Here is a 114,299-nt window from a genome sequence, read left to right as displayed (position 1 = left end):
TCTTCCTGTACACCGGCTTCATCCGGGCGCTGCCCAGCGACTACGCCAACGCGGCGCTGATCGACGGCGCCACCCACGTGCAGGCGTTCACCCGGGTGGTGTTCCCGCTGCTGCGCCCGGTCACCGGCACCGTCCTGATCCTCAACGCCGTCTTCGTCTGGAACGACTTCTTCACGCCGCTGCTCTACCTCGGCGGATCGGCGCGGGAGACGGTCCCGGTGCGGATCTTCGCCTTCGTCGGCCAGTACGTCTCCGACCACGGGCTGGTCTTCGCGGGTCTGGTGCTGGCGGCGCTGCCGGTGGTGCTGGCCTTCCTGGTGCTCCAGCGCTACGTGATCAGCGGCTTCGCCAGCGGGATGAAGGGCTGACCCACCCCCACCGGCCCACTCATCCCGGCCAGCCCACACCGCCCCATCCACACACCTCCCGAGGAGACCGCACCATGCCCACCCACGACCCGTCAGCACCGGCCCGCAGACGCCGCGAACTGCTGCTGGCCGGCGGCGCGCTCGGCCTCGGCGCCCTGGCCGTCGGCTACTCCGCCAGCGCGGCGTGGCCCGCGCCGCGCTTCGACGACGACCCGTTCGCGCTCGGCGTCGCGTCCGGCGACCCCTGGCCGGACGGGGTGGTGCTGTGGACCCGGCTGGCGCCGGAGCCGCTGGCCCCGGACGGCTCGGGCGGCATGCCGCCCCGCCGCGTGGACGTCGCCTGGGAGGTGGCGGCCGACGAGCGGTTCCGCCGGATCGTCCGGCGGGGCAGCGCCACCGCCGTCCCGGAGCTCGCGCACTCCGTGCACGTCGAGGTGCGCGGACTGGAGCCGGCGACCGAGTACTTCTACCGGTTCCGGACGCACGGCGCGCGGAGCGCGGTGGGCCGGACCCGGACCGCGCCGGCACCGCACGCCGCGCCCCGGGAGCTGAGGATCGGCGTCGCCTCCTGTCAGGCGTGGTTCGAGGGCCACTACACCGCCTACCGGCATCTCGCCGAGGAGGACGTCGACGTGGTCTTCCACCTCGGCGACTACATCTACGAGAACCCCATCGACGCGAACGGCGGCGTGCGACAGACCCCGCTGGCCGCCGAACTCCGGGCGGAGCCGTACGACCTCACGCAGTACCGCCTCCGGCACGCGCTGCACCGCCACGATCCGGACATCATCGCCGCGCACCAGGCGCACCCCTGGGCGCTCGTCTGGGACGACCACGAGATCGACGACAACTGGGTCGGCGACCACGGCAAGGATCCGGGGAGCGATCCGGAGGCGTTCCGGCGGCGGAAGGCCGCCGCGTTCCAGGCGTTCTACGAGCATCTGCCGCTGCGCCTCCCCAACCGGCCCACCGGCAGCCGGGCCCGGCTGTACCGCAGCCTCGGCTACGGCCGACTCGCCACCTTCCACCTGCTGGACACCCGGCAGTACCGGGACGACCAGGCCTGCGCGGACGTCACCAGCGACTGCGCCGAGCGGCTGACGCCGGGACGCACGGTCCTCGGCGCCGAACAGGAGGACTGGCTGTTCGCCGGTCTGAGCCGGTCGACCGCGGTCTGGAACGTCATCCCCCAGCAGGTGCCGGTCACCCAGGTCGACACCGTCCCCGGCGACGGGCAGGCGTTCGTCATGGACTTCTGGGACGGCTACCGGCCCGCCCGGGACCGGCTGTTCGCCGAACTGCTGGCCCGCGACGTCGGCAACCCCGTCGTGCTGACCGGGGACATGCACCGGCACATGGCGGCCGACCTGAAGCTGGACTTCGACGAGCCCGACTCCCCCACCATCGGCGTGGAGTTCGTGGGCACCTCGATCTCCACCAAGATGGACGGGATGGACCTCGACCCGGGCGGCCAGAACCTGCTGGACGCCAACGAGCACATCCGGTTCACCAACTACCAGCGCGGCTACCTGCGCTGCACGCTGACCCCAGAGTCCTGCCGCGCCGACTTCCGGGTGCTGCCCTACGTGACCCGACCCGGCGCACCGGTGAGCACCCGGGCCAGCTTCGTCACCGAGGCCGGCAACCCCGGCCTGCAGCCGGCCTGACGCGCCCGGCCCCTCCCGGGAGAGCCCGCCATGCACCGTTCCGTCCCGCGCGCCGAGTCCCGCACCTTCGTGATCGACCGGGTGCAGGGCGGGCATCTGAACGAGGGGCCCGACTACGCCACCTTCCGCAGTCGCGGCACCGACGACTGGCTGCTGATCCACACGATGGCCGGCTCGGGGCAGGTCGCCGGGCCCGACGGGGCGCTGCGCACCGCGGTCGGCGACGCGGTGCTGCTGCGCCCCGGGAGCCTGCACGACTACGCGACGGCGCCCGGGGCGGGGCTCTGGGAGATCGTGTTCTCGCACTTCCATCCCCGCCCGGACTGGCTGCCGCTGCTGGACTGGCCCCAGCCGGTGTCCGGGGTCGGCCGGATCCACGCCCAGGGAGAGGTGCACCAGCGGGTCGTCGCGGCCCTGCTGCGCTCGGCCCGGGTCCGGGCGGGCGGGCTGCGGCAGGCCGTCGCCTTCGCCCAGAACTCCCTGGAGGAGGCGCTGCTGTGGTGCGACACCCAGAACCCGCAGAACCCGCTCACCGCGCATCTGGACGAGCGGCTGCTGCGGGTCATCGACCATGTCGACGCGCACCTGTCCGAGCCGCTGACCGTGGACCGGCTGGCGGCCCACGTGCACCTCTCGCCGTCGCGGCTGACCCGGCTGTTCGCCGAGCATCTGGGCATCAGCCCGCAGCGCTACGTCGAACGGCAGCGGATGGCCCGGGCCAAGCAGCTGCTCGACCTCACCAACCGCCCGGTGGCCGCGATCGCCCGCGAACTCGGCTGGCGCGACCCGCTCTACTTCTCGCAGCGCTTCCGCCGCCTCACCGGCCGCAGCCCCACGGCGTACCGGCACCGCGGCTGACCGCGCGGCGGAGCCTCCGGCGTTTTCGGGCTTGACAAGATCGGCGGTCGCCTGAGGGGATGACCCGATGGAGACGACCTGATGGAGACGCCGTCCACCGCGTCCGACGCGTCCACGGCAACCGACGGGGCCGACGTGCCCGATGTGCCCGACGCGTCCGACGAGGACCCGAGGCTGCTGGACTACAACGCCTGGCTGTTCTGGCAGCAGGCCGACGAGCCCCGCCGGCAGCGGCAGCGCGAGCGGCAGGAGGCGCTGCTGCGCACCTGCGAGGGCGCGATCGGCCCGCGCACGTTCGTCTCCGAACTGGCCATGGTCAGCCCCACCCGGCTGCGGCTCGGCGCCGACTCGTACGTCGCCGCGCACGCGTACCTGACCGGCACGCTGGAGGCCGGGGACGACTGCACGATCAACGCCTTCACCGTGGTGCGCGGCACCGTCAGCCTGGGCGACGGCGTGCGGGTGGGGGCGCACACCTCGCTCCTCGGCTTCAACCACTCGATGGACCCCGACCGGCCGGTCTTCCGGCAGCCCAGCACCGAACGCGGCATCACGATCGGCGACGACGTGTGGATCGGCTCCCACGTGGTGGTCACCGACGGCGTGACCATCGGCGCGCACGCGGTGGTCGGCGCCGGTTCCGTGGTCACCAGGGACGTGCCGGAGTGGGCCGTGGTCGGCGGCAATCCGGCCCGGGTGCTGCGCGACCGGCGCGCCCCGCGTGCCCCCCGCCGGGGCGACCGGCGGACGGCCGCGGCCCGTCGTCTGGCCGAACTGTCCGCGCGCGCCGCCGAACAGGCCGAACCGCTGCTGGCGCGCTGCTGGGAGCCCGAGGCCACCGCCCCCGACGGCACCCCCACCGGCCGGTACCTCGACGCACCGGGGGCCGCGCCGACGCTGCGCGCGCACGCCGACGCCGTGGAGATCTCCTTCCTGCTGCGCGGCTCCGCCCCGCCGCAGCTGCCGGCCGACGAGCACGTCCGCCGGCTGCGCCAGAACCAGGACCCGCGCACCGGCCTCACGCCCCTGCTCGGCCCGGACGGGCGGCACGGCCCCACCCCCACCGGGTACGGCCAGTCCGAGACCCACTACCACGTGCTCAGCCTCGGCTACGCCCTCGACCTGCTCGGCTCGCGGCTCGCGCATCCGGTGCACGCGGTCGCGGAGCTGACCCCGGAGGACCTGGCGGCCCTGCTGGACGCCCAGCCCTGGCGGGACCACGGCTGGGCGGCGGGCGCCGGCGTGGACACCCTGGGCACCGCGCTGCTGTGGAACCTCCGGCACGCCGAGCACGATGGGCGCGCGCCGGCGGAGCCGTCGCCGGCGGCGCGGGCGCGGCTCGACACGTTCTTCGGCTGGCTGGTCACCCACTGCCGCCCCGGCGAGGGGACGTGGAGCGGACCCCGGCCGCAGGACGGCCTGCTGCAGGCCGTGAACGGCTACTACCGGGCCGCGCGCGGCTCGTTCGCCCAGTTCGGCGTGCCCGTCCCGCATCCCGAGAGGACCGTGGACACGCTGCTGGACCACGCCGCCGACGAGCGGCACTTCGGCCCGGGGCGCACCACCGCCTGCAACGTGCTGGACGTGGCGCACCCGCTGTGGCTGACCCGCCGCCAGACGTCCCACCGCCGGGCCGAGGGCGAGGAGTGGGCGTTCGCGCAGCTCGACGCCATCGCCGACCGGTGGGTGGACGGCGAGGGCTTCCCGTTCGCGTTCCCGCCGCTCAGCGGGCCGGCCACCGCGGCGCACCGGCCGGGACTCCAGGGCACCGAGATGTGGCTGGCAACCCTGTGGTACGTCGCCGATCTGCTGGGCGTCGCCGAGTCCCTGGGCTACCGCCCGCGCGGCGTCCACCGCCCGGAGCCCGCGGTGAGCCTGCACCCCTGACGTCGGCCCCCGACTTCGGTCCCCGACTCCGGCGGTTGACCGTCCAGTCGATGTCCAGTCCCGCTGCCTAGCGTGTGAACGCCAACAGGCCACACGTTCACCGGGAGGGATACCGATGCAGGCAGGGGTCAGGAGAACGCTGGTCGCGACGGTCGCGACGCTGTCCACCGTGGCGGTGCTCGCCGCGACCGCCCCAAGCGCCAGTTCGGCCACGGACACCAGGGACACCGTCCTCATCGGGATCGACTTCCGGGTGCAGGACGGCCTCCTCGTGTACGGCGCCGGCGACGCGGGCGGCGTCTCTAACAACCCGGACGGGTCCACCGCGACCACCCTGTTCGACCTCGATCCGACGCCGGACCAGGTGGTCATCCAGTAGCCGGCCGACAACGGGACGGGCCGACGGGCGCGGCGTGACCGGGCACCGCGCGTGGCGGGACACGCGCGCCGGTCACGGGCGCGTTCACCACCGGACGTGGCCAGCACATCACCTATCGTGAGCGGAGGCCGGCCCGCGGCGTCCGTGCCCCCGCCTCCCGGCCGCCCGCCACCCCACCCGGCCAGCACGATCCGGAGGCCCGTCATGACCGAGCCCGCGCACCCCGAGCCGGTGCCCGTTCCGCCCGGGGTGGACCCGGACGTCCCGCACTCCGCGCGGTTCTGGGACGCGCTCCTGGGCGGCCGGCACCACTTCGCCGCGGACCAGGCGGCGGCCGAACTCTTCGAGCGGGAGCACCCCGTGGTGGGCCAGGCGGCCCGATCCTCCCGCCGCTTCCTGGTCCGCGCCGTGCGGCATCTGGTGCTCGTCCGCGGCATCCGGCAGATCCTCGACATCGGTCCAGGGCTGCCCACCGCCAACAACACGCACGAGATCGCCCAGGCCGCCGACCCGTCCTGCCGGGTGGTCTACGTCGACAACGACCCGGTGGTGCTCGCCCACGCCCGCGGCCTGCTCAGCAGCACGCCCGAGGGCGCCACCGAGTGGGTCCTGGCCGACGTCCGGGACCACGAGCGGGTCCACGACGAGTCCCAGCAGACCCTCAACCACACCAGGCCGGTCGCCGTGATCATGCTCAGCATGCTCGGCCACCTCGACCCGGAGGAGGCGGTGGAGGTGGTCGGCCGCTACACCGAGCCGCTCGTCGAGGGAAGCTGCCTGGTGGTGGGCGACGAGACCGACACCCCCGCGATGCGCCGGGCCGCCGACGCCTACGCCGCGACCGGCGCGGTGCCGTACCACGTGCGGACCCGCGAGCAGATCGCCGCCACCGCGACCGGCGGCATGCGCATCCAGCCACCCGGCGTCGTCCCCCTGGACCACTGGCCCGCCCCGGAGCCCGGCTCCGGCCCGCCGGCCGACGTCGACGGCTACGTCGCCGTCAAGGAGCGCCCGGGGGCCTGACGCCGGCGGCGGGCCCACCGTCCTGCCTCCACCACCTACTCCCCGGCCGTCGCGCGATCCGGGCGCAGGCGCGGGAAGACCATCGTGGTGGTCTCTTCCCGCGCGACGAGGCCGAACTCCGCGAGCCCTTCGGGCGTCGTGTCGAGAGCGTCCTGAAAGGCGCTCGGAGTAGCGAAGCGGTCGTCGGGAAAACGGGCCGTCATGCGGGTGATGAGGGCGCCGAGCTCCGCCGACACGGGGAGGTCGTCGACCACGGCGAGCGACCCGCCGTGGAGGCGCTGGAGCTGCAGTTCCGCGATCGGTGTGCCCTCGCCAGGCATGCGCCCCGTGAGGCAGTGGATCATCAGCACGCCGAGCGAGTACAGGTCGCTTCTGATGTCCACCCGGCCCCCTGACAGCTGCTCGGGGGCCATATAGCTGGGGGTCCCGACGAGCGGCTCTCGCGGGTCCGCCTCGGCGTCGTCGTCCACCCGTAGCGCCCGGCCGAGATCGGTGAGGACGACACCACGCACGGGATGCAGCAGGACGTTGCTCGGTTTGACGTCCAGCCTGGCGAGCCCCGCGTCGTGGAGGTAGTCCAGCGCCTGACCGATCTGCCGGGCCACGAGCACCGTCCGGCTCGGCAGCAGGATGCCTTCCTCGGCGAGCCGGGCGGCCAGCGACGGGCCCTCGACGAGTTCCTGGATCAGGGCGGGTTCCGACTTGGCCGGATCGAGCAGGACGTCGATGGTGTTCACGATGTTCGGGTGGTGCATGGACCTGCTGATCTCCGCCTCCCGGCGGAACCAACTCAGCGCCTCCTCATCGCGCTGCCGCCCCACATGCATCATCTTCACGGCCACGGGTTGGCCGGTGAGCAGGTCCCGCCCCCGATACACCGCGCCCATGCCCCCCTGGTTGATGAGCGCCAGCAGAGCGTACCGGGTCGCCAGGACATCGATCGGGACCTCCGCGGACTCCGTGCCGGGCGACTTCCCCAGCCCTTCACCCCCGTCCCGGCGCGGCGCCGCCTCATCCGCCAACGCGGTCTCGTCCGCCTGCGCCGGAGCGTCGGGCACCGGCGCGGCGACCACCGAGTCGACTAGCCGCGCCAGTTCCCACCGGTACGCGTCCGTCAGCTTGTAGTACGTGAGATGGGCGTCCGGCGCGTTCCCGTAGACCGTGGTGTCGCTCTCGTCGCCCGTCCGTGTCACCTCCAGCACGCTCGCCTCCGTCAGGTGGCGCAACACCTGGTCGATCCCGGGCGCGCCGAGCCCGAACGCCGGCTCCACGTCCGTTGCCACGTCGGTGGCGGCGAACGACCTGCCCTCGCTGTGCAGGGCCCACTCGACCACCTGGTAACCCCCCATGCGCCAACGGTCGTCGTCAATCGGCGTGCGGGCGAGCCGGACCGGGTTGGCCCTGGCGACGGCCGCCCCTGTGATCTCCTCCAGCCGGCTGTAGAGGTTGACGCGGGCCCAGTTCGCCTGATCGACGCGCAGACAGGGCCCCTCGGCCGTTCCCTCCCAGGAGACGAAGGAGTTGAACTCCTGGAGCAGCCGCCGCGGGATCCCCTTCGCTTTGAACCGGAGGTAGCGGGTCAGCCGCATCAGCTTGACGCTGTCCAGCGGCGTCCCGCGGGGCGTCGCTCCGGGGGCCGCCAGCGGCGGGAGGAGCCCGTCGATCAGGCGCTCGGGCGCGTCCCACAGGCATGGCACGTACGCGTGCCAGCTGAAGACGTTCTCGTACACCCCGTTGCAGCCGTCGGCCCAGCGGACGGCGCGATCGTGCAGGTCCGGGCCGGCCACGACGAGGAAATGGGCGCCCTGTGTCGTCAGCACTCCCTTGAGCCGGCGCAGCAACTCCTCGAACTCCGCCATCGCCTCGGGACGGCCGTCCGTCAGCTTGTCGATCTCGTCCAGCACGACGACCGGGTGAACGAGCATCCGATGGGCGGCGCGTCCCCGGGGGCCACCGCCCCGGCCGCGCAACGGACGCCGACGCTCCGGCACGCCGGGCGCGCCGTCGGCCCTCCTCCGCGAGCCGTCCAGAAGCTGGATGATGCGCACCAGGTCGTGCTCGACATCGGTCTCCGAGTAGGCGAGGAACGCGGCCTCCGTGGCGCTCGACCTCGCCCTGGTCCGGCTGACACCGAGCGGCGAGAACACGGCGAGCGGTCCCGGCTGGGGTCCGAGGCCGAGCGAGCCCGTCCGCTCACTGGTCTCCGACTGGGTCTGCGTGAACGACAGAGAGGTGCGGGTGTACGCGGTCGGCAGCGAGTGCTGGACGTCGCGCGGCAGGAGCGGCAGCAGCTTCCGGTCGTCGAGTTCCTCGAAGATCCGCCGCACCACGGCGAAGAGGAGTTGATCCGGCGTCATCGACCGAGCGAGGTTGAGCTGCGTGACGAGCAGCACCCGGCCCTGGGCCTCCCAGGCCGCGGCGGTCTCGGCCAGCGCCCGGTTGACCAGGGTGGACTTGCCGACGCCTTGGAAACCCGTCACGAGGAAGGTGCCGCCCCGGGAATGCACCAGACGCTCCCGCAGCGCCTTCGCCAGCTCCTCGTGACCCAGGACCGGGATGATGCCCTCGCCCACCGGAAGGGGTTCGTGGACGTAACGGAAGTGTGCCGGCAGAGGTAATCGCAGCAAAGCGTCCCACTCCCCCGATTGTCGCTTGCCAACGTCCGTCTATGGTCTCGTAGTTCGTGGCGCGACGGGAGACGTCCACCGGCCCGTTCGAGGAAGGGCGGGCCGGGTGGGGTCTCCGTCGCGGGCAAGCGCTCTCGTCGGGCGGGCTCCCTTGACAGCCCACCCGGCAGCGCTGGGCGTTCGACTCGGACGAAGCAGGGCGAGGAGTACGAGGGCCAGGGCAACCACAACCTGTCGGTGGCGGACGTGGACGCCGACGGCACGGTCCTCTACAACACCGGGCTGGGGCACGGCGACGCCATGCACCTGAGCGATCTGGACCCGTCACGCCCGGGCCTCGAGGTCTTCGCGGTGCACGAGAGCATGACGGCCTCGGGCAACCGGGGCGCGACGTTCCGCGACGCGGACACCGGCGAGGTGCTGTGGTCGATGCCCGCGTCGACCGACATCGGCCGGGGCGCGGCAGGCGACATCGACCCCACCCAGCCGGGCGCGGAGTCGTGGGCGGTGACGACGACCGGCGAGTGGGACTCCCGGGAGGGCGAACTGCGCGCGGCGGACGGCACGCTGGTCGGCCCGTCGATCCCGCCGGCGAACTTCATGGTCTGGTGGGACGGCGACCCGCTGCGGGAGATCTTCGACCACGAGTTCGACGAGGAGGTGTACCCGCGGGGCGGCTCCCCGTACGTCGCGAAGTGGGACTGGGAGACCGGTCAGCAGGAGCGCGTGCTGGAGCCCGAGGACGTCTACAGCAACAACGGCACGAAGGGCAACCCGACGCTCCAGGCCGACCTGTACGGCGACTGGCGTGAGGAGTTGGTCCTGCCCACCACCGACGACGAGGCGCTGCGGATCTTCACGACCACCGCGGAGACCGAGCTGCGGCTGCCGACGCTGATGCACGACCCGGTGTACCGGCTGGGCGTGGCGTGGCAGAACGTGGCGTACAACCAGCCGCCGCACACCAGCTACTTCCTGGGTGACGGCATGGAGCGGCCGGCGCGGCCCGCGATCCGCTACGTCGGCCGGTAGCCGGACCACGGCACCCGTCCGGCACCCGTCCGGAAGACGAACGACCGGCATGGCGCGGCGCGTTCGGCGGAGGCACCCGCTCCGCCTGGCGCGCCGCGCCGCGTTGTCCGCGCGCCGTCTTGTCAGGTTCACGGAGCGTCTGCTAGACGTGTGCACAAGGTCGTTGGGGACGGCCTCAACGGGGACGACGGGGGACATCACATCGTGTCGAGACGTATGAGTCTGGCGCTTTTCAGCGTTGTCGTGTTCGTGGTCTGCGCGTTCGGCGCGGTCGAGGCGAAGGGCAACGCGCCCTGGGCCGAGGCCGAGGCCACGGCGGCCTGCGAGCCGACCGGTCCGCAGCTCAGCACCACGGTGGTGACCGGCGGCTTCCCGGTCCGCGACCCCTCGACGGCGCCCGAGAAGCACACCATCGCCGTGCTGGAGGACCTCCAACTCTGCGCGGGCCGGCCGCACCGCTTCCTCGGCGGCATCGTCGCCACCGTCTCGCAGAACATGCTGATGGGGACCGACGTCCGGTGCGTGCCGACCGACGGCGACGTGGGCACGCCGCAGGAACAGGCCGCGCGACGCTCGGCGTACAGCACCCGCAACCACGGCGACCCGGCGAACGAACCGGAGGCGATCGCGGTCAGGTGGCTGTTCGAGCCGGACCGCGACGGCACGTACGACTGCGAGGTGCGCGGCTGGGGCCAGACCAGCAAGGGCACGTCGGGCTCGATGACCATCGTCCCGCACCAGAACACCAAGCTGTCGGTGTCCGGCGTCGAGGACGGCGGGAGGGAGTGGGTGCAGGACGCCGATCGCTACCTGTGCAACGACCCGGAGGCCCAGGACCCGGTGTGCGGGACCGCGACGTACGTGCTCAGGGACGAGTTCCAGGCCGACGCCGACGCGCGGAGCATCGACGTGTACGCCGGCGTTGAGGCGTCCATCTGCGCCAGGGAGTACAAGGACTGCACGGACACGACGGCCGGGTTCGGCGACTTCGTCGTGGGCACCGAGCTGAGCGTCACCCAGCTGTCCAACGACGGCGGCACGGGACCCTGCGACGGCGCCCAGACCCACGTGGACGAGCTGACCACGCGCGTGGCCGGGGCCGGACAGCTCAACCACACCAAGATCCACCAGGCCTTCGACGCCCCGATCCCGGTCGTCGTCAACTCCGACTGCTCGCGCACCTTCGCGATCGGCGTCCGGGCCGAGTACCTGATGGACGACCCCGACAACCCGAACCACGGCGGGCTCGTCGAGGGCCGGATCCCGGACGGTCTGCCGACCGACCCCGAGGCCCTGAACCGCTACTACACGTCCGCCATGGCGACGAACAACTTCTGAGCCGCCGAGGCGGTGGGATGCCGGAGGGCTGCCGGTGCCTGGGCACCGGCAGCCCTCCGCTCATGCGCGTGTCACCGCCGGACGGCGGGGCCGGTCACGGCATCAGCGGCTGGCCGCCGAAGGTCACGACGAGGCTGCCGTCCTCGGCGAAGGACCAGTCCAGCGCGCCGGCGTGGTCCGCGCACGCGGGCCCGTTCCCCTCGTCCTCGGTCCAGAACTGGTTGGAGCCGTCGTCGTCGCCGATGATCCGGTCGTCGTCGCCGCTGTCGCAGGAGACGTTGCCGGAGAAGGTCGAGGAGCCGTCGTCGAAGTTGAAGTTGCGCTCGGCGTTGCCGATGCTGATGTTGTCCGACACGGTCAGCGAGCCGGGGTTGCTGTTGTAGGTGAGCCCGTGCTTGCCGTTGTGGTAGGCGATGCTGCCGGTGATGGTGTGGTCGACCGCGATGTCGTCGCCGCCGAGCTTGTAGCCGTTGCGGTCGCCGTTCCCGGCCTGGGAGCCGTCGGAGAGCGTGCCGTTGTCGTAGGCCAGGGAGTCCTCGATGGTCACCGCACCGATGGGGCCGGTGTCCGACTTCGTGTAGAGGTCGTAGCCGTCGTCGATGTTGTTGTGGGACACGGTGTAGCGGAAGACGTTCCCGGGGCCGACGGTCAGCTTGGGGGCGAAGCCGTCGGCGTCCTCACCGTCGGAGTCGACGTTGTCGTGCGACTCCGCGCTCAGGATGAGGTTGTTCGACGGCCACTGGTCCTCGGGGGAGTCGGCGATCCACCGCGAGAGCTGGAGCCCGGTGTCGCGGTTGAAGCGCGTGACCGTGCGCTCGACGACGTTGTTGTTGCCGGCCACGAGGATGCCGTTGTCGCCGGCGTGCTCGACGACGATGCCGTAGACGTGCCAGTACGAGGCGACCAGGGCCAGTCCGCGGTTGGCCGGGTCCTCGGCCTGGGCCGAGAAGTTCAGGACCGGGGTCTCGCCCGGGTAGGCGGACAGGGTGGTTCGGGCGTCCGCGGTGCCGTCGGCGCCCTCGACGACGACCGTCTCCGACAGGTCGTACGTCCCGCCGCGCAGGTAGATCGCGCCGCCGGACTCGACACGGGTGAGCGCCGAGTCCAGCGTCGTCGGCTCCGCCTCCGTTCCGGCCGCGCCGTCGGTGCCGTCCGGCGCCACGTACAGCGCGTCGGCCAGCAGCGGGGCGTCCGCGCCGGCCGGGTCGGCGGCGCCGGCGGTGCCGCCGGCGCTCAGCAACCAGGCCGCCATCGCGCCGATCAACGACGCCGCCAGCGCGGCGTACCAGCGGCGTGTCCGCAGGGAAGGGCGTACTCGTGCCATCGAACTCAGTTCTCCTGACCGGGAGCGGTGGTGGGGGGAAGGAACACCGCCCGGCGGAGACGACGTGGAGTCGTGACCGCGAGGCGACGGCCGAGGGTGGGCGGCGCGAGGCGGGGCGGCTCCCGGGTGCCGTGCCTCGGCCGCGGCCAGCGTCTGCGTATGAGTCTGGGCGCGGGGCCCGCCCAACGGCCGGGTACAGCGGGGAAGTCTAGAAACGGGAATCGAGACGATTCAGCGCACCGCGTGGACGATACAGACGTGTGAGCCCGCCACGGGCGACCCGCGGCACCCGCAGTTCGGCACCCGGAGGCTCGGCTTCCCACGTGTTCCGGTGGCGTGGACGCACCGCCGCCGGACACCGTCGAGGGACTCCCGCACGCGCCACGTCCGGGACAGCACAGCCGCTCGGCTCCCCTGACATGATCGGGGTGTGACCACGTTGCTCCTGATGGTCGGCCTGCCAGGGGCCGGAAAGACGACGAGGGCCAGGCAGCTCGCCAAGGAACACAACGCGCTGCGGCTGACGCCTGACGAGTGGATGATTCCGCTGTTCGGCGAGTTGGTGGAGGCGGACGGAAGGCGCGACGTGCTGGAAGGCCGGCTCCTCTGGCTTGCCCTGGAGGCGCTGCGTCTTGGCACCAACGTGGTGCTGGACTACGGGTGCTGGTCCCGCGACGAGCGGTCCGCGATCCGCTGGTTGGCGGCGGATGCGGGCGCGTCCTGTCGCCTCGTGTACGTGCCGGTGGACCAGGAGACCCAACTCGCTCGGATCGCCCATCGCGAGGCGACCACGCCCGATCAGACCTTCCCGATCAGCGAGGCCGACGTCCTGCGTTGGAGGACGCTGTTCGACGAGCCCGACGACGCGGAACTCGGAGTGCGTGAGGTGGCTGGACCGCCTCCCGGCTGGCCGAGCTGGCGCGAGTGGGCAACCGACCGGTGGCCGTCGTTCGCGTGACCGTTACGGCCCTGCCCGTCAGGCCACCGTCGCGTCGTGCCGGCGGCGCACGATCTCGGCGATCCAGGTGGGCGCGAACGGAGACGTGCAGCCTGGCGAGGTCGGGTAGTCCCTGAGCACCTGCAGGCGTTCACCGATGTCGATGGCGCGGGCGCGATGCTCGGGGTGCTCGATCCCGATCTGGGCCAGGCAGTGGTTCATCGCCCACTGCAGGCGCTCCGGTGCGTCCTTCAGCTCCGCCTCGATGACGTCGAGCAGTCCCCCGAGGTCGAGGCCCTCGGGCTTCTTCGCCACGCGTTCGGTGGTCAGCGCCCAGCCGGCACTCGCGACCACCGGATCCGGATCGGCGGACCAGGCCAGGCGCAGCTCCTCGGCGTGCGGGTTCTTCCTCACCACGTAGTTGACGAGCCAGTCGTGCACCTTGGGGGTGCGCGCGTCGCGGAGCATGCCGTCCAACTCGTCGCGCCCGAACGCCTTCGGCCGGCAGACCAGCAGCGCCAGCAGCCTCGCCGCGGTGTCCCGTGTCTCCCAGAGCTGGTGCGCGAGGTCCTGCTGCGTCCTCAGCCGCTTCGCGAGCGCGCGCAGCCTGCCGAGGTTCACGCCGTGATCGTCGCCGTGCCTCTCGTTCACCGCGCGTGCCTTCGGATCCTCGAGCGCGGCCAGCTCGGCCATCACCTCGGTCAGCGTCGTCCCGGCCACCTCAGCCTCCTGTCCACCCGGGACGAGACAGCCTACGCCGCGCGTCGGCCCGACCGCCCCGGCGGAAATCCCCGTGCGCGCCGCGTGACCGACCGATAGCGTGCGGCGGATGGACCTCCTGGTGACCACCGCGGAGCAACGACCGGACCTGGTACCGCTGTTGGGCGACTTCCACGACTGGCCGTCGTTCATGAACGAGGATCCGGTCGCTCCGCTGTACTTCGACGACCTCGAGGAGGCGTTCCCCGGGTACGTGCTGATCGGGATCGACCGGAACCGTCCGGACCGGCTGGTCGCCAAGGGCTACAGCGTGCCGTTCACCTGGGACCGCGACCCGGACGAGTCGCTGCCGGCCGGTGGGTGGGACGAGGTCATCCTCACCGCGACGCGGGACCGGCTCGCCGGCCGCCGGGGCACGCTGGTGTCCGCGCTGGAGATCTCCGTGCGGCCGGATCTCCGGGGCACGGGCCTGTCGTCGGTCATGCTCGCCGAGATGCGCCGCAACGCCGCCGACCGGGGCCACACCAGCCTGGTCGCGCCGGTCCGACCGAACGCCAAGCACCGCCACCCAGGCGTGTCGATCGTCGACTACGCGAACCTGCGGAGGGACGACGGGCTGCCGGTCGACCCGTGGTTGCGGGTCCACGCCCGAGCCGGCGGCCGGATCGCCGGGACGGCGGTCCGGGCCATGACCATCGCCGGCACCCTCGCGGAGTGGCGCGCGTGGACCGGGCTGCCCTTCGACGCCACGGGCCCCGTGGAGGTGCCGGGCGCCCTGGTCCCGGTGCACTGCGACGTCGAGCACGACCACGCCGTCTACTGCGAACCGTGCGTCTGGGTGCACCACCGGCTGATGTGATCCGGGACGTCACCCGACGGGTTCGATGTGGAGGACGGCGGCCCGGCGGCACGATCCTGACCGGCGGTCAGGCGGCCTGGGCGAGCACCGTGTCGGCCAGTGCTCGGGCCACCCGTCCCGGATGGGCGACGGTCGCGGCCGCGCCGGTCGCGAGGACGCCCTCGATCAGCAGTTGCAGCTGTTCCGCGGCGTGCTGCGGCGAGGGATGGCCCAGGTCGACCAGTTCGTTCTCGAGCACCGCGCGCACCCGCTGGCGGTAGGCGGTCGTCTCCCGGTGGATGGGATGGTCGGCGGCCGCGAATCCCAGATCCGCGCCGAGGTAGCGGCAGCCGCGGAAGCCGGGCCGGGTCACCACCCGGTCCAGCTCGTCGAAGAGCCCGAGCAGCCGCCCGCGCGGGTCGTCGCCGCCCGCGTCGAGGGTGCTGCGGATCCACTCCTCGTCCTCGGTCGCGGCCTGCCGGATCACCTCGAGCAGGAGCCCGTCCTTGCCGCCGAAGTGCTCGTAGAGGGACCGCCGCGCGACCTGGGCCTCCCTGAGCAGCGCGTCGACCCCGATCCCCGGGCCCTGGCTGTAGGTGAGCCGCTTGGCGGCCTCCAGCAGACGGTCGCGCGGACCACCGCGCACGGACGAGTTCGTAGCCACGACGACAGCATGGCAGGCCGTTGACGGTAGATCAACCGTTCTATATGGTCAGTAGACCAACCGGTCTATCTACCTGCTCGGGAGCACAGCCATGACGACATCCCGCACCATCCACGAGGTCCTGGACCGCTACAACGCCGCGTTCCGTCTCCACGATCCGACGCTCCTGGTCGACGTCATCGCGGACGACTGCGTCATCGAGGACACCAACCCGGCCCCGGACGGACTGCGCCGCGAGGGAGGTCCGGCCTGTCTGGCGCGCTGGTCCGAGCTCGCCGGGAACCACTCTCTGGAGTTCACGACGGAGGAGGCCGAGATCCTCGGGGACCTCGCGGTCGCGCCGTGGGCCCTGCGATGGGGCAACGGCGAGAACGACCGCGTCCGCGGCGTGAACCTCATCCGCGTCCGCGACGGCCGGATCGTCGAGGCGCGCGGATACGTGAAGGCCTGACCAGAGCCGATACGGAGGACAGACATGATCATCATCGCCGGCCACGAGCTCGTGGACGCCGAGCGGCGGGACACCTTCGTCGCCGCCTTCCGCGATCTCGTCACCCAGGCCCGCGGCGTCGACGGATGCGTCCACGTGGCCATCACCGCCGATTCCGTGGATCCCGAACGGGTCAACATGATCGAGGTGTGGCGCGACGCCGAGGCGCTGAAGAGATGGCGGAGGCAGGCCAGGGGCCCGAAGGTCGACAGGCCCAAGCACGTGGAGGTGAAGCGGTACGACGCCACCGACGGCGGCCGGCTCTAGCCCGTCGCGCCCCGCGCGTCCGGCGCTGCAGGGCGCTGCCCGGCGCTGCCCGGCAGCTGGTCGAGAACGGGGGAAGTGCCTCCGAACGCGACGACAGGACGACGGGACAACAGGACGGGCGGAGGGTCCTGGGTCCCGTACGGGCTGGCGGCTGAGGCACTTCCCTGGTCGGCTTGCGGCCGGTGCTTCCCGGTGCGGTCGGTCAGGGCAGGATCTCGACGTACCCGTCCGTTCCGTGCACGCGGATCCGCTGCCCGTCCCGGATCAGCCGGGTGGCCCGCTCCACGCCCACGACGGCCGGCAGACCGTACTCCCGGGCGATCACCGCGCCGTGGGTCATCAGGCCGCCCACCTCCGTCACCAGGCCCGCGACCCCGACGAACAGGGGCGACCAGCTGGGGTCCGTGAAGGTCGTGACCAGGATGTCGCCCGCCTCGAGATCGGCCTCCGCCAGGTCGAGGACGACCCGGGCCCTGCCCTCGACGGTCCCGGCGGAGACGGGGAGGCCGATCAGGGCGCCGGCCGGCGCGTCGTCGCGCCGGTACGCCCCGGTGACGGCCTCCCCGTCCGAGGTGAGCACCCGGGGCGGGGTGAGCGCGTGGTACGACCGGAACGCGTCCCCGCGCCGCCGGATCAGCTCGTCGTCCACCCGGTTCGAGCGCACGACGTCGTGCAGTTCCTGGAACGTGAGGTAGAAGACGTCCTCCCGCTCACGCAGCACGCCGGCCCGCACGAGCCGTTCGGCCTCCGCGAGCAGGGCCCGCTTGTAGACGAAGTAGCGGCTGATGATGGCGTACTTCGGGTACTCCCGGTACCCGATGAAGGTTCTGACCCGGTCGATCATCCGCCTGGTCTCGTCGGCCTTCCGGTCCCCGTCCGGCAGGGCCCGCAGGCGGGACAGCACGTCCCGCTCCTTCTCCCGCGCCTTCCGCCGCCCCTCCTCGAACCGGCGTTCGGCGGCGCCGGGTTCGGCGTTCCTGACGTTGTCGAGGATCACCGGCACGAGCGTGCTGGGGCGCTCGCGCCACCGTGGCCGGGTGATGTCGATCTCGCCGACGCAGCGCATGCCGTACCGGTCGAGGTAGGCCTCGATGGCGTCGCGCGCCTCGGTCCCGCCCGGGAGCTTCGGCAGCTCGTCCAGGAAGTCGTCGTCCTCGACGCCCCGCAGGAACGCCACCACCTCCGGCCGTGGGCGGATCACGTCCGCGACGTCGAGCAGCGCCAGCCCCATCTCGGACGTGACGTTGTCGGGGGCGGAGAGCGTGAGCGTGTCGGCCGCGTTCTTCTCGCCCAGCCACTCCCGCAGGTTGTCGTTGAGCCACCACGTGGCCTCCATCCCCGCCATGATCGCCCGCAGGCTCAGCGGATCACCGAGGACCCGCTTGTGCTCCTCGAACGCCTCCAGCAGGAAGTCGAACAGCGCCGGTCCGGTCCTGGTCCGGATCTCGCGCTCCAGTGCGGCGACGGACGCCCGGCTGCGCTCGATCAGCTCCGTGACGATGGCCGGATCCGTCTCGATCGGGGCGGACGCGCCACCGACCGGCGGGGCGCCGGGACCCTCGTCCGGGAGCGACGGGACGAAGCCGTCGCGGTCGAGGACGGTCTCCAGGGCGTCCCTGGTCATCGGATCGCCTCTCCCGATGACGGTCAGGAGGCCGGCGCGGCTCGTGGGCGAGGCCAGGCGCCGGGTGACGTCGACCCACAGCCTCCCGCCGGCCTCGTGCATCGGCGCCATGGCCGTCAGCTGCCACACGGAGAGCCCCAGGGGCCGTATGGGGTCGGTCATCATCTGCTGATGCCCGACGGAGACGTAGACGTGGTTCTCCCGGTCGCCGGTCTCGGGGACGGGGAAGAGCGTCGTGATCGGCCGGCTCTGCACGATGTGGACGTCGTCGTCGACCAGGCACCATTCGATGTCCTGCGGCCGGCCGAAACGCGCCTCGATCCGCCGCCCGAGCCGCACCAGCCGCAGCACCTGCGCGTCCGTCAGCGCCGGCCGCTCCTGCCGGTCCGCGTCGATCGCCACCTCCCGCGTGCCCCCGGCCGGCAGGGCGAGCACGGCACGCTGTTTGGCGGCGATCGCCCTGCCGACGACCTCGCCGTCGCGCACCGTGAAGACGTCCGGGTTCACCAGGCCGGAGACCAACGCCTCGCCGAGGCCGAAGCCGGCGTCCACGGTGGCGACCCTACGGTTGCCCGTGACGGGATCGGCCGTGAATAGGACGCCGGCCGCCTCCGGGAGCACCATCCGCTGCACGACCACGGCCATGCGGACCGTACGGTGGTCGATGCCGTTCCGCTGGCGGTAGGTCACGGCCCGCTCGGTGAACAGCGAGGCCCAGCACCGGCTGACGTGCCGGAGGATCGCCGCCGGCCCCACGACGTTCAGGTACGTGTCCTGCTGGCCGGCGAAGGAGGCCGTCGGCAGATCCTCCGCCGTCGCGCTGGAGCGGACGGCGTAGGCGGCCTGCTCGCCGAACCGCGCGAGCGCGCCGGTGATCGCCGCCGCGAGATCGTCCGGGATGACGGTCTCCTCGATGGTCCGACGGATCTCCGCGCTCAGCGCGCGGGCCGCCTCCCGGTCGTCCCCCTCTCCAGCACGGCGAGTCAGGCGCGCCAGCCGATCGAGCGGGGCGTCGAGCGACGGCGCCGCCGCCATGATCCGCCGGAAGGCGTCGGTCGTCACGCAGAAGCCACCCGGCACGCGGACGCCCTCGATCCGCGACAGCCCACCCAGATGCGCCCCCTTGCCGCCGACGACCGCACCCTGTGTCTGGTCGACCTCTCGGAGATCCAAAACGTACCGCTCAGTCATCGCGCCCCGTTTCCGCAGGTTGTGGCATCGGCCGACGATTCTGCGCGGTGACCGGGGTCTTGCCGCAAGCCCCCCGGTGCGCTATACGTTGAGAGTGGCAGGGAGAGCTCTCCCTGCCTTTCCCCTTTTTCGCCTTCCCTGTTCGCCTTCCCTGTTCGCCTTCCCTGTTCGCCTTCCCTGTTCGCCTTCCCTTTCGCCGTCCGGTGGCCCCGGCCACGCCGGAGCGCCGACGCGTGACGCGTCCGGGGAATCTCGCTGGACACCGTCCGGCCCCGGTGGATAGACCTGTCGTGTCGTCCACACCGCCGGAAGGACCCGATGTACTGGTCACGGATGCACGTCCCGACCCTGCGCGAGGATCCCGCCGGTGTGGAGGCCGTCAGCCACCGGCTTCTCCTGCGCGCGGGATACGTCCGACAGCTGATGGCCGGGCACTATTCGCTGCTTCCGCTCGCGATCCGGGTCCGGGCCAGGATCATCGAGATCGTCCGGGCGGAGATGAACGCCATCGGCGCGCAGGAGTTGCTGCTGCCGGCAATGCATCCGCGGGAGATCTGGGACCGCACCGGCCGTTCCGCCGTCATGGGCGACGAGATGTTCCGGCTGGTGGACAGAAAGGGCGCCCCCCTGGTCCTCGGGGTCACCCATGAGGAGATCTTCACCCTCCTGGCCGGTGAGCTGACGTCCTATCGCCACCTTCCCCAGATCTGGTTCCAGTTCCAGACGAAGTTCCGCGACGAGCCCCGCCCGAAGTCGGGTCTGCTGCGGGTGCGCGAGTTCACCATGAAGGACTCGTACAGCTTCGACATCGACTCCCGGGGCATGGACGCGGCCTTCGAGCTGCACCGGGGAGCGTACGAGCGGATCTTCGCCCGGCTCGGCATCCCGGCGCTCGGGGTGGAGGCCTCGAGCGGGGCCATGGGCGGCAGCGGTTCGGTGGAGTTCATGTGCCCCTCCCCCGCCGGCGAGGACGACGTCGTCACCTGCGGGACCTGCGGCTACGCCGCGAACCGGGAACAGGCGACCTCGTTCCTCCAGCCCGTGACCGGTGACGACGAGCCCGCGGCCACCGAGGAGTTCGACACGCCGGGCGTCCGGACCATCGAGGATCTGGCGGCCCGCTACGGGATCGCCGCCAACCGGCAGATCAAGACCCTGGTCTACGTGATCGACGACGCGTTGACGCTGGTGCTGCTGCGCGGAGACCACAAGCTGGTCGAGCAGAAGCTGAAGGACACCCTGAAGGCCGCCTCCGTTCGTCCCGCCGAGCCCGGGGAGATCGCGGGAGCCCTCGGCGCGCTGCCGGGAAGCCTGGGGGCGGTGGGTGTCGAACTGCCGGTCGTCGCGGACCACGCCCTGCGCGGCCGGGTCAACATGGTGACGGGCGCCAACAGGGACGGCGTCCACCTCACCGGCGTCGACGTCGACCGCGACATCGGCCGGGACACCGCACCGGCCACGTGGGCGGATCTGCGCGCCGCGGAGGAGGGCGAGCCCTGCCCGCGCTGCCGGAACCCGTTGCGGATCCACCCCGCGATCGAGGTCGGCCACATCTTCAAGCTGGGCACCCGGTACAGCGCGCCCCTCGACGCCCGCGTCCTCGACTCCGCGGGTGCGCGGGTGGCGCTCCACATGGGCAGCTACGGCATCGGCGTGGAACGCGCGCTCGCGTGCGCGGCGGAGACCCACGCCGACGAGAAGGGCCTCCGCTGGCCGGTCCAGATCGCCCCGTTCCACGTCGACGTCGTCCTCGCCCAGCCGAAGGACGAGACCGTCGCCCGCACCGGGGAGGAGCTCCGCCGCGCTCTCCTGGACCGCGGGATCGATGTCGTCGTGGACGACCGCGACGAGCGCATGGGCGTGAAGCTCCGTGACGCCGAGCTGACCGGCATCCCGTACCGGGCGGTGGTCAGTCGACGCGCCCTGGCCGACGGCGTGGTGGAGCTGACCGACCGCGGCAGCGGCGAGACGGTGCGGCTGCCCGTGGACGAGGCCGCCGACCACGTCACGAAGCGCGTCGACTCCGCCAGGGCGGGAGGCGGGTCCCGGTAGCGCCGCCTCAGGGCATGGGCTCCAGCAGGAAGACGGGGATCACGCGGTCGGCCTTCTCCTGGTACTCCGCGTACGGCGGATACGCGGCGACCGCGCGCTCCCACCATTCGGCCTTCTCGTCCCCGGTGATCTCGCGGGCCGTCATGTCCCCGCGTACGGGACCGTCCTGCAGCTCCACCTGGGGGTCGGCCCTGAGGTTGTGGTACCAGAGCGGGTGACGGGGGAAGCCGCCGTTCGAGGCCACGGCCGCGTACCGGCCGGCGTGCTCCACGCGCATCAGCGGGATCTTGCGGATCTTGCCGCTGCGCGCGCCGCGCGTGGTGAGAATGACGACGGGCAGGCCCGTGTCCCACAGCGTCGTTCCCCGCGTGCCGCCCGAACTCTCGTACTCCTCGACCTGTTCGCGCACCCACTGCACCGGATGCGGAGCGTACTCACCCTCGAGAGGCATCGCGTTGACCTCCAGCGTCGCACCGGGACTCGGTCCCGCAGTTCAGCACAGGCTCCGTTTCCCGTCTACGGCGCCATGCGAACGCGCACGGCCCGGGCGGACCAGACGAACGCCGGCGCCAGCCGCTCCGGAGCGGGCCAGCCGTTGATCACCGCGAGCAGCTGGGCGTGACGGTCCCGGCGTGGGTCGCTCACGCTGTCCAGCCGGGCCAGCAGCAGGCGGCGCGACTCGACGTCGTCGGGGCGGCCGAGGACGCGTGCGTAGTGGGCCGCCAGGCCCGCGACGATCGGATCCGCCCGCCGCGAGGCCGGGTCGACGCCCTCCGCCAGGGCGGGGCCGACCCGGTCACGGACGACCGCGACGAGGCCGCGGCGCGGGCCCACGGCGTCGGCCCGCGCCTGTTCGGCCACCTGCTCCTCGGCCATCCGGCGCACGGCGGCGCGGAAATCCCGGTCCCGGGCCAGTTCGGCCCACGCCACCCACGCCCGGACCTGCTCCGCCTCGGGGTCCTCGGGCAGCTCGGGCGTCATCGAACGCCTGGCGCCCGCGAACGCGGAGTCCGCGCCGAGACCTCCGAAGACGGCGTCGAGGAAGTCCCCGATCAGGCGTCGGCGTTCGTCCTCGGGAAGTTGGGCCAGCTCGTGCATGAGTTCCGTCTCCTCAGCGGTGAGTCCCTGTTCGGCCACCGCCGTCAGCACCGCGTGCCGCAGGCGCAGGACGCGGATCCGCCCGGCCAGGGCCTCGGCGTGCCTCGCGGCGACCTCGGGCAGCGGCAGCTCCCGGTTCACGACCCCGCGGATCGTGGACAGGTCCAGCCCCAGCGCCCGCAGGGTCCGCACCAGCTCCAGGCGCGCCACGGCGCCGCCGTCGTAGCGGCGATGGCCGGCAGGGCTGCGGTCCGTCGGCACCACGATCCCGCGATCGGAGTAGAACCGGATCGTCTTGACCGTCAGACCGGTCCGCCGGGCCAGTTCGCCGATCGAGTAGAGCGCGTCGCCGTCCATGCCCCCACTCTGGCGTCTCCCCCTACGGGAGGCGCAAGAGGGCTCAGACGTGCAGGGTGGGCCGGTAGATCAGCTCCTGGATGCGGCCGTCGAGCGTCCGGCTCTCGATCAGTTCGAGGTCGAAGTCGGCCGCGTCCTGGAAGATCGGGGCGGTCCCGCTCTGCCCGGTGATCACCGGGAAGAGCGTCACCTGGACCCGGTCGACCAGCCCGGCGGCCATCAGCGCCCGGTTCAACGACAGGCTGCCGTGCGAGCGCAACGGCACTGGGGACTCCTCCTTCAGCCGAGCCACGACCTCGACGGCGTCGCCGCCCGCCACCGTCCCGTCCGGCCAGTCGAGCGGTCCCCGCAGCGTGTTCGACACCACCGTCGTCGGCAGCTCCCGCATCCGGGTGACCCACGGGTCACGAACCTCGGACCCCTCGGTGCTCTCGGCCAGCATCTGCGCGAACTCGCGGTAGGTGGTGGCGCCGAGGACCATCCGCTGCTCCTCGGCGTACAGGGCGAGGCGGTGGTCGAGCAGTTCGGGCCCCTGCTTGCCCCAGTACCCGGTCCAGTTGCCGGTCGCGGAACCGAAGCCGTCGAGGCTGGAGAAGACGTCGAAGGTGTAGGTGGTGGTCATGATGCGCTCCTCGCGTGCGGTCGATCGCGTGTGAGGAGTCAGACCGGACGCAACGCCGAAACTCATCGCCGCCGCCCCTCGGCCGTTCACCGTTCCCCCGGCGCGGCGCGGGGGTACCGTCCGAAGTGTCACCCAGAGGACATCTCCAGCGGAGTGCCCCTATGTCAGTCACCGGCCTGCCCGTCACAGAGGGGATCGGCACGCGGATCACCGAGATGCGCCGCATCCGTGGCTACTCGGTACGCGAACTGGCCCGCCGCGCCACCATGTCCGCCTCCCAGGTCTCCCGGATCGAGAACGGGAAACGGTACGCCTCGCCCACGATGGTCGCCGCGATCGCCCGCGCACTCAGCGTCAGTGTCAGCGTGCTGCACGGCCAGCCCTACGTCCACATGCTCCAGCAGGACCAGCTCGACGCGTTGCTCTCCCCGATCAGCAGTTCCCTCGACGACTGGGGCATCCCCCCAGGGCCGGACGATCCGCGGCCGCGTTCCCTCGACACGCTGGCCACCGCCGTGGCCGGGCTTCAGGCAACCCGCGTGCAGGGGCTGTACCTCGACGTCGCCCAGCAACTCCCCGGCCTGATCGGCGAGGTCAACCACGCGGCGCTGGTGCACGACCGGGAGGGAACCCACGACAGGGAGCGCGCGCGCTGGCTCCAGGCGGAGCTCGGCCGCACGGTCTACGTGGTCGCGCACATGATCGGCTACATGGACCTCGCCCGGCACGCGCTGGGGAGGATGGCCGCCGCCGCGCCGCACTCCGGCGACCCGCGTCAGGTCGCCATCGAGCGGTGGGACCGCTCGCAGCTCCTGGCCGACGCGACGCGCCACGACCGCGGGTTCCTGCTCATCCAGCAGGCGCTCGGCGACCTGGAGGACGACGGAGCGGACGCCACCCGAGCCGTGCGAGGCGCGCTGTACCTCCGGGCGGCCATGCTCGCCCGACGTGGCGGGGATGCCTCGACGGCGGACGACTGGCTGAGCGAGGCCGCCGAGCTGGCCAGGCGGAGCGGCGAACTGCCCCACTATCAACTCGTGTTCGGGCCGGCCAACGTGGTGATCCATGCGATGTCGGCCCTCGCGGACCGGGACGACCACGCCGAGGCGCTACGGCAGGCTCGCAGCGTGCGGCTGCCGGAGTCGTATCCGGCGTCACGGGCCGGGGCGTACTGGGCGTCACGGGCTCGGGCCGAGGCTTGGACCGCGCATGACGCCGAGGCGTTGCGGTCGTTGGCGGAGGCGAAGCGGGTGGCGCCGCAGCAGACGCGGTATCACCCGGGAGTGCACGAGACGGTGGGGACGTTGCTGCGGGCGCGGCAGCGAGCGGCCGATCCGCTTCGGGAGTTCGCTCAGTGGTGTGGCGTGTAGCCGCGCCGGGTGTTGCCCCGCTGGCAACGGCGGAGGGGGTCCGCCCGGGCAGGCTGTGACGGTCAGCACATGACTCGTCACCGGAGCCGACCATGCACGAGCCCGCCGCCCCACCGCCGTCCGCGTGTCTCCTGCCGGGCTGGATGCCACCGCGGGGCGGGACCGTGATCGCCGGGCGGGACTGGGACGGGGTCGGCGTCGCGCTTCCATTCGGCGCGCAGGTGCTCGTCCTCCTCGGCGGCCGGTCAGGTCCCTGCTTCGGTGCCCGCGATGGCGCGGTCATCGTGTGGCTCGTCCCGGTCGGGTCGGCGGACGGCTGGCCCGGCGGGTGCCGTCTCATCCGCGGTGGTGAGCCGCTCGCCCTGCCACCCCCGGAACAGTGGCTGCGCCCGCCCCGCCGGGGGCTCACCGATCCGAGCGCGCTACGCGCGGCTCTGGTGCGGGGCACCACCCGCCATGGCTGAGGAACGGCGGGAGCCGCCTCCCCCGCCGGCCGTGCCGGTCGGGTCGGTGTGGTGCACGTGGTGCTGGACGGAGTTACCGCTCTTCGCGCCCCACGACTGCCCGGGCCCCCGGCCGGACCCGGCGCGCGCCGGCCCGGAACGCGCCCCGTGACCGCCGAGCGGCTGACGGAGCGACAACTGCTTGGCATCGACTGCGCCCGGTGTGGCGCCTACCTCGGTGTCCACGCCCGCCGGCTCGGCGAGGTCAGGGACCGCGGTTACGTGCTCCAACTGTTCGGCTGTGAGCCGCGGTGCCCGCCCGACCCGCTGGCGGACAGCTATGACGCCAGCACGGCGACGGTGCGACGCGTGGCGGCCGGCCTCCGCGCCCTGCGGTGATACCGGCCCGCGCGCGGCCCGCCCATGATGCCCGAACGAACGGAGTGCGAACCGTGCCACGCAAGACGATGCCCACCGTTCCGCGAGACGAGGCCGTCGCGCTGTACCGCGAGGGACGGTCGATGGCCGCCCTGGCCCGCCGGTACGGCGTGTCCGCCGGCTGGCTCGCGGCGCGGTTCCGGGAGTGGGGCGAACCTGTGCGCGGGCGGCGGGCAGCGCAACGCACGCGGCGGGGCATGAGCCTCGCGGAGTGGCGGCGGCGAGCCGATCTTCCGCCCTGAGCGGCGATTTAATGGGTTGGCGGTCCTCGCGGAACCTGGTCGGATGGTCCCATGACTGACGCGGGCGATCATGCCGATCACCAGGAGCTGAACCGGCGTTACTGGGATGACCAGGCGGCCGCCTGGCACGGGCCGCTGGCCCGGGACCACTGGTCGGTGACGGAGCCGCGTTGGGGTCTGTGGGCGACCCCGGAGTCGCGGGTGCGGCTGATCCCCGACGACGTCGCGGGGAAGCGGGTGATCGAGCTGGGCTGCGGCACCGCCTACGTGAGCGCGTGGCTGGCCCGGGCGGGCGCCCGTCCGGTCGGGATCGACGTCTCCGAGGCCCAACTCGCCACCGCCCGGGCCATGCAGGCGGAGTTCGGCATCGACTTCCCGCTGATCCTCGGCACGGCGGAGGACGTGCCCTGTGACGACGGCAGTTTCGACATGGTGATCAGCGAGTACGGGGCCTCGCTGTGGTGCGACCCGCATCGGTGGATCCCGGAGGCCGCGCGGCTTCTCGCGCCGGGCGGGCGGCTCGTGTTCATGCGCTACTCGCCCCTGTTCGCGATGTGCGTGCCGGCCGAGGGGGCGGCGTCCGACACGCTGCTGCGCGGGCAGTTCACCCTCGGCCGGCTGGACTGGGGCCAGCGCGTCGAGTTCGTGTTGCCGCACGGCGAGATGCTCCGCCTGCTGCGGGACAACGGCTTCGTCGTCGAGGACCTGATCGAGATCCAGGCCCCCCAGTCCACCCACCGCGGCTTTCCCGAGGTGACGGCGGACTGGGCCCGCAGTTGGCCGAGCGAGGAGATCTGGAAGGCCCGGCTGACGGACCGGCCCACCGCGGGCTGACGGGCGGCCGGGCTGTCGCCTCACGGCCGGCAGCGGGCGAGTTCGGGGGCGGGCTCCCCGGTGGTCAGCTCCTCCGCGACCAGGCGTCCGACGGTGGGTGCCAGCGTCACGCCCGAGTGCATCACGGCCACGTAGACGCCCCCGGCCCGCGCGACACGCCCCACCAGGGGTCCGCCGTCGGGCATGGGCCGCCGGCCCAGCCGGTGCCCGAGCAGCCGGACCGGCCCGACGTCCCGGAACGCTTCGCGCAGCCGCGCCACGGCGTGCCGCGCGTGCGCGCGCAGCTCCGCCTCGGTGTTCCCGTCCCGGTGGACGGCCGTCATCAGCAGGTGGCCGTCGCGCGCCTCCCGCGCCTCGAACTCCGGGGTGGCGAGGATGGTTCTGACCAGCCCGGGCGGCGCGGCCACCCGCAGCCCGAGCGCCGGCGACGCCGCGATGGGCAGCCGTGCCCCCGCCGACTCGCACAGCCCGTTGACGTCGGCGCCGGCGGCGAGGACCACCGTGGCGGCCGGGTGGTGTCCGGTCGCGGTGACCACGCCGGTGACCCGCCCGCCCGCGGTCCGCAGACCGGTGACGGCCGAGCCGTACACCACCCGCGCGCCGCGCGCGCGGGCCGCGTCCACCAGCGCCTCCGTCGTCCGGTGCGGATCGACGCCGCCGTCCGTCGGCGTGTAGACGGCCCGTTCGGGCGGCGTGCGGAGCAGCGGTTCGAGCTCCCCGATCTCGCGCCGCCCGACCACGTGCTGGCCCTCCCCGACCGGCGCGCCCGGCCGGAGCCGGACCGAGGTGTCGGTCCATGCCAGCGAGCCGGTCCAGCGCACCTCCGCCCCCGACACCTCGGCGGCGAGCCGCCGATGGTCCGCCAGCACGAACCCCCGCAGGTCCGCCGCGCCACCCGGCCAGTCACCGCTGTCGCCACCGATCCACGCGAACGAGGCCCCCGTGGCCCCGGCGGCGGGCGCGGCCCCCCGGTCGACCAGGGTCACCGCCACGCCCTCGCGCGCCAGGTGATAGGCCACCGAGGCCCCGACGATCCCACCCCCGACCACGACGACATCCGCCACCCTCATCCCCCCACCCGGTCGAGGAACACCACGACGGTGCTCGTGAAGGCTGCGGGGGCGGCGAACGAGGGCATGGGGGCATCTTCGCGAGGGCACGATGGACGCGGCAAACCGTTTACGCGAGGAGGCCCGGGTGAGTGCTGCGCATCGGGTGGACTTCGACCGGCGGCTGCATGCCGTCTACGCGCGGGGGCGGGCGTTGCCCGCCGAGACCATGGCGGAGTGGATGCGGGTGTTCGCCGGGCACGCGCCCCGCCGGCCGGCGGTCGTGCTGGATCTGGGGTCCGGCACCGGGCGGTTCACGCCGGCGCTGGCGGAGGCCTTCGGCGGCCCGGTCCACGGCGTCGAGCCCTCCGCGCGCATGCGCGCCGTCGCCGAGGAGTCCGCCGCCCATCCGGCCGTCGCGTACCGCCACGGCAGCGCCGAGGACATTCCGCTGCCCGACGGCTCCTGCGACCTGGCCCTGATGTTCTTCGTGCTGCACCACGTGCGGGACCGGCCGGCGGCGGCCGCCGAGATCGCCCGGGTGCTGCGTCCGGACGGCCGGCTGCTGATCCGCAGCTGGTTCACCGACCGGATGCCGGATCTGCTCTGGCACCGGTACTTCCCGCGTGCCCGGGAGATCGAGCTGGGGGTCTTCCCCGCGCTGTCCGACGTGCTGGACGTCTTCGGCGCGGTCGGGCTGCGCCGGATCGCGTTCGAGCGGGTCCGGCTGACGCTGACCCCCAGTCTGGCCGCCTACGCGGACCGGCTCCGGCAGCGGGCGGGGTCCACCTTCGAGCTGCTCACCGAGGCCGAGATCACCGCAGGTCAGGCGGCGCTGGACGCGGCCGCGGCCGCCGAGACCACGCCGACCCCGGTCGTCGAGGACTGCGAGCTGCTGGTCCTCGGTCGCTAGTGCGTCGGCGCCGCCGGGTCACACCAGGGTGATCGGGTTGCTCAGGGCGGCCATGGATCCGTCGGGGTGACGCGCCTCGACGCGGACGAAGGGCGACTCCGCCGCGCTGGTGCGCCACTCCACCGTGCCCGAGCCGGCGTCGGGGAGCGAGCGGCGGTGCGCCGTGCCCAGCTCGGTGTGGAGGGTGACGACGCCGGACGGCACACCGCGCACCTCCGCGCGCACCACGGCCGTCTCGCCGCGGGTCTCCAGCCGCTCGCCGATCCCGGCGCCGCGGTCACCGGCCAGGACGGTGAACGACAGCTCCACGGCGGCCGACTCGGCCACCCAGCTCCGGCCGGCGCGGAGGCCGGCGAGGATCGCGTCGGTGCTCAGCTCGTCGGCGAGCACGACGGTGTGCGGCGTGCCGAGTTGGCCCCGCAGATGGACGTCGCTGCCGCCGACCGCCGGGCGCCACCGCCCCCGGTGCAGGTCGGCGGCCAGGCCGCGACCCCATTCGCTCAGGGCCGCCTCGTTGTCGGCGTTCCACGGCAGGTCCGAGGCCCATCGCCCGTTCCACACCTCGACCGCGTCGAAGCCCTCGTAGGGGTACATGAACGTGCCCGAGGGGTACGGCGCGTGCGGATGGGCCGCGACGCACAGCCCGCCGATCCGGTGCACCCGCTCCAGGTGCCGGTCGACCGTCCCGTCCCGCACCCCGTACCGCCAGTCGACGACCTGACCCGGGCGGAGGCCGAGCGCGAGCCAGTGCCCGGTCCGGGTGGTGACCTCCTCGCCCAGGATCACCAGCAGGTCGTCGCCGGCGTGCCGCCCCCAGAGGCCGTGCGTGGCGGCGGAGGCGTGCTCCGTGGTGGCGAGGAAGTCCAGCCCGGTCGCCCGGGCCTCGGCTGCCAGCTCCTCCGGTGTCATCTCGCCGCCGTCCGAACGGTCCGAGTGCACGTGGCAGTCGCCCCGGTACCAACCGCGGCCCCGACCGGCCACCCGCGTCGGCGGGAAGTCCGTCTCCGCCATCCGTCCCTCCCCCGTCTCGTCCACGCCCGGTCACCGCCCAACCTACGTGGGCCGGGTCAGCGGATGCCGCCCTCCGCGAGGCCGGCGCGCCACCAGCGTTGGAGTGGGATGAACAGCAGGAGCAGCGGGAGGGTGGTCACGGCGGAGCCGACGACGATCAGGCGGGTGTACTCGGGGTCCTGGCTGATCGCCGAGTTCCAGGTGAACAGGCCCTGGCCGACGCTGAACAGGTCGTTGTCAGTGAGCATCACCATCGGCAGGAAGAAGTTGTTCCAGATGCCGATGAACTGGATGAGGAAGATCGTGACCGCGCCCGGGGCCATCAGCCGCAGGCCGACGGAGAAGAAGGTGCGCAGCTCCCCGGCGCCGTCGATGCGCGCCGCCTCCAGCAGTTCGCCGGGTATCGCGCCGGACGAGTAGGCGCGGGCCAGGTAGACGCCGAACGGGTTCACCGTGACGGGGATGAGCACCGACCACATGGTGTCCGTCATCTGGAGGTTCGACATCATCAGGTAGAGCGGGATGACGATGGCGGTGTGCGGCACCAGCACGCCCGCGATCACCAGGGCGTACCACTTCTCCTTGCCGCGGAAGGGGAACTTGTCGAAGACGTAGCCGGCCGCGACGGACAGCAGCGTGGCGACCAGGGCGCCGCCGATCGCGTAGACCGCGGTGTTGAGCAGCCAGCGCCCGAAGCGGCCGTCGTCCTGGGCGAACAGGTCGCGGAGGTTGTCGAACACGTGGAAACCGGCGGACGGCGAGAAGCCGTTGCCGCTGTACAGCTCGGGGAGGGTCTTGGTGACGGCGAAGAGCAGCCAGGTCAGCGGGAGCAGCGTGTAGACGCCGGCGATGGCGACGAGGGTGGTGACCGCCGTGCGGCGCAGCCACCAGGGCCGGCCCGGGCCGGCGTGCGCCGCGCGTCTGGCGGGTCCGGCCGCGCCGGACCGCGCGGGCCCCGCGGTCGGGCGTTCGGTGTCGAGGAGGCGCGTCATCGCAGGGTCCTTCCGCTGGCGAACTTGGTGACGGCGTAGGACAGGACGCCGGCCAGGACGGCGATCAGCACGGAGACGGTGGCGGCGTAGTGGTAGTCGTTGCTGTTGAACGCCGAGGAGTAGGCGAGCATGTTGGGCGTCCAGGAGTTGGTGATGGGGCTGTCGCCCGAGGTGCGCAGGAGCATCGGCTCGGTGTAGAGCTGGAGCGAGCCGATGATGGTGAAGAGGGTGGCCACCAGCACGGTGGGGACCACCTGCGGCAGCTTGACGCTGAGGGCGATGCGGAACTCCCCGGCGCCATCGATCCGGGCCGCGTCGATGGTGCTGCGCGGCACGGCCTGGAGGCCGACGAAGATCAGCACGACGTTGAAGCCGAGCGAGCCCCAGAGCGCGATGTTGACGAGCGAGAACAGCACGCCGTCGTCGAGGAAGTCGATGTGCCAGCCCAGCGCGGAGAAGGCGTCGATGACGGGGCTGAGCCCCGGGGTGTAGAGGTACAGCCAGATGATGGCGGCGACCAGCCCCGGCACGATGTGCGGCAGGAAGAGCAGGGCCTGGAAGAAGCGCTTGCCGTAGACGAGCGCGGTGTCCAGCAGCAGGGCCAGCACGGCGGCGAGCGCTATCAGCAGCGGGACGTAGACGAGGCCGTAGAGCAGCACGCGGCCGACGCCGGTGAGGAACTCCTGGTCCGTCAGCGCCCGGGTGTAGTTGTCGAACCAGGTGAAGACGCGCCGCGGCCCGTCGAAGCCGATGCCGCTGAACTTCTCGCGGAAGAAGCTGAGGACGAGGGCGTAGCCGAGCGGCAGGAGGTAGGTGAGGCCGAAGAGCAGCATGAACGGGCCGAGGAGCATCAGCACGCCGTTGCGGCGCTGTCTGCTCATCGCTGTCCTGGGGGACGAGAGGGTTGCCATGGCGGGTCCTGGGGTGTCGGGCGGCCTGGGTCGGGCGGCGCGGCCGGTGCGGACAGGGAGGACGAGGAGGACAGGGGGCGGGGAGGACGAGGCGGCGAGGAGGACGAGGCGGCGAGGAGGACGAGGGCGGGGCGGGGCGGGTCGGATCAGTCGCGGACGTCGAAGCCGCGCAGCCGCAGCTGGTCGACGGTGGATTCCTGCCAGCGGCGCAGGGCGGACTGCAGGCCGTCCGGCTGCCCGATGGAGGCGGACATCTCGTCCATGAGGCTGGCGAATCCCTCGGTCATGTCCGGGCCCCACTCCCAGTCGGGCGGAACGCTCTCCGCGGCGTCCCGGGCCACCTGCGGCAACCCCATGCCCTGGACGTACGGGTTGGCCGCCTCCAGTTCGGTCCGCCAGTCGTCGAAGAGCTCGCCGCTGGCCGGCATGGCCGCGCTGACCGGGGCGGCCGCGGCGACGGCCTCGGGTGAGGTGGCGGCCCAGCGGATGAACTCCATCGCCTCGTCCGGATGGTCGGCGCCCTCGGGCACGGCGAAGGTGGAGCCGCCGTAGTTGCCGGCGACGGCGCCGCCCCAGGCCGGCAGCGGCGCGACGCCCCAGGCGCCGGCGAGTTCGGGGAAGAAGCGGGAGAGGTTGCCCATCATCCAGGGCGCCGCGACGAGGGCGAGCGACCGGCCCTGCTGGACGTCCGCGATGTGCTTCTCGGCGAAGACGGGTTCCGCGTTCACCAGGCCGTCGACGATCAGCCCGTCCCAGTAGCGCGCCACCTCCAGGCTCGCGTCGTCGGTGCTGTTCACCTCCCAGGCGCCGGTCGAGGTGTCGAACCAGTCGGCGCCGGCCTGCCAGGCCAGGCCGGCGATCAGGCCGGCGTCGGTGTCGCCGAGGGTGGCGAGCACGGTGTCCGGATGCTCGTCCCGCAGCCGTTCCGCGGTGTCGCGGAACTCCGCCCAGGTGGCCGGGGGTTCGATGCCGTACTCGTCGAAGAGGTCGGCGCGGTAGAGGAAGACCTGGGGCGCCATGTTGACGGGCACGGCGTACACCTCGCCGCCGAGCGCCACCTGGTTCCACGCCCATTCGGGGAACTGGCCGCCCAGTTCCTCGACGCCGTGGGAGGTGAGGGGCTGGACGACGTTGTGCGCGACGAAGGCCGGGACCTGGGGGTACTCGACGTTCACGACGTCGGGTGCCTTGCCCGCGCGGACCGCGTTGTACATCTTCGAGTAGCCGCCGCCGGTGCCGGACGGGATCAGCTCGAAGGTCACCTGGACGTCCTCGTGCGTGGCGTTGAACCGGTCGACGATCTCGGCGGATCCCGACGTCCAGGACCAGAACGTGATGGTCGTGACCCCGTCGTCCGTCCCCGACCCGGGCGTCCCGCACGAGGCCAGCAGCGCGACGGCCGCTCCCGCGGCCAGCAGCGCCCGGACGGTTCGGCTTCTGCGATGAAACACGGCGACTCCTTGTCTGGCGTGCGCTACTGCACCTTGTCCCAGGAGTGTTAGCCAGTCAATACAAGTGCACGCTTTTGTTCATGAACGGACATCGTTCGCCTAGGATGCTCCAGAACTTTCTATGAGGAGACACGCCCATGGCGGACATGCTCGTCTCACAACGGCAGGACCTGCTGCTCAGGGAGCTGCGCGCCTCCGGCGCCGTCCGGGTGCGGGAGCTGGCCGCACAGTTCGGCGTCTCCCCCGGCACGATCCGCCGGGACCTGCACGAACTCGCCGCCGCCGGCGCGTTGGTCAGGGTGCGCGGCGGCGCGCTCGCGCCGGGGTCCGCGGCGAACGGCGCCGCCGAATCCGCCCCGCCCACGGCGCCGACCCCGACACAGCCGCTGCTGGGCCTGCTGGTGCCGTCGGCCGCGCAGTACTTCGCGCCCGTCATCGCCGGGGTGCGCGCCACGGCGGCGCGGCGCGGCGCCCGGGTCGTCATCGGCATCTCCGACCCCGCCCGGCCCCGCGACCTGGCGCAGATCCGGGAGCTGTCCGCGTCCGGGGCCGCCGGGCTGCTCGTCGCTTCGGCGGGCGGCGGCCGCGTCCCCGGCCCGCTGCTGGACGGGCTGCGGGCCGCGGGAGTGCCGTTCGTGCTGCTCGAACGGCGGCCCGAGGACGCCTACGAGCCCTGCGACTTCGTCGTCTCCGACCACCGGCAGGGGGCCTTCGCGGCGGTGCGCCACCTGCACCGGCTGGGCCACGACCGGGTGGCCCTGTACTGCGGCGACGGCCCCGTGGCGCGTCTGGTCAGGGAGGGGCACGCGGACGCGGTCAGGCTGCTGGGCCTGGACCCCTCGGCCCCGGTGCGGGCCGGGGCGCGGGACGAGGGGGACGAGAGGGACGAGGGCGCCGGGGGAGATGCCTCGACGGCCGCGCCGCGGCGGTACGACGAGTTCGTCGAACGCTGCCTGGCCGGCGGGGCCAGGGCGGCGCTGGTGCACTCCGACCGGGACGCCATCGTGCTGCTCCAGCGACTGCGCGCCCAGGGCCTCCGGGTTCCCGAGGACCTGGCGCTGATCGCCTACGACGACGAGATGGCCGCCCTCGCCGAGGTGCCGCTCACCGCCGTGGCCCCGCCCAAGCGGCAGATCGGCGGGTGCGCCACGGGACTCCTCCTGGACCAGCTCGACGGGCGCCGCCCGTCCACACACAACGTGGTCATGCAGCCGCGCCTCGTGGTGCGCCAGTCCTGCGGGCACGCGGCGGCCGAGCAGGTTCGTCCATCATCATCCAAATGACGCCACACTCGCGCATCGTGTCAAAAACTTCTGCACGGAGTCTGGTTCATCCGAACGAACGAGTGCCATCATGAGCGCCACCTGATCGATTCGTCGCACGCTGCCCGCGGCGTCCGCCCCACCCCGCCGCCCCGGCGGACCGCCCGTCCTCCTCGCGCGCCCTGTATGAATCGATTCAATACCTCCTGCCCGCTCCCTTTCCGTCCTTCGCGTATCTGTGAGGTGCTTCCCCATGACTCCCCCCTCAGGACCCAACCGGCGGTCCGTGCTCCGCGGGGCCGCCGCCGTGGGCGCGGTGTCGCCCCTGCACACGCTGCTCTCCGCGCCCGGCGCCGCCGGCGTGGGCCGGTCGGCCGAGTCCTCCGGCCCCGGGTCGGTGCGGCTCGGCTGGTTGGAGGACCTCCCCGCCGAACTGGCCGGCACCGCCTGGGGCACGCCGTGGCCGATGGGGGCCGTGCCCGGCGACCAGACGTTCGCCCTGACCGACGAGGGCGGCGCGGCGGTGCCCGTGCAGAGCTGGCCGATGGCCTACTGGCCGGACGGCACGCTGAAGTGGAGCGGGCACGCCGTCTCCGGCGGGTCGGCGGCGCCGGCCGCCGGCTACACCCTGACCGGCGGCAACCCGGCGGATCCCGAGCAGGCGGTCACGGTGCGGGAGCGGCCCGGGCACGTGGAGGTGAACACCGGCGTGCTCGACGTCCGGATCCCGACGAGTGGCACGGACCTGGTCAGCCGGGTGCGCCGGGGCGACCGGGAGATCGCCACCCGCGGCCGGCTGGTGAACCTGGTGCAGCGCGAGGTTCCCGACGACGGCCTGGGCAGCGTGCGGCGCGATCAACTGCTCAGCGAGGTCGAGGAGGTGACCGTCGAACAGTCGGGCCCGGTGCGGGCGGTGGTGCGGATCGCCGGCCGGCACTCCCGGCGCGGGCGGTCGTGGCTGCCGTTCACCGTGCGGCTGTACTTCCACGCCGGCGCGGAGAGCTTCCGGATGGTGCACAGCTTCGTCTTCGACTCCGACGGCGAGGACGACTTCGTCGCCGGTCTGGGCGTGCGGTTCTCGGTGCCGCTGCGGGACGAGCTCTACGACCGGCACATCCGGCTGGTGGGCCAGGAGAACGGGGCGTTGGCCGAGGCGGTGCAGCCGCTGACCGGGCTGCGGCGGGATCCCGGGGAGGCGGTGCGGGCCGCGCAGGTCGCCGGGCGGTCCGTCCCGGACATCGGCACCTGGGACACCCGGGTGTCGAGCCGGATCCACCTGATCCCGGCGTTCGGCGACTACTCCCTCGCGCAGCTGAGCTCGGAGGGTTTCACCGTGCGCAAGCGGACCCGTTCCGGGCACGGCTGGGTCGACGTGGACCAGGGCAGGCGGGCCGCCGGCGTGGGCTACGTGGGCGGCCCCAGCGGCGGGTTCGCGTTCGGCCTGAAGGACTTCTGGCAGCTGCACCCGACCCAGCTGGACATCCGCGCGGCGCACACGGACACGGCCGAGGTCACCGTGTGGCTGTGGTCCCCGCAGGCGCAGCCGATGGACAACCGCTTCTACCACGACGGCATGGGCCAGGACACCTACGAGGAGCAGCTCGAGGGCCTGGAGATCACCTACGAGGACTACGAGCCCGGGTTCGGCACCCCCCTCGGCGTCGCCCGCACCAGCGAACTCACCTTCTGGGCGCTGGAGTCGACCCCGGGCGCGGAGCGTCTGGGCGCGATCGCCGACGCGGTCCGCGCCGCCCCGCAGCTGGTGAACCCGGTCGATCACCTGGTGGCCAGCGGCGCGTTCGGCGGCCTGTTCGGTCCGGTGGACCGCTCCACCCCGGCCCGGGCGCGCATCGAGGACAACCTGGACTTCCTCTTCGACTACTACGTGACGGAACGCGACCAGCGGCACTGGTACGGCTTCTGGAACTACGGCGACGTCATGCACTCCCAGGACGAGGACCGGAAGGTGTGGCGCTACGACATCGGCGGCTACGCCTGGGCCAACTCCGAGCTCTCCCCCGACCTGTGGCTCTGGTACGCGTTCCTGCGCTCGGGCCGGGCGGACATCTTCCGGTTCGCCGAGGCCATGACCCGGCACACCGGCGAGGTGGACGTCTACCACGCCGGGGAGTGGGCGGGCCTGGGCACCCGGCACGGCGTGCAGCACTGGGCCGACAGTGCCAAACAGCAGCGCATCAGCTCCGCCGCCTACCGCCGCTTCTACTACTACCTGACCACCGACGAGCGCACCGGCGACCTGATGCGGGAGCTGTCCCGCAGCGAGGAGACGTTCCTGGTGCTCGACCCGATCCGGAAGATCCGCGAGGAGCCGTACGAGCCGGACCCGCGCGCGCTGGCGATCGGCTTCGGCACCAGCTGGAGCGGTCTGGCCGCGGCCTGGTTGACGGAGTGGGAGCGGCGCGGCCCGCGGTGGGAGGAGTGCCGGGACAAGCTGCTCGGCACCATGGAGACCATCGCCGCCCAGCCCAACGGCTTCGTCCAGGGCGAGGGGCTGTACGACATGGAGACCGGCCGGTTCGCCGTCCAGCAGGAGCCGGTCGTCAGCGTCTCGCACCTCAGCGCCGTCTTCGGCCTGGTGGAGATCAACGCCGAGCTGCTCCAGCAGGTGGACATGCCGGAGTTCGAGGAGGCGTGGCTCCAGTACTGCCGTCTGTACAACGGCACGGACGAGGAGGCGGAGGCCGAGGTCGGGGAGGCGCTGGGCAGCCTCAACCTCAGGCAGGCGCACACCCGGCTCGACGCCTACGCCGCCGTCCGGCTCGACGACGCCGCGCTGGCCGACCGCGCCTGGGAGGGCTTCCTGCACCCGGGCACCACCTGGGAGTACGGCGAGGACTGGGAGTTCGGCCTCGAACGGGTGGCGCACACGCTCAACCCGGTGGACTGGCAGACGAACGTGTCCACCAACAACAGCGCGCAGTACGGCCTCGCCGCCATCCAGATCCTGGCCCTGATCGGTGATCGGCTGCCGGAGTGACCGAAGGTTCCGTCGGCCCCGTCGATTCCGTCGGCTGCTCCGACGCCGACGGGGCCGGCGGGGCCGGCGGGGCCGGCGGGGCCGGCGGGACGTGCGAGCGCAGAAACCCCACGACGCCCGAGGCGGCCATCCGCCTCGGGCGTCGTGTCGGGCGTGGTGTCGGGCGTGGTGTGCCGGACGTGGTGCCGGGGGTCAGCCGGCGCCCGCGTAGGTGATGTTCGGCCGCTCGGGCTCGGTCATGTCGGCGCCGAGGAAGTAGTCGACGTGGTGCGACTGCATGTACCCGTGGAAGGTCATGCCGTTGCGGTACGCCGGGTTGTGCGCCAGCGTGTACAGCCGGGTGTCGCTGGGCCGATCGGTCGTGAAGATGATCAGCTCGTCGTAGGACCCGTTGGTGTACACCGCCTCCTCCCGCCAGTCGCCGAAGAGGTCGCCGTAGAGCGTGGGCCCGCCCTGCGCCGCGGTGACGGCGCCGTAGCTTCCGACGGTCTCCAGCCGGGGCAGGTCGGAGCTGTCGCTGGGGTTCTCCGGGTCCCACTCCTCGATCTTGCCGGAGTTGAGCAGCTCCATGAGGGGGTCCCCGTCCCAGTACAGGCCGAGCTGCGGCCACGGGCTCAGCGAGGTGTCCGATTCGGTGAGCCGGTTGGTGGGCGCGTTGTACAGGCCGGAGAAGGACCACACCTCCATGCCGGAGTGGTTGGGGTCGATGTCGCCGGCCATGCCCCGGCCGACGTCGCCGGGCCCGCCGCCGTGCTCCCAGATCAGCTCGCCGCTCGCGGCGTCGTAGTAGTACTCCAGAAGGCCGCTGGGGTTGTCCTGCTGCACCCCGTACCCCTCGAGCCCCGGACGGTCGGGGTCCATGTCCGCGATGTGGAAGCGATCGCCGTGCACGATGCCGTCGGGACCGAGGGAGTAGCGCAACGTGCCGTCGCCGTCGAGGGCGAACCCGATCTCCACGACCTCGTCCACGCCGTCGCCGTCGAGGTCGACGGCGCGGGTGTTGTGCCCGTCGGGCGCGTCCTGGCCGCCGCGCAGCCACTTCCACTGCTGGCTCAGGTTCTGGCCGCTGAACCGCCAGGCGGCCATCATCAGGTTGAAGCCGCCGTCGTCCCGGCGGTTCTTCATGTAGGCCACCAGGCTGGGCGTGGTGCCGTTGAGGTAGGCCACCCCGAAGCGCGCGGCCATCGGGCCGTCGGCCAGGTAGTCGGTCGGCACCGCGGCCCAGTTGCGCAGCGCCCCGGTCTGGCCGTCGAGGATGGCGATGAACTGGCGGTTGTCGTCCGAGTGGGTCCAGGTGCTGCCGTCGCCGAAGGTGACGCCGTCGGCGATCTTGACGGCCACCTCCGCCCGGCCGTCGCTGTCGAAGTCGTAGACGGTGACGCCGTCGTTGTGACCCACGTCGATGGTGGCCGAACCCGGTTCGATGTTGTCCTGGTTCTCGCTGTTCGGCCCCATGTTGACCTCCCAGAGGAACTCGCCGTCGCTCGAGTAGGCCTCGAGCCGCTGGCGGGTCTCCTGCCGGTCGATCACGTAGTCGTACTCGCCGTCGCCGTTCAGGTCCCCGACCCAGCTGAACTTCACCGGACCGCCGTCCCGCAGCGGAACGCGAACCACCGGCTCCTGGGCGTGGTTCGCCGTCAGCGTGAAGTCCCCACTGGGCGCCTGCTCCTGACCGTTGACGACCGGGGCGACTCGATACCGATTTGTCGCGGACATGTCAGCTGAGGAGTCGACGTAGTTGGTCCCGCCGGTCAGCACGGCCGAGTTGAGCTTCTGCCAGGAGCCGCTGTTGGCGGATCGGTAGACGTTGAAGCCGATGCCCTCCGGGTCGAGCCCCAGCAGCCGCCAGGAGACCAGGATCTCGGTCGAGCTGGACCGCACGGCCACGACCCCGCGGCCGAGGTTCTCCATCACGCGTGCGGCGGCCGCGGTCGAGGCACCGGACGACGATGCGGGTGCCGGCTCGTCGGCCGACGCGGCTCCCAGTGGCGTGACGCCGGCGACCACGGCCGAGCCCACGGCCAGGACCGCCGCGGCGGTGACAGCCACCCGGCGCCTTCGCCGGCGATATGTGTGTGGCATGAAGCCCTCCTTGGCTTCTCCTTGTCGGTCACGGACGCGCGACCCTGTCGGCTCGCGCGGGGCCCCGCGTCCCACGTCCAGGGCCCGAACCGCTCACACCTCCCGAACCCGGCCCCGCTCGACGCCACCCACCGCCAGCTGAGGAAGTGTTAAACCGTTTCCATTGCTGGGATGAAAGCAATCGGCTGTGTCCACGTCAAGACTTTGGACCACGACGGCACAAACTCGTTCAGATATCACCAGTTCAGCACGCCTATGTTCGACGCCCGGCCGTTCGGGCCGCCCGGGATTCCGTCCAACCGTTGGACACGGCGGCCGCGTTGGGCCATGATCGAGCGCAACCGGTTACATGCCAGGCGGGAGCCCTCCGGAGGTGCGATGTCTCGCCCAGCCGCGTCCGAGGACGGACGGCCGCGCCCCTCGACGATCCGCGATGTGGCCAAGCGCGCCGGCGTCTCGGTCGCCACCGTGTCGCGGATCCTGTCCGGCAGTTACCCGAGCGCCCCGGCCACCCGCAGCAAGGTGATGCGCGCCGTTCGGGAGCTCGACTACGTGGCCAACGCGCACGCCCGCGGGCTCGCGGGCGTGCGGCCGAAGAGCGTGGCCATCGTGGTCAACTCCGTCGTGTCGCCGCACTACGCCCACGTCGCGCAGGGGGTGCAGGCCGAGGCCGTGCGCGAGGGCCGGGTGTGCATCGTCGGCACCACCGGCGGGGACCCCGACCAGGAGCTGGCCGCCGTCCAGCTGATGCGCGAGGAGCACGCGGAGGCCGTGATCCTGGTGGGGAACATCGTCGTGGACGACGCCTACCGGGAGCGGATGGCGGGCTACGCCCGGGCCCTGGCCGTGGCCGGTTCGCAGCTGGTGCTGTGCGGCCGGCCCCCGCTGGGCCCCGAGGTGCCGGCCATCGTCGTCGAGTACGACAACACCGCGGGCGCCCACGCCCTCACCAGCCACCTGCTCTCGGCCGGTCACCGGCGCATCCTCTTCCTGGGCCGGCGGACCGGGTACACCACGCCGGAGAGCCGGGTCGCCGGGTACCGCGCGGCGCTCGCCGCGCACGGCGTTCCGCACGATCCGGGGCTGGAGGTCGAGGGCACCATGGAGCGCGGCGAGGGCCACCGGATGATGCGCGAGCGGCTCGCCCGGGGGACGCGCGACTTCACCGCCGTCTTCGCCGCGAACGACCAGATCGCCGCCGGAGCCCGCCAGGCCCTGCGCGAGCACGGGCTGCGCATCCCCGACGACGTCTCGCTCGCGGGTTTCGACGACCTTCCCCCGGCGGCCGACATCGACCTGACCACCGTGCACGTCCCCCACGAGGAACTGGGCCGCACCGCCGTGCGCCTGGCCCTGCGGCGCGAGGCGCCGGGCTCCGTCCAGCACGTCACGCTCGGCACCCACATCGTCGTCCGCGACTCGGTCAGACCCCACCTCCCGACCCCGTCCGCCCCGTAGCGCGACGTCACGCGGGACGGGTCCGCCGTACGGCGAGCCGCGCGTCGCCCAGCAGGCGGCGGGTGGCGGGGCGCGCGGGCGCGGCGAACACGTCGGGCGCGGGGCCCTGCTCCACGATGCGGCCCTCGTCCATGACGGCCACCCGGTCGGCCAGGTCCGCGGCCAGCTCCAGATCGTGGGTGACGAGCAGCAACGAGGTCCGCTCCGCCAGGTCGGCCAGCAGCGCCCGTATCTCGTACCGGGTGACCGGGTCGAGCCCGGACGTGATCTCGTCGCACAGCAGGATCCGCGGACGGGCCAGGAGCGCGCGGGCCAGGGCGGCGCGCTGGAGTTCGCCGCCGGACAGGTCCGCCGGCCGGCGGGCCGCGGTGTCGGCGGCGACGCCGAGGGCGGCGAGCGTCGAGGCGGCCTCGGCGTTCGCCTCGCGCGGGGTGGCGCCGCGCAGCCGGACGGCGCTGCGGGCCACCTGGTCGAGAACCGGCCGGTACTCGTCGAACGAGGCCCGGGCGTCCTGGAACACGTACTGGATGGCGGCGAGTTGGTCGCGGCCGCGGTGGCGCAGGCTGCGCGGGAGGACCCGGCCGCCCACCGCGGCGTGCCCCGACCAGCGCGGGTGCAGCCCGGCGAGGCAGCGGGCCAGGGTCGTCTTGCCCGATCCCGAGCGGCCGATGACGGCCAGGCACTCCCCCTCGCCGAGCGTCAGGGAGGTCTCCTGGAGCACGGTCACGCCGCCGCGGCGGGGTCCGTGCCAGGCCGTCATCCGGTCGACGCGCAGCAGGACGTCCGGCTCCCGTCGCGCGTTCTCGGCGCGGGCCGGGCGGGCGCGGCGGCCGGCCGCGGCCAGCATGTCCGCGGTCCAGGGGTCCCGGGGGTCGGCGAGCACCTCGGCCGCCGGACCGGCCTCCACCATCCGGCCGTGCCGCAGCACGACGAGATCGTCGGCCAGTTCCCGCACGGTGTCGATGTCGTGGCTGAGCAGGACCAGGGCCACGCCCCGGTCCAGCACGGCGCGTAGTTCGGCGACGACGCGGCGCCTGGTCACGGCGTCCTGGCCGGTGGTGGGCTCGTCCGCGACCACCACCCGGGCGCCGGACGCCAACGCCTGGGCGAGCACGACGCGCTGTTGCTGGCCGCCGGAGAGCTGGTGGGGGTAGCGGCGGAGCACCTGGCGGGGGGCGGGGAGTTGGGCGGCGCGCAGCGCGGCGTGGACGCGTTCGGCCCGCTCGGCGCGGCCCCCGCCGGCGCGGCGGACGATGTCGCCGAGCAGCGCCCCGGCGCGTCGCGCGGGGTTGAGCGCGGCGGCCGGGTGCTGGGGGATGTACGCGGCGGGGCCGGTCACCGCGACGCGCCCGGTCACCCTGGCGCCGTGCGGGTACTCGCCGAGCAACGCCAGTCCCGTGGTGCTCTTGCCGCTGCCGGACGGGCCCATCAGGGCGGTGCAGCGACCCGGCAGCGCGGTCAACGAGACGTCCTCGACCAGGGCCCGGCCGCCGGCCACGACGACCTCAAGGCCGTCGATCCGCGCCACGGGAGCGGGCGGCGACTCCGGCTCCGTGCCGGGCCGCTCGGGTGTCTCGGCTGTCTCGGGTGTGGTGGCTGTCTCGGGCGTCTCGGGCATGGGAGATCTTCCTCGTCGTCCTGTTCCTCGCGGACGCGCCGGTGGACGCGAGTCCGGAGTCGAACAGCAGGTTGGTGCCGGTGGTCAGGGCGATGATGAGCAGGGCGGGGACCACGACCGCCCAGGGCTGGACCAGCAGGCCGGTGCGGTTCTGGTCGACCATCGCCGCCCAGTCGGCGGCGTCGGGCGTGACGCCCACGCCGAGGAACGCGGCCGTGGCGACCAGGTACAGCACGCCGGTCAGCCGCACTCCGGCGTCGGTGGTCAGGGTGCGCAGCGTGGCGCGCCCGGTGTAGCCAACGGCCATCCGCCACCAGGTCTCGCCCTGGGCTCGCATGGCCTCGACGGCGGGCCGGGAGGCGGCCTCGGTGGCGGCCGCCCGCACCATCCTGGTGGTGTCGGGCACGTTGATCAGGGCGACGATCACCGCCAGGCCGGCGGCCGACGGGCTCAGGAGCGTCGCCGTCATCAGCAGGAGCAGCAGCGAGGGGATGGCCAGCACCACGTCCAGGGGCCGCATCAGCAGTTCCTCCAGCCAGACCCGGTGGGTGAGGGCGGCGGCCAGCCCGACGGGCAGCGCGATCAGGTACGCGAGGGCGGTGGCGGCGGCCGCGGTGAGCACGACCGAGCGTCCGCCGAGCAGGATCTGCCGCCACACGTCCCGCCCGGTGAAGTCGGTGCCCAGCCAGTGGCCGTCGCCGAGGGTGAAGGACACGCCGCGCGGCCCCGGTTCCCCGGCGAACCACGGTCCGGCGACGGCGAGCAGGAGCGGGACCGTCACCAGGACGAGGCCGAACGCCGCCTGGCCCCGGTGACGTCGGGCCGGTTGCCGGGTCATGCCGCCGCCCCGGCCCGGGGCGCGAGCCTGCGGGTCACCAGGTCGGCCGCCAGGTTCAGCGCGACGGTGACCAGGCCGAAGACGACGGCCAGGCCCTGGATGACGGGGATGTCGCGGGCGGAGACGGCGTCCATCATGACGGTCCCGAGCCCGGGGATGACGAACAGCGCCTCCACCACGATCACCCCGGACAGCAGCCAGTCGCAGGTCCTGGCGAGTTGCTGCGTCGCGGGGGCCAGGGCGTTGGGCAGGGCGTGGGCCCACCGGACCCGGCGGGCGGACACGCCGTGCCTGCGGGCCTGGGCCGCGTACGGCGCGGCCGTCGCGTCGATCATCCCCGCGCGGACCAGCCGGCTGAGGGTGCACACCGGCCGCGCCAGGAGCACCGTCACGGGCAGGACGAGCACGGCGGGCTCGGCGAGCAGGTCGGAGCCATGGCCGACGGCCGTGGGCGGCAACCAGCCGAGCCGCAGCGCGAACACGACGATGAGCAGCACGCCGAGGGCGAACTCCGGCACCGCGTAGACGGCCAGCGTGGCGCCGCTGACGAGCCGGTCGGCGCGGCCGCCCTCGCGGCGGGCGGCGAGCATGCCCAGGCCCACCGAGACCGGCACGAGCAGCAGCACGGTCAGGCCCGTCAGCAGCAGGGTGGGGCCGAGGGCGGCCGACAGGTAGGCCGTGACGGGGCGCCCCGACACGAGGGACGTGCCGAGGTCGCCGCGGAACAGTCCGCCGGCCCAGCCGGCGAACCGTTCGACGGCGGGGCGGTCGAGCTCCATGGCCTCCCGGATGCGCTCGACGCGTTCCGGGTCGGGTTGGTCCCCGGCGAGGGCGACGGCCGCGTCGCCGGGCAGCGCCTCGGTGAGCACGAAGACCGCCACCACCACGCCGGCGGTCTGCACGGCGCCCAGGGCCAGCCGCCTGACCAGCCAGGGGCGGCCGTCCGTCATGCCAGCCACACGCGGTCGTAGCGCGCCCAGTCGAGGGTGTTGGCGGGCGCGTCCTCGGCCACGCCCCGCACCGAGCCGGCGGTGGCGACGATCCAGTCCGCGAACCCCCAGACCAGGAAGCCGCCCTCGCTGTGCAGGTGTCGCTGCATCCGGGCGTACAGCCCGGCCCGTTCGTCCGGATCGGGGGTGGACTGCGCCTGCTGGTAGAGGGCGTCGAAGTCCGGCCGCCGCCAGTGGGTGGCGTTGGTGACGGAGTCGCTGAGCAGGCGTTGGGAGATGTGCGACTCGATGGGCATGGCGCCGGAGCGGTAGCAGGCCAGGACGCCGGAGTCGAGGATGTCGCTCCAGTAGGTGTCCTGGTCGCCCACCGCGATCTCGACGGTGACGCCCGCCTCGGCGGCCTGGTCGCGGAAGATCTCGGCGGCCTCCACGAAACCGGTGGCCACCGGCGAGGTGTTCAGGGTGACGGTGAGCCCGTCGCCGTGACCGGCCTCGCGGAGCAGCGCCCGGGCACGGTCCAGGTCCCGGGCCCGCTGCGGGATGTCGGCGGCGTAGTACTGGTAGCCCTTGCCGAACAGGTCGTTGCCGATCTCGCCGGCGCCGGACAGGGCGCCGTCGACCAGTTCCTGGCGGTCGGGGATCAGGAACAACGCCTCGCGCACCCGGGGGTCGTCGAAGGGCGGCCGGTCGGTCTTCATCACGAAGCCCTGCATCGCGCTGCGGGGCAGGCGCAGGATCCGCACCTGGCCGCCGTTCTGGTGGGCCCGGGCGGTGGTGGGGTTGAGCTCGTGGGCGTACTCGATCTGACCGCCGAGCAGCGCGTTGACGCGGGCGGACTCCTCGTTCGCGATGACGAACTCCACCTCGTCGAGATACGGGGCGCCGTCCCAGTGATCGTCGAAGCGCGCGACGACCAGTGACTGGCCGGGCGTGAAGGAGATGTGGCGGAACGGGCCGCTGCCGACCGGGGCGCCGAAGTCGTCCGCGCCGTCCTTGACGACGTAGGCCCCGAAGGCGGCGAGCACGTTGGGGAACTCGGCGTAGGGGCGCTTGAGCTGGAACGTCACGGTCCGCTCGTCGTCGGCCCGGCTGGCGTCGAGGTCGATGGGCTCCAGGGACGCCTTGGCGCGGAACGCCCGGTCCGGGTCGGCGATGCGCCGGTAGCTGTGGAGCACGTCGGCGGCGGTCACCGGGTCGCCGTCGTGCCAACGGGCCCGGCGGAGGGTGACGGTCCAGCGGTCGAGCGTCTCGTTCGGCTCCCACCGCGCGGCGAGCCGGGGCCGCGCGGACATGTCGGAGCCGAAGTCGGCGAGCTTGTCGAACAGCGCCTTGGCCCGCGCGGCGTCCGCGAAGAGGTTGGTCAGGTGCGGGTCGAGTGTCTCGTTGACCCCGCCGCCGGCGAAGGCCGCTCGCAGCCGGCCGCCGCGCCGCGGCCCGCCGCCGTCCCCTCCCCCGTCCGGGGCGCCGGCGCCGCAGCCCGTGAGGGTCGCGAGGGTGGCCGCGCCCGCGGTCGTCAGGACGGCTCGACGCGTGGGGCGAAACGCCGTCACGCCATGGGTCCTGCGGCTTCTGTTTCGGCTTCGATCACCAGGCGGGTGGGGCACGGGACGCGTCCTTGGAGTAGCGGGAGCAAAGATCGGACGCCCGGCAGGCTATACGAAAATAGTTTTCATTGTCATCAGTGGCGTACCTCACGCCCACCAGAGCCAGCCGCCACCGGGCACGCGCGTGTAACGTGCGGAAACAGAAATCATTTTCAACAACCCGAAGGGGGCGGACCCATGACCGACCAGCCGCGCCGGGACGTGGACCACCGCCCCGCGCCCCGACGCCTGTCGTCCTACCTCCTGCGCCCCGCGACCCCGGACGACGTCGACGGCGCGCGGAGCGTGATGCTGGACACCTTCTACCGCGAGTTCGGCTACGGCTACGCGCCGGCCTGGCACGCGGACGTCGTCGACATCGAGGGCGCCTATCTGCGGCATCCGGACCACCTGCTGCTCGTCGCCGTCCACGACGACCATGTGGTGGCGACCACCGCGGTCCACACCCGCGGCCCCGCCCACCCGCCGCATCCGAAGTGGCTCGCGGAGCGCTACGGCTCCGCGAGCACCGCCCAACTGCTGCGCGTCTACGTCCGCCCTGGGCACCGGCGCAACGGGCTGGCCCGCGCCCTGGTCGGCATGGCCGGCGAGTTCGCCGCCGCCCGGGGACGCGACCGCCTCTACCTGCACACCAACGTCCGGGTGCCCGAGGCCGAGCCGTTCTGGTCCAGCGTGGCGCGACAGGTCTTCGACGCCAGGACCACCGGCGAACACGGGCCGGGCGTGGCCACCGTCCACTACGAGATCCCCCTCCCCCGCTGAACCGCCCGGCTCAGCCCGCCGCCGGGTGGGTGAGCCGGAAGAGGTAGGTGAGCACGCCGTCCTGCCAGTCGTGGCGCCAGGCCACCTCGGGGCGGAAGCCCAGCCCCTGGGCGTGGCCGACGATGGCCCGCAGGTCGGCGGTGTTGGAGAGGATGAGGAAGACCTCGCCGTCCGGCGCGAGCAGGTGGCGCTCGGCGAGCTGGGCGAAGAACTCGGCCAGCAGCGGGGCGCCGAGGCAGACGTTGCGCACCACGTCGGGGTCGTCGCTCACCCGCCGGCTGACGGCCGGTGGGTTGAAGGTGACGACGTCGAGTCGGACGCCGTCGGGCAGGGCGTCGAACAGGTGGGAGACGCGGGGCAGGAAGGCGGTGCCGGGCCGCTCCCCCACCAGCCGCTCGTAGTGGCGGCGGGTGGTGGCCACGCTCTCCGGATGGACGTCGAGGGCGTGGATCTCGCGGGCGCCGCGCAGCCCGGCGGCGACCGCCTCGACGCCCAGTCCCACGCCCATGGCGGCGTACGCCCGGCCGCGCACCTCGATCGCGCCGTCCAGCACGCGCTGGTGGATCATCCGGCTGGTCTCCCCCGGCAGGAAGACGCCGGGCGGCAGCTCGAACGCCCAGCCGTTCCAGGTGTAGTGCCGGGTGGTGTGGAGATCGCCCCGGGGCTGGTTGAGCGCGGTGATCTGGTCCGCCGGTAGCGGCGGGGGGAGTTGGTCGGCGAGCACCGCTCCGGTCGTCGGGTGGTCCACGGGGTCTCCTCCGGGTGGTCGGATGGGTCGCGTCCGCATCATTGCAAATGATTGTCATGCTTACTAGGCTGTTGATAATGATTTTCATGAACATCGAACGGGCGCCCGCCCGCCGGGGTCTCGCCGTTCCCGTCCTGGCGCTGCTCGCCGTGCTGGTGGCCTCGACCGTGGTGGCCATCGGCCTCGGTCCTGCGGTCATCTCGCCAGCCGACACCGCCCGGTACCTGTGGGCCGCGCTCACCGGCGGCTCGCTGGCCGCCGACGAACTGACGGAGTACCAGATCATCTGGCAGGTCCGCACCCCGCGGGTGCTGCTGGCGGTGGTGGTCGGCGCCGGGCTGAGCGTGGTCGGCGTGGCCGTGCAGGCGCTGGTCCGCAACGCGCTCGCCGATCCGTTCGTGCTGGGCGTCTCCTCCGGCGCCTCGGTCGGGGCCGTCGCGGTCACCGTCTTCGGCGTGCTCGGCTCGTTCGGCGTCTACGCCCTGTCGGCCGGCGCCTTCGCCGGCGCCCTCGCCGCCTCCGCACTGGTCTACGCGGCCTCCTACAGCCGCGCCGGGCTGACCCCGTTGCGGCTGGTGCTCACCGGCATCGCGATGGCCTACGGCTTCCAGGCCCTGATGAGCCTGCTCGTCTATCTGGCGCCCGACGGCGAGGCCACCCACGCCGTGCTGTTCTGGACCCTGGGCGGGCTCGGCGCCGCCACCTGGGGTTCGCTGCCCGCCGTGGCCGCGTTGACCGCCGTCGGGATCCTGTTGCTGCACCGCCGGGCCCGCGCGCTCGACGCCATGGCGCTGGGCGACGAGACCGCGGCCAGCCTGGGCGTGGACACCGCCGCCGTGCGCCGCGCGCTGTTCGTCCTCACCTCCCTGATGACCGGCGCGATGGTCGCGGTCAGCGGGGCCATCGGCTTCGTCGGGCTCGTCCTGCCGCATCTGGTCCGCATCCTCGTGGGCGCCGGGCACGCCCGGGTGCTCGTGCTGGCGCCGCTCGTCGGCGGGATCTTCATGGTCTGGGCCGATCTGGTGGCCCGCACTCTGGCCGCGCCCCGGGAACTGCCGCTGGGCGTCGTCACCGCGCTGGTCGGCGTGCCGGTCTTCGTCGCGCTGATGCGGCGCCGGGGCTACCTGTTCGGGGGCCGTTGATGCGGCTGCGACTCGACCGCCTCGGCGTCGAGATCGACGGGCGCGCCCTGGTGCGCGATCTCGACCTCGACGTGGACTCCGGCCGGATCACCGGCCTCGTCGGCCCCAACGGCAGCGGCAAGTCCACGGCCCTGCGCTGCGTCTACCGCGCGCTGCGGCCCACCACCGGCACGGTCCGGCTCGACGATCGGGAGCTGCCGGCGTTGCCACGCCGGGAGGCCGCGCGTGCCGTCGCGGCGCTCACCCAGGAGAACGGCTCCGAGCTGGACTTCACCGTCGCGGAGATCGTCGCCCTGGGCCGGACCCCGCACCTGCGCGGCAACCAGGCCCCGAGCCGGCGGGAACGGGAGCTGTGCCGCCGGGCCATGGCTGACCTCGACGTGCTCCACCTGGCCGACCGCGGCGTGCTCACCCTCTCCGGCGGCGAACGGCAGCGCGTGCTGGCCGCCCGCGCCCTGGTGCAGGAGCCGGCCGTGCTGGTGCTGGACGAGCCCACCAACCACCTCGACATCCGGCACCAGATCGAGCTGCTGGCCCTGCTGCGCCGCACCGGCACCACGGTGTTGATCGTGCTCCACGACCTCAACCTGGCCGCCGCCGTCTGCGACCGCATCGGCGTGCTGGCCGGCGGCGCGCTGGTCGCCTCGGGAACGCCCGCGGACGTGCTCACCCCCGAGTTGGTGCGCACCGTCTTCGGCGTCGCCGCCACCGTCGTACCCCACCCCCTGACCGGCGACCCGCAACTCCTCTACTCCCTGGAAGGCCACGCATGACCGCCCCAAACCGCCCCGCCCGCCGCGCCGTCGCGAGACGCGCCGCCACGAAGCACGCCACGGCGCGAGCCACCGCCGCGTCGCTCGCCGCCGCGACCCTGCTGCTGTCCGCCTGCGGCGCGGACGTCGAGACGGACGACGCCGGCCCCGGCGCCGAGACCGTCACCGTCCCGCGCTGCGGCGAGGAGGTGGAGTACCGGCGCCCGGAGCGCGCCCTGGCCTACGAGGCCGGCAGCGCCGACAAGCTGTTCGCGCTCGGCCTGGCCGACCGCGTCCTCGGCTACGTCATGCCGCCCGCCAACCCGCCGGTCGAGGAGTCGCCGTGGGCCGACGCGTACGCCGAGGTCGAGATGCTCAGCGACGACCTGCTCAACCGGGAGCTGGTCGTGGAGGCCGAGGCGGACCTCGTCGTCGCGGGCTGGCAGTCGGGATTCAGCGAGGAGCGCGGCATCACCCCCGAGATCCTCGACGACCTCGGCATCCAGAGCTTCCTGCACAGCGAGACCTGCTACAACTACCCGGGGCATCCGGCCGGGTTCGCCTCGTTCGAGGGCCTGTACCGGGACCTGGAGCTGCTCGGCGAGATCTTCGGGGTGGAGGACCGGGCCGCCCGGGTCGTCGAGGAGCTGCGCGACCGCGTCGCGGCCGTGCGGGACCAGGCCCCGGACGGCCACCGGCCGCGCGTCTTCGTCTACGACTCCGGCACCGACCAGCCCTTCACCTCGGGGAACCAGGCGCCGCCGCACGAGGTCATCGAGATCGCCGGCGGCCGGAACGTCTTCCACGACCTCACCGACCGCTGGACCACGGTGAGCTGGGAGGCGGTCGTCGAGGCACGGCCGGAGGTCATCGTCGTCGTCGACTACGAGGACCAGCCGGTCGAGGAGAAGATCGACTTCCTCAGGTCGTCCCCGATCACCCGTGAGCTCCCGGCCGTCCGCGACGACAACTTCTACGTCCTGGACTACAACGAGGCGATCAGCGGGCCGCGCATCGTGGACGGCGCCGAGGGCTTCGGCGCCTACCTGCGCAGCGCGGACCTCGGCAGCTCCGGGTCCTGACGCCCACGGTCCCGTCCCGGTCCCCGAGCAGCCGCCGATGAGTTTCCTCGTCCACGTCGATCTGACAGGAGGAAGCGTCCACCGGCTCATTTCTGGAGAAGCACCATGCGGAAGATCATCGCCTCCCTGTTCATCGCGCTCGACGGCGTCGTGGAGGCGCCCGACCAGTGGCACTTCCCGTACTTCGACGACGACATGGGCGCGGCCGTGGGGGCGGCCCTGGGGACGACCGACACCCTGCTCTTCGGCCGCAGGACCTACGAGAGCTTCGCCGGGGCGTGGCCGGAGCGCGAGGCGGCCGGCGGCGAGGACGCGGTCTTCGCCAAGCAGCTCGGGGACATGCGGAAGATCGTCCTCTCGCGGTCCCCGCTCTCCTTCAGCTGGCGGAACTCCGAGCAGCTCTCGGGCGACTTCGTGGCGGCCGTCACGGCGTTGAAGAACGAGCCGGGCGGGACCATCGGGCTGAGCGGCTCGGTCTCGGTGGTCCGCCAGCTGCTGTCCGCAGGTCTGCTGGACGAGCTGCACCTGCTGGTGCACCCGATCGCCGTGCGCACGGGCATGCGGCTGTTCGACGAGGGCGAGCCGTCGATCCCGCTCCGGCTGGTCTCGTCCGAGGCGTTCGGCAGCGGCGTGCTGAACCTGGTCTACGCCCCGGCCGAGTCCGCCGGCACCGGCGGCTACGAGGAGGCCAGGACCCACCTGCCCCAGGACGGGGAGTAGCGGGGCGCGGCCGACCCCGGCGCCCGCCCGCCTCAGCTGGCGGGCAGGCGCGTTCCCACCACCACGCTGAGGTCGGCCGCGAGGCGCAGTTCGGCGGCGCGGAGTTCGGGGTGCTCCAGCCAGTGCATCCGAGGGCCGTCGGGCTCGCCGTGGAAAAGCGGCGGCCAGCCGCCGGCCGGGGTGAAGTCGTCGATCACCACGGTCCCACCGGGCGCGAGCAGCCGCGCGGGATCCGCGCCCTCGTCGTCCTTGGCCTGCCCCCCGCCGTCGAGCACCAGCAGGTCGTAGGGCCCGTGGTCGTCGATGAGCCGCCAGTCACCCCTGACCACCTCGACCTCGTCGCGGTCCCGAAAGACCTCGGCGGCGACGCGGGCGCGCTCCGGGTCGCGTTCAACGCTGACGAGCCGCGCGCCGGGCGGAGCGCCGGACGCCAACCAAGCCAGCCCGACCCCGCAGCCAGTTCCGGTCTCCCCGATCCGCCGCGCGGCGCCGGCGGCCAGCACCTGCAGCAGGCGCCCCTGTTCGGGCCGGCAGGAGCATCCGAAGCCGTGCCGGCGCGCCGCGCGCACCGCCCGCCGGACGAGCTCCGGCAGGCCGGCGTCGTCCCGGTACGCGTCCGTTCCCCCCTGTGACATGCCGTGATCATGACCGCGCGAGCCTCCGCCTAACCGCGCCGACCGCCGAAGAGTCGTTCTCCGGTGTCGCGCGGGGCGGCCGCGCTGGCGATTCGTCGCGTCCCGGCGTCCAGCCCCTGGCTAGACTCGCCCGCATCGCGGAAGAAAACAGACTTTTCCGACACAGCGAAGGAGGTGCGGCCGTGACGACGCACAAGCCGACGGCACCCGCCGGCGAACGGGCGGACGTTCTGCCCGAGCGCGGCCCGGGGCCCGTCGTGGTGACGCTGGCGGTCAACGACAGGGAGTACACCGTCGAGATCGAACCCCGGGTCAGCCTGCTGTCGGCCCTCCGGGACGCCTGCGGGCTCACCGGCGCCAAACGCGGCTGCGATCAGGGCACCTGCGGCGCGTGCACCGTGTGGGTCGACGACCGCCGGGTCCTGGGCTGCCTGACCCTGGCCATCGGCTGTGAGGGCCGCCCCATCCGCACCGTGGAGGGCCTGGCCGACACGGCGGCCGACGGCGAGCGACTCCATCCGATGCAGGAGGAGTTCATCCAGCACGACGCGTTCCAGTGCGGCTACTGCACCCCCGGCCAGCTGATGTCCGCCGTGGCCCTGGTGCACGAGGGCCACGCCACCGACGACGCCGAGATCGGCGAGTGGATGAGCGGCAACCTGTGTCGCTGCGCCGCCTATCCACACATCAGAGCGGCCATCCGCGACGCCAGCACCCGGATGTGAGGAGCCACCGGCCATGCGACCCATCAGCTACTCCCGACCCACCGCCGTCGCCGACGCCGTCCGGGCCGTCAGCGCCGACCCGGACAGCTCCTACCTCGCCGGCGGCACCACCGAGATCGACCTCCTGCGGCAGAACGTGCTGACGCCGCGCCGCCTCGTCGACATCAACGAGCTGCCGCTCGCCGGCATCGAGGAGACCCCCGAGGGCGGCCTCCGGATCGGCGCCCTCACCCGGATGAGCGACACAGCGGTCCACCCGCTGGTCAGGGAGCGCTTCCCGCTGGTCGCGCAGGCCCTGGAACTCGGCGCCTCACCACAGCTGCGGAACATGGCGTCCCTGGGCGGCAACCTGCTGCAGCGCGTCCGCTGCTCCTACTACCGCGACGCCCAGGCTCCCTGCAACCGGCGCGACCCCGGCACCGGCTGCTCCGCGCTGCAGGGCGTGAACCGCGGCCATGCCGTGCTCGGCACCAGCGACCACTGCATCGCCACCCACCCCTCGGACGTCGCCGTCGCCCTGACCGCCCTCGACGCCAGGATCCACACCCGCCACGAGCGCGGCAACGACTCGCACCACATCGACGACTTCTTCCGGCTGCCGGGCGACACCCCCCATATCGAGCACCCGCTGGGGCAGGGCGAGCTGATCACCGCCATCGAGATCCCCGACACGCCCACCGCCCGCACCTCCCTCTACCTCAAGGTCCGCGACCGGGAGTCCTACGAGTTCGCCCTCGCCTCCGTCGCCGCCACCCTCCTGCTGGAACGCGGCCGGATCAGCGGGGTGCGGCTCGCCCTCGGCGGCGTGGCCACCAAACCGTGGCGGGCCCGGCAGGCGGAGCAGGTCCTGCTGGGCGCCACCCCCGACCAGGACGTCTTCGCCCGGGCCGCCCGGGAGGAACTGGCCCCGGCCAGGCCGACGCCCATGAACGCCTTCAAGGTCGAACTCGCCCAGCGGACCCTCGTCCGCGCCCTGACCACCCTCACCCACCGGAACCCGTCATGACCACCAAACTCACCCAGCGGACCCTCCTCCGCACCCTGACCACCCTCACCCACCGGAACCCGTCATGACCACCGCGACCACCACGAGCGGCCCCAGCCTCGGCCGGCCGCTGCGCCGTGTCGACGGGCGGCCGAAGACCACGGGCCGCGCCCGGTACACCTCCGACGTGACGCTGCCGGGGCTGCTGCACGCCGTGCTGGTCGGCGCCCGGATCGCCGCCGGCCGGCTCACCTCGGTCGACGCCACCGAGGCGCTGGCCGCCGAGGGCGTCGTGGCCGTGTTCAGCCACGAGAACCTGCCCCGGATCGCCGCCCAACCCCCGCTGCTGCCGTCCCTCATCGGCGGCCCCGCACCGGGCGAGACGTTCTTCCCGATGCAGGACACCACCGTGCACTACCAGGGCCAGTACGTCGGGATGGTGATCGCCGACAGCTACGAGCGGGCGCTGCACGCCTCCCGGCTGATCCGCTTCGGCTACCGGGAGACCGAGGCGGTCACCGTCCTCGACCAGGTGCGGGACCGGACGTTCGAACCGGAGTCCATCTTCGGCGGCCTCGCCCCCGGCCGGATGGCCCGCGGCGACATCGCGACCGCCCTCGACCGGGCCGAGGTGACCCTCGACCTCACCTACACCCTGGGCGCCAACCACCAGAACCCGATGGAGACCTCGGCCACCACCGCGTACTGGGAGGCGGGCCGGCTGATCCTCTTCGACGGCACCCAGGGCCCGGCCGCCACCCAGCACACCGTCTCCGCGCTGCTGGGCGTCCCGCACGCCGACATCCAGGTCAACAGCCACTACGTCGGCGGCAGCTTCGGCGCCAAGGCCAGCATCTGGCACCACTCCACGCTGGCCGCCATGGCCGCCCGCGAGCTCGACCGGCCGGTGCGGCTGGCGCTGACCCGGGAGCAGATGTTCACCGGCTGCGGCCACCGCGAGGAGCAGGAGCAGCGCGTCACCCTGGGCGCCGACCGCGCGGGCCGGCTGACCGCGCTGCGGCACCACAAGCTGTCCCCGACCTCGCATTACGACGACTGGGCGGAACCGTCCCTGCAGGCGGCCGCCATGCTCTACCCCTGCGACGCCTACGAGGGCGTCTACCGGCTGGCCCGGGTCAACACCATGACGCCCACCTTCATGCGCTGCCCCGGCGAGGCGAGCGGGCTGTTCGCCCTGGAGAGCGCCATGGACGAGCTCGCCGAGCGGATCGGCGTGGACCCCCTGGAGCTGCGGCTGCGCAACTACGCGGAGACCGACCCGTTGTCCGAGAAGCCCTGGTCGAGCAAGGGTCTCCGGGAGTGCTACGAGCGCGGCGCCGAGCTGATCGACTGGCGCCGCCGGTCGCGGCCGCCGGTCAGGGACGGGCACCAGCTGATCGGCCTCGGCATGGCCACCGCCGCCTATCCGATCGTCCCGCCGGGCAGCGCCCAACGGGCCAGGGCCCGGGTCTTCGCCGACGGCAGTGCCGTGATCCAGGCCGGCACCAGCGAGTTCGGCACCGGCGCGACCACGGCGATGGCGCAGGTGGCCGCCGACGCCCTGGGGCTGCCGGTGGAGCGGGTCCGGTTCGAGGGCGGCGACACCGACCAGCCGAACACCTCCTCGTCCGTCGGCTCCATGGGCGCCGCCTACACCGGGTCCGCCGTCCACAACGCCGCCGTCGCGCTGCGCGACCAGCTGATCGCCCGGGCCGTCGCCGACGCCGACTCGCCGCTGCACGGCGCCGCGCCCGACGACGTGGTGGCCGCCGGCGGCCGGCTGTCCCTGCGCGACCGTCCCGAGGCCTTCGACAGCTACGCCCAACTGCTGGGCCGCGCCCACCAGCCGGACGCCGAGGCGCCGGGATCGTGGGGTCCGGTCACCCAGGACTCGCCGTACGCGATGCTCACCTTCGGCGCCCACTTCGCCGAGGTCGCCGTGGACGCGGACCTCGGGCTGATCAGGGCGCGCCGGCTCGTGGGGGTCTTCGCCCCGGGCCGGGTGCTCAACGCGCGGACCGCGCAGAGCCAGCTGATGGGCGGGATGCTCTGGGGGATGGGGCAGGCGCTGCTGGAACGCACCTACATGGACAGCACGGCGGGACGCTGGGCCAACGTGAGCCTCGGCGACTACCTGGTGCCGGTCAACGCCGACACCCCGAGGGTGGACGTCGAGCTGGTGGAGGTGACGGACACCGAGGTGAACCCGCTGGGCGTCAAGGGCGTCGGCGAGATCGGCCAGGCCGGCACCGCGGCCGCCATCGCCAACGCCGTCCACCACGCCACGGGCCGCCGCGTCCGGCACCTCCCCATCACCCTGGAGGACATGCTGTAGCGGCCGGCGCGGCTCCCGGCAACCATCCGGGGCCGGATCAGGCGGCGCGGAGGTGGTCGCGGAGGCGACGGGCGACGTGGCCCATCAGGGCCTCGGCGGCGGGTTGGTTCCCCGCCGCCACCCGCGACTCGGTGAGCACCGCCACCGCGTACGCCTGGCCGTCGGCGTGCTCGACCACGCCGGCCTCGTGGCGCAGGTTGAGCAGCGTGCCGGTCTTGGACGCCCAGGTGGAGGCGTCCGAGACGAAGTCGGGGGCGAGGCGGTGGCGCATCAGGTTGCTCGCCATCAGGGCGCGCAGGCGTTCGGCGACGTCCGGGTGGATCCGCGAGGACTCGCTCCACAGGGCCTGCAGCAGGTCGACGAAGGAGCGCGCCGTGCCGGTGTTGGCGCGGGACACGTCCAGCTGCGGGACCAGATGCCCGCGCCCCGCGGTGCCCGCGTCGATCGCGAGGGCATGGGCGAGGTGCACCTCCGCCCGGTCGAAACGCTCCACCGGGGTGTCGGTCAACTCCCCCAGGGTGTGCCGGACCGTGATGCCGCGCAGCCCGAGTCGCTGCAGGATCGCCGCCACCTCGGCGGGCGGGGTGAGCCGGAACAGCTCGTCGGCGGCGACGCTGTCGCTGATCGAGACGCTGAGGTAGAGCAGGTCGTCCACGGCGACGCGGGCGGGATGGCGGAACCGGCTCAGCCCGGTCGGCCCCGGGGTGGTGACCCGCCCGGGCGCCACGTCCAGCAGGGTGGCGCCGTCGAGTTCGCCGCGCCGGATGCGGTCCAGCGTGGCGAGGGCGAGCGGGACCTTCACCAGGGAGGAGAGGGGGAACTCCAGGTCGGGGTCGATGCCGAGCTCCTCCCCCGTGTCCAGGTCGCGGACGAGGAACGAGCCGCGCAGCCCGCCGTCGCGCAGCGCCCCCCGCAGCTCGCTCAGCAGTGTTTCGGCTTTCACGATGTTCCGGCTTTCACGATTCCGCTCCGACGTTCGGTCGGGCGTCCGGGTCGGCGGCCGTCCCCGTGCCGGCCGACCCGGTGCCCGCGCGGGCCCCGAGGCACCGGGCTATGTCGTCCGCGCAGCGCTCCCTGACCCGGGCGGCGTCGGCGTCCGCGTCGTCGGCCGCGACCAGGTCGTAGCCCCGGGCCAGGTCGGCGCCGAGCTCGCCCACCGGCCGCCAGTCCAGGCGCAGGTCCCGCGCCTGGGCGGGCGAGCACAGCAGCGCGTCGCCCCGGCTCAGCACGTCCCCCGCGGCGGTCGCCAGGTCGGCGACGACGGCGAGTTGCGCGGGGCGCAGCCCCACGGCGTCGCGCAACCGGGCCAGCCGGTCCCGCACGTGGGGCACGTCGTCCTCGCCCTGCAGCAGGACCCGCCGGGATCGCTGTTCGCGGTCGGCCCGGCCCGGGCGCAACGTGTCCAGGTAGATCGGCGCTCCCCCGGGCGTCGTCCGGTGGCGTCCTCCGGCGGGATCGCCGGCGACGGCCAGGCCGAGCGGCACCGTCCAGGCGGCCTCGGCGGGCGGCAGCGCCAGCAGCGCGGCCCGCACCTGCTGGGATCTGACGAGGTCGGCCCGCTCGGCCGGCGGACCGGGGCGCGGGTCGAGGCGGATGCCGTGGCCGTGCGCCTCGGCGATGAGGCGGGCCAGGGCGCCGGTGGGGCAGGTGGCGGGGACGGCGAGGCGCAGCGGCCGGTGCCGCGCGGCCTCGGCCTCGTGCTCCAGGCGGTCGGCCAGCGCCACCAGGTCCCGCGCCAGCGGAAGCATGTCCCGGCCGAACGGGGTGAGGGTCGCCGGGCGCGAGGAGCGTTCCAGCAGGCGCTCGCCGAGGTGCCGCTCCAGTGCGGAGACCCGGCGGCTCGCGACGGACTGGGCCATCCGGGCCGCCGCCGCGCCCACCGTGAAGCTGCCGCGCTCGCTCACGTTGACGAACGCCCGGCAGGCCGCAACCAGATCCACGGACCCCACTATGCCAAACCGGCATGGAAGCGCGCTCAGGTGGCTTGGACTCCCGGGGCGCGTGGGCCGGAGGGTGAGCGCCACCGGGAGATCTCCCGGCAGGTTTTCTCGGATTCGATCGGGAGGGATTCCATGACGCGTCATGCTCGGATGCGGGGAGGCGCCCGCGCGGCCGGCGTTCTCGCGCTGGTGCTGCTCGTGCTCGCGGTGGCCGTGGCGCTGGTGCGCGGCGAGGACGGCGGCGACGGCGGGGACGGGGCCGCCGACGAGGCGCGGGCCGGGGCCCGGCGCTTCCTGGACGCCTGGGCGGCCGGCGACCTCACGGAGGCGGCCGGGCTCACGGACGATCCGGGGGCGGCGCGTTCGCTGCTGGAGTCGGTGCGGGACAATCTGCGTGCCGAACGCGTCGAGTTCGCCCTGACCGGCGAGCCCGCGCGGCCGGCGGACGCCGCTGCCGGGCCGGCCGCCGACGAGGACGCGCTGGCCGTGCCGTTCACGGCGACCCACACGTTGCCGGGCGTCGGCGCGTGGTCGTACGACGCGACGGCGCTGATGCTGCCGAGTCGCGAGGGCGGCGACGGCTGGCGGGTGGCCTGGGAGTCGGCGGTGGTGCACCCGCGGCTGGCCGAGGGGCAGACGCTGGTGCTGACCCGGGGCGAGCCGGAGCGGGCGCCGATACTCGCCGCGGACGGCAGCCAGGTGGCCGGCCCGTCGCCGGTCTGGGACGTCGCCGTCTGGCCGGCCCGGTTGACAGAGCCGGACGCGGCCTGGGCGGCCCTGGACGGACTGGACGTCGGGATCGACACCGACGCCCTGGCCGACCGGGTGGCGGCTGCGGACCCCGACCAGTCCGTGCCGGTGGTGACGCTGCGGGACGCCGTCTTCCAGGAGCACGCCGGCGCGCTGCGGGCCGTGCCGGGTCTGCAGTTCGCCGAGGACACCCGCACGCTCGCGCACGCCGCTCGGGCCGTGGTCGGCACCGTCGACCCGGAGACCGGCGCGGGCGTCTCGGGGTTGCAGGAGCGGTACGACGACCAGCTGGCCGGCGCCGTCTCGGCGGCCGTGGTGATCGCGGACCGGGATTCGGGCGAGGCGGTGGACACCCTCTACCAGCAGGAGAGCTCGGCCCCCGGCAGCCCGGTGGAGACGACCCTCGACCCGGAGGTGCAGGCGGCCGCCGAGGCGGCGTTGGAGAGCGCGGGGCGGGAGGCGGCGATCGTGGCGGTCGAGCCGTCGACCGGCCACGTGCTGGCCGCCGCGGACTGGCCGGTGGACGGGTTCCCCCGGTCGCTCCAGGGGCAGCTGGCTCCAGGATCCACGTTCAAGGTGGTGACCGCGGCGGCCCTGCTGGAGGGCGGCACGACGCCGGACGACGTCCTCGGCTGCCCGCGCACGGTCACGGTGGACGGGCAGTCCTTCGAGAACCAGGACGAGTTCGCGCTGGGCCCGGACACCACGCTGCACGAGGCGTTCACCGCCTCCTGCAACACCGCGCTGATCGACCACCTCGAGCTCTTCGAGGACGACACCCCGCACCGCACCGCCGAGGCGTTCGGCATCGGCGCCGAATGGACGGTCGGCGCCAGCACGTTCGACGGCGGCGTGCCCGTCGCGGAGAGCGACAACGAGCTGGCCGCCTCGCTGATCGGCCAGGCCCGGGTGCAGGCCAGCCCGCTGGTGATGGCGTCGATCGCCGCGACCGTCGCCGAGGGCGCCTTCCGGCAGCCGGTGCTGGTGCCCGCCGCCGTCGACGAGCCGCACCACGCGGCGTCGGAGCTCGAACCGGGGACGTTCGAGGCGCTGCGGACGATGATGCGGGACACCGTCACCGAGGGGTCGGCCGCCGTCCTGGCGGGCGTTCCCGGCGAGCCGCACGCCAAGACCGGCACCGCCGAGTTCCAGACGGAGGAGGGCGAGCTCTCCACCAACGCCTGGTTGATCGGCTACCTCGGCGACGCGGACCTGGCGTTCGCCGTGGTGCTGGAGGACGGCGGCTCCGGGGGCAGCGATGCCGGGCCGGTCGCCGCCGACTTCCTGAACGCGCTGTGAGCACGGCCCATCGCGGGCCGGCGCGGTCATGCCAAAACGGCATGGGCGCGGGCGCCCGCGTCCGATCGGGGCCCGGGGGCGCGGAACTCCGCGGCGCGGCCCCGTCGTACAGGTGAGACGAGAGACCCGGAGGTTCCTGCCATGACGTACCCGTTCCGCCCGCGCCGGGGCGTCGCCCGCGCGGCCGGCTTCCTCGCGCTCGTCGCGCTCGTCGTGCTCACGGCGTGCGGCGGCCCTGGCTCCGACGAGTCCGGGGCGAGCGCCGAATCGCCGGCGCCGGCGGAGTCACCGACGGACGCCGAGTCACCGGCGTCCACGGAGTCCGCGGAGTCGACGGACCGGGCGTTCCGGGAGCTGGAGCGGGAGTTCGACGCGCGACTCGGCGTCTACGCCCTGGACACCGGCTCCGGACGGGAGATCGCCCACCGGGCGGACGAACGGTTCGCCTACGCGTCCACGTTCAAGGCGCTGGCGGTGGGCGCGCTGCTCCGGGAGCGCGGACTGGAAGGGCTCGACGAGGTGGTCGGCTACTCCGCCGCCGACGTCCTCGCCAACTCGCCCGTCACCGAGGACTTCGTGGAGACCGGGATGAGCCTGCGCGAGCTGTGCGCCGCCACCCTCTGGTACAGCGACAACACGGCGGCGAACCTGCTCCTCGAGGAGCTCGGCGGTCCCGAGGGACTGGAGTCGGTGCTGGCGGAGCTCGGCGACGACGTCATCGAGATGGACCGGGACGAGCCCGAGCTGAGCGAGGGGGCACCGGGCGACACCAGGGACACCAGCACGCCGCGGGCGATGGTCGGAAGCCTGCGAACGTTCCTGCTCGGCAACGCCCTGGAACGGGACGAACGCGAGCTGTTGCGCACCTGGATGGAGACGAACACCACCGGCGAGACCCTGGTCAGGGCCGGCCTCCCGGACGGCTGGACGGTGGCCGACAAGAGCGGCACCGCCGGGTACGGCGGCCGCAACAACATCGCCGTGGTGTGGCCGGACGACGGCGGCGACCCAATCGTCATGGCGGTGCTGTCCAGCCGCGACCAGGCGGGCGCCGAACGCGACGACGCGCTGATCGCCGAGGCCGCCACCGTGATCGCGGCCGGCCTCGGGCGTTAGCGCCGGGTCCGTCCATCCGCACGTGCCGACCACGGTCCGCCCGCGCCGGCGCGCGTACCCGCCACGGGCCGTCCCCCGTCGCCCGCCCGGCCGGGCGCGGGCCGGACGCCGGCCGAACGAGGGGGTCGTGACCCGGCCGCGAGCCTTTCCGGGCGGCGGTCCGTGGGGAAGAATGCTCGCCTACTGCCCTCCGTTCCCCCACGACGAAGGCGGCGAGTGCCGTGCGGATCGGGCCGTTGGTCAGGCGGCGACCGTGACTCGCCGCGACGGCCCAACTCCCGGTCCGCGTCCTCGCCCCGCCTCGCCGGTCGGCGTCCTGTCCGGCCGGGAGGACCACGCGACCGAGAGGAAAGGACGTCATGGCGCCCATACCCGGGACCACTCCGCCGTTCCGCGCCGACCACGTCGGGAGCCTGCTGCGGCCCGCCGGGCTGAAGCGGGCCCGCGAGGAGCACGCCGCGGGCCGGATCAGCGCGGCCGAACTGGCCGCCGTGGAGGACGACGCGATCCGCGACGTCGTCAGAAAGCAGCGGGAGGTCGGGCTGCGCAGCGCCACGGACGGCGAGTTCCGCCGCGCCTCCTGGCACATGGACTTCATCTACGCGCTGGGCGGGATCACCCGGGTCGACGACTCCTCGCTGCGGATCCGCTTCCACAACGAGGACGGCGACGTGGAGTTCGCCCCGCCGTCCGCCCGGGTGGACGGCCGGGTGCATCTGGCGGAGACCATCTTCGCGGACGCGTTCGCCTTCCTCCGCGACACGGTGCCGGACGGGGTGACGCCGAAGCTGACGATCCCGTCGCCCAGCATGGTGCACTACCGCGGCGGCCGGGCGGCGATCGATCCCGCGATCTACCCGGACCTCGACGGCTTCTGGGCCGACCTCACCGACGCCTACGCCGCCCAGGTGCGCGGCGTCCACGCGTTGGGCTGCCGCTACCTGCAACTGGACGACACCAGCCTCGCCTATCTCAACGACCCGGAGCAGCGCCGCCACGTCGACGCGATCGGCGGCGACCCGGAGCGTCAGCACGAGACGTACATCGCCAACATCAACCGCGCGCTCGCCGGCCGCCCCGACGACCTGCACGTCACCGTCCACCTGTGCCGGGGCAACTTCGCGTCCTCCTGGGCCGCCTCCGGCGGCTACGACTTCGTCGCGGAGGCGCTCTTCGGCGGCCTGGAGGTGGACGGCTTCTTCCTGGAGTACGACGACGAGCGCTCGGGCGGCTTCGAACCGCTGCGCTTCGTGCCGAAGGACAAGCGGGTGGTGCTGGGCCTGGTGACCACCAAGCGGCCCGAGTTGGAGAGCAAGGACCGGCTCAAGCGGCGCATCGAGGAGGCGACCCGCTACGTGGACGCGGACCAGCTCTGCCTGTCCCCGCAGTGCGGCTTCTCCTCGACGTTGGAGGGCAACAGGCTGACGACGCGGGACCAGTTGGCCAAGCTGCGGCTCGTCACGGAGACGGCGGAGGAGGTCTGGGGAACGCTCTGACGCCTTCCCGGCGGGGCGGCGGCCCGCTGTCGGCCGATCCTTCATCGCCCCGACGGCCCCGCACACGTGCCGCGTCACGGGATTCGGCGAAAGTGACCTGGGCATGTCAGAGACGGCCCGTGTTCCCCCACCACGGTCGTTCAGGAGGACCCAGTGAAGACGAGCTCACGGCTCGGCACGGCGGTCAAGGCATCCGCCGTACTCGGCAGCGCCCTCGCGCTGGTCATCGCCCTTCCGGGCACCGCGCTCGCCGACCCCCCGCAGGCCCTGCCCGCCAACGCGGACGGGCTGGACCAGACGTTCCAACCGGCGTACGACTACGACACGGACGGCTGCTACCCCACGCCCGCCATCGGCCCCGACGGGACCGTCAACGGCGGTCTGGAGCCGACCGGCGCCCTCAACGGCCAGTGCCGTGACTCCTGGGACCTCGACAACACCAACGGGTACTCCCGCTCGAAGTGCAACAACGGGTGGTGCGCCGTCCTGTACGCCCTCTACTTCGAGAAGGACCAGGCCGTGGCCGGCAGCAGCCTCGGCGGACACCGCCACGACTGGGAGCACGTCGTGGTGTGGGTGCAGAACGACCAGGCCCAGTACGTCGCCACCTCCGCTCACGGCGACTTCGACGTCCACGGCCGGGACCAGATCCTGTGGGACGGCACCCACCCCAAGATCGTGTACCACAAGGACGGCATCGCCACCCACTGCTTCCGCCCCGCCAACACCAACGACGAACCGCCGGAGAACCACCACGGGACGTGGCAGTTCCCCGCGCTGGTCGGCTGGAACGGCTACCCGTCCGGCGTGCGCGACGTGCTGACCGGGACCGACTTCGGCAGCGCCCACCTCGGCCTCACGGACGGCAACTTCGCCTCCCATCTGGCCGAGGCCATGCCCGCCGGCATCCCCTTCGACCCCAACGCCTGACCTGACAGTTGACCCGACCGCGGCGTCCAGGGCGGTCCCCCCGTTCTCGTTCGGCACCGCCCTGGACGACCGCGCCCCCGCGCGGAGTGTCGCTGCCCCCGCGTCAGCGGTCCGGCTCGGTCCCGCCGCTGCCGCCGGTGCCCCCCTGGTCGAGACGACAGGCGCGGGGCGACATCCCGTAGGCGGCCTGGAACGCCCGCACGAAGGAGCTGTGGTAGGCGAAACCCCAACGCTCGGCGATGACATGGACCGGGGTCGCGCGATCCGCCGACCCGACCAGGTCCCCACGCGCCGCCTCCAGGCGTTCGTGCCGGATACGGGCGGCGACCGACAGGTCCTCGCACTGGAAGAGCCGGTGCAGATAGCTGACCGAGATGTGGTGGTGCGCCGCGACGGACCGCGGCGTCAGTCCGGGATCACCGAGGTGCTGCTGGATGTGGGTGCGGATGCGGCGCGTCAGGTCCCGGGAACCGGCGATCGGGTGCGTGGCGTGACCGGTGTCGAGGTGGCCGACGAGGGTCGCCGCGAAGAGGTCGACGATCACGGACTCCAGGCGGGCGGCGACCCAGGGGCGCAGGTGCTGGGCACGCGTGACCAGCCCGGTGAGGAACTGGGCCAGCAGGGCGCCCGCGCCCTCGCGGGCTCCGAGGGGCCGCTTCAGCAGCCGGGCGGCGTGCTCCGGCGGGATGGGAGCGATCCGCCGCGGGATCTCCAGCGCGAGCGTCGGCGATCGACCGGGAGGCTGCTCTGCCCCGTGGTCGTCGGTCAGGTACAGCTCCGGCGCGTCGACGGGCTCCCCGCCGCTGGTTCCGGCGGCGACGGGCGCGGCGTCGGCCGGGGCGAGGAGCAGCCGGTAGCAGTCCTGCTCCGTGAGCCGTGCCGGGTGGGCGTCCGTCGCTCCCGGAACGAGGTGCCAGATCCGCACCTGGCCGATCTCCAACGGTTCGGAAACCGGCCCGCCGACCGGCCCGAGCCCTTCCCCTTCCCCTCCCGGCCCGTTTCCCTCGTCGTCCGTCTGCGGTGCCGCTGATGCGCGACACGCGGTGAGTTGCGGCATCGAGTGTCCCCCCTCGTGCTTCCGTCCGGCGCGCCGGCCGACCGCCCCTCCCCGAGGCGTGGTCCGGCTCGCCTGCTCGTCTGTCAGACCGCTGTTGTCAGACCGCTGTTGTCAGACCGCTGTTGTCAGACCGCTGTTGTCAGACCGCTGTCACACCATAGGAAGCCGGGCCCCGGTCCGCCCATGGGCACGGTGCCCGTTTCGGGCGTTCTCGTTGCGCACGGTGCACAGTGCCGGTCGGTCCCTCACCGCAGGAGGGCGGGCTTCGGGATCCGCCGCGTGAGGTGCAGCGCGTGCACGAGATCGTGCAGCCCCGAGGGGGCGGTGACCAGGTCGCGGCTGAGGAGGCGTTGGGCGGTCCGCAGCCGGGAACTGACGGTGTTGCGGCTGACGCCCAGGCGCCGGGCCGTCGACTGGGCGTCGGTGCCGTCCTCGACCCACGCGGCCAGCGTGTCCAGGAGGGCGGCCCCGTCGCGGTGGCCGCGCACGGGCTCCAGGAATCCCGCGGCCCATTCGGTGGAGGACGGGACGGCCGCCTCGCAGAGCGTCCGGGCCAGGGACCGCAGCTCCGCCCGGTCCGCCGGGGCGGCGTGCGGGTCCGGGCTGCCGGCAGCCGAACCCCTGATCCGGAGCGCCAGGTCCAGGACGGCGCGGGAGCCGGTGTCGTTCAGGTCCATGTCCAGCGCCCGCTGTGCCTGCCTCAGGTGGGCGGCGACGGTGTTGCGGTGCACGCCCAGCAGGTTCCCCACCCGCGAGCGGGGGAACTGCAGCGCCAGGCGGGTGATGTCCACGGTGAGCCGCGGCACGGACTCCAAGGGCTGGAGCAGGCAACGCGCCCAGCGGTGCGCGGCTTCCTGGGGCAGGTAGGGCTCCAGGGAGGGCATCCCCTGGAAGACGGCGACGCGGCCGGCGGTGGCGCGGGCGACGACCAGGGCGTGGCGCGCGTGCTCGTAGGCCTGGGCCGTCCGGTGCAGGGCGTGCGGCCCGCTCACCCCGAGCGCGTATCCCGGATGGTCCGCCACCAGATCGCGGAGCAGGCGGAACAGCCCTCGACGCGGGGCGTCGGCCGGCACGTCGTCGCTCTCGCCGGTGACCCCGATGAGGTGCTCGTCATAGACCGGGCAGCGGACCAGCAGCCCCTCACCGTGGAATCCCGACTCGTCCGCGGACGCCTGGGCGATGCGGTCCCGGTCCGCGGGCGGACAGCGCAACAGGCCGACCCGGATCCGGCCGGCCCCGAGCAGTGGCGGCACGGCGCCCGCCGCGATGCGGCGGGCGAGCGTCACGTCCGCCGCCATCAGAGCCATGAAGAGGGCCAACCGCACCTGATGCGCCTTGTGCTGGTAGGCGGCCACGAAGCGGTCGGCCTCCCGGGCGCGGTGCAGGGCGGCGAGCAGGCTCCCGGTGTGGGAGGCCACCGCCACTGCGTCACGGCCGGGCGTCCGCGCGCCCACCACCATCAGCACGGAGCGCGGGGACGTGGTGCCGAACGCCTCCAGCGACACGTTGAAGCCGCCCGCCCGTGTCGCCACCGAGGCGAGCTCTCCGCCGGTCATCCGCACGAGCGTGGGCTCGACCTGGCTGAGGACCGACGCGGGGAAGTCGGACGTCGCCACCGTCACCTCTCCGCCGGGGCCGACGAGCGCGATCTCGACGTCGAAGCGCTGGCGCAGCCAGCCGACCACCTCGCCGAAGCCGGCCTCGGACTCCGGTCGCCGGGCCACCCGCCCGAGCACCGGTAACAGCCCCTCGACCTGCCCGGCGGGCTCCCGCGTCGGCGACGGCTCTGCCACGGCCCCTCCCCTACAGCGAGCATCCTCCGCTCCCCTGGCCCGGGCGGGCGGTCTCGGGCTCGGGCGGTCGGCCGCATGCCGCTTGGCCGAACGGCCGGCCGAGTCGACGTCACCGACAGCGACACCAGGCACTCGCCAAGTTATCCACCCGTACCGCCCGCCGCAACGGCGCCCCCGGCGGGCTCAGTCGTCCAGGTGGCGGTCCAACTCGTCGAGATCGGGCGGGACGAGCGTGGTGGACTCGACGAGCTCGCGCAGCAGGTTGTGCATCAGCGTGGCGTCGCAGGCGTCATCGTCGTCGTTGCGCACCAGCCGGCTGCGCACGCAGCCGCTGTCGTGCAGCCGCTGGCGCACCGCCCTGACCCGGTCCTCGATCTTGCGCTTGGTCCAGCCGTACCCGGGCTGCAGTGCCTGGAGTTGGGCCACCGCCCGGCGGTAGACCAGCGGCCGCGGCTCCGGGTCGTAGCGCAGGTACTCCTGGCCGAGCACGACGAGCACCAGCCGTTCGTCGTCCTCCAGCGGCCAGCGCTTCGGCGGCACGGTCGGGGCGGTCTCCTTCGCGCCCGGGCCGCGGTCGTCGTAGTCGGTGACGTACAGCTCGACGAGGTGTTCGCGGTAGCCCGAGCCGCGGACGAACACCGGCGTGTAGCCGGCGGCGAGCGGGATGGGCTCGGTGGCGGCGTGCACCAGCTGGCCGTGCGGCAGGCGCAGGAGCTGCTGCCCCGTGTTGCGCAGCCACCAGCTCCGGTCGTGGTAGGTCAGTTCGCCGTGCCGGCGGCTGACCCGGGTGTCGTCGCCGCCGACCTGCAGATGGGTGTCGGGCCGCGCGCCGCGGCCGAAGCGCACGGTCCGGCCGGGCAGCGGGACGACCTGGATGCCGCCCGTCAGGGAACGGGCCTGGAGCGTGCCTGGCTGTGGCGGCTGGTCACCGAGCCGCGGGCGCGCCAGGCTGGGGGGACGGCGGACGCTCATCGCCGCTCTCCTTCGGTTTCGTTGGCTGACACGGGAGTCGACGAGCTTCGGCGTCCAGTGTCCAGCGCCGACCTCGGGGCCCCTCCCGAAGCCGGCGGCGCCCGGACCCCCGAGGGCCCGTGGAGTCAGGGTGTGGGCAGCCGGGCGGCGGCGGACTCGGCCAGGGTGGCGGCCATGTCGCAGAGCTCGTCCATGAGGCGCTCACCCCCGACGCGCAGGCGCAGCATCTCGAAGGCGACCCGGGCCTCCTGGCCCTGGTACTCGCGGTAGTGCACGAAGGCGGTGCAGGTGCCCGGGCCGTCCCCCCGCGGCGCCACGGTGGTGTCGTAGCCGTTGAAACGGCGGACGTCCGGGCCGTCACGGCGCTGATCGCGGTGGAAGATCAGCTCCGCCTCAAGATTGTCGATGTCGGAGAACCACTCGCAGTCCCAGTTCGCGACGCCCCGCTTCGGCGCCTCGGGATCCACGCCGGGCACCACCGACAGCGCCTCGGCGTCGAGGAACGCGCAGGCGTCCAGCCTGGCCAGCGAGTCCTCCGGATAGTCCTCGGAACGGCGCGGGACCTGGCCCGCGTTCAGCTCGTCGGCCACGTTCTCCGCCGCCACCTCGGCGATCCCGCACAGCAGCCCGGCGGCGTCCACCGCGCCCTGACCGACGTCGACACGGATCCCCACGAGGATGTCCTCGTCGCCGCCGGGGGGCACGAGCGTCAGCAGGCACTCGCTGGTCTCCTGCGGTTCCTCCATGACGCCGGTCTCCCCGATGAACCGGTCCGGTTGTGTCTTCCCCGACGGCGAGTTCCGGAGCAGCCGGAGCGCCACGTCGACCCGCGTCTCGTCGACGAGGTAGACGTAGGTGTCGCAGCGGTCGAAGTTCCCGTAGTCCTCGTCCACCTCGGCACGGCCGTAGGCGCTGAACGCCGTGGGGTCGGACAGCGCGCACACGTCGACCGTGCGAGGATCGCCGATCACGGACTCCTGCTCGCCGTTCGGCGGGTCCTTCTCCGGTTGGTCCTGCCCCGTCCCGCCGGTCTCGCCCGTCTCGTGCGCACCGTTCCCCTCGCCGCCGCCGGGGACGAGCACCAGGCCGAGGCCGAGGACCAGCGCGGCGACGCCGGCGGCCACGGCGGGCGCCGGCCAGCGGCGCCGCGGGCGCTTGGGCGGCGTGTCCTCCGTGGGCCGCGCGTCGGGGTCGGCGGCGACGGCCGCCAGCATCCTTCCGGCCTCGACGGCGTCGGGGCGCTGCCGCGGATCGCGCTGGAGCATGGCGGCGAGCACCGGGTACAGCGGCCCCAGGGCGTCGGCGTCCAGCTCGACGACGCCCTGCTCCGCCTTCCAGTACGTCAGGCGCTGGGCGGCCTCCGCGTCCTCCCGCCGCTCGCCGGCCTCCCCGTGGTCCTCGTCCTCCGCCGGCTCGTCGCCGCGCGGCGGCGAGCCGGTGACCAGCGCGTAGAGGGTGGCGGCCAGGCCGAAAACGTCCGAGGCCGGGCGGGGGATGTTCCCACGGGCCAGTTCGGGCGCGGCGTAGTCCGGGGTGAAGCTGAACGGCCCGTTGACCGAGACGGTCTCGGCGCCGCCGAACCGGTAGGCGGCGCCGAAGTCCAGCAGCTTCGCGTCGCCGCGCCGGGAGAGGCCGACGTTGGCGGGCTTGAGGTCGCAGTGCACGATGCCGGCCTCGTGCAGGGCGGCGAGCGCGTCGGCGAGGTGCACGCCGATCCGGGCGACCCGCTCGGGCGGTATCGGCGCCTGGCGGTCCAGGCCGCCACCCGGCACGTACTCCATGATGAACCAGTACGTCGCGACCCCGGTCTCGTCCGGGTCCACGGCCGCGACGTCTAACAGGGTCACCACGTGCGGATGGTCGCGGAACTTGGCCATGGCGCGCGGCTCGCCCAGCAGCCGCCGCTCCTCCGTCCCGCGGTCGCCCTCGGTCCGCTCCGGCTTGAGCGCGACGTCCTGGCCCGTCAGCCTGTCGTGGGCCAGCCACACGTCGCCGCTCCGCCCCGCACCGATGACCTTCCTCAGGACGAAGCGGCCGGCGAACTCGTCTCCGGGACGCACCGTTCCCTCCCCCTTCGACCGGGGCCCAGCACGCACGGGGCCACGTGGACGCACCGGCACCGAACCTATCGCGTGCAGCGGACAGTACACACCGTCTCACCCGGTGCTTTCACGAGGACTCCCCATGCCCGGACGCGGCCCCGGGCCGCACCGTCGCCAGCATGACCGCCGAGCCCGGTTATCCTCGCGCTGGAAGCCCGAGCAGGAGGGCTCGCGATCCTGGGGGAACTGGTGGGCACTGGCATAGAACGCGCCCGGATGATCGCCACCGAGGACGGTCACCGGGTGACGCCGGCGGAGCTCTTCTTCGACCTCGTCTTCGTCTACGCGATCACGCAGGTCACCGCGCTGATGGCGGCCGATCCGACGGCGTTGCGGATGCTGGGCGGCCTGGTGGTGCTGGCGCTGCTCTGGTGGTGCTGGTGCTGCTTCGCCTGGCTGGGCAACGTGGTGCGCGCCGACTCCGGCGTACTGCCGGTGGTGCTGGTCACGGTGATGGCCGTGGTGCTCGTCGTCTCCCTGGCCGTGCCCGAGGTGTACGCCGACGCGGACGGCGGGCTGCCGGTGCCGTTGGTGTTCGTCCTCGGCTACACCGCCGTCCGGCTGCTGCATCTCGTGTCCTACTGGGTCTCCAGCCCGAACGACGGCGAGCTGCGGGCCACGTTGCGCCGGACCGCGCTGGTGTCCGTGCTGCCGCCGTGCGTGCTGCTGCTGGTCGGCTGCGGCCTGTCGGGCTATCCGCAGGTGCTGCTGTGGCTGGGCGCGGTGGCGATCGACTACCTGGGCATCTACGTCACGGGCGGCTCCGGCTGGCGGGTCACCTCGCCGGCGCACTTCGCCGAGCGGCACGGCCTGATCGTGATCATCGCCCTCGGCGAGTCGATCGTCGCGATGGGCGTGGCCGTCGAGGGATTCCACCTGAGCACGCCGATGCTGGCCGCGGCGGCGGCCGGCCTGCTGGTCGCCGCCGGGCTGTGGCGGCTGTACTTCGGCCAGGTCAGCGAGGTCGCCGAGCACCGGCTCGCCGCCCGCGACGGCGACGCCCGCACCCGGCTCGCGCGCGACGTCTACACCTTCCTCCACCTGCCGCTCGTCGCGGGAGTGGTGATCGCCGCGCTGGGCATGAAGAAGGTGCTCCAGCAGGTCGCCGACACCGAGCACTACGACCTGTCGGAGCCGCTGCACGGCATCGTCGCCTGGGCGCTGCCCGGCGGCGTGGGCGTCTTCCTGCTGGGGGCGGCGGCGATACTGCTGCGCGCCGGCGGCCGCAGGTCGATGGTCCTGCTCGTGGGCGGGCCGGCCTGCCTGGCGGCCGGCGGGCTGGTCGAGCTGGTCCCCGCGTTGCTGGCGCTCGCGCTGCTTGCGCTGGCCGTGCTGGTGATGGTCGTCCTGCACGGTCGGTCGGTGCCCCCGGGGCGTGCCGACGAACCGACGACGATGACCACCGCGGTGGAGGGGGCGGCATGACCGAACATCCAGAGGCCGAACATCCAGAGGCCGAGCGTCGGGAGGCCGAAGGTCCGGGGAGCGAGCGTTCGGGGACGTTGATCGCGGCGATCGGCGACACGGAGGTGCTGCGTCGGCTGAGCAACACCTTCTACGACGCCGTGCTCGCCGATCCGCTCCTCGCCCCTGTGTTCGCCGACTTCAGCCGCACGCACGTCGAGCACGTCGCCGTCTGGCTCGCCGAGGTGTTCGGCGGCCCGACCCGTTACACCGACGAGCTCGGCGGCCATCAGGGTCTTCTGCGGGCTCACCTCGGCCTGTCGATCACCGAGGAGCAGCGGCTTCGGTGGATGGAGCTGATGACGGCCGCCGTCGAGACGGAGCTCCCGGACGACGCGCTGCTGCGGCGCCGCGTCATCGAGTACTTCGACTGGGGGACGACGATCGCGCGGGACGTCTCCGCGAGTCCGCCGGACGGGGATCTGGGCGAGCCGGGACCGACGCCCCGTTGGGGCTGGCACGGCCTCGTCTAGGACGCGTTCGGCGAACGTCACCCGGCGGAGACGAGGTCGGCCAGGTGGTGCAGCGAGTTGATGAGATGGTCCGGGCCGAACGGGGGGAAGTGGAGGTACTCCCGGATGGACGGCGGCACCGCCGACCAGTCGTAGGTGTGCGTGACCTCGGTCTCGGACGGGCCCAGCGGCGCGAGGTCGTAACGCCACAGCCAGCCGCCGAACTCCAGCTGTCCGTCGGCCTTCTCGTATCCCGTCAGCCAGCCGATGGCGCGCGGCTGGTCGAACACCGCCACCTTGTTGGCCGTCCGGTAGTCACCGTCCGGATGGTCGGCGTGGTGCATGTCCATCCGGAAGATCTGCCCCACCCCGGTCAGCGGCGCCCGGTCGGCAGGTTCCTGCACCCAGCCGGTGCCGTCGATCGCGGCATGGGTCGTCGGGTCCGCCAGCACCGCGAACACCCTCGCGGCGGAGGCGGCGAAGGTCAGCGTGGCGCTCACGTTCTCCTGGTCCACAGTGTGCACGCTCCTCGTCCTCTCGTCCCGGGCCTCCGCCGGACGCGGAGGCACGACGTTCCCACCCTGTAGACGACGCGGCGCGGCGGAACTCATCGGTCGGACGGCGGCCGGAAACCCGCGTGCGGGCCGGCCCCCGGGCCAGCACGCTGGGACCATGAACGCTCGGCCCGACCCCGACCCCGACCCCGGCTCCGGCTCCCGCGCCACGCCGCGGGACGCGGACCTGGTCAGCACGCCCGTCACCGAGGATCTGCTGCGCGGCGCGCTCGACCTGGAGCGCACCGAGCACGGGATGCTGCCGCACCGGCTGCCGGCCCGGGCCCGGGCGCAGTGCTCCGACGGGCAGCTGGCCACGGCGGAGGCCCAGCCCTCCGGGGTCCGGCTCGTGTTCCGCACCCGGGCCACCGTCGTCGAGCTGGACACGCTCCGCACCACGATGGCCTATGTGGGTGCGCCACCCCGCCCGGACGGCGTCTACGACCTGCTGGTCGACGGCCGTCTCGCCGCCCAGGCCAGCACCACCGGCGGCAACGTGCTGATGGTGGACATGGCCACCGGCGCCGCCGAGACCCGGTCGGGGCCGGTCGGCACCGTCCGGTTCCCCGGCCTGCCGGACCGGATGAAGGACGTCGAGATCTGGCCGCCGCGCCGCTGCCCGACGAGCTGCACCCGGACGCCGCGACCCACCGCCGCCTCGGCGAACGCTTCGCCGAGGCGGCCTTCGGCCCCGCCGGCCCGTTCACCAACGCTCCCGGCTGACCGCAGCTCACCCGGACGGCGCAGCCGTCGTCCGGCGCGGGTACCGTGGCCCGGTCGAGCCGGTCGAGCCGGTCGAGCCGGTCGAGACGGGAGGGACGCGCGTGCGGGCCGTGCTGGTCGAGGAGTTCGGGCGGCTGCCCGAGGTGCGCGAGGTGCCGGACCCGGTGCCGCCGGCCGGCGGTGTGGTGGTGCGCGTCGAGGCGACGGGGCTGTGCCGGAGCGACTGGCACGGCTGGGCGGGCCACGATCCGGGGATCACGCTGCCGCATGTGCCGGGGCACGAGCTCGCCGGTCGGATCGAGGCGGTGCACCCGGCGGTGACCGGCTGGCGCGTCGGGGACCGGGTGACCGTGCCGTTCGTGTGCGCCTGCGGGCGTTGTCCCGCGTGCGCGGCGGGCGAGCAGCAGGTCTGCGAACGGCAGGAGCAGCCGGGCTTCACGCACTGGGGGTCGTTCGCCGAGTACGTGGCGCTGCACGCGGCCGACACCAACCTGGTCGCGATACCTGACGACCTGGCCTACGAGACCGCGGCCGGCCTCGGCTGCCGGTTCGCCACCGCCTACCGGGCCGTGGTCGCCCGCGGCCGGGTGCGTCCCGGCGAATGGGTGGCGGTGCACGGCTGCGGCGGGGTCGGGCTGTCCGCCGTGATGATCGCGGCGGCCTGCGGGGCCCGGGTCGTCGCGGTGGACGTCGCGCCCGAGGCGCTGGAGTTGGCCGGGCGGTTCGGCGCGACGGCCGCCGTGGACGCCGGCGCGGCCGGCGGCGACGCCGCGGCCGCGGTGCGCGAGGCGACCGGCGGCGGCGCGCACGTCTCCCTCGACGCCTTCGGCTCCGCCGCGACCTGCGCCGCGTCCGTGGCGAGCCTGCGCCGGCGCGGCCGGCACGTGCAGGTCGGGCTGCTGCCCGCCGGCGGCACCCCGGTCCCGATGGACCGGGTCGTCGCCCTGGAGCTCGACCTCCTCGGCGGCCACGGCATGGCCGCGCACGCCTATCCCGAGCTGATGCGGCAGGTCGCCGCCGGAACGCTGCGCCCCGACCTGCTGGTCGGCTCGGTCATCTCCCTGGCCGAGACGCCCGCCGCGCTGGCCGCCCTGAGCGAGGGATCCCCACCCGGCGTCACCGTCATCACCCCACACGGGACCGACGGCCCAGGCCGCGGTCCGGGCCGGTAAGGCTAGTCGCGGGGGCGGCCCGGGGATCTCGTGATCTCCTGTTCGGCGGCGTCGATGATGCCGAGCATGGCCGCCGCCGCGGCCTCGGGATCGCCGGCCTCGATGGCCTCCACGACGGCACGGTGGCCTGGCAGCGAGCCCTCGACCGCCCCGGGGGTCTGCGTGCTCACGGCGAAGGTGTGCTCCAGGGCGACGTTCACCGCGCGGCCCAGCGAGCCGAGCAGGCGGTTGCCGCTCGCGACCAGCAGCGCGCCGTGGAACGCGATGTCCGCCTCGATGTAGCCGCCGCGTCCGGGCCGCGCCGCCGCGATCTCCATCACGGTCAGGGCGTCCTGGAGGGCCCGCACGTCGTTGGGGTCGGCCCGGCCGGCGGCCAGCCGGGCGGCCTCGGGCTCGACGATCCGGCGCAGCCCGTTCGTGTCGCGCATCAGCGTCGCGGCGTCGCACGCCTGTTGCCAGCGCAGCACGTCGCGGTCCAGGTAGTTCCAGTGCTCGGGCGTCAGCACCCGCGTTCCGGTGCGCGGGCGGACATGCAACATCCCCTTGGCGGCCAGGGCCTTGACCGCCTCCCGCAACGCGCCACGGCTGACCCCAAGCTGCACCGCGAGCGCGCCCTCGACCGGCAGCGACTCCCCCGGCTGCCACTCTCCCCCGACGATGCGCCGACCCAGTTCGTCAACCACCCGCTGATGCATGGTCCGGTACTGCACCACGATCTTTGCACGCCCCCTGGACGGAATCATCTAATCATTTGATGATTGCCTGCATCGTACTCCCCCTGCGGACTCGACGAAGAGAGGCGGGATCCCGATGAAGCGCACGGACGACAGCCCTGGTGCCGACGCACCCTTCCCGATGCGAAGTCGCCATCTGCCGCCGCCGGAGGTCCGCGCCCTACCCGCCCTACCCCCGAAGACCTGGCGCATCATCGGTCCCGGCATCGTCGGCGCCGGTGTGGGCCTGGCGTCGGGCGAGTTCATCCTCTGGCCCTACATCGCCTCGCAGGCGGGCCTGGTCTTCCTCTGGGGAGCCGTGGTCGGCGTCATCACCCAGTGGTTCATCAACATGGAGATCGAGCGGTACACGCTCGCCACCGGCGAGACGGCCATGGCCGGTTTCAACCGGTTCTGGCCGCACTGGGGTGTGGTGCTCGCCCTGCTGACGTACGCGGCGAACCTGTGGCCAGGGTGGGCCACGAGTTCCGCGACGATGTTCTCCTACGTCTTCGGCGGCGACGCCACGGTGATCGCCATAGTCCTGCTGCTGCTCATCGGCGCGATCCTCACCCTCGCACCCGTGGTGTACTCGGCGCTCGAGGGGTTGATCTTCGTCAAGGTCGCCCTGATCGGCGGGTTCTTCGTGCTGGCGGTGATCCTCGCCGTCAACATGGACACCTGGAAGGAGCTGCCGGAGGCGGCCACCAACGTCGGCCAGTTCCCCAGCGACATCGGGGTCGCCGTGCTGATGGGAGCGCTGGCCTACGCCGGCGCCGGCGGCGGGCAGAACCTGTGCCAGAGCAACTGGATCCGCGACAAGGGCTTCGGCATGGGCCACTACGTGCCCCGGCTGGTCAGTCCGGTGACCGGCAAGGAGGAGGCCTCGGGATCGACCAGCGGATACGTCTTCGTGCCCGACGAGGAGAACCTCGCGCGGTGGAGGCGCTGGTGGCGGTTCGCGAACACCGAACAGGCCCTGACCTTCGGCGTGACCACGATCGTCACCATCGTGATGACCTCGCTGCTGGCGCACTCCACGCTCTTCGGCACGCCGGGCCTCACCGACGACGTGGGCTTCGTGGAGGTGGAGGGCGAGGTCCTGAAGGCCGAGGTGGGCGACTGGTTCGGCGTGCTCTTCTGGCTGATCGGCGGTTTCGCCCTGTTCAGTTCGGCGACGGGCATCGTCGACTACACCAGCAGGCTGGCCGCCGACGTTCTCAAGTCGACGTACCTGCGCTCCTCGCGGCATTCCGAAAGCCGGCTGTACTTCTGGTTGGTATGGGGTCTCGTGGGCATAGGCGTGCTCATTCTCTCGGTCGGTTTCGATCAGCCGCTGGTGCTGCTGGTGATCTCCGCCTGCGTCGCCGGGTTGATGATGTTCGTCTACTCGGGGCTGCTGATCATGATGAATCGCAAGGCGCTGCCCGCACCGCTGAAGGTGCGCGGCTTCCGGGTGGCCGCCCTGGTCTGGGCGATCGGCCTGTTCGGCGTGCTGTCCGTGCTGACGATCCGGCAGCAGATTCTCGAACACTTCTGATCCCTCGCCTTCCGGCCGGCGTTCACGCCGGCACCGCCGCCGCCCCGGGCCCTGTGGTCCGGGGCGGCGGTCGTATGCGGGCCCTGCGGCGCACCGGGCGGTGCGCCCCGCCACCCGCGCGGATGACCGTCCGGACCAGGGATCCTTCCCGACCTAAAAGGCCGGCGCAATAAAAGCGCCGCGCAACAAGGCGCGTACGAACCATCGAAACGCGACTCCCGGCGGGCCGGCGCGCGATGTCGCAGGTACACCACCCCGGGCGTGCGGTTGCGGCGCCCGTTTTTGTTGCCCGGCACCCGATCCCGGGAGAAACAATTCCCGCCGGTTGGTCACCCTTGAACCGCCGGTGACCAGGGGGAAACCTTGTTGCGGAGCCCATCGGTCCCTGCTCCGTCCGTGCACGAGATTGCTCCGGCCGATCAGGCGGAAGCGCAGCGATGGGACATCACCGAGAACGGCTGGGACAAACGCGCCCGAGGTCATGCGGGAGTTCGCCAGTAAACGGTAATCGGGGCGATACCCGACTCGTGAGGAGCTGCAGTGGAACCTGGACGAGGGGAAAACGAAGAACAGCCGACCACCGAGGTCGAGATCAGACTGATTTCGACCGCCGACTCGCCGCGCGTTGTCGGAGAGGATCCCGAGCACATCAGGGCGCTCGCGGCGTCGCGGGACGAACTTCCGCCGATCATCGTGCACCGGGCGACCATGCGGGTGGTCGACGGCAGACACCGCTTACGCGCGGCGCGGCTACGGGGTCGGAAGAGCATCGCGGTCAGGTTCTTCGACGGCACTGAGGCCGACGCCTTCGTGCTGGCCGTCCAGGCGAACGTGACACACGGTCTGCCGCTGTCGCTGGCGGACCGCAGGAGATCCGCCGCGCGCATCGCCCTGTCCCATCCCACCTGGTCGGACCGGAGGATCGCGACGGTCACCGGGCTGTCCCCCGGAACGGTCACCGAGATCCGCCGGCGCGGGCCGGCCGGGCCGGGCGGGCAGGCCGGGGCCGGGAGCGGTCACGCCGGTCGGGTGCACCCGCTCGACCGGGACAGGGGACGGATGCTGGGCTCGGACCTGAGGCTCGCCGACGCCCAGCCGACGGACTCGGGGGACGGCGGCGACGAGGGCGCGGTGAAGCCGCTTCCGTCCTGTCCTGACCAGAGCGCCGCCATCGTCGAACGGCTCAGGGCCGACCCCGCCCTGCGGCTCAGCGAACCGGGCCGGTACCTGCTCCGTCTCCTGAACGTCGCCACGCTCAGGGCGGACGACTGGGACCGGATCATCGACAACCTTCCGCCGCACTGCAGCGGCGTCGTCGTCCAGGTCGCCAAGGCCTGCGCGGGGGTCTGGGGGGAGGTCGCGGAGCGCACCGAGCGCCGGGGCACCGACGTGACCTGTCCGTAGGGCCCGGCCCGGTCAGCACGGTTGGCCCCGTCAGCACGGTCAGCCGGCCGGGGTGCCGGGGGGCGCCGCGTCCGCTCCCATACCGCTTCCGTCCAAGTGCGCAAGCTGACTAGTTGGACACCCGCGGCGGCCGGGTTCGGTCCCGGCCGGCCAGCACTTCCTCGGCGGCGCGTCGGAGGCGGACGACGCCCTCCTCGATGCGCTCGGGCGACGACGTGGCGAAGCACAGCCGCAGGGCGTTCGCGAACGACCCGGTCGCGGAGAAGGCCGGCCCCGGGATGAAGGCGACGCCGTGCCGCAGCGCGGGCTCGAACAGCCTGCGGGTGTCGAGCTCCGCCCAGGCCCCGGCGAAGGTGAGCCAGAGGAAGAACCCGCCGTCCGGGTCGGTGCCGCGCACCCGCTCGCCGAAGTGCCGCCGGAGGCTGTGCCGCATCGCGTCCTTGCGGGTGCGGTACAGCCGCGCGATCCGGGCCAGGTGGGCGTCGAGGTGGTCGTCCGCCAGGAAGCGGGTCACCATCCGCTGCGCCGGCACTCCCGTGCAGGTGTCCATGGCCTGCTTCGCGTTGATCAGCAACGGCCGCAGCGCCGGGTCCGCGTCGACCCAGCCGACCCGCAGCCCCGGGGCGAGGATCTTGGAGAAGGTGCGGACCGAGAAGACCAGCGGATGGTTCGGGGCGATCTGGGCGAAGCCGGGGACCTCCTCCCCCTCGAAGCGCAGCATCCCGTACGGGTCGTCGTCGATGATCACGGCTCCCCAGCGGTCGGCGAGGTCGAGCAGCCGCTCCCGGCGGGCCCGCGAGAGCGTGGCGCCCGACGGGTTCTGGAAGGTCGGGATGGTGTAGATCGCCTTCGGGGTGCGCCCGGCCCGGGCCACCAGCTCCTCCAGCCGCTCGACCACCAGCCCGTTCTCGTCGAGGGGCGCCTCCAGCAGCCGGGCGCCGTAGCTGAGGGCGGTGCTGTTCCCGTTGGTGTAGGTGGGCCCCTCGACGATGACCAGGTCGCCGGGGTCGAGGAACAGCTTGCCGGCCAGGTCCAGGCCCTGCATGCCGCCGGTGGTGATGGTGATGCGGTCCGCCGACGACGCGACGCCCCGCCCGTGCGTCAGGGCGAGCACCTGCTCGATCAGCTCCGGTTCGCCCTCGGTGGCGCCGTAGCCGTACCGGCCGGGCGACAGTTCGCCGAGGTATCGGTCGAACATCTCGACGGGTATCAGATCGTCGCCGGGCGCGCCCATGGCGAACCGCACCACGTCGTGCGTCTGCCGGGCCAGCAGCGAGGTGGAGGAGTCGATGACCGACCCCACCAGATCGGTCGCGCGGTGCGCCAGGGGAATGGTTGTGGCGGGCATCGAGAATTCCTTCGAACGGAACGGGAGACCCGTTCGGTGGAGGCCGTTGTCGGCGAGGGTAGGGGCGGAAAGGCGCGAGAAAAAGCGCGATCTCTCGACGGGCGCCTGTCGAGGAAACCGACGGAACGCCGGAAGCCCGGAAACGGCAAAAGCCGGGGCGGATTTCGCCCCGCCCCAGATCCGGCGCCTTGACCGGCCGCGTCAGGACACCGCGCAAAAGCCAGGGCGGATTCCGCCCGACCCCAGATCCGGCGCCTTGACCGGCCGCGTCAGGACACCGCGCAAAAGCCAGGGCGGATTCCACCCGACCCCAGATCCGGCGCCTTGACCGGCCGCGTCAGGACACCGCGGAGCGGATCCGCGGAAGCCGCCGTAGGGCAGCGCGCCGGCGGCTGACGATGCCGGGTCAGGGCCCCGACAGCGATGCGAGCACCCCGCGGATCACCGCCTGGCAGGCCAGGATCACCGGCCGGTCCTGGCTTCCCTCCCGGGACACCGCGTAGAGCCGCCGCTCGAGGTCGCCGGGCACCAGGGGGCAGCGTTCCAGCCGGGTGCCGGACTCCCGCACCACCAGCCGGGGCAGGAACGCGGCCGCCAGTCCGGCCTCCACCAGTCGCAGGTGGCACAGGGGGTCCGCGGACCGGTACCTGATCCGGGGCTCGAACCCGATGTCGCGGCACAGCCGGCGCGCCCACGCGAAGGACCCGGTGCCCGCCGGCTCCATCGCCCAGGCCAGCTCCCCCAGGTCCGCGACGCTCCGCGCCTCGGACCCAACGGGCAGATAGGCGCCGACGGGGTCCGTGTGCAGCGGTTCGGCGTGCAGCGCCGGGCCGACCGACAGCGGCGCGCCCGGGAACTCGTCGGCGATGAGAAGGTCGACGCGGCGCGCGGCCAGCCGGGCCAGGCCCTCCTCCGGCTCGTGCTGCTCGACGTCGACGCTCAGCTCCGGATAGAGGTGCCCCAGGCGCAGCAGCGCCTCGGGCAGCACCGCCCGGGCGGCGGTGCTGAAGGCCGCGAGCGTGATCGTGCCCCGGATCCGGGCGTGCGCGGAGGCCAGGTCGGACTGGGCGCGTTCCAGGATCGACAGCACCGCCTCGGTGTGCCGCACCAGCTGTTCGGCCGCCTCGGTGAGCCGCACCCCGCGCCCGACGCGCTCCAGCAGCACCACCCCGGCCTCCCGCTCCAGGATGCTCATCTGCTGGGAGATGGTGGAGTGGCTGTACGCCAGGTTGCGCGCGGCGGCGCTCATGCTGCCGCGGGCTCCGATCTCCCGGAGCAGCATCAGGCGATGCAGATCCAACATCGCTGCCTCCCGTCCACCTCGGGCTCGTGCGGGCACGCCAACGTAAGATTCATAACAATGATCTTGGAATGTGTCTAGACAGGAACATCTGTTCCGCCTACGTTGGCGTCGTTCACCGGTCCAGGCCCTGGCCCGCTCGGCGGGCCGGATAGGGAGCCGTAATGGTCAAGAACGACGAGGGTCCGAGCGTCCGCCAGCCGCGCGGGGTCGAGACCCGCGGCGTCGAGCCCGTGCCTCCGGAGGAGCGCACCATCCGCTGGTACGACCTCTTCCAGATCCTGGTGAACGTGCTGCTGAACCCGGGCCTGATCCTCATCGGCGGGCTGGCCGTGGTCGCCGGCCTGTCCTTCTGGGCGGCGGTGGCGGCGCAGGTGCTCGGCATCCTCATCGCCTTCAGCGCGTACACCGTGATGGCCACCGTGGGCGTCGACTACGGGCTTCCCGGAATCGTGTCCACCCGCGCCTTCGTCGGAATTCGCGCCTCGAAATGGTTGATCTCCACGCTGCGCGCGGTCAGCTCGGCGTTCTGGTTCGCCTTCCAGACGCTGGCGGGGGCCATGGGAATCGTGGCCGTGCTCAGGGAATGGCTCGACGTGGACCTCTCCCTGGTCGGCGTCAGCATCGCGTTCGCCGTCCTGCAGGCCACGGTGGCGCTGCTCGGCTACGGCTCCCTGAAATGGCTCTCGAAGATCGCCTTTCCCGCCAAGATCGTCATCCTGGGGTATCTCTTCTACGTCATGGCCAGCCACGACGCGCCCGGGTTCGCCCCCGACGAGGTGTTCGCCTGGCAGGGCTCGGCCGGCTGGAAGTGGGCCGTGTTCGCCGTCTGGGTCAACGCCGTGGCCGCGGCCTGGTTCAGCCAGGTGACCGACGCCGCCGACTACTGCCGGTACTCCAACTCGCGCCGCGACATGTGGTTCGGCACCATGGCGGCCGCCACCGTCGGGGCCCTCGTCGCCTCCTTCTTCGGCGCCTACGCCGCGGCGGCGACCCGAGCACAGAACGAGAACGCGTTCGCGGTCATCCCCGAGCTGGGCGTCGGGTCCTTCGTGTTGATGCTTGTCTTCGTCGTGCTCGTCCTGGACAACTGGACGATCAACGTGATGAACCTCTACACCGGCGGGCTCTCCCTGGTGAACCTGGTGCCGAGGCTGGGCCGGTTCTGGTCGACCGTCCTGGTGGCGCTCCTCGGTGGTTTCCTGGCCGCGCTGCCGGACGTGGTGAACCGCTTCAGCGACTTCATGGAGGCGATGGGCAACGTGTTCGCGCCCATCGTCGGCGTCATCATCGCCGACTACCTGATCGTCAAGCGGGGCCGCATCGACGTCCCGGCCCTCTACGACGAGCACGGCCCCTACCGCTACGTCGGCGGCGTCAACGTGCTCGCGTTCGCCTGGTGCGTGATCGGCGCGGTCGTCTACTTCGAGCTGCCGGACACGTTCCTGCCGATGCCGCTGGTGGCCGTGGGCGTGGGCGTCGGCTACGCCCTCTCCGTCGCGGTCGCCGCCCGCCGCTGGCCGGGGCTGGTCGCCCGGCCGGTGGGCGTGCCCGCGCCCGCCCCCGTCTCGCACTGAGCACAGCGCCCGAACCGAAGGAGCAGGTCCGATGGGCAGAGAGCAGGACCCGATGGGTAGAGAAGAGGCCGTCTCCGGCGTGCTCGCGCGGATCGAGGGCAACCGCGACGCGGTCGTCGCGCTGGCCCAGGAGCTGGTGAGCATCCCCACCGTCAACCCGAAGTTCGAGTCCGCCCCCGGCCTGAACCGCGAGGCGGACGCCCAGGCGGTCATCGCCGACCGGCTCCGGCGCGCCGGCATGGACCTCGACGTCTTCGACGCGTTCCCCGACCGCCCCAACGTCGTGGGCCGCCTCGACGGCTCGGACGAGCGCGGCATGATCCTCAACGGGCACATCGACGTCGTGCCGGTGGGCGACCGCGACCGGTGGAGCACTGACCCGTTCGCGGCGCGGATCGACGACGGGCGGCTCTACGGCCGCGGCAGCTACGACATGAAGGCGGGCCTGGCCGCCGCGGTGGCGGCCGTGGAGGCGCTCCGGAGCTGCGACATCGACCTGGCGGGATCGCTCGCGATCCACAGCGTCGTGGACGAGGAAGCCGGCGGGTTCGGCACCAGGAAGATCATCGAGCGCGGCCACACCGCGTCCGCGGTGATCGTCGCGGAACCCACGCAGGGGCAGGTCATGGTCTGCCAGCCGGGCCTGGAATGGGTGCGCGTCACCATCCGCGGCGCCCAGGCGCACGCGGGCTGGCGGTACAACGACATCTACCCCCAGCCCGACGCCCCCGACCGGATGCGCCCCGGGGTGAACGCGGCCGAGCTGGTGACCCGTTTCATCACCGCGGTCGGCCATCTCGAACGGTCCTGGGCCATGCGCAAGTACCACCCGCTGCTGCCGCCCGGCATCACCACGATCAGCCCGAGCGTCGTGCAGGTGGGCTTCGGGCTGGGCGAGGACGGCCTCCCGGTCACCATGACGAACCCGGCCACCACGCCCGACGTCGGCGTGGTCGACTTCGACCTGAAGTACCTGCCGACCGAGACGTCCCAGCAGATCCGCGCGGACTTCGAGGAGTTCGTGCACCACTGGGCCAGCCAGGACCCGTGGCTGGCCGAGCATCCGCCCACCGTCACCTGGGAGCTCGGCGACCTGCACTTCCCCGCGTTCGACACCGATCCCGAGGGGCCACTGATCTCCAGCATCCGGCGCCAGTGCGAGGCGCTCGGGCGGACGGGCGAGGTGACCGGCTTCCCCGCGGTGTGCGACGGCGCGTTCTACGTCGACAGCGCGGCCCCGGTCATCCACGGCCCGCGCGGCGCGGACGCGCACGGACCCGACGAATGGGTCGACATCGAGTCGATCATCGACGTCGCCAAGGTGATGGCGGTCGCCGCCATCGACCACTGCGGCCTCGCCGACCGGTCCGGCTGACCCACGCCCCGCCGAGGCCCGCAGAGACCCGCAGAGGCCCGCTGTCCCCGTTCCCCCAAGGATCCCGATGCCCCCCTTCGAACCGCCCGGTCAGCCCACCTCCCCGGCCGCCGGGGACGCCACCCCCGATCTGGTCTTCCTGGCCACGTGCGACCTGGTCGGCCTGACCCGGGGGCGCGCCGTGCCCTTCGCGGACCACGAGTCGGTGCTGCGCGGCGGCGTCGGCTGGGTTCCCGCCGACCTCGCGGTGACGGCCGGCGGGCACATCGTCGACGACAACGCGTTCGGCGCCACCGGCGACCTGCGGCTGGTCGCCGACCCCGGCACGGCCACCGACGTGCCCGCCGACGGCGACGCGCCCGCGGTCCGGCTGTACCTCGCGGACCAGGCGCACCTGGACGGAACTCCGTGGTCGTGCTGCCCGCGCGACGCGTTGCGTTCGGCGCTGTCCGACCTGCGCGAACGGGCCGGGCTCCGCCTGGTCGCCTCCTTCGAGCACGAGTTCGTGCTCCAGGGCCTGCCGGCGTCGGCGCCGATGTCCTTCGCACGGCTGCGGCTCGCCGAACCGTTCGGCTCCGATCTCGTGCGGCTCCTCGACCTGGCGGGCCTGGAACCGGAGAACTGGCTGCCCGAGTACGGCGAGGGCCAGTACGAGGTGACGACCCGGCCCACCGACGCGCTCCGCGCCGCAGACCGCGCCGTACTGCTCAGGGAGCTCGTCCGCGACCTCGCCAGGCGGCGCGGGCTGCGGGCCACGTTCGCCCCGATCCTGACCGCCGCGGGCACCGGAAACGGGGTGCACATCCACCTCAGCCTCACCGACCTCGACGGCACCCCGGTGCTGCACGACCCGGACCGGCCGGGCGGACTCTCCGAGATCGGCGCCCGGTTCTCCGCCGGCATCGTCACCCACGCCCGCGCCCTGACCGGCTGGACGGCTCCCTCGCCGACCTCGTTCCTCCGGCTCGCGCCGCACCGGTGGAGCGCGGGCGGCGCCTACATCGGCGAGCGGAACCGCGAGGCGCTGCTGCGGATCTGCCCGACCACGCCGCTGTCCCGCACGCCCGTGGCGGACCAGCTCAACCTGGAGTACCGCGCCGCCGACGCGACCGCGAACCCGTGGCTGGGCCTCGCCGCGCTCGTCCGGGCCGGGCTGCACGGCATCCGGCACTACGAGCCGGCCCGGGTGTGGCCCGAGACCCACAGCGGGCCCGGGGACCTCGCGCCCCTGCCCGGCGACACCGGCGAGGCCCTCGACGCGCTGGAGAGCGACCCGGTGGCCGCGTCGTGGTTCGACCCGACCCTGCTCGCCACGCATCTGGCGGTGCGCCGTCAGGACCTCTCCGACCTCGAAGTGCTCAAGCCGGACGAGGCGTGCCGAAGGATGGCCGATGTCTACTGACCGCCCCGACCAGGGACCGCACGACCCGCACGACCCGTCCGGCTCGCACGGCCCGTCCGGCTCGCACGGCCCGTCCGGCTCGCACGACCCGTCCGGCTCGCACCGTCCGTCGGGGCCGTACGCCGAGGTCGCCGCGGCCCTGGCGGCCCTCCCGCTGCTCGACCACCACGTGCACGGCGCGCTGCGGTCCCAGCCCGACCGGGCGCGGTTCGAGCAGATGCTCTCCGAGTCCGACCGGCCGGTGCCGGCGTGGATGAACGGGTTCGACTCGCAGGTCGGCCTGGCCGTCCGCCGCTGGTGCGCCCCGCTGCTCGACCTGGAGCCGCGGGCCGGCGCGGACGCGTACGTCGCCCGCCGCCAGGAGCTCGGCGAGGCCGAGGTGACCCGGCGGCTGCTCACCGCGAGCGGCGTGGGCCGGTACCTGGTCGAGACCGGGTTCGCGGCGGAGGAGATCCTCACCCCGGCGCAGATGTCGGCGTCGAGCGGCGTCCCCGCCGACGAGGTGGTGCGGCTGGAGACCGTCTTCGAGCGGCTGCTGACCTCCGCCGGAAGCGTCGAGTCCGCCGTCCGCCGGTATCCCGAGGTGCTGGCCGAGCGGACCGCGAACGCCGCCGGGCTCAAGAGCGTGGTCGCCTACCGCTGCGGGTTCGACTTCGATCCGGCGCCGCCGTCCCGGGCCGACGTGGTGCGGGCCGCCGGCCGAACGCTCGCCGCCGGCGACGGGGCCGGCGACGGGGCCTCCGCCCGGGTCGACGATCCCGTCCTCCTGCGGTTCCTGCTCTGGAGCGGCGTCGACCGCGGCCTGCCGCTGCAACTCCACTCGGGCTACGGCGACCCCGACCTCGACCTGCACCGGTGCGATCCGCTGCTGCTGACCGACTTCATCAGGCGCGTCGAACCGCGCGGGGTGGACCTCCTGCTGCTGCACTGCTACCCGTTCCACCGCAACGCCGGCTATCTCGCCCAGGCGTTCCCGCACGTCTACTTCGACGTCGGGCTCGCCACGAACTACACCGGGCTGCGCTCGCACGCGGTCATCGCGGAATCGCTGGAGCTGGCGCCGTTCGGCAAGATCCTCTTCTCCTCCGACGCCTGGGGCCCCGCCGAACTCCACTTCCTCGGCGCCCACCTGTGGCGCCGCGGCATGACGCGGGCGCTCGGCCGCTGGGTCGAGGACGCGGAACTCGGGACGCGGGACGCGACCCGGATCGCGGCGATGATCGGCTGGGAGAACGCGGCCCGCGTCTACGGCGTCGAGGGGGACCGGTGAACGAACAGGCCGCGGAACGGCTGCGCGCGGCGGTCGCGGCGGAGCTCCCCGCCGCGGTCGAGCTGCGCCGCCGGATCCACCGGGACCCGCACCTCTCCGGCGACGAGGGGCCCACCCGCGATCTGGTCCTCGACCAGCTGCCGCGCGGCGACGGCGTGGTCAAGGTCGCCGAGACCGGGGCGATCGTCCGGATCGGCGGCGAGGCACCGGCCGTGGCGATACGCGCGGAGCTCGACGCGCTGGAGGTCGCCGAGCGGACCGGCGTGCCGTGGCAGTCGGCGACGCCCGGCTTCATGCACGGCTGCGGTCACGACGTGCACCTCGCGGCGCTGGTCGCCGTCGCCCGCGCCGTGGACCGCGTCGGCGGGCCGCTGCCGCTGCTGGCGGTCCTGCAGCCGCGCGAGGAGAGCGCCCCCTCCGGGGCGCGTGACATCCTCGCCTCCGGCGCCCTGGGCCCCGACACCTGCCGGGCGGTGCTGGCCGCGCACGTGCAGCCCAGCCTGCCGAACGGCGTCGTCGCCTGCGTGCCTGGCGTGGTGAACGCCTCCAGCGACGAGTTCGCCGTCGAGGTGTCGGGGCGGGGCGGCCACGCCGCCTACCCGCACACCGGCAGCGACCCGCTGGTGGTGGTGGCGAACATCGTGACGGCGCTGCAGTCGGTCCGGCACCGCACCGTCGACCCGACCGCCACGGCGGTGCTCACGGTGACCCGGATGGCGGGCGGGACGACGACCAACGTCGTCCCCGACCACGCCGGCCTCGCCGGCACCGTGCGGACCACCACCGCGCGGGACCGGGAGCTGATGCTCGACCGGTTGGCGGCGGTCAGCAGCGGCATCGCGACGGCGTTCGGCTGCGGCGCCGAGGTGTCCGTCGTCCGGGGCGAGCCACCGCTGGCCAACGACGAGCGGCTGGCCCGGGCCACCGCCGCCGGGCTGGCGCGGCTCGGCGTCCCGGTCGACGGGGAGTTCCGCTCGGCCGGCGCCGACGACTTCTCGTACTACACCGAGGTGCTGCCCTCGCTGATGATGTTCGTCGGGGTCGGCGACGGGTCGGGACGCCTGCACTCGGCCACCTTCCTGCCTTCCGACCAGGCCGTGGCGGACGTGGCCCGGGCGATGCTGACCGGCTACCTCGCGGCCGCGCGGGGATGAGGCCGACGCGCGGGCGCCCGCGGGTGTGCGGCGCTGGGATACTGGCCCCGCAGCCACCTCGCAGCGAAGGACGGACCGGTGCTTGACGAGCCACGTGCCACCGAGTCGGTGGCGGACATGACGCGCAGGCTGCTGGGCGATCTCAGCGCGGGGGAACGGAAGGTCGCCCGCGCCCTCCTGGCCGCCTATCCGGTCGCCGGTCTGGAGACCGTCGCCCAACTCGCCGAGCGGGCGAACGTCAGCCCGCCGACGGTGGTCCGGTTCGTGTCCCGGCTGGGCTTCGGCGGGTTCCCGCACATGCAACGCGCGCTGATGCGCGAGGTGCACGAACGGATGGGGTCCCCGCTGGAGCAGTACCCGGAGCCGAAGGGCGCCGGGCCCGCGGCCTCCTCCGCGGCGGCGGAACACGCCGAGGTGGCGAAGCTGACCCAGCTGATCACCGACACCTTCCGGGAGGTGCCGGCCTCGGAACTGGCCGCCGCACGGGACCTGTTGGCCGACCTCCGACGGACCGTCGTGATCACCGCGGGCCGGTTCAGCGCCTCCGTCGCGGAGCTGCTCAACTTCCACCTGCGGCTGCTGCGGGCCGACGTGCACCTGATCCCCGCCGACGGCCGGGAGGCGGCGGGCCTGGTCGCCGCGACGGGCCGGAACCACGTCCTGGTGACCTTCGACTTCCGCCGCTACGACCGCCGCACGGCCAACCTGGCCCGCGCCATGTCCGACCGCGGGGCCGACCTCGTGCTCTTCACCGACGCCTGGCTCTCCCCGATCGCGCACCTCGCCGACGTCGTCCTCCCCGCGCAGATCGAGACCCGCGCGGGCTTCGACTCCCTGGTGGGGGCGAGCGGACTGGTCGAGCACGTGATCGGCGCCGTGGCCCAGGAGCTCGGCGAACGCGGACGGGACCGGATCGCCGAGTTGGAGAAGATCGACCAGCAACTCGACGCGTCGCCGTCGTGACGCCCGACGGTGCGGGCCGCCGGCCCACCGTCCCCATCAGCACGCCGTCCGAGAGCACGGAGGCCCCATGCCCCAGCCACCGGTCCTGGCCGCGGCGCCCGCGGGCGAGGCGCCCGCCGAGGCGGTCCTGCCGCTGATCCGCGGCGTCGCCGTGCTGCGCGCGCTGACCGACGCCGACGGCGCGCTGAGCCTCCCCGAGTTGGAGCGCCGCACCGGGCTGGTCCGCTCCACCCTGGACCGGATCACCGGCACCCTGGCCCGCATGGGCTACCTGCGCGTCGACGGCCGCTCGGTGCTGCTCGCCCCGCGGCTGATGGAGTTCGGCAACGCCTATCTGGCGGCGCTGCGGCTGCCGGATCTGCTGGGCCCGCACGCCAGGGAGCTGGCCGACGAGCTGGACGAGTCCGTCTCGCTGGCCGTCGCCGACGGCGACGGCGTCCGGTTCATCCACCAGACCACCCGGCGCCGCACCCTGTCGGTCAGCTTCCGCATCGGCGACCTGCTGCCGGCCGAACGCATCGCGCCGGGACCGCTGATCGCCGCCGGCTGGGACGAACGGGACTGGGCGCGCTGGCGTCGGCGCCGGGCCACCGATCCGCTGGGCCACGGCTTTCCCGTGCTGCCGCCGCGCGCGGCCGAGGGCCCGCCCACGGACGCGGAGTTCGCGGCCTGGGCGGAGCAGGCGGGCCGGCGCGGTTGGGCGCTGGACGACCAGCTCGTCGAGCCGGGCCTGGTCGCCCTGTCCGTGCCGGTGCGCGATCCGGCGGGGGGCCTGGCCTGCGTGGTGAGCCTGGTCAGCCACACCAGCCGGCACAGCGCGCGGGACCTGCACCGGCGGCTGCTGCCCAGGGTCCGGGCGGCGGTCAGCGCGATGGAGCGGCGGCTGCGCGAGGCCGAGCCGCCGGAGCCCGAACCCGCCCGCCCCGGCCTGGTGTCCTGGGCCGCCGACTCCAAACGGGAGCTGGGCCGGGGGTTCGTCGAATCGCTGGCCCGCGGGCTGACCGTGCTGACCGCGTTCGGCGCCGGCCGCGGGGAGCTGACCCTCTCGGGCGTTGCCGAGGCGACCGGCCTGGCGCGGGCCACCGCCCGCCGGGCGTTGATCACCCTGGAGCACGTGGGCTGCGTGGCCGCGGACGCCGGAACCTTCCGGCTCACCCCACGGGTGTTGGCCCTGGGCTTCGCGCCGTTGTCCCGTCGCACGCTGCCGCAGATCGCCCAGCCCCATCTGGCGGCCCTGGCCGAACGGGTGCACGACTCCACGTCCCTGGCGGTGCTCGACGGCGACGACGTGCGCTACACCGCCCGCGCGGCGACGAAGCGGATCATGAGTGTGGAGATCACGGTCGGCACCCGCTTCCCGGCCTACGCCACGTCGATGGGCCGGGTGCTGCTCGCCGACCTGCCGGCCGCCGACCGCGCGACCCGCCTGGACCGCGCCGAGCCGCGGCCGCTGACCCCGTACACCACGACGAGCCGCGCGGCGCTGGCGGCGTGTCTGGACCGCGCCGCGGCCACCGGCTACGCGCTGGTGGACCAGGAGTTGGAGCAGGGTCTGCGATCCATCGCGGTGCCGGTCCGCGACCGTTCCGGACGCGTGGTCTCCGCCGTCAACGTCGCCATGCACACCGGCCGCCGCAGCGCCGAGGAGTGCGAGGCGGAGGTGCTGCCCGAACTGCGGGCCACCGCCGACGCCATCGCCGCGGACCTCCACGTCGCCGGCCGGTTCGCCCGCGTCTCGGACGTCTGAGCCCCGGCCGACCCACGGCTCGGCCGAACCGACTGCGTTCGCGATGTGAAGTTTTTTTCGCCAAATCGGCCCGGGGCCGGACGGCGCCTCCGGCGGGGCGCCGGACGCCCCACCCGCCTCGCGGTGCGGGTGAGAGGCGCCCCGGGAGTCCGGCCGATGCCGTTTCGACGCGGTCCGGAAACCGCCCCTGGCCGCGCAGCTCGTCGTTGACCGTCCGGATCCCCGGTCGTACCGTCGCCGCAGTCGGCCGCCGACTTCTGTCGGTCGATTCCCCGACAGAACCGTGTCCGAAGGACCGAGAAAGGGAGCCGCTATGACCAGACAGTCCGCCAACCAGGAAAGGGACCCCGGGGCGCGATCTCCGATCCGCCGCAGCCGCGCGGTCCGCGCCGTCGGGGCACTCGCCGCCGCGATCGTCCTGATTGTCATGTCCGCGTCAATATCGACGGCGAGCGACCAGCGGACGGACCAGCCGCGACCGCTCGCCAACACCATGGGCTTCATCGGCTGCTCCATGGCGGAGAACGTCGCGCAGGGCTACGTCGCCGTCGGCGGCACCACCATGTGGGGCCCCTACGGCACCGGCGGCGCCGTCGTGCAGTCCTGGACCAACACCAACTCCAGCTCCTGGCAGCAGTTCGACCAGCAGGCCGCCAGGTACGGCGAGCCCACGGCCGTGTGGGTGCAGATCTGCATCTTCGAATGGGCCGGCGCGACCTACGACGAGGTCAAGCAGCTGATCGCCAACGCCCGCCAGCACGCCGCCCCGAACGCGACCATCTACATCACCGGACAGCCGCTCTACGACGACGGCAACGTCTGCTTCCTGGCCGGCGCCAACGGCCCACAGCTCACGGAGAGCCTGGCCCAACAGGCCGCCGCCGACCCCACGCAGAACGTCGTCTACCCCGGAGCGTTCCACCTCGGCAGCGGCGAGGTCGCCGACGGCTGCCACGCCAACACCGCGGGCCAGCAGTCCCTCGGCCGACAGGCCATGGCCTTCTGGAACTGACACCCCCGTCGCCCCCGCGGCCCCTCCCCGCCCCGGTCCCTGCCACGTACCGGGGCGGGCTGGAGCGTTTGCCGCGGCCGGCCCTCCACGGGCACCGGCAGCGGCAAACGGTCCAGGTGGGACGCGTAGACTGCTCTGGTGCCCCCTGCTGACAAGAGCTCTCACGACGACGGTGCGCACCCGGAGCCGCTGACCATCGCGCAGTTGGCGGAGCGGGCGGGCGTTTCGGTGGCGACGGTCTCCAAGGTGGTCAACGGCCGGGCCGAGGTCGCCGCGGAGACCCGGGAGGTCGTGGAGGACCTGATCCGCCGCCACGGGTATCGGCGGCAGAAGCGGGCCAGCGGCCCCGCGCCGATGCTGGAGGTGGTCTTCCACGAGCTGGCGGGCCCCTACCCGGTCGAGATCGTCAGGGGCGTCCAGCAGGTGGCCGCGGAGCACTCGCTCGCCGTGGCGGTCTCGGAGCTCCAGGGCAGCCACACCCCGGGGCGCGGCTGGGTGGAGGCCATCCTGGCCCGGCGCCCCACCGGCGTCATCGCGACCTTCTCCGGGCTCACCGAGGCCCAGGACAGCCAGCTGCGGACCCGCGGCATCCCGTTCGTGCTCGTCGATCCTCCCGCGGAGCCGGCCTACGACTGCCCGTCGGTGGGGGCCAGCAACTGGAGCGGCGGGATGTCCGCCACCCGGCACCTGCTCCAGCTGGGGCACCGGCGCATCGCCATCGTCGCCGGTCCCTCCGACGCCCTCGCCAGCCGCGCCCGGCTCGACGGCTACCGCGCCGCCATGGACATCGCCGGCGTCCCGGTCGACAAGAACCTGGTCCGTATCGGCGACTTCCAGGTCGAGGACGGCATCGCCCACACCCGTGAGCTGCTGCGGCTGCCGGACCCGCCGACGGCGATCTTCGCCTGCAACGACGGTTCCGCCCTCGGCGTGTACCGAGCGGCGGCCGAGGCGGGCCTCCGGGTTCCCGAGGACCTGAGCGTGGTGGGCTTCGACGACCTCTTCCCCTCGCAGTGGCTCACCCCGCCGCTGACGACGGTCCGCCAGCCGCTCGCCGAGATGGCCGCCACCGCCGCCGCCATGGTCATCGGCCTGGCGCACGGGAACCCGCCCGCCCAGCGGCGGGTGGAGCTCACCACCGACCTCGTCGTCCGCGACAGCACGGCCCCGCCGCGCGGCGCGGCGGACTGAGCCCGCACCGTCACGGCACGATCCGGCGGCGCGCGGCGGCTGTTGTTTTCGGAGAAAGTTCCGAGAAAAAGCGCGACCTGAGCCCTTGACCCCCCTCACACGCCGCCTAAGATGCGAGACGTCTGACTCACCGATCATCGTCCGTCATTTCGAACGCCCGTTGACGATCGGGGCCGGACCGCACCTCTCCCACCCGTCGCACCATCGGCACCGAGGAGACGCACCACATGCCACCTACCCCCCACGAACCCAGTCGCCGCCGGATGTTGGCGACCGCCACCGGACTGATCGCGGCGGGCGCCGCGCCCGTCGCCCACGCCGCCCAGGCCCGGGCCGCCGCGGCCCCCGCGCCGTCCGGGCCGTCCGCGCTGGCGGACTTCAGCAACCCGGTGCTCTGGCAGGACTTCGCCGACATCGACGTCATCCGGGTTGGCGACGCCTTCTACTACTCCGCCTCGACCATGCACTACTCGCCGGGCGCCCCGATCCTGCGCTCCTACGACCTGGTCAACTGGGAGTTCGCCGGCCACTCGGTGCCGCGCCTGGACTTCGGCTCCAAGTACGACCTCAACGGCGGGAGAGGATACGTCCGCGGCATCTGGGCCTCGTCCCTGGGCTACCGCCCCAGCAACCGCACGTTCTACTGGGTCGGCCAGATCGACTTCGGGCAGACCTACCTCTACACAGCCACCTCCGTCGAGGGCCCCTGGAGCAGGCACGCCACCATCGGCTCCACCTACTACGACGCCGGTCTGCTCTTCGACACCGACGACACCCCCTACGTGGCGTACGGCAACACCACCATCCACGTCGCCCAACTCTCCGCCGACGGGCGCAGCCAGGTCCGCAGCCAGCAGGTGTTCAGCACCCCGTCGAGCATCGGCACCCTGGAGGGCGCCCGCTTCTACAAGATCAACGGGAACTACTACATCTTCCTGACCCGCCCGGCCAACGGCCAGTACATCCTCAAGTCCTCCTCCCCCTTCGGCCCCTACGAGCTGCGCCAGCTGCTGCTGGACCTGCGCGGGCCCATCTCCGGCGGCGGCGTGCCGCACCAGGGCGGGCTGGTGGACACCCCGGACGGCCGCTGGTACTACCTCTCCTTCGTCGACGCCTACCCGGGCGGCCGGGTGCCCGCGCTGGCCCCGATCACCTGGACCGGCGACGGCTGGCCCCAGCTCCAACTCGTCAACGGCGCCTGGGGCACCGCGTATCCCTATCCGACCACGCCCCGTCAGGTCGAGCCGATGACCGGCGTCGACACCTTCGACGGCACCGCCCTGAAGCCGAAGTGGGAGTGGAACCACAACCCCGACACCAACAGCTACACGGTGAACAACGGGCTCACGCTGCGGACCGCCACCGTCACCGGCGACCTCTACTCCGCCCGCAACACCCTCACCCACCGCATCCAGGGACCCACCTCCACCGCCACCATCGAGCTCGACGTCTCCGCGATGCGCGACGGCGACCGATCAGGGCTGGCCCTGCTGCGCGACTCCTCCGCCTGGATCGGCGTGAAACGCGACTCCGGCACCCGCCGGCTGGTGATGGTCGACGGTCTGACCATGGACAGCAACTGGAACACCACGGGCACCGGCACCGAACGCGCCAGCGCCGCCCTGTCCGGCACCCGCGTCTGGCTACGCGCCCAGGCCGACATCCGTCCCGGGTCGCCCCGTCCGGGACGCTTCTCCTACAGCACCGACGGCACGAACTTCACCGGCCTCGGACCCGACTTCACCATGGGCAACGACTGGCGGTTCTTCATGGGCTACCGCTACGCCATCTTCAACCACGCCACCCAGGCCCTCGGCGGCGCCGTGACGGTCGAACGCTTCGAGCTCGCCACGCCCTGACCGCGCGGTCCCGGCCGTCCCCGGCCGAACTCGGCCGAACTCGTAAGGATGCCCCGCGGCCCCGGGCCCGCCCGACCCGGAGCCGCGGGAGACCGGGGTCAGCAGCCGTCGGCGGTGCTGGAGGCCAGGGCGAGGCGGTACGGCAGCAGGGAGTACTCGCCGCCGGCGTCGGGGTCCAGGCCAGACCCGGCCTGAACCCAGTCGTCGAAACCGGTGTGCGCCAGGCCCACCCACACGGACTCGCCTGTGCCGAACACCAGCCGGCGCTTCGGACATTCGGATCATAGAAGCGCGCGGGGGGCGGCAACACCCCTTCGAAGCGACGGATTTCGGGGTGGCGATCGAAAAGACCGGCCGTCGCCGTGGACCCGCGCGATCCGCTCCCGTTTCGCCCGAAGGAGCCGGCCGACAGCGCACAGAGCGGCGAATAGATTAGATATCTGGCGCGAGTTGCGGGCACCTCTCGTTGACCCTACTGGCCTATTCTCCGTATACTCACGACAATCATCTGATCTTTCCACCCTGCGTCCTGCCTGTCCTTCCCGTCCTTCCGAGCCCGCGAGGACCGTATGCCGCAGATCACCACCGTCACGGTCGGGGGCGCGCGTCTGACGGGTCGGGACGTGGACGCGATGGCGGCCGACCCGGGTGCGGTGCACCGGTTCCTCACCGACGACTCGCAGTTGCGGTGGCTCGGGCCCGACAAGGGCGTGGTGCACCTCTCGCTGGCGGCCGTGACGAACGCGGTGTGGGATCTCGCGGCCCGCCAGGCGGGCAAGCCGCTGTGGATCGAGGAGCCGACCAGCCCCGACGACGTCCTGGGGCACGCGGCCGTGCGGCGGGCGGTGGCGCCCATCGGCGTGGCGACCGGCGAACACTGCCACAACCGGGTGATGTTCGAGCAGCTCTTCCAGGCCGGCGCCATCGACTTCTGCCAGCTCGACACCGGTCGGCTGGCCAGTCTCAACGAGATCGTCGCCGTCCTGCTCCTCGCGGCGAGGTTCGACGTGCCGGTGTGCCCGCATGCCGGCGGCGTGGGGCTGTGCGAGATGGTCCAGCACGTGTCCGTGCTCGACTACGTCGCCGTGTCCGGCGACCTGACCAACCGCGTGACCGAGTACGTCGACCATCTGCACGAGCACTTCACCGACCCGTGCGTCGTCGCGGACACCGGCGCCGGCAGCGCCTACGTGTTGCCGGACCAGCCGGGCTACTCCACCCGGATGCGGCCCGCGTCCGTGACGCGCTACCGCTTCCCGGACGGCCGGTACGGGGCGACGGCGGGTAGCGCGCAGGCCGATCCCGGCGACGAGTTGCTCCCGCCGGCGGGCCGGACCGCCCCCGCGTCGGAGCGTTAGGAAGGCGACCGGTCATGTCCCGCACCGACGATGTGGTCGACGGCATCAAGCGCATGATCCTGGACGGAACGTTCCGTCCCGGCGACCGGTTGCCCGTGGAGAAGGACCTCGCCGAGTTCCTCGGCGTCTCCCGGGGCTCCCTGCGGGAGGGGGTGTCCGCGTTGTCGATCCTCGGCATCGTCAGCACCCGGCGGGGCGACGGAACATACGTGGCCAGCCTCGACGCCACCAGTCTGCTGGCCCCGATGGGCTTCGTCGTCGACCTGCACGGGCAGGGCGACGCCCGGCACATCCACACCGTCCGGCGGCTGTTGGAGTGCGAGGCGGCGCGGATGGCCGCGACCCGGATCACCGACGAGGCGCTCGGCGAGGCCAGGGAGTTGCTGGACGAGGCGGTCCGGGTCGGCGGGCGGACCGAGCAGGACCACGAGCGGCTGATGGAGCTCGACATCGCCTTCCATCGCGTCATCGCCGACCAGAGCGACAATCCGGTCCTCATCGGCCTGATCGAGGCGTTCGCCGGGCGGACCGTGCGCGAGCGGCTGTGGCGCAGCCTGCACGAGGTGGGGGCCGCGCGGCGCACGCACGACGAGCACGTCGCGATCTGGGCGGCCCTCGCGGCCCGCGATCCCGAACGCGCGCACATCCGCATGGCCAACCACCTCATCGGCGTCGAGGAGTTCCTGCACGGCCTGACCGACGGCGGTGCGACCCCAACGGACGAGGCCCGCTCGGCAACGCCGTCAGCAACGCCGTCAGCGACCCCGTCGGATGCCCCGAAGAACGGGGAGACCGGGGCCGGCTGACGCCGGCCGCCGCCCGGGTGCCGGCGCGGCGGACGGCGTCACGCGTCCTCCTTCTCCAGCTTCTCCAGCGTCTCCTCCTCCGGCGTCAGGGCGCCGGTCATCGCCGCGACCAGATCGTCCGACGTGACCTCCGACGCCCGGAACCGGGCGACCCGGCGGCCGAGCCGCAGCACCTCGACCCGGTCGGCGACCTCCAGCACCTGCGGCATGTTGTGGCTGACCAGCACCACCGACATGCCCGCGTCGCGGGCCCGGCGCACCACGTCGAGGACCCGTTCGGTCTGCACCACGCCCAGCGCCGCGGTGGGCTCGTCCAGGATCACCACGCTGGTCGCCCAGATGATGGCCCGGGCCACGGCGACGCTCTGCCGCTGGCCGCCGGACAGCATCGCGATCGGCGAGGTGACCCGCGGCAGGCGGACGCCGAGCCGTTCGAGGGCCTCCGTGGCGCCGCGCCGCATCGCGCGCTTGTCGAGCAGCCCGAGGCGGCCGAGCAGCCCGGGGCGCATCACCTCGCGCCCCAGGTAGAGGTTGGCGGCGACGCTGAGATCGTCGGCGACGGCCAGGTCCTGGTAGACGGTCTCCACGCCGGCGCGGCGGGCGTCGATGGGCGAGGAGAACGCGACCGGCCGGCCGCCGACGCGCAGTTCGCCCTCGTCCGGGGCGTGCACCCCGGACAGCGTCTTGATCAGGGTGCTCTTGCCCGCGCCGTTGTCGCCGATCAGCGCCACCACCTCCGCCGGGTAGACGGAGAAGTCGGCGCCGCGCAGCGCCTCGACGTGTCCGAAGCGCTTGACGATCCCGCGGGCCTCGAGGACCGGCTGGCCGTCGGGGACGGCGTTCGCGGGCGCCTTCCGGCCGCCGGCCGCCGGGGAGTCAGATGTCGCGCCCATCACTCCACCGGGGGGTTGTCGCAGCTGGGTTCGAGCACGGCCCGGGCCTCCTCGGAGTCGACGTTCTCCTCGGTGAGGAAGGTGACGCCGGTGTCCGCCGACTCCATGGCGGTGCCCTCGCGCAGGTGCTCCACCATGCTCTCCACGCCCTGGTAGCCCATCCGGAACGGGTTCTGCACCACCAGCGCCGAGATCTGCCCGTTGCGCAGTCCGGCGATCTCGTCCGGCGCGGCGTCCCAGCCGATGATGACGACCTCGCCCGACCGGCCGGCGGCCTCCACGGCCTGGGCCGCGCCGAGGACGCTCGGCTCGTTCGCGGCGAAGATGCCGGCCAGGTCCGGGTTGGCGGTGAGGATGTCCTCGGTGACCCGACGTGCCTCGTTGACGTCGCTGTGGCTGGGCTGCTGGCCCACGAGGTTCAGGTTCTCGTGCTCCGCCAGCCCCTCCGTGAAGCCCTCCACCCGCTCGGTGTTGGTCTGCGAGCCGGGCTGGAACTCGATGAGCGCCACGTCGTGGTCGCCGGAGCCGAGTTCCTCGGCGAGCAGGTTGGCGGCCTCGACCGCCGCCGCGTGGTTGTCGGTGGCGAACAGCGGCACGTCCTCGGGCTGCGGGTCGGTGCCGGAGTCGATCATGGCCACCGGGATGTCGGCGCCGAGGGCCTGTTCGGTGGCCGGGGCCAGGGCGGCGGAGTCGGTGGCGGCGTAGACGATGCCGTCCACCTGCCGGGTGACGAAGTTCTGGATGAGGTTGACCTGGCCCTCGACGTCCGTCTCGGCGGAGACGCCGTCCCATTCGACCGAGACGTCGCCGGCCTGCTCCGCGGCGCATTCGGCGCCCTCCCGGACGGAGGTCCAGAACTCGTGGCCCACGGCCTTGGGCACCACCGCGAGCTCCAGTGCGGCGTCCGAGCCCATGCCGCCGCCGTTCTGCCCGGAGTCGTCCTCCTCCCCGTCCCGGACCTCGACGCCGCCGCAGGCGCTCAGCAGCGCGGCGGCGGCCGCGGCGGCCAGCAGCACTCGGGTGCGGGTGCCGGTGCCGAACGCGCGTCGGCGGATCGTGCGGTGTGTCATGGCGTTCCCTTCGACGGGTTCGACGGGTCTGACGGGTGCGACAGAGCTGACGGGTCTTGACGGGTCTGACGGGCTGACAGGTCTGACGGGTCTGACGGGTCGGGAGGCGGCTGACGAGGCGTCAACCTCTCGCCTCCAGCCGGCGGCGGCGGAACTGGTCGAAGTACACGGCGGCCCAGATGATGACGCCGACGATGACCTGCTGGTAGTAGATGCTGATGTCGAGCAGCACCGAGCCGTTGCGCACCAGCGCGATGAGGAACGCGCCGATGAGGGTCCCGATGATCCGGCCCTGACCGCCGAACAGGCTGGCGCCGCCGATGACGGCCGCCGCGATGACGTCGAGTTCGAGCGCGATCCCGTAGTTCGGCTGCCCGGAGTTGACGCGGGACGCCGCGATCATGCCGCCCAGCCCGACCAGCGCCCCGGCCAGCACGTAGACGGCCGTCAGGTGCCGGCGCACCGGAACCCCGGACCGCCGCACGGCTTCCAGGTTCGAGCCCATGGCGTACGTGTACTGGCCGAAGCGGGTCTGCGAGAGCAGGAAGGCCATCCCGATCGCGACGACGGCGGTCAGCACCACGGCGAAGGGGATGCCGCCGAGCTCCCCGTTGCCCAGGAGTTGGAAGGAGTCGGGCAGGCTGTAGACGCCCACGGCGCCGGTGACGATGAAGGTGAGGCCGCGTGCCGCCGACATCATGCCCAGCGTCGCGATGAACGGGGGGATCCGCGCCAGCGTCACCAGCAGCCCGTTCATCAGGCCCGCGGTCGCCCCCACCGCGATGGCCACCGCGGTGGCCGCCCAGACCGAGAAGCCGTGGTCGCGGACGACGATCGCCCCCACCACGCCGGCCAACGCGGCCACCGAACCGACGGACAGGTCGATCCCCTTGGTGATGATCACCATCGTCTGCGCGGTCGCGATGATGGCGATCACCGCGGTCTGCGAGCCGATGTTGAACAGGTTGTCCGCCGTCAGGAAGTGGGAACTGGCGAAGCTGAGGACGACGAAGAGGAGGACGAGCGCACTGGCGGCGGTGAACTCCGAGACCGCGTGGGTGATCCGGTCCTGCAGCCACGCGCCGAGCCGGCCCCTGGCTCCGGCGGTCTGCTCTGCGGTACTCATGGCCCCACAGGTCCTTCCCCCGCCTCGGTGCCGTACCCCGGCAGATCACCCCATGCGAGCGGAGGGCCCACCAACACCAGGGCCTCACCAACGACTGGAGCGGCGGCCGTACGCCCACACTACGGGTATAGATCAGCGTATAGATCAGATGTTTGGGTCGATCAGGCGCTACCATGCCATGCTCCGCCGCTGGTTGCCAAGGGGTCGTCGGCGCGCTTCGCGGGACCCGGAACGCCCCGGCCTCGGATACATCCGATCACCTGCCCTCGAACGGCCCCGGTGCCGGGCGTGCCCCGAGAACTCCCCCCGGGCGCTGACATGATGGCCGGCATGAAGGTGCTCGTGATCGGGGCGACGGGAACGGTCGGCGGCGCGGTCGCCGCCGCGTTGGAGGCGGCGACCCACCAGGTCGTCAGGGCGGCCCGCGGCGGCCCGGTGACGGTGGATCTGGAGGACCCGGCCACACTGGACGCGCTCTTCGCCGAACTGCCGGACCTGGACGCGGTGGTGTGCTGCGCCGCCAACGGCCCGCTGGTGGACCTGGAGTCGGCGACCGACGACGAGATCGCCGCCGGGACGCGGGGCAAGCTGCTGGGACAGGTCGCGCTCGCCCGACGCGCCCTGCGGCACCTCCCGGACGGCGGCTCCGTCACGTTGACCGGCGGCACGTTCTCCGCGCCGCTGGCGGGCGGCTCGTTGGGCGCCCTCATCAACGCCGGCCTCGAGGGCTTCGTCCGCAACGCGGCCGCCGAACTCCCGCGCGGCCTGCGGATCAACCTCGTCAGCCCGGGCTGGATCGCGGAGACGCTGGAGCGCATGGGCGCCGACGGGTCCGCGGGCACCCCGGTGGCCGAGGTGGCCCGGGCGTACGTGGCGGCGGTGGAGGGCACAGCACGCGGCGAGATCGTCCGGCCCTGACCGCCGCCCGCACGGTCGGGCCACCCCGGTGGCCGAGGTGGCCCGGGCGTACGTGGCGGCGGTGGAGGGCACAGCACGCGGCGAGATCGTCCGGCCCGGTCAGTTCAGCGGCGGCCAGGCGTTGCGGAGCAGCTCCTCGAAATGCTCGGGGAACCACTCTCCGGCCGGCGGCGCGTCCGGCAGCGCGCCGGTCGGGTCATAGCTGGCGTCGGGGTACGCGTCGTACTCCGGATCGCACATCGGGTCCCGGGCCAGTCCGGTCGGGAACTCCAGCCCGGTGCCGTCGGACTCCCCCGGCGGCTTGGCCCACACATAGGCGTCGACACCGGGCGCCGGCGCCGCGGTGGGGCGTTCGCCCAGCCCCGAGCCGGCCTGGTTGCACCAGTTCTGCACGGCGAACCGGCGATCGGTGCGGCTGGCGTTGACGAACTCGTCCACCGAGGTGGTGGTCGACCCGGGACCGGTGGGCCGGTCCGGACCGCCCCAGCCGTTGCGCGAGGTGTCGACGAGCGTGCCGATGTTCTCGTCGAAGCCGGCGGCGACGAGCTCGGCGCGGAACGCCTCGGCGAACGGGAGTTCGTCGATGTGCCGGTTCCAGTCGACCCAGCGGCTCTGCAGGACCGGGACGCCCATGACGACGTCGTCCACGTCGAAGTACGGCTCCTCCAGCACGGAGTAGTCCTCGACGTTGGCGACGAAGCCGTGCACGGCGTCGGTGGTGCTGCCGGCGGCGGTCGCGGCGGCGTGGAGGACGTCGACCGCGGGGAAGAAGTTGTCGTCCCAGCCGAGCCAGCCGTGGTGGCTGATGTCCAGGTAGGGGTAGACGTTCGGCAGGGCGCCGAGCCGGCTCAGCGCGTAGCCGATGCTGTTGACGTAGTTCCCGCTGGACTTGGCCGTCTCGCACTCCTGCGTGTAGATGTTCCGCGGGTAGGTGTGCGAAACCAGCCGGGCGAGGGCGTGCGGCTCGACGATGGTGACGACCCGCAGGTCGGCGTAGGCCGGATCGGCGAGGATCTCGGCGATCGGGTCGACGAACTCGGCGCGGTACCGCGGCTGGTCGTTCGGGCCGAGCTCGCCGTGCGAGACGAGGCGGTCGCAGTCGCGTCCCGGGACGTCGTAGAGGACGAGCTGGACGACGTCGGCGTCCTGCGCCAGCGCCTCGTCGAGGTGCTCGCGCAGGCCCATCCGGCCGTCGGCGCCGCCGATGGTGGCGATCCGGTCCAGCCAGACGGCGGTGGGCTGGTCGGCGACCGCCTCGCCGCCCGGCGTGGAGACGGCGTTGGCGGACCATTCGGGGTTCACGTAGACCTGGGCGCCGGCGTAGGGGTTGTCCACGCGCTGGGCGGCGGCGCGTTCGATCGCGGCGGCGGTGTCCGCGGCGTCGGCCGTGCTGCCGACGGCGGCGGGCCCGTTGACCACGGCCAGGAGCAGGGCGGCGAGTCCGAGGACGGCCGCCCCGGCTCTGGGCCAGGGGCGGGAGCGGGCACGGGGGTAGGGCTGTGCGTGGGGCGGTGCGTGACGCGGCATGGCGACTCGGCCTCCCGAGAGGATGCGGCTCGTGGTGGAACCCGTCATGGGAGCGCTCCCAAGCTCACCCGACCCCGAGTGTCGAAGCGTTCCCCCCTCCCGTCAAGGGGTCGCGTCAGGCGGCCGGGAGGCCACCGGGAAGCGGAACGTGTCGGCTGGGCCACCCATGCTGAGCCAGACGTGGTCTCCCGCCCTGACCAACCTGAGGGCGATGTGCGCGCAGCCCGGGCACCGCGCGGTCAGGCCCGGCTCGGGGCCGTAGACGTGGAGTTGCGCGACCGGGCCCGACCGGCCGCACTCCGGGCAGCGCCACCAGCCCGTCGTCGCGTCCACGGAGAGGATCTCCGCGAGGGGGCCGGCGAGGCTGTTGCCGTCGGTGTGGTCCGGTTCGTGGGGCATGACGGCCTTCCTGGTCAGCCGAAGCGTTCGGTACGGATCGTGGCGGGGTCGCGGGCCAGGTCGAGGAGCAGATCGCTGACGGACTCGACGAAGCCGGTCGGGCCGCAGACGTAGACGGGACTGCCGGGCGGGAGGCCGGCCGTCGGGGCGTCCAGGTCGGCCGCCGTGACCCGGCCCGGTGGTCGGGGGCCGCCGGCGGGCGCCCGCCGGGTGTAGAGGAGCTGGACCGTGAGGCCCGGGTCCCGGCCGTCGAGCTGGTCGCGGTACCAGACGTCGTCGGGGGTGCGCACGGAGTACAGCAGGTGCCAGGGGCCGTGCGGCGGCGCCTGGCGGCGGGCGCGGATCATGGCCGCCAGCGGGACGATGCCCGAGCCGCCGGCCACCAGGAGCATCGGCCCGGTCTGCTCCTCGGCCCGCCACACGAACCAGTTGCCCAGCGGTCCCCGCACCTCCACGTCGGCGTCCAGCGGCAGGTCGTCGGCCAGGTAGGACGAGACCTCCCCGTCCGGCACGGCCTGCACGCCCAGCTCGACGCGGTCGGCGTCGGCCGGCGCGGCCAGGGAGTAGCTCCGGACGGCCTGGTAGCCGTCGGCGGCGGTGAGCCGCACGTCGACGTGCTGGCCGGCCAGGTGCCCCGGCCAGCCGGGGACGGCCAGGACCAGGGAGCAGGCGGTCGGGGTCTGCGGCAGGCGCTCCACGAGCCGGGCCCGGCGCCAGACCAGACGCACCGTCAGTCACCCCAGTTGCGCTGCTCGCGCCAGGGGTCGCCGTAGTTGTGGTATCCGGCGGACTCCCAGAAGCCCGGCTCGTCGTCGAGCGTGAGCCGCATCCCGCGCACCCACTTGGCGGACTTCCAGAAGTAGAGGTGCGGCACGAGCAGCCGGGCCGGCCCGCCGTGCTCCGGGGCGAGGGGATAGCCGTCGAAGGTGTGGGCGATCCACGCCTGTCCGTCGAGGACGTCCGCCAGCGGGAGGTTGGTGGTGTAGCCGCCGTGGCTGCTGACCACGACGTGTCCCGCGGCCGTCTCGACGTCCGCCAGGAAGGCGTCGACGGGGACCCCGCGCCAGCGCGTGTCGAACTTCGACCAGCGGGTCACACAGTGGATGTCCGCCACGGTCTCCTGCTGCGGCAGCGCCATCATCTCCTGCCACGTCCAGCGGTGCGTGTGTCCGCTCTCCGAGGTCACCGTGAAGGACCACGACTCCGTGGGGACGCGGGGCGTGGGGCCCGCCGACAGCACGGGGAAGTCCTCCGTCGGGTACTGGCCGGGCGGCAGCCGCCCGGCCATGTCACGGGGCCGCCCGCGGAAGCCGGGTGAGACGGGATTCATGACGGTCGCTTCCGGGTCGGCATCCTGGTCATGTCAGCATATTGCGCCCTTTCTCCGACCTGATCACGCAGATCCTGACGGCGCGCCGCTTGTCGCTCGCCGCGAGGCGTCCACGGGACCCTGAGTCGGACGTGCGGCCGAGGGCCACCAGCGGCGGCGTACCAAGAGGGAAGGAGGCGTGTCCGCCCGGTCGCGCCGGAGCAACCCACGGCACCAGCGGTCGGGACGAGGCCCAACGGAGGCCGAGCCCGACGAACGAGCCGCGCCACCCACCGAGCGGCCCTGGGATCCGGCGCAGACCCGCAAACCGGCGCTGGTCAGCGGGGGGTGATGACGTTGCCGGTGATGAGCGCGGCCTCGGGGGAGGTCAGGAACACGATGGTCTCGGCGACCTCGGCCGGCTCGGCGACGCGGAGGAGGGTGCTGCTTGACGCCACGAACCGTCGCACGTCCTCCGTGACCCATCCCGGGTCGGTGACCGGCGGATGGACCACGTTGGCGGTGACGCCGATACCGGCCAGCTCCGCGGCGGCGGACAGGGTGTAGTCGGTCTGCGCCGCCTTGGCGGCACCGGCCCGGGGTCAGCGGCGGGTGGGCGTGGCCGGATGGCGCTCCGTGTGGGTCGGGGTGCGGGAGCGGTAGACGACGTAGGGGCGGGTGAGGTATCCGAGGGGGGCCGCGAAGGCGTGGACCAGGCGGCTGAAGGGCCAGAGCGAGAAGAGCGCGAGGCCGAGCAGCGCGTGCAGCTGGTAGACGAACGGGGCCTCGCTCATCGCGGTCACGTCGGGGTCGAGCAGGAACAGGCTGCGGAACCAGACCGAGACGCCCTCCCGGTAGTCGTACTCCTCGCCGCTGACCCCGGAGGCCGTCGCGGTCAGGCCGGCGAGCAGCACCAGGAGCAGCAGCGGGTAGACGGCCCGGTCGCTGCGGCTGGTCGCGACGCGCACGGCGCGGACCCGCAGCCGCCGGTAGAGCAGGATCGCCAGGCCGGCGAGCGTGGCCAGGCCCGCGCCGCCGCCCACCAGCAGCGCGTTGGCGTGGTACAGGTCGTTGCTGACGCCGAGGCGCTCGGTGAACGACTCGGGCACCAGCAGGCCGACGACATGTCCGACGATCACGAACAGCAGCCCGTAGTGGAACAGCGGGCCGCCGATGCTCAGCAGGCGGTGCTCGTGGAGCTGGCTGGAGCGCGTGGTGAAGCCGAACCGGTCGTAGCGGTAGCGCCAGGCCGTGCCGGAGACCAGCAGGACCACGCTGAGGTAGGGCAGCACGCCCCACAGCGCGGTGTGCACGTGGTTCATCGGGCGGTTCCCTCCCCCCGCAGGGCCGGCGTCGGCGCCGCGAACGGGGCCAGGCCGACGCTCTCCGCCGGTGGTCCGGCGGCGGCCAGGGCCCGCGCCGCGGCCCGGTCGTCCCGGGTCGGCGGCGGGAGCGTGTCGACGACGGCCCCGAGCACGTCGGCGTAGGGGCTGGTGTGCTTGATCAGGGCGGCGTGCAGCAGGTGGAGCCCGGCGCGGTGCTCGGTCAGCAGGTCGGTGCCGGGTCCTGGGCAGTGCGCGGCGAACTCCAGCACCAGCGGCAGGTGGTCGGGCAGTTCGTCCGGCGGGCACTCCCAGCCGTGCGCCCGGTAGCGGGCCTTCCAGGCGGCCAGGGTGGCGCCGCGGCGCCGGGTGTCGCCGTCGGTGTAGTAGCTGAGGTGCAGGGTGCGGCGGCGGCTGCGGTCGAAGGTGGACACGTAGTGGGCCGCGAGTTCCAGCGGGGTCTGCTTCGCGGTGGCGGCACAGAACCGCCGCAGCGGGGCGGGGTCGGGGCCCGACAGCTCGGCCAGCGCCGAGGCGACCAGCTCCCGGCGCTCGGGCCAGCCGTCGTCCGGATAGCCGAGCAGCAACGCGGCGGCCTGCCGCAGCGCGGCGTGGACCTGGCTCATCAGATGCTCTCCGGTGGGGTGGTGGGACGCGGCGGGAACAGTCCCGAGGGGCGCCCGCTGCCGTTCCAGTTCAGGAGGTTCACCCGGCCGGCCAGCGAGTCGCCGGAGGCCGAACGGGCGGAGGTGCCGGCGGGCACCACGGGGGGAGCGTGGAAGGAGTCGGCCGTCGGGAAGCCGTCCGGCATCATGCCGGGCAGGCCCTCGCCGTCCAGACTGCAGCCGTCCGTCGGCGCCTGGGAGCCGCCGGGGCCCTCGTGTCCCGGGCGGGCGCTGTAGCCGGTGGGGATGACGTACCGCTCCTCGTACTTGGCCAGGGCCAGCAGCCGGTACATCTCCTCGATCTCGCGCACCGTCATGCCGACCCCGCGGGCGATGGTCGGGTCAGGATCCTCGTCGAGGTTGACCCGCCGCATGTGGGAGCGCATGGCGGCCAGTCGGCACAGCGCCGCCTCGACCGGGTCCGGGTCGCCGGCGGTGAACAGCTCCGCCAGGTAGGACACCGGGATGCGCAGGGTGTCGATGGCGCCGAAGAGGTTGACCGGGTCCTCACCGTCGTGTCCGGTGGCGGTGAGGGCGTCGACGATCGGGGACAGCGGCGGGACGTACCAGACCATCGGCATGGTGCGGTACTCCGGGTGCAGCGGCAGCGCGACGCGGTGCTTGGCGATCAGCGCGTACACGGGGGAGCGCCGGGCCGCCTCGATCCAGTCGTGCGGGATGCCGGACGCCGCGGCGCGGCGCGCCACCTCCGGATCGTTCGGGTCCAGGAAGCAGTCCAGCTGGGCCGGGTAGAGGGCTCGTTCGTCCTCCACGGACGCCGCGGCGCCGACCTTCTCGGGGTCGTAGAGCATGACGCCGAGGTAGCGCAGCCGCCCGACGCAGGTCTCGGAGCACACGGTGGGCTCGCCGGCCTCGATCCGCGGGTAGCAGAGCGTGCACTTCTCGGCCTTGCCGGTGTGGTGGTTGAAGTAGATCTTCTTGTACGGGCAGCCGCTCACGCACATCCGCCAGCCGCGGCAGCGGTCCTGGTCCACCAGCACGATGCCGTCCTCGACCCGCTTGTACAGCGCGCCGGACGGGCACACGGCGACGCACGAGGGGTTCAGGCAGTGCTCGCAGATCCGCGGCAGGTAGAACATGAACGCCTGCTCGTACTCCAGGCGGACCTGTTCGGTCATCTTCCGCAGGATCGGGTCGCCGGCGAGGTGCTCGGGGCCGCCGCCCAGGTCGTCGTCCCAGTTGGGGCCCCAGGTGACGGCCATGGGTTGGCCGTCCACGAGCGAGCGCGGGGCGGCGGTGGGAACGTCGTCGCCGAGCGGGGCGCTGGTGAGCGTGTCGTAGTCGTAGGTCCAGGGCTGGTAGTAGTCGTCCAGGGAGGGCAGTTCGGGGTTGGCGAAGAGGCGGGCCAGCCGGCGGGCGCGGCCGCCGGCGCGCGGGACCAGCCGGCCGTGCTTCAGCTGCCAGCCGCCGCGCCAGGTGTCCTGGTCCTGGTAGCCGCGGGGATAGCCCTGCCCGGGGCGGGTCTCCACGTTGTTGAACCAGGCGTACTCGGTGCCCTGGCGGTTGGTCCAGGTCTGCTTGCAGGTGACGGAACAGGTGTGGCAACCGATGCACTTGTCGAGGTTCATGACCATGGCTACCTGGGCCATCACCCGGGGCTGGGGCGGCCGTCGACGACGGGACATGCGGGGGTACTCCACTCTCCCTGGTGCGCGTGTGGGGGTGTGCCGGCCGTGGTGCGCCGCGGACTAGTACTCGACGTCCTGCGAGCGGCGGCGGATCACGGTGACGGCGTCTCGCTGGTTTCCGGTGGGTCCGTGGTAGTTCGGCGCGAACGACAGCTGGGCGTAGCCGCCGATCAGATGGCTGGGCTTGATCAGGAGCCGGGTCAGGGCGTTGTGCACGCCGCCGCGGCGGCCCGTGGTCTCGGACTTGGGCACGTTCACCAGGCGCTCCTGGACGTGGTACATGAACACCGTGCCCTGCGGCATCCGGTGGGAGACGATGGCTCGCGCGACCACGACGCCGTTGGGGTTCACGGCCTCGATCCAGTCGTTGTCGGCGACGCCGACGGCCGCCGCGTCCTCGACGCTGAGCCAGATGACCGGGCCGCCGCGGGCCAGGGTCTGCATCAGCAGGTTCTCCTGGTACTCGGAGTGGATGGACCACTTCGAGTGCGGCGTGAGGTAGCGGACCGTCACCTCCCTGCCGGGGCCCTTCGCCGCCGTCCCCTCGCCGAGGGCCACCGGGTTCAACGGGGGGCGGTAGACGGGCAGCTGCTCGCCGAGCTCGGCGATCCAGTCGTGGTCCAGGTAGAAGTGCTGGCGGCCGGTCAGCGTGTGCCACGGCTTCGCGTGCTCGGTGTTGATGGTGAACGGGGAGTACCTGCGGTCCGGCGCCTCCTTGCCCGACCACTCGAAGCTGGCGCCGACCTGCACCGGCCGGGCCTGGGTGTCGGCGAACACCACCCGGCGCTCCGCCACCGACTCCCCCAGCTCCGTCAGCCCCGTGTCCTCGCCGCAGCGCTGCGCCAGCCGGCGGAAGCCCTCGGCGGCCAGCCGCCCGTTGGTGGTGCCGGACAGCGCGAGGATCGCCTCGCACAGCTTGACGTCGGTGTCCAGCAGCGGCCGGCCCGCCGCGGCCCCGTCGGCCGCCGTCCCACAGCGGGCGGCGAGCCAGGCCGCCTCGGGCGCGGGGCCCACGGACACGCCCTTGACCTGCATGCCGGCGGCCTCGGCCAGCGGTCCGAACGCGGCGAGCCGGTCGGCGAGCGCGGTGTAGTCCCGCTCGACGAGGGTGAACTGCGGCAGGTTCCGTCCCGACACCGCGTCCACGTCCGGGTCCCGCCAGTCCGGCACGGTGCCGCCCGGCTGCGCGGTCTCGCCCGGGGTGTCGTGCTGCAGCGCGGTGGCCACCAGATCGTGCGCGTTCTCCAGGCGTCCCTCGGCCAGCTCGCTGACCCTGCGGGCCAGCCCGTGGAAGATCTCGAAGTCCGTGCGGGCCTGCCACGGCGGGACGATCGCCGGGTTGAACGCGTGCACGTAGGGATGCATGTCCGTGCTGGAGAGGTCGTGCTTCTCGTACCAGGTCGCCGCGGGGAGCACCAGATCGGCGAAGAGCGTCGTCGACGTCATCCGGAAGTCGAGCGCCAGCAGCAGGTCGAGCTTGCCGCGCGGCGCCTCGTCCCGCCAGGCGACGTCGGCGGGCCGCTGCTCCGGCGCGGCCTCCTCGGCGCTGGCGTTGTCGTCGGCGCCCAGCAGGTGCCGCAGGAAGTACTCGTTGCCCTTGGCGGAGGAGCCGATCAGGTTGGCGCGCCAGACGGTGAGCACCCGCGGCCAGTTCTCCGGCGCGTCCGGGTCCTCGCACGCGAACCCGAGCCTCCCGGCCGCCACCTCCTCGGCCACCCACTCCCCCGCCGGCCGCCCGCTCTCGGCCGCCCGGCGGCCCAGCTCCAGCGGGTTCTCGCCGAAGGTGGGGTAGGACGGCATCCAGCCGAGCCGCATCGACTGGGCGACCAGATCGGCGGTGTGCCGGCCGGCGAACAGGCCCCGGCCGGTGGGCGAGGCCAGCGCGTCCGCGCCGTACCGCTCGTACCGCCACTGGTCGGTGTGCACGTACCAGTACGGCGTGCCGGCCATCTGCCGGGACGGCCGCACCCAGTCCGAGGCGGTGGCCAGCTGCTGCCAGCCGGCGAACGGACGCACCTTCTCCTGCCCCACGTAGTGGGCCCAGCCGCCGCCGTTGACGCCCTGGCAGCCGGTGACCAGCAGCAGGGTGAGGAAGGTGCGGTAGATGGTGTCGGAGTGGAACCAGTGGTTGGTGCCGGCGCCCATCACGATCATGCACCGGCCGCGCGACTTCTCCGCGGTGCCGGCGAACTCCCGGGCCGCGCGCACCACGGCGCTGGCCGGCACCGAGGTGATCGCCTCCTGCCAGGCCGGCGTGCCCGGCGCCGACGCGTCCTCGTAGCTCTCCGGCCACTCCCCCGGCAGGCCCGGACGGGCCACGCCGTACTGCGCGAGCAGCAGGTCGAAGACGGTGGTGACCAGCCGGTCCCCGATGCGCCGCACCGGCACCCCGCGCCGCACGACCGCCCCTGGTTCGTCGAACCGCGGCAGCTCGACCTCGGCAGCCTCGACGGCCTCGGTGCCACCGCTGGGCTCGTCCGGGTGGAAGGTGAGCGTCGGGCGGAGGCCGTCCAGGTCGAGGTTCCACCGGCCCTCGCCGCCGCTGCTCCAGCGGTCGCCGAGCGTGCCGTTCGGCACCGCCGGGCGGCCGGTCTCCTCGTCGAAGACCACCGGCATCCAGCGCCGCGCCGCCGCGTCCGCGTGCCCGCCGGGGCCGGTGCCGGTGTCGTCGTCATACGTGCCGAGGTCGGCGGCGGTGACGAACTTGCCGGGCGCGTACCGCCCGTCCGGTTGTCCGCCCGGGCCCGACGGGCGGAGCTCCACCAGGAACGGCAGATCGGTGAAGCGGGTGACGTAGTCCGCGAAGTACGGCACCCGGCGCTCGACGAAGAACTCCTTCAGGATCACCTGCCCCATCGCGACCGCCAGCGCCCCGTCCGTGCCGGGATGCGGGTGCAGCCACTCGTCGGCGAACTTGGTGGCGTCCGCGTAGTCCGGCGACACCACGACGACCTTCTGCCCCCGGTAGCGCGCCTCGGCCATCCAGTGCGCGTCGGGCGTCCGGGTGACCGGGACGTTCGAGCCCCACAGCATCAGGTAGGCCGCGTCCCACCAGTCCCCCGACTCGGGCACGTCGGTCTGGTCGCCGAAAACCTGCGGCGAGGCGATCGGCAGGTCCGCGTACCAGTCGTAGAACGACAGCATGGGCGCGCCGAGCAGCGCCATGAACCGCGCGCCGACCGCGTGCGAGGCCATCGACATGGCGGGGATCGGGGAGAATCCCGCGATCCGGTCCGGGCCGTGCCGCTGGAGGGTGTGCACGTGCGCGGCGGCGGCGATCTCCAGCGCCTCGTCCCAGCCGATCCGCACCAGGCCGCCCTTGCCGCGCGCCGCCTGGTACCGGCGCCGCTTGTCGGGGTCGCCGGTGATCTCGGCCCAGGCGGCCACCGGATCGCCGAGCCGGCGCCTGGCCTCCCGGTACAGCTCGACCAGCACGCCTCTCACGTGCGGATAGCGCACCCGGGTCGGCGAGTAGGTGTACCAGGAGAACGCGGCGCCCCGGGGGCAGCCGCGCGGCTCGTACTCCGGGCGGTCGGGGCCGACCGACGGGTAGTCCGTCTGCTGGGTCTCCCAGGTGATCAGCCCGTCCTTGACGTACACCTTCCAGGAACAGGAGCCCGTGCAGTTCACGCCGTGGGTGGAGCGGACCACCCGGTCGTGTGCCCAGCGCTCGCGGTACGGCGCGTCGTTGACGGGCTGGTCGATCTCGTAGACCGCCCGTCCGTCCGCGCTGTCCGGTGTCCGCCGGAGCCGCGATCCAGCACGCAGCAGGCGTTCCGCCACGGCCGACGCGGCGCGTTCGGCGTCCTTACGCGTCTGACGACGCACCGTCACACTCCTCTCCGCAGGGGACCACGGCGATCTCCACACACCGTGGCCGGCCCCCTGCCCTGGGTAAGGGTTGCGCCGTTTCGGAGGTCCGCGCAGGGGGGTGTTTTCAGTCACTTCACGGGACTTGGCGGTGTCTTTCCCCTGGCTTTGCTCGGGCCCTGCGTCGGTTGCCCCGATCTTGACCGCTCGTCCCGTCCGTCGCTCTGGCCGGAACAAGACCGCGCATGAACGTGCATTTCCCTACCCGCCCGCACAACTCCCGCCCCCGCGGCCACGCGCACCACCGTCATCGTGACGATGCCGACCCAGGCCCCGAGCGCCAGCCAGGCCATCACCCGCCCCCACGTCACCAGACCGGTCCCGCCGACCCGTTCGGCCAGGGCTCCGGTGGCGACGGCGTACATGCCCATCGGGAACACCGTGCTCCACCAGGCCCACGCCGGCCCCACCGGCACCCGGTGGACCAGGTGCCGCCAGACCATGGCCGCAGCCAACACCGGCAGCAGGCAGGTGGCCCACCCCCACACCACCGCCAGCACGAACCAGGCCGGGCCGCCGGCGCCATCGCGCTCGCCCAGCACCCGCACCCCGGTCAGCACGCTGATCGCACCGGCCCCCATCGCCACCCAGTAGGACGGCGCCAGTTCCGCCGGTGGGATCCCGCGCAGCACGACGCGCCCCACCACCACCACGGTGACCAGCCCGTACAGCGCCACGCCGCACCACCAGCCGGCCAGTTCGGCCGCCGGCCAGCCGCCGCCCAGACGCAGCGTCGCCGCCGCCAGCGCCACGGACTGGAGCCCGACCACCGGCAGGAACCAGGTGCCCCCGCCGCGCCGCAGCGCACCGCCCATGGCGCCGGGCGTACGAGCCGCGCGGCCCAGGGCCACCAGGGTGAGCGCGGCCAACGCCAGCCACCCGACCGCCGCGACGCCCAGCAGGAACTCCGCCGCGCCCCGGGTCGGGCCGTCCGCCAGCCGCGCGGCGAGCACGTCCGACGCGGCGACGAAGGTGAAGAATCCGAAGACCAGCCCGGCATCGGTGAGCTGCCCGACCAGCCGGCCGCGATCACACCAGACGCGGGCGGCCACGGCGAACGACAGCACCACGTGCGCCACCATCGCGACGACCAGCAGCAGGGCGCCCACCGGGCCACCGCCCGCGTCGCCGAGGGCGCGGGACACGATGCCGGTGGCCATCACGAGGGCGAAACACGGCGGCGGAAGGCCGCCGATCCACCGCCGGACCGCCGTTCCGCGAGCGTCCGGCTCCAAGGTCGTTGTCACGCTGGGAGGCTGCCACCCGGCCACCAGCCCTACCCGACCACCCTCTGCTTCCGGCCACGCTCACCTCACACCGACCCTGGTCCGCCTGTTGTACTTCTTTGACGGAACGTTGGGCCAATACTGAACGCATCGATACCTTCACCGAGTGAACACGGGCGCCTTGCCGGCCAGGGGCGATGTTTTCCGGACGCATGTACACATACCCGTAACAGGCACGAAACCCTGGTTCGCGGAGAACCCGGCCGTCAGACGCCCAGCCCGTCGCCCTTCACGGCGCAGAGGAAGGCCGCCCAGCCGCCCGAGGAGAACGCGAGCACGGCCCCGTGCGGCTTTTTGCTGTCACGCACAGGCACGACGGCGTCGAGGTCGCCGGCGACCTCGACACAGGCACCGCCGTCCTGATTGCTGTAACTGCTCTTGTGCCACAGGTGGGCGGCGACCTCGACGCATTCGCCGCCATCGGAGTTGCTGTAGGAGCTCTTGCGCCAGGCCACTGTGCTCAGGTGGAAGGGTCGCACGGTACTTCCTCCAACAGGCTCAATACGAACTTCCGTGACTCCGGAGGGGTTAGTGCCATGTCGCGCACAGCATCGTAGGCGCGTTGAAGTCGATCCAGCGGTCGCGCCTCCTCGATGAGATCGCCGCGGTAGGCGTTCTCCGTGTACGCGACCGTACGTCCATCTGGCAGCCGCAGGAACATGAGCGTCGTGCTGTCCAGGCCGTATCGTCCCGCGCTGAACGGAAGCACGTGGAGCGTCGTGTTCGGCCGCTCCCCAACCTCCGCCAGGTACTCCAACTGACGCCGCCACTCCCCCGCGTCCCGCAACGGCGTGCGCAGCACCGCCTCCGACAGGATGGTGCGGAACGGCGGGGCGTCATCGGCCTCCAGCAGGTCCCGCCGGCCCATCCGGGCATCGACCTGCTGGGTCAGCTCCTCGCCCTTCAGGCCGCCCGCCGCCAGCACCTCGCGCGCGTAGCCCGGCGTCTGGAGCAGGCCGGGGAGCACGCTCACCGCGAAGTGCCACAGGCTCGTCGCCTCGGCCTCCAGCGACATGTACCGGCGGTAGCGCTCACGGAACTGGGTCTTGTCGTTGGTGGCCAGCTCCCACAGCGCCAGCAGCAGCCCCGGCGTCCCGTAGTACTGGTCGAGTGCCTCGACGACCTCGGGGCCGCCGAGCGTCTCGCCCTTCTCCATCTTGCCGAACAGCGACCAGTCCCAGCCGAGCCGTTCGCCGACCTGGCGCAGGCTGACGCCGCGCTCGGCGCGCAGCCGGCGCAGTTCCTCCGCGAAGCGGGCCCGCGGCTCCCTGCTGCGGCCCGTGACCACTCGCCTCGTCGGCATGGCGCTCTCCTCCATAGGCCGTGGAAGGTGTGGAACGTGCCCCGCCCGGCGCGGAGCCGCGAGCCCTCCTCGGCGTGCCGGTCCCCACACGGCTGCAACCTCGTAATGACCCCGTCACGCACGGTACGTCGGAGCCGGCGACCGGGGAGAAGGTTCGTACAGGAGCACCCGAAGGAGGGATCGCGTCATGACCACGCGACCCACGCAGGAACCGACCGTCGGCACCACCGTCCACGACACGCTGCTCGGCCGCGTCGGCGTCGTGATGGGACGGGTCGGGCCGAATCTCCACCTCCGGCCGCTGTACGGCGGACCTGAGTGGTACGCCGACCCGGACAGCGTCCGACTGCTGAACCCGGCGGAGGTCCTGAGCGCCCGCGTCGCGGAGGCCAACGCCCGCAGCAGCAATCCGACCCGGTGAGCGACGGCCGCTCGTTACGCTCTCTGGATGTTCGACAGCGACTCCGAGGCTCCGGCCGGCCCGCTCACCGCGCTCATTCCACGCCACGTTCTGTGCGTGGTGGGGAGCGAGTTGGATTTCGACGATCTCGCTTGGACCCTCGACGACGTCGGCGCCGGCGACTTCTCCCTCGATCGCGAGCACTTCGAGAGCGAACCGGACCCGCGGATGTCCCATGCCTTCAGAGCGAGCGTGATGCAGCCCGCCTCCTTCACCGACGACGACTGGGCCGCGGTCGCGGAACACGACTCGGTGGCGTACGTGGTGGCGCCTCCGGTGTTGGGGCCCTACGCGCTCGACGTCTCGTGGCGAGCGCTGAAGGTGGCCGCCACGCTGCTCGCCATGGACGGCACCGCGCTCAAGAACGAGAGCAGCGGGCTGGCGCACGGCCGCGACACCTGGCTCGCCCTCGCGCGCGAGGCCGCGGCGGCGGAAGACGAGCCGGAACTGGCCGCGACGCTGCACCGGGCCTGGGTGAAGCGGCCCATCGGGGACGACGGCGTGCTGTTCACCTGCGGCATGCATCTGCTGGGCCAACGCGACGTCGAACTGGCTGCCGGGAGTGGCGTGCGCGATCAGGATCAACTACGCGAGTACCTCAGCACGATGGACGCGCTGGCCTACTACCTGTTGATGGAGCAGCCGGACGAGGGGATTCAGGACGGGGAGGGTTTTCGGGTCTCGGCGGACGCGCCTCGGTGGGTGATGAGCCATCAGCCCTGCGAGCGCTACGACCCGATGGACGACATCTCCTACAACCCCTACGGCTACTGGCGTCTCACCCCGGGCTGAGGAGCCCTTGGGACTCCCCGACCTGATCCCTTTCGGGTGGTGTTCGATCGATTACCTGGTGTTTTCACAGGACGTTCGACAGGGTGGAGGTAGTGAGCCGAAACACCTCCGGGGGGTAGCACCATGAGCGTCATCACGCAGACCGACACCGCACAGAC

99 protein-coding genes and 2 pseudogenes (1 of these 101 running past the window's edge) are annotated in these 114,299 nt (G+C 73.0%); 55 read left to right on the top strand and 46 right to left on the bottom strand.

The genetic code is table 11. The features are described 5' to 3' along the window. From ABGB06_RS33690 to ABGB06_RS33665, 6 genes are all read left to right on the top strand, one after another. On the top strand, positions 1-368 hold the final stretch of the coding sequence (locus tag ABGB06_RS33690; protein WP_347597306.1) for a carbohydrate ABC transporter permease. The gene continues 460 nt to the left of window position 1, outside the view; the window shows 368 of its 828 coding nt (coding positions 461-828); its start codon lies off the left edge, out of view; the stop codon is at positions 366-368. A 74-nt stretch (positions 369-442) separates the two neighbouring features. Continuing rightward, positions 443-2,035, top strand: a complete 1,593-nt coding sequence (locus tag ABGB06_RS33685) for an alkaline phosphatase D family protein (RefSeq protein WP_347597303.1) — start codon at positions 443-445, stop codon at positions 2,033-2,035. A 30-nt stretch (positions 2,036-2,065) separates the two neighbouring features. Then, complete coding sequence (locus tag ABGB06_RS33680) at positions 2,066-2,893, top strand: helix-turn-helix domain-containing protein (RefSeq protein ID WP_347597300.1); 828 nt, start codon at positions 2,066-2,068, stop codon at positions 2,891-2,893. 81 nt (positions 2,894-2,974) lie between these two features. Continuing rightward, positions 2,975-4,780 (top strand): acyltransferase, encoded by a 1,806-nt coding sequence (locus ABGB06_RS33675; RefSeq protein WP_347597298.1) that lies wholly within the window; start codon positions 2,975-2,977, stop codon positions 4,778-4,780. 115 nt (positions 4,781-4,895) lie between these two features. Then, a complete protein-coding gene (locus tag ABGB06_RS33670) occupies positions 4,896-5,159 on the top strand; it encodes a hypothetical protein (RefSeq protein ID WP_347597295.1) in 264 nt (87 codons plus the stop codon). A 204-nt stretch (positions 5,160-5,363) separates the two neighbouring features. Further along, positions 5,364-6,182, top strand: a complete 819-nt coding sequence (locus tag ABGB06_RS33665) for an SAM-dependent methyltransferase (RefSeq protein WP_347597292.1) — start codon at positions 5,364-5,366, stop codon at positions 6,180-6,182. Positions 6,183-6,217: 35 nt separating this feature from the next. Here the strand turns inward: ABGB06_RS33665 and ABGB06_RS33660 are convergent, their stop codons facing one another. Next, the gene (locus tag ABGB06_RS33660) at positions 6,218-8,809 is read right to left on the bottom strand and encodes a protein kinase (RefSeq protein ID WP_347597289.1); all 2,592 of its coding nucleotides are present in this window, start codon (positions 8,807-8,809) and stop codon (positions 6,218-6,220) included. Positions 8,810-9,046: 237 nt separating this feature from the next. On the opposite strand from ABGB06_RS33660, the gene ABGB06_RS33655 reads away from it, so the two are divergent. Together ABGB06_RS33655 and ABGB06_RS33650 are read left to right on the top strand one after the other, a co-directional pair. Next, the gene (locus tag ABGB06_RS33655; RefSeq protein ID WP_347597286.1) at positions 9,047-9,841 is read left to right on the top strand and encodes a hypothetical protein; all 795 of its coding nucleotides are present in this window, start codon (positions 9,047-9,049) and stop codon (positions 9,839-9,841) included. Between the two features lie 216 nt (positions 9,842-10,057). After that, positions 10,058-11,179: a hypothetical protein gene (locus ABGB06_RS33650; protein WP_347597283.1), complete on the top strand. Its 1,122-nt coding sequence runs from the start codon at positions 10,058-10,060 to the stop codon at positions 11,177-11,179. Positions 11,180-11,273: 94 nt separating this feature from the next. Here ABGB06_RS33650 and ABGB06_RS33645 read toward each other — a convergent pair whose 3' ends face one another. Next, positions 11,274-12,503 carry a right-handed parallel beta-helix repeat-containing protein gene (locus tag ABGB06_RS33645; protein WP_347597280.1) on the bottom strand — a complete coding sequence of 410 codons (1,230 nt, stop codon included), beginning with the start codon at positions 12,501-12,503 and terminating at the stop codon, positions 11,274-11,276. Positions 12,504-12,933: 430 nt separating this feature from the next. Between ABGB06_RS33645 and ABGB06_RS33640 the strand changes: the two genes are divergently transcribed. Next, the gene (locus tag ABGB06_RS33640; protein WP_347597277.1) at positions 12,934-13,461 is read left to right on the top strand and encodes an ATP-binding protein; all 528 of its coding nucleotides are present in this window, start codon (positions 12,934-12,936) and stop codon (positions 13,459-13,461) included. Between the two features lie 18 nt (positions 13,462-13,479). Here the strand turns inward: ABGB06_RS33640 and ABGB06_RS33635 are convergent, their stop codons facing one another. Then, positions 13,480-14,133 (bottom strand): DNA alkylation repair protein, encoded by a 654-nt coding sequence (locus ABGB06_RS33635; RefSeq protein WP_347597349.1) that lies wholly within the window; start codon positions 14,131-14,133, stop codon positions 13,480-13,482. Positions 14,134-14,269: 136 nt separating this feature from the next. On the opposite strand from ABGB06_RS33635, the gene ABGB06_RS33630 reads away from it, so the two are divergent. Then, positions 14,270-15,019 (top strand): N-acetyltransferase, encoded by a 750-nt coding sequence (locus ABGB06_RS33630; protein WP_347597274.1) that lies wholly within the window; start codon positions 14,270-14,272, stop codon positions 15,017-15,019. A gap of 67 nt (positions 15,020-15,086) precedes the next feature. Here ABGB06_RS33630 and ABGB06_RS33625 read toward each other — a convergent pair whose 3' ends face one another. Further along, the gene (locus tag ABGB06_RS33625) at positions 15,087-15,662 is read right to left on the bottom strand and encodes a TetR/AcrR family transcriptional regulator (RefSeq protein WP_347597271.1); all 576 of its coding nucleotides are present in this window, start codon (positions 15,660-15,662) and stop codon (positions 15,087-15,089) included. Positions 15,663-15,753: 91 nt separating this feature from the next. Here ABGB06_RS33625 and ABGB06_RS33620 point away from each other — a divergent pair, with 91 nt between their 5' ends. Both ABGB06_RS33620 and ABGB06_RS33615 read left to right on the top strand, forming a co-directional pair. Continuing rightward, positions 15,754-16,113 carry a nuclear transport factor 2 family protein gene (locus tag ABGB06_RS33620; protein WP_347597268.1) on the top strand — a complete coding sequence of 120 codons (360 nt, stop codon included), beginning with the start codon at positions 15,754-15,756 and terminating at the stop codon, positions 16,111-16,113. A gap of 24 nt (positions 16,114-16,137) precedes the next feature. Further along, on the top strand, positions 16,138-16,419 hold the full coding sequence (locus ABGB06_RS33615; protein ID WP_347597265.1) for an antibiotic biosynthesis monooxygenase family protein: 282 nt from the start codon (positions 16,138-16,140) through the stop codon (positions 16,417-16,419). Positions 16,420-16,621: 202 nt separating this feature from the next. On the opposite strand, the gene rph is transcribed toward ABGB06_RS33615, so the two are convergent. Further along, on the bottom strand, positions 16,622-19,234 hold the full coding sequence (gene rph / locus ABGB06_RS33610; protein ID WP_347597262.1) for a rifamycin-inactivating phosphotransferase: 2,613 nt from the start codon (positions 19,232-19,234) through the stop codon (positions 16,622-16,624). A 318-nt stretch (positions 19,235-19,552) separates the two neighbouring features. On the opposite strand from rph, the gene ABGB06_RS33605 reads away from it, so the two are divergent. Beyond that, positions 19,553-21,286: a proline--tRNA ligase gene (locus ABGB06_RS33605; protein WP_347597259.1), complete on the top strand. Its 1,734-nt coding sequence runs from the start codon at positions 19,553-19,555 to the stop codon at positions 21,284-21,286. A 7-nt stretch (positions 21,287-21,293) separates the two neighbouring features. Here ABGB06_RS33605 and ABGB06_RS33600 read toward each other — a convergent pair whose 3' ends face one another. The 3 genes from ABGB06_RS33600 to ABGB06_RS33590 form a co-directional block, all read right to left on the bottom strand. Beyond that, a complete protein-coding gene (locus ABGB06_RS33600) occupies positions 21,294-21,737 on the bottom strand; it encodes a nitroreductase family deazaflavin-dependent oxidoreductase (RefSeq protein ID WP_347597256.1) in 444 nt (147 codons plus the stop codon). Between the two features lie 65 nt (positions 21,738-21,802). Beyond that, a complete protein-coding gene (locus ABGB06_RS33595) occupies positions 21,803-22,741 on the bottom strand; it encodes a MerR family transcriptional regulator (RefSeq protein WP_347597254.1) in 939 nt (312 codons plus the stop codon). A gap of 43 nt (positions 22,742-22,784) precedes the next feature. After that, positions 22,785-23,363 carry a dihydrofolate reductase family protein gene (locus ABGB06_RS33590; protein WP_347597252.1) on the bottom strand — a complete coding sequence of 193 codons (579 nt, stop codon included), beginning with the start codon at positions 23,361-23,363 and terminating at the stop codon, positions 22,785-22,787. Between the two features lie 161 nt (positions 23,364-23,524). Between ABGB06_RS33590 and ABGB06_RS33585 the strand changes: the two genes are divergently transcribed. From ABGB06_RS33585 to ABGB06_RS33565, 5 genes are all read left to right on the top strand, one after another. Then, positions 23,525-24,733, top strand: coding sequence for a helix-turn-helix transcriptional regulator (locus tag ABGB06_RS33585; protein WP_347597249.1), 1,209 nt, complete (start codon positions 23,525-23,527; stop codon positions 24,731-24,733). Between the two features lie 92 nt (positions 24,734-24,825). Then, on the top strand, positions 24,826-25,197 hold the full coding sequence (locus ABGB06_RS33580; RefSeq protein WP_347597247.1) for a hypothetical protein: 372 nt from the start codon (positions 24,826-24,828) through the stop codon (positions 25,195-25,197). Between the two features lie 147 nt (positions 25,198-25,344). After that, the gene (locus ABGB06_RS33575; protein ID WP_347597244.1) at positions 25,345-25,575 is read left to right on the top strand and encodes a hypothetical protein; all 231 of its coding nucleotides are present in this window, start codon (positions 25,345-25,347) and stop codon (positions 25,573-25,575) included. A gap of 53 nt (positions 25,576-25,628) precedes the next feature. After that, on the top strand, positions 25,629-25,856 hold the full coding sequence (locus ABGB06_RS33570; RefSeq protein ID WP_347597241.1) for a hypothetical protein: 228 nt from the start codon (positions 25,629-25,631) through the stop codon (positions 25,854-25,856). Positions 25,857-25,907: 51 nt separating this feature from the next. Continuing rightward, positions 25,908-26,690 (top strand): class I SAM-dependent methyltransferase, encoded by a 783-nt coding sequence (locus tag ABGB06_RS33565; RefSeq protein ID WP_347597238.1) that lies wholly within the window; start codon positions 25,908-25,910, stop codon positions 26,688-26,690. A gap of 20 nt (positions 26,691-26,710) precedes the next feature. Here ABGB06_RS33565 and ABGB06_RS33560 read toward each other — a convergent pair whose 3' ends face one another. After that, on the bottom strand, positions 26,711-27,760 hold the full coding sequence (locus tag ABGB06_RS33560) for an FAD-binding oxidoreductase (RefSeq protein ID WP_347597235.1): 1,050 nt from the start codon (positions 27,758-27,760) through the stop codon (positions 26,711-26,713). A 127-nt stretch (positions 27,761-27,887) separates the two neighbouring features. Between ABGB06_RS33560 and ABGB06_RS33555 the strand changes: the two genes are divergently transcribed. Beyond that, the gene (locus ABGB06_RS33555) at positions 27,888-28,652 is read left to right on the top strand and encodes a class I SAM-dependent methyltransferase (RefSeq protein WP_347597232.1); all 765 of its coding nucleotides are present in this window, start codon (positions 27,888-27,890) and stop codon (positions 28,650-28,652) included. Between the two features lie 18 nt (positions 28,653-28,670). Here the strand turns inward: ABGB06_RS33555 and ABGB06_RS33550 are convergent, their stop codons facing one another. The 4 genes from ABGB06_RS33550 to ABGB06_RS33535 all read right to left on the bottom strand — a co-directional run bounded on the left by ABGB06_RS33550 (position 28,671) and on the right by ABGB06_RS33535 (position 33,017). Then, on the bottom strand, positions 28,671-29,663 hold the full coding sequence (locus ABGB06_RS33550) for a CehA/McbA family metallohydrolase (protein WP_347597229.1): 993 nt from the start codon (positions 29,661-29,663) through the stop codon (positions 28,671-28,673). Between the two features lie 56 nt (positions 29,664-29,719). Further along, on the bottom strand, positions 29,720-30,655 hold the full coding sequence (locus ABGB06_RS33545) for a carbohydrate ABC transporter permease (RefSeq protein WP_347597226.1): 936 nt from the start codon (positions 30,653-30,655) through the stop codon (positions 29,720-29,722). After that, positions 30,652-31,536 (bottom strand): sugar ABC transporter permease, encoded by an 885-nt coding sequence (locus ABGB06_RS33540; RefSeq protein WP_347597223.1) that lies wholly within the window; start codon positions 31,534-31,536, stop codon positions 30,652-30,654. Before ABGB06_RS33540 ends, ABGB06_RS33545 begins: the two co-directional genes overlap by 4 nt. A 176-nt stretch (positions 31,537-31,712) precedes the next feature. Further along, a complete protein-coding gene (locus ABGB06_RS33535) occupies positions 31,713-33,017 on the bottom strand; it encodes a sugar ABC transporter substrate-binding protein (protein WP_347597220.1) in 1,305 nt (434 codons plus the stop codon). Positions 33,018-33,154: 137 nt separating this feature from the next. Between ABGB06_RS33535 and ABGB06_RS33530 the strand changes: the two genes are divergently transcribed. Further along, a complete protein-coding gene (locus ABGB06_RS33530; RefSeq protein ID WP_347597217.1) occupies positions 33,155-34,300 on the top strand; it encodes a substrate-binding domain-containing protein in 1,146 nt (381 codons plus the stop codon). Between the two features lie 232 nt (positions 34,301-34,532). Beyond that, complete coding sequence (locus tag ABGB06_RS33525) at positions 34,533-37,277, top strand: Tat pathway signal sequence domain protein (protein ID WP_347597214.1); 2,745 nt, start codon at positions 34,533-34,535, stop codon at positions 37,275-37,277. A gap of 192 nt (positions 37,278-37,469) precedes the next feature. On the opposite strand, the gene ABGB06_RS33520 is transcribed toward ABGB06_RS33525, so the two are convergent. Beyond that, positions 37,470-39,359 carry a hypothetical protein gene (locus ABGB06_RS33520; protein WP_347597211.1) on the bottom strand — a complete coding sequence of 630 codons (1,890 nt, stop codon included), beginning with the start codon at positions 39,357-39,359 and terminating at the stop codon, positions 37,470-37,472. 378 nt (positions 39,360-39,737) lie between these two features. Here ABGB06_RS33520 and ABGB06_RS33515 point away from each other — a divergent pair, with 378 nt between their 5' ends. Further along, positions 39,738-40,817: a LacI family DNA-binding transcriptional regulator gene (locus ABGB06_RS33515; RefSeq protein WP_347597208.1), complete on the top strand. Its 1,080-nt coding sequence runs from the start codon at positions 39,738-39,740 to the stop codon at positions 40,815-40,817. A gap of 7 nt (positions 40,818-40,824) precedes the next feature. On the opposite strand, the gene ABGB06_RS33510 is transcribed toward ABGB06_RS33515, so the two are convergent. From ABGB06_RS33510 to ABGB06_RS33495, 4 genes are read right to left on the bottom strand one after another with little or no spacing between them, the layout of a single operon-like run. Next, positions 40,825-42,435, bottom strand: coding sequence for an ATP-binding cassette domain-containing protein (locus ABGB06_RS33510; protein WP_347597205.1), 1,611 nt, complete (start codon positions 42,433-42,435; stop codon positions 40,825-40,827). Then, complete coding sequence (locus ABGB06_RS33505) at positions 42,323-43,273, bottom strand: ABC transporter permease subunit (protein ID WP_347597202.1); 951 nt, start codon at positions 43,271-43,273, stop codon at positions 42,323-42,325. Before ABGB06_RS33505 ends, ABGB06_RS33510 begins: the two co-directional genes overlap by 113 nt. After that, on the bottom strand, positions 43,270-44,223 hold the full coding sequence (locus ABGB06_RS33500; RefSeq protein ID WP_347597199.1) for an ABC transporter permease: 954 nt from the start codon (positions 44,221-44,223) through the stop codon (positions 43,270-43,272). Before ABGB06_RS33500 ends, ABGB06_RS33505 begins: the two co-directional genes overlap by 4 nt. Next, positions 44,220-45,773 (bottom strand): ABC transporter substrate-binding protein, encoded by a 1,554-nt coding sequence (locus ABGB06_RS33495; RefSeq protein ID WP_347597196.1) that lies wholly within the window; start codon positions 45,771-45,773, stop codon positions 44,220-44,222. The genes ABGB06_RS33500 and ABGB06_RS33495 overlap by 4 nt, the downstream gene beginning before the upstream one ends. Before the next feature lie 231 nt (positions 45,774-46,004). Between ABGB06_RS33495 and ABGB06_RS33490 the strand changes: the two genes are divergently transcribed. Continuing rightward, positions 46,005-46,589, top strand: coding sequence for a GNAT family N-acetyltransferase (locus ABGB06_RS33490; RefSeq protein WP_347597193.1), 585 nt, complete (start codon positions 46,005-46,007; stop codon positions 46,587-46,589). A 10-nt stretch (positions 46,590-46,599) separates the two neighbouring features. Here ABGB06_RS33490 and ABGB06_RS33485 read toward each other — a convergent pair whose 3' ends face one another. Beyond that, the gene (locus ABGB06_RS33485) at positions 46,600-47,337 is read right to left on the bottom strand and encodes a methyltransferase (RefSeq protein ID WP_347597190.1); all 738 of its coding nucleotides are present in this window, start codon (positions 47,335-47,337) and stop codon (positions 46,600-46,602) included. Positions 47,338-47,423: 86 nt separating this feature from the next. On the opposite strand from ABGB06_RS33485, the gene ABGB06_RS33480 reads away from it, so the two are divergent. From ABGB06_RS33480 to ABGB06_RS33465, 4 genes are all read left to right on the top strand, one after another. Next, the gene (locus ABGB06_RS33480; RefSeq protein ID WP_347597187.1) at positions 47,424-48,479 is read left to right on the top strand and encodes an iron ABC transporter permease; all 1,056 of its coding nucleotides are present in this window, start codon (positions 47,424-47,426) and stop codon (positions 48,477-48,479) included. Then, positions 48,479-49,252 (top strand): ABC transporter ATP-binding protein, encoded by a 774-nt coding sequence (locus ABGB06_RS33475; protein WP_347597184.1) that lies wholly within the window; start codon positions 48,479-48,481, stop codon positions 49,250-49,252. The genes ABGB06_RS33480 and ABGB06_RS33475 overlap by 1 nt, the downstream gene beginning before the upstream one ends. Beyond that, positions 49,249-50,313, top strand: a complete 1,065-nt coding sequence (locus ABGB06_RS33470; RefSeq protein WP_347597181.1) for an ABC transporter substrate-binding protein — start codon at positions 49,249-49,251, stop codon at positions 50,311-50,313. Before ABGB06_RS33475 ends, ABGB06_RS33470 begins: the two co-directional genes overlap by 4 nt. A gap of 105 nt (positions 50,314-50,418) precedes the next feature. Continuing rightward, positions 50,419-51,033, top strand: a complete 615-nt coding sequence (locus tag ABGB06_RS33465; RefSeq protein WP_347597178.1) for a dihydrofolate reductase family protein — start codon at positions 50,419-50,421, stop codon at positions 51,031-51,033. A gap of 32 nt (positions 51,034-51,065) precedes the next feature. Here the strand turns inward: ABGB06_RS33465 and ABGB06_RS33460 are convergent, their stop codons facing one another. Then, entirely contained in the window at positions 51,066-51,668 is a 603-nt protein-coding gene (locus ABGB06_RS33460; RefSeq protein ID WP_347597176.1) for a class I SAM-dependent methyltransferase, read from the bottom strand. A gap of 257 nt (positions 51,669-51,925) precedes the next feature. Here ABGB06_RS33460 and ABGB06_RS33455 point away from each other — a divergent pair, with 257 nt between their 5' ends. From ABGB06_RS33455 to ABGB06_RS33445, 3 genes are all read left to right on the top strand, one after another. Beyond that, complete coding sequence (locus ABGB06_RS33455; RefSeq protein WP_347597346.1) at positions 51,926-52,393, top strand: (2Fe-2S)-binding protein; 468 nt, start codon at positions 51,926-51,928, stop codon at positions 52,391-52,393. Positions 52,394-52,406: 13 nt separating this feature from the next. After that, complete coding sequence (locus tag ABGB06_RS33450) at positions 52,407-53,399, top strand: xanthine dehydrogenase family protein subunit M (protein WP_347597173.1); 993 nt, start codon at positions 52,407-52,409, stop codon at positions 53,397-53,399. A gap of 64 nt (positions 53,400-53,463) precedes the next feature. Next, positions 53,464-55,713 (top strand): xanthine dehydrogenase family protein molybdopterin-binding subunit, encoded by a 2,250-nt coding sequence (locus ABGB06_RS33445; protein WP_347597170.1) that lies wholly within the window; start codon positions 53,464-53,466, stop codon positions 55,711-55,713. 37 nt (positions 55,714-55,750) lie between these two features. On the opposite strand, the gene ABGB06_RS33440 is transcribed toward ABGB06_RS33445, so the two are convergent. Both ABGB06_RS33440 and ABGB06_RS33435 read right to left on the bottom strand, forming a co-directional pair. Continuing rightward, positions 55,751-56,656: a serine hydrolase gene (locus ABGB06_RS33440; protein WP_347597167.1), complete on the bottom strand. Its 906-nt coding sequence runs from the start codon at positions 56,654-56,656 to the stop codon at positions 55,751-55,753. Positions 56,657-56,669: 13 nt separating this feature from the next. Then, complete coding sequence (locus tag ABGB06_RS33435; RefSeq protein ID WP_347597164.1) at positions 56,670-57,653, bottom strand: LysR family transcriptional regulator; 984 nt, start codon at positions 57,651-57,653, stop codon at positions 56,670-56,672. Between the two features lie 132 nt (positions 57,654-57,785). Between ABGB06_RS33435 and ABGB06_RS33430 the strand changes: the two genes are divergently transcribed. The 4 genes from ABGB06_RS33430 to ABGB06_RS33415 all read left to right on the top strand — a co-directional run bounded on the left by ABGB06_RS33430 (position 57,786) and on the right by ABGB06_RS33415 (position 63,244). After that, positions 57,786-59,702 (top strand): penicillin-binding transpeptidase domain-containing protein, encoded by a 1,917-nt coding sequence (locus ABGB06_RS33430; protein WP_347597161.1) that lies wholly within the window; start codon positions 57,786-57,788, stop codon positions 59,700-59,702. Positions 59,703-59,843: 141 nt separating this feature from the next. Then, positions 59,844-60,818: a class A beta-lactamase gene (gene bla / locus ABGB06_RS33425; protein WP_347597158.1), complete on the top strand. Its 975-nt coding sequence runs from the start codon at positions 59,844-59,846 to the stop codon at positions 60,816-60,818. Positions 60,819-61,177: 359 nt separating this feature from the next. Continuing rightward, a complete protein-coding gene (locus tag ABGB06_RS33420) occupies positions 61,178-62,314 on the top strand; it encodes a 5-methyltetrahydropteroyltriglutamate--homocysteine S-methyltransferase (RefSeq protein ID WP_347597155.1) in 1,137 nt (378 codons plus the stop codon). A 153-nt stretch (positions 62,315-62,467) separates the two neighbouring features. Continuing rightward, positions 62,468-63,244 carry an NPP1 family protein gene (locus ABGB06_RS33415; RefSeq protein WP_347597152.1) on the top strand — a complete coding sequence of 259 codons (777 nt, stop codon included), beginning with the start codon at positions 62,468-62,470 and terminating at the stop codon, positions 63,242-63,244. Between the two features lie 103 nt (positions 63,245-63,347). Here ABGB06_RS33415 and ABGB06_RS33410 read toward each other — a convergent pair whose 3' ends face one another. From ABGB06_RS33410 to ABGB06_RS33395, 4 genes are all read right to left on the bottom strand, one after another. After that, entirely contained in the window at positions 63,348-64,169 is an 822-nt protein-coding gene (locus ABGB06_RS33410; protein ID WP_347597149.1) for a helix-turn-helix domain-containing protein, read from the bottom strand. A gap of 377 nt (positions 64,170-64,546) precedes the next feature. Further along, positions 64,547-66,094 carry a helix-turn-helix domain-containing protein gene (locus tag ABGB06_RS33405; protein WP_347597146.1) on the bottom strand — a complete coding sequence of 516 codons (1,548 nt, stop codon included), beginning with the start codon at positions 66,092-66,094 and terminating at the stop codon, positions 64,547-64,549. 183 nt (positions 66,095-66,277) lie between these two features. Then, on the bottom strand, positions 66,278-67,066 hold the full coding sequence (locus ABGB06_RS33400) for an FHA domain-containing protein (RefSeq protein WP_347597143.1): 789 nt from the start codon (positions 67,064-67,066) through the stop codon (positions 66,278-66,280). 125 nt (positions 67,067-67,191) lie between these two features. Continuing rightward, positions 67,192-69,126, bottom strand: coding sequence for a serine/threonine-protein kinase (locus ABGB06_RS33395; RefSeq protein ID WP_347597141.1), 1,935 nt, complete (start codon positions 69,124-69,126; stop codon positions 67,192-67,194). A gap of 231 nt (positions 69,127-69,357) precedes the next feature. On the opposite strand from ABGB06_RS33395, the gene ABGB06_RS33390 reads away from it, so the two are divergent. Next, positions 69,358-70,593 (top strand): low temperature requirement protein A, encoded by a 1,236-nt coding sequence (locus ABGB06_RS33390; RefSeq protein WP_347597138.1) that lies wholly within the window; start codon positions 69,358-69,360, stop codon positions 70,591-70,593. After that, positions 70,590-71,105 carry a group II truncated hemoglobin gene (locus ABGB06_RS33385; RefSeq protein WP_347597136.1) on the top strand — a complete coding sequence of 172 codons (516 nt, stop codon included), beginning with the start codon at positions 70,590-70,592 and terminating at the stop codon, positions 71,103-71,105. Before ABGB06_RS33390 ends, ABGB06_RS33385 begins: the two co-directional genes overlap by 4 nt. Positions 71,106-71,122: 17 nt before the next feature. On the opposite strand, the gene ABGB06_RS33380 is transcribed toward ABGB06_RS33385, so the two are convergent. Continuing rightward, positions 71,123-71,608, bottom strand: a complete 486-nt coding sequence (locus ABGB06_RS33380; protein WP_347597133.1) for a polyketide cyclase — start codon at positions 71,606-71,608, stop codon at positions 71,123-71,125. A 148-nt stretch (positions 71,609-71,756) separates the two neighbouring features. On the opposite strand from ABGB06_RS33380, the pseudogene ABGB06_RS33375 reads away from it, so the two are divergent. Both ABGB06_RS33375 and ABGB06_RS33370 read left to right on the top strand, forming a co-directional pair. Continuing rightward, positions 71,757-72,248: pseudogene (locus tag ABGB06_RS33375) on the top strand (lipase); the annotation flags it as partial. 214 nt (positions 72,249-72,462) lie between these two features. Next, positions 72,463-73,533, top strand: a complete 1,071-nt coding sequence (locus ABGB06_RS33370; protein ID WP_347597130.1) for a zinc-dependent alcohol dehydrogenase family protein — start codon at positions 72,463-72,465, stop codon at positions 73,531-73,533. 2 nt (positions 73,534-73,535) lie between these two features. On the opposite strand, the gene ABGB06_RS33365 is transcribed toward ABGB06_RS33370, so the two are convergent. Next, positions 73,536-74,273, bottom strand: coding sequence for a FadR/GntR family transcriptional regulator (locus ABGB06_RS33365; RefSeq protein WP_347597343.1), 738 nt, complete (start codon positions 74,271-74,273; stop codon positions 73,536-73,538). Between the two features lie 70 nt (positions 74,274-74,343). On the opposite strand from ABGB06_RS33365, the gene ABGB06_RS33360 reads away from it, so the two are divergent. Both ABGB06_RS33360 and ABGB06_RS33355 read left to right on the top strand, forming a co-directional pair. After that, entirely contained in the window at positions 74,344-75,786 is a 1,443-nt protein-coding gene (locus tag ABGB06_RS33360) for an Nramp family divalent metal transporter (RefSeq protein WP_347597127.1), read from the top strand. A 540-nt stretch (positions 75,787-76,326) separates the two neighbouring features. Then, positions 76,327-77,190 carry a ParB N-terminal domain-containing protein gene (locus tag ABGB06_RS33355; protein ID WP_347597124.1) on the top strand — a complete coding sequence of 288 codons (864 nt, stop codon included), beginning with the start codon at positions 76,327-76,329 and terminating at the stop codon, positions 77,188-77,190. Between the two features lie 109 nt (positions 77,191-77,299). Here the strand turns inward: ABGB06_RS33355 and ABGB06_RS33350 are convergent, their stop codons facing one another. After that, complete coding sequence (locus ABGB06_RS33350) at positions 77,300-78,538, bottom strand: PLP-dependent aminotransferase family protein (RefSeq protein ID WP_347597121.1); 1,239 nt, start codon at positions 78,536-78,538, stop codon at positions 77,300-77,302. A 406-nt stretch (positions 78,539-78,944) separates the two neighbouring features. Beyond that, on the bottom strand, positions 78,945-79,841 hold the full coding sequence (locus tag ABGB06_RS33345) for a LysR family transcriptional regulator (protein WP_347597118.1): 897 nt from the start codon (positions 79,839-79,841) through the stop codon (positions 78,945-78,947). A 161-nt stretch (positions 79,842-80,002) separates the two neighbouring features. Here ABGB06_RS33345 and ABGB06_RS33340 point away from each other — a divergent pair, with 161 nt between their 5' ends. From ABGB06_RS33340 to ABGB06_RS33295, 10 genes are all read left to right on the top strand, one after another. Next, positions 80,003-81,415 (top strand): cytosine permease, encoded by a 1,413-nt coding sequence (locus ABGB06_RS33340; RefSeq protein WP_347597115.1) that lies wholly within the window; start codon positions 80,003-80,005, stop codon positions 81,413-81,415. Between the two features lie 31 nt (positions 81,416-81,446). Continuing rightward, positions 81,447-82,790, top strand: coding sequence for an ArgE/DapE family deacylase (locus ABGB06_RS33335; protein ID WP_347597112.1), 1,344 nt, complete (start codon positions 81,447-81,449; stop codon positions 82,788-82,790). A gap of 67 nt (positions 82,791-82,857) precedes the next feature. After that, positions 82,858-84,192, top strand: coding sequence for a glutamine synthetase family protein (locus ABGB06_RS33330; protein ID WP_347597109.1), 1,335 nt, complete (start codon positions 82,858-82,860; stop codon positions 84,190-84,192). After that, positions 84,182-85,462 (top strand): amidohydrolase family protein, encoded by a 1,281-nt coding sequence (locus ABGB06_RS33325; RefSeq protein ID WP_347597106.1) that lies wholly within the window; start codon positions 84,182-84,184, stop codon positions 85,460-85,462. Before ABGB06_RS33330 ends, ABGB06_RS33325 begins: the two co-directional genes overlap by 11 nt. Continuing rightward, positions 85,459-86,616, top strand: a complete 1,158-nt coding sequence (locus tag ABGB06_RS33320; RefSeq protein ID WP_347597103.1) for a M20 family metallopeptidase — start codon at positions 85,459-85,461, stop codon at positions 86,614-86,616. The genes ABGB06_RS33325 and ABGB06_RS33320 overlap by 4 nt, the downstream gene beginning before the upstream one ends. A 78-nt stretch (positions 86,617-86,694) precedes the next feature. Next, complete coding sequence (locus ABGB06_RS33315) at positions 86,695-87,579, top strand: MurR/RpiR family transcriptional regulator (RefSeq protein ID WP_347597100.1); 885 nt, start codon at positions 86,695-86,697, stop codon at positions 87,577-87,579. Between the two features lie 67 nt (positions 87,580-87,646). Then, a complete protein-coding gene (locus ABGB06_RS33310; RefSeq protein WP_347597097.1) occupies positions 87,647-89,326 on the top strand; it encodes an IclR family transcriptional regulator C-terminal domain-containing protein in 1,680 nt (559 codons plus the stop codon). A gap of 313 nt (positions 89,327-89,639) precedes the next feature. Beyond that, positions 89,640-90,338, top strand: coding sequence for a hypothetical protein (locus tag ABGB06_RS33305; protein WP_347597094.1), 699 nt, complete (start codon positions 89,640-89,642; stop codon positions 90,336-90,338). Between the two features lie 138 nt (positions 90,339-90,476). Next, positions 90,477-91,529, top strand: coding sequence for a LacI family DNA-binding transcriptional regulator (locus ABGB06_RS33300; protein WP_347597091.1), 1,053 nt, complete (start codon positions 90,477-90,479; stop codon positions 91,527-91,529). Between the two features lie 227 nt (positions 91,530-91,756). Beyond that, entirely contained in the window at positions 91,757-93,388 is a 1,632-nt protein-coding gene (locus ABGB06_RS33295) for a glycoside hydrolase 43 family protein (protein WP_347597089.1), read from the top strand. Between the two features lie 98 nt (positions 93,389-93,486). Here the strand turns inward: ABGB06_RS33295 and ABGB06_RS33290 are convergent, their stop codons facing one another. After that, positions 93,487-93,645: a hypothetical protein gene (locus tag ABGB06_RS33290; RefSeq protein WP_347597086.1), complete on the bottom strand. Its 159-nt coding sequence runs from the start codon at positions 93,643-93,645 to the stop codon at positions 93,487-93,489. Between the two features lie 312 nt (positions 93,646-93,957). Between ABGB06_RS33290 and ABGB06_RS33285 the strand changes: the two genes are divergently transcribed. Then, entirely contained in the window at positions 93,958-94,746 is a 789-nt protein-coding gene (locus ABGB06_RS33285) for an enolase C-terminal domain-like protein (protein ID WP_347597083.1), read from the top strand. Positions 94,747-94,760: 14 nt separating this feature from the next. Next, positions 94,761-95,552, top strand: a complete 792-nt coding sequence (locus tag ABGB06_RS33280) for a FadR/GntR family transcriptional regulator (RefSeq protein WP_347597080.1) — start codon at positions 94,761-94,763, stop codon at positions 95,550-95,552. 38 nt (positions 95,553-95,590) lie between these two features. Here the strand turns inward: ABGB06_RS33280 and ABGB06_RS33275 are convergent, their stop codons facing one another. From ABGB06_RS33275 to ABGB06_RS33265, 3 genes are all read right to left on the bottom strand, one after another. Continuing rightward, positions 95,591-96,445, bottom strand: a complete 855-nt coding sequence (locus ABGB06_RS33275) for an ATP-binding cassette domain-containing protein (protein WP_347597077.1) — start codon at positions 96,443-96,445, stop codon at positions 95,591-95,593. Further along, entirely contained in the window at positions 96,445-97,515 is a 1,071-nt protein-coding gene (locus tag ABGB06_RS33270) for an ABC transporter substrate-binding protein (protein WP_347597074.1), read from the bottom strand. The genes ABGB06_RS33275 and ABGB06_RS33270 overlap by 1 nt, the downstream gene beginning before the upstream one ends. Before the next feature lie 121 nt (positions 97,516-97,636). Then, a complete protein-coding gene (locus ABGB06_RS33265) occupies positions 97,637-98,641 on the bottom strand; it encodes an ABC transporter permease (protein ID WP_347597071.1) in 1,005 nt (334 codons plus the stop codon). 330 nt (positions 98,642-98,971) lie between these two features. On the opposite strand from ABGB06_RS33265, the gene ABGB06_RS33260 reads away from it, so the two are divergent. Further along, on the top strand, positions 98,972-99,559 hold the full coding sequence (locus ABGB06_RS33260; RefSeq protein WP_347597068.1) for a short chain dehydrogenase: 588 nt from the start codon (positions 98,972-98,974) through the stop codon (positions 99,557-99,559). Positions 99,560-99,658: 99 nt separating this feature from the next. Here the strand turns inward: ABGB06_RS33260 and ABGB06_RS33255 are convergent, their stop codons facing one another. The 12 genes and pseudogenes from ABGB06_RS33255 to ABGB06_RS33200 all read right to left on the bottom strand — a co-directional run bounded on the left by ABGB06_RS33255 (position 99,659) and on the right by ABGB06_RS33200 (position 112,889). After that, a complete protein-coding gene (locus ABGB06_RS33255) occupies positions 99,659-101,086 on the bottom strand; it encodes a glycoside hydrolase family 6 protein (RefSeq protein ID WP_347597065.1) in 1,428 nt (475 codons plus the stop codon). A gap of 102 nt (positions 101,087-101,188) precedes the next feature. Next, positions 101,189-101,485: a DUF6510 family protein gene (locus ABGB06_RS33250; protein ID WP_347597062.1), complete on the bottom strand. Its 297-nt coding sequence runs from the start codon at positions 101,483-101,485 to the stop codon at positions 101,189-101,191. A gap of 14 nt (positions 101,486-101,499) precedes the next feature. Further along, a complete protein-coding gene (locus ABGB06_RS33245) occupies positions 101,500-102,213 on the bottom strand; it encodes a ferredoxin reductase (RefSeq protein WP_347597059.1) in 714 nt (237 codons plus the stop codon). 2 nt (positions 102,214-102,215) lie between these two features. Then, positions 102,216-102,815, bottom strand: a complete 600-nt coding sequence (locus tag ABGB06_RS33240) for a sulfite oxidase-like oxidoreductase (protein WP_347597056.1) — start codon at positions 102,813-102,815, stop codon at positions 102,216-102,218. 317 nt (positions 102,816-103,132) lie between these two features. Continuing rightward, a pseudogene (locus ABGB06_RS33235) lies at positions 103,133-103,375 on the bottom strand (SDR family oxidoreductase); the annotation flags it as partial. Positions 103,376-103,396: 21 nt separating this feature from the next. Beyond that, on the bottom strand, positions 103,397-104,116 hold the full coding sequence (gene narI / locus ABGB06_RS33230; RefSeq protein WP_347597053.1) for a respiratory nitrate reductase subunit gamma: 720 nt from the start codon (positions 104,114-104,116) through the stop codon (positions 103,397-103,399). Next, positions 104,113-104,742 (bottom strand): nitrate reductase molybdenum cofactor assembly chaperone, encoded by a 630-nt coding sequence (narJ, locus tag ABGB06_RS33225; protein ID WP_347597050.1) that lies wholly within the window; start codon positions 104,740-104,742, stop codon positions 104,113-104,115. Before narJ ends, narI begins: the two co-directional genes overlap by 4 nt. Continuing rightward, positions 104,742-106,427, bottom strand: coding sequence for a nitrate reductase subunit beta (narH, locus tag ABGB06_RS33220; RefSeq protein ID WP_347597047.1), 1,686 nt, complete (start codon positions 106,425-106,427; stop codon positions 104,742-104,744). The genes narJ and narH overlap by 1 nt, the downstream gene beginning before the upstream one ends. Before the next feature lie 63 nt (positions 106,428-106,490). Next, complete coding sequence (locus ABGB06_RS33215; RefSeq protein ID WP_347597044.1) at positions 106,491-110,258, bottom strand: nitrate reductase subunit alpha; 3,768 nt, start codon at positions 110,256-110,258, stop codon at positions 106,491-106,493. 113 nt (positions 110,259-110,371) lie between these two features. Continuing rightward, positions 110,372-111,547 (bottom strand): tellurite resistance/C4-dicarboxylate transporter family protein, encoded by a 1,176-nt coding sequence (locus tag ABGB06_RS33210; protein ID WP_347597042.1) that lies wholly within the window; start codon positions 111,545-111,547, stop codon positions 110,372-110,374. Between the two features lie 245 nt (positions 111,548-111,792). After that, complete coding sequence (locus tag ABGB06_RS33205; RefSeq protein ID WP_347597040.1) at positions 111,793-112,065, bottom strand: DUF397 domain-containing protein; 273 nt, start codon at positions 112,063-112,065, stop codon at positions 111,793-111,795. Next, a complete protein-coding gene (locus ABGB06_RS33200) occupies positions 112,047-112,889 on the bottom strand; it encodes a helix-turn-helix transcriptional regulator (protein ID WP_347597037.1) in 843 nt (280 codons plus the stop codon). The genes ABGB06_RS33205 and ABGB06_RS33200 overlap by 19 nt, the downstream gene beginning before the upstream one ends. 187 nt (positions 112,890-113,076) lie before the next feature. On the opposite strand from ABGB06_RS33200, the gene ABGB06_RS33195 reads away from it, so the two are divergent. Further along, entirely contained in the window at positions 113,077-113,310 is a 234-nt protein-coding gene (locus ABGB06_RS33195; protein WP_347597034.1) for a hypothetical protein, read from the top strand. A gap of 27 nt (positions 113,311-113,337) precedes the next feature. Further along, the gene (locus ABGB06_RS33190) at positions 113,338-114,141 is read left to right on the top strand and encodes a hypothetical protein (RefSeq protein ID WP_347597031.1); all 804 of its coding nucleotides are present in this window, start codon (positions 113,338-113,340) and stop codon (positions 114,139-114,141) included. The last annotated feature ends 158 nt before the right edge of the window (positions 114,142-114,299 follow it).

It is taken from the genome of Streptomyces sp. B6B3 (assembly GCF_039871525.1).
Lineage (GTDB): Bacteria > Actinomycetota > Actinomycetes > Streptomycetales > Streptomycetaceae > Streptomyces.
Note: the sequence above shows the minus strand (reverse complement) of the source record. Positions and strands in the feature narration are given on the sequence as shown.

Bases quoted from the DNA above. Each gene is read 5' to 3' on its own strand.
- ABGB06_RS33620 (WP_347597268.1), top strand. From the start codon at position 15,754: ATGACGACATCCCGCACCATCCACGAGGTCCTGGACCGCTACAACGCC.
- ABGB06_RS33550 (WP_347597229.1), bottom strand. From the start codon at position 29,663: ATGGCGGAGACGGACTTCCCGCCGACGCGGGTGGCCGGTCGGGGCCGC.
- ABGB06_RS33285 (WP_347597083.1), top strand. From the start codon at position 93,958: ATGCCGCAGATCACCACCGTCACGGTCGGGGGCGCGCGTCTGACGGGT.
- ABGB06_RS33265 (WP_347597071.1), bottom strand. From the start codon at position 98,641: ATGAGTACCGCAGAGCAGACCGCCGGAGCCAGGGGCCGGCTCGGCGCG.
- ABGB06_RS33280 (WP_347597080.1), top strand. From the start codon at position 94,761: ATGTCCCGCACCGACGATGTGGTCGACGGCATCAAGCGCATGATCCTG.
- ABGB06_RS33580 (WP_347597247.1), top strand. From the start codon at position 24,826: ATGCACGAGCCCGCCGCCCCACCGCCGTCCGCGTGTCTCCTGCCGGGC.
- ABGB06_RS33275 (WP_347597077.1), bottom strand. From the start codon at position 96,445: ATGGGCGCGACATCTGACTCCCCGGCGGCCGGCGGCCGGAAGGCGCCC.
- ABGB06_RS33360 (WP_347597127.1), top strand. From the start codon at position 74,344: ATGAAGCGCACGGACGACAGCCCTGGTGCCGACGCACCCTTCCCGATG.
- ABGB06_RS33520 (WP_347597211.1), bottom strand. From the start codon at position 39,359: ATGCCACACACATATCGCCGGCGAAGGCGCCGGGTGGCTGTCACCGCC.
- ABGB06_RS33465 (WP_347597178.1), top strand. From the start codon at position 50,419: ATGCGGAAGATCATCGCCTCCCTGTTCATCGCGCTCGACGGCGTCGTG.
- ABGB06_RS33585 (WP_347597249.1), top strand. From the start codon at position 23,525: ATGTCAGTCACCGGCCTGCCCGTCACAGAGGGGATCGGCACGCGGATC.
- ABGB06_RS33505 (WP_347597202.1), bottom strand. From the start codon at position 43,273: ATGACCCGGCAACCGGCCCGACGTCACCGGGGCCAGGCGGCGTTCGGC.
- ABGB06_RS33325 (WP_347597106.1), top strand. From the start codon at position 84,182: ATGTCTACTGACCGCCCCGACCAGGGACCGCACGACCCGCACGACCCG.
- ABGB06_RS33680 (WP_347597300.1), top strand. From the start codon at position 2,066: ATGCACCGTTCCGTCCCGCGCGCCGAGTCCCGCACCTTCGTGATCGAC.
- ABGB06_RS33665 (WP_347597292.1), top strand. From the start codon at position 5,364: ATGACCGAGCCCGCGCACCCCGAGCCGGTGCCCGTTCCGCCCGGGGTG.
- ABGB06_RS33270 (WP_347597074.1), bottom strand. From the start codon at position 97,515: ATGACACACCGCACGATCCGCCGACGCGCGTTCGGCACCGGCACCCGC.
- ABGB06_RS33430 (WP_347597161.1), top strand. From the start codon at position 57,786: ATGACGCGTCATGCTCGGATGCGGGGAGGCGCCCGCGCGGCCGGCGTT.
- ABGB06_RS33670 (WP_347597295.1), top strand. From the start codon at position 4,896: ATGCAGGCAGGGGTCAGGAGAACGCTGGTCGCGACGGTCGCGACGCTG.
- ABGB06_RS33630 (WP_347597274.1), top strand. From the start codon at position 14,270: ATGGACCTCCTGGTGACCACCGCGGAGCAACGACCGGACCTGGTACCG.
- ABGB06_RS33595 (WP_347597254.1), bottom strand. From the start codon at position 22,741: ATGGACGGCGACGCGCTCTACTCGATCGGCGAACTGGCCCGGCGGACC.
- ABGB06_RS33190 (WP_347597031.1), top strand. From the start codon at position 113,338: ATGTTCGACAGCGACTCCGAGGCTCCGGCCGGCCCGCTCACCGCGCTC.
- ABGB06_RS33515 (WP_347597208.1), top strand. From the start codon at position 39,738: ATGTCTCGCCCAGCCGCGTCCGAGGACGGACGGCCGCGCCCCTCGACG.
- ABGB06_RS33195 (WP_347597034.1), top strand. From the start codon at position 113,077: ATGACCACGCGACCCACGCAGGAACCGACCGTCGGCACCACCGTCCAC.
- ABGB06_RS33400 (WP_347597143.1), bottom strand. From the start codon at position 67,066: ATGAGCGTCCGCCGTCCCCCCAGCCTGGCGCGCCCGCGGCTCGGTGAC.
- ABGB06_RS33565 (WP_347597238.1), top strand. From the start codon at position 25,908: ATGACTGACGCGGGCGATCATGCCGATCACCAGGAGCTGAACCGGCGT.
- ABGB06_RS33310 (WP_347597097.1), top strand. From the start codon at position 87,647: ATGCCCCAGCCACCGGTCCTGGCCGCGGCGCCCGCGGGCGAGGCGCCC.
- ABGB06_RS33545 (WP_347597226.1), bottom strand. From the start codon at position 30,655: ATGACGCGCCTCCTCGACACCGAACGCCCGACCGCGGGGCCCGCGCGG.
- ABGB06_RS33685 (WP_347597303.1), top strand. From the start codon at position 443: ATGCCCACCCACGACCCGTCAGCACCGGCCCGCAGACGCCGCGAACTG.
- narH (WP_347597047.1), bottom strand. From the start codon at position 106,427: ATGTCCCGTCGTCGACGGCCGCCCCAGCCCCGGGTGATGGCCCAGGTA.
- ABGB06_RS33450 (WP_347597173.1), top strand. From the start codon at position 52,407: ATGCGACCCATCAGCTACTCCCGACCCACCGCCGTCGCCGACGCCGTC.
- ABGB06_RS33510 (WP_347597205.1), bottom strand. From the start codon at position 42,435: ATGCCCGAGACGCCCGAGACAGCCACCACACCCGAGACAGCCGAGACA.
- ABGB06_RS33255 (WP_347597065.1), bottom strand. From the start codon at position 101,086: ATGCCGCGTCACGCACCGCCCCACGCACAGCCCTACCCCCGTGCCCGC.
- ABGB06_RS33475 (WP_347597184.1), top strand. From the start codon at position 48,479: ATGCGGCTGCGACTCGACCGCCTCGGCGTCGAGATCGACGGGCGCGCC.
- ABGB06_RS33645 (WP_347597280.1), bottom strand. From the start codon at position 12,503: ATGGCACGAGTACGCCCTTCCCTGCGGACACGCCGCTGGTACGCCGCG.
- ABGB06_RS33460 (WP_347597176.1), bottom strand. From the start codon at position 51,668: ATGTCACAGGGGGGAACGGACGCGTACCGGGACGACGCCGGCCTGCCG.
- ABGB06_RS33340 (WP_347597115.1), top strand. From the start codon at position 80,003: ATGGTCAAGAACGACGAGGGTCCGAGCGTCCGCCAGCCGCGCGGGGTC.
- ABGB06_RS33480 (WP_347597187.1), top strand. From the start codon at position 47,424: ATGAACATCGAACGGGCGCCCGCCCGCCGGGGTCTCGCCGTTCCCGTC.
- ABGB06_RS33490 (WP_347597193.1), top strand. From the start codon at position 46,005: ATGACCGACCAGCCGCGCCGGGACGTGGACCACCGCCCCGCGCCCCGA.
- ABGB06_RS33560 (WP_347597235.1), bottom strand. From the start codon at position 27,760: ATGAGGGTGGCGGATGTCGTCGTGGTCGGGGGTGGGATCGTCGGGGCC.
- ABGB06_RS33540 (WP_347597223.1), bottom strand. From the start codon at position 31,536: ATGAGCAGACAGCGCCGCAACGGCGTGCTGATGCTCCTCGGCCCGTTC.
- ABGB06_RS33305 (WP_347597094.1), top strand. From the start codon at position 89,640: ATGACCAGACAGTCCGCCAACCAGGAAAGGGACCCCGGGGCGCGATCT.
- ABGB06_RS33600 (WP_347597256.1), bottom strand. From the start codon at position 21,737: ATGCCTCTCGAGGGTGAGTACGCTCCGCATCCGGTGCAGTGGGTGCGC.
- ABGB06_RS33445 (WP_347597170.1), top strand. From the start codon at position 53,464: ATGACCACCGCGACCACCACGAGCGGCCCCAGCCTCGGCCGGCCGCTG.
- ABGB06_RS33470 (WP_347597181.1), top strand. From the start codon at position 49,249: ATGACCGCCCCAAACCGCCCCGCCCGCCGCGCCGTCGCGAGACGCGCC.
- ABGB06_RS33675 (WP_347597298.1), top strand. From the start codon at position 2,975: ATGGAGACGCCGTCCACCGCGTCCGACGCGTCCACGGCAACCGACGGG.
- narI (WP_347597053.1), bottom strand. From the start codon at position 104,116: ATGAACCACGTGCACACCGCGCTGTGGGGCGTGCTGCCCTACCTCAGC.
- ABGB06_RS33240 (WP_347597056.1), bottom strand. From the start codon at position 102,815: ATGAATCCCGTCTCACCCGGCTTCCGCGGGCGGCCCCGTGACATGGCC.
- rph (WP_347597262.1), bottom strand. From the start codon at position 19,234: ATGACTGAGCGGTACGTTTTGGATCTCCGAGAGGTCGACCAGACACAG.
- bla (WP_347597158.1), top strand. From the start codon at position 59,844: ATGACGTACCCGTTCCGCCCGCGCCGGGGCGTCGCCCGCGCGGCCGGC.
- ABGB06_RS33295 (WP_347597089.1), top strand. From the start codon at position 91,757: ATGCCACCTACCCCCCACGAACCCAGTCGCCGCCGGATGTTGGCGACC.
- narJ (WP_347597050.1), bottom strand. From the start codon at position 104,742: ATGAGCCAGGTCCACGCCGCGCTGCGGCAGGCCGCCGCGTTGCTGCTC.
- ABGB06_RS33615 (WP_347597265.1), top strand. From the start codon at position 16,138: ATGATCATCATCGCCGGCCACGAGCTCGTGGACGCCGAGCGGCGGGAC.
- ABGB06_RS33605 (WP_347597259.1), top strand. From the start codon at position 19,553: ATGTACTGGTCACGGATGCACGTCCCGACCCTGCGCGAGGATCCCGCC.
- ABGB06_RS33650 (WP_347597283.1), top strand. From the start codon at position 10,058: ATGAGTCTGGCGCTTTTCAGCGTTGTCGTGTTCGTGGTCTGCGCGTTC.
- ABGB06_RS33420 (WP_347597155.1), top strand. From the start codon at position 61,178: ATGGCGCCCATACCCGGGACCACTCCGCCGTTCCGCGCCGACCACGTC.
- ABGB06_RS33345 (WP_347597118.1), bottom strand. From the start codon at position 79,841: ATGTTGGATCTGCATCGCCTGATGCTGCTCCGGGAGATCGGAGCCCGC.
- ABGB06_RS33260 (WP_347597068.1), top strand. From the start codon at position 98,972: ATGAAGGTGCTCGTGATCGGGGCGACGGGAACGGTCGGCGGCGCGGTC.
- ABGB06_RS33500 (WP_347597199.1), bottom strand. From the start codon at position 44,223: ATGACGGACGGCCGCCCCTGGCTGGTCAGGCGGCTGGCCCTGGGCGCC.
- ABGB06_RS33525 (WP_347597214.1), top strand. From the start codon at position 34,533: ATGACTCCCCCCTCAGGACCCAACCGGCGGTCCGTGCTCCGCGGGGCC.
- ABGB06_RS33635 (WP_347597349.1), bottom strand. From the start codon at position 14,133: ATGGCCGAGCTGGCCGCGCTCGAGGATCCGAAGGCACGCGCGGTGAAC.
- ABGB06_RS33335 (WP_347597112.1), top strand. From the start codon at position 81,447: ATGGGCAGAGAGCAGGACCCGATGGGTAGAGAAGAGGCCGTCTCCGGC.
- ABGB06_RS33530 (WP_347597217.1), top strand. From the start codon at position 33,155: ATGGCGGACATGCTCGTCTCACAACGGCAGGACCTGCTGCTCAGGGAG.
- ABGB06_RS33350 (WP_347597121.1), bottom strand. From the start codon at position 78,538: ATGCCCGCCACAACCATTCCCCTGGCGCACCGCGCGACCGATCTGGTG.
- ABGB06_RS33330 (WP_347597109.1), top strand. From the start codon at position 82,858: ATGCCCCCCTTCGAACCGCCCGGTCAGCCCACCTCCCCGGCCGCCGGG.
- ABGB06_RS33200 (WP_347597037.1), bottom strand. From the start codon at position 112,889: ATGCCGACGAGGCGAGTGGTCACGGGCCGCAGCAGGGAGCCGCGGGCC.
- ABGB06_RS33385 (WP_347597136.1), top strand. From the start codon at position 70,590: ATGACCGAACATCCAGAGGCCGAACATCCAGAGGCCGAGCGTCGGGAG.
- ABGB06_RS33590 (WP_347597252.1), bottom strand. From the start codon at position 23,363: ATGACCACCACCTACACCTTCGACGTCTTCTCCAGCCTCGACGGCTTC.
- ABGB06_RS33250 (WP_347597062.1), bottom strand. From the start codon at position 101,485: ATGCCCCACGAACCGGACCACACCGACGGCAACAGCCTCGCCGGCCCC.